This is a genomic window from Ectobacillus polymachus, from assembly GCF_048159605.1.
In the GTDB taxonomy this organism is placed as follows: Bacteria; Bacillota; Bacilli; order Bacillales; family Bacillaceae_G; genus Ectobacillus; species Ectobacillus polymachus.
On sequence record NZ_JBLREB010000002.1, the window covers coordinates 288,357 to 403,699 of the forward strand.

A 115,343-nucleotide genomic window follows, 5' to 3' on the forward strand; every position below is an offset into this window, starting at 1 on the left:
AGGTTGAAATTCAAAATCATATTGTTTTTGAAAATATAAATACGAATGTACAACAAGGGGATATTATCGGGATCATAGGTAAAAACGGTGCTGGAAAATCAACGTTGTTGCAATTACTGAACGGTGACTTTCCACCAACAGAAGGACAAATTAAACACCTGCAGAATGATCTTATCATCACGATGGTTGAACAAGAAACCGAGTCTTATTCCTTTGGTGAGGTGACTTCTCAAGAAGAAGCGTTATTAAAGAAGTGGAATGTTCCAATCCGTGAATTTTCGAATTTAAGTGGAGGAGAACGATTAAAAGCACGCCTTGCCAAAGGACTAGCCAAAGATACGGACATATTATTGTTGGATGAACCAACAAATCATCTCGATGAACAGGGTACGGACTTCCTGATTAGCCAAATTAAAAGTTATAAAGGTACCATTATTCTCGTATCACATGATCGTTATTTCTTAGATAAAGTTGTCACGAAAATATGGTCAATTGAAGACCAAAAGCTCATTAGTCATAGTGGTAACTACACGAGTTATATGAAATTTCGTGAAAGGGAAAGACTTACACAAGAGCGTGAATATGAGAAACAACAAAAGATGAAAGAGCGTATTGAAGGTCAAATGAATCAACTAACATCATGGTCAACATCAGCTCACGCACAATCAACAAAACAGGAATTCCCTAAAGAATACTATCGTGTTAAAGCGAAACGAATGGATTCACAAGTAAAATCAAAACAAAAGCGTCTTGAAAAAGAACTAGAAAAAATTAAAGTTGATGCGCCTAAGGCTGAATACCAAGTGAATTTCACATTAAAATCGAATCATAAAGTAGGCAAGCGATTCTTAGAAGTTAAAAATTTAGAAAAGTCTTTTGATGGACAAAAACTTTTTAAAGGTGCTAATTTTACCATTCAGCACGGAGAAAAGGTTTCGGTTACAGGTCCAAATGGGAGTGGAAAAACGACCCTTTTGAATATGATAGCCGGAAAAGAAACAGTTACCAAAGGCGATATCTGGGTTTCTCCATCAGCAAATATTGGCTATTTAACTCAAGAAGTATTTGACTTGCCCCTTTATCAAACTCCTGAAAAGTTATTTGATAAAGAGTCATTTGCAGAGAGAGGGCACGTACGAAATTTAATGAAACATTTAGGATTCCTGGATTCTCAGTGGACAGAGCCTATTGGTAATATGAGCATGGGTGAGCGTGTGAAGTGTAAGTTAATGAAATATATTCTAGAAGAAAAAGATGTACTCATCCTAGATGAACCTACGAACCATCTTGACTTGCCATCCCGTGAACAACTTGAAGAAACATTAGAGCAATATAATGGAACTTTATTGGTCGTATCACACGATCGCTATTTTCTTGAAAAAACAACAAACATGAAGCTCATTTTTTCAAATCATACCGTATTTAAGGAATTTAATGAGAAGGAATCATCACCAAAAAGAGATGATAATGATGAATTGCGTTTAACGCTTGAAACAGAACGACAAGAAGTCTTAGGGAGGCTTAGCTTTATGACTCCAAATAATAAAGAATATGAGGAACTCGATCTTAGATTTAAAGAGCTCACGAAATTAATAAAGGGGCTTCAATGATTGGTTGGTAAATTGCAGCAAAAGACGAGACTAGAATCTCGTCTTTTGATTATTCTTCCAAAAATCCTCTTCTTGAACATTCATAGCCCCATTCATAAATTTTTGACGCAAATCAGGGTACTTCGTACTTAATTCCTTAACAAGGTCTTTCATTTCTTCGCGTTTTGTATGTTTATCAGCCGGACAAGGGTTATGTATAATGGGGATGTCTTTTGCTTTAACAAAATTTATGATTGTCTTTTCTTCGATAGCAAGCATTGGACGGATTAAGGTAATGTTAGAGCGATCCAAATAGGTTATGGGCTTAAAAACACCTAATTTTCCTCCATAAAAAAGGTTCATAAAAAATGTCTCAATACCATCATCTAAATGGTGACCATAAGCTAATTTATTACAATTTAATGAGGCTGCATATTCAAAAAGGGTCCCTCTCCTTAAGTTAGCACATAAGGAACAAGGGTTTTTTTCTTTCTTATAATCAAAAACAATTTGACTAATGTTCGTTTCTTTTATGTAGAGCTCATGTCCAAGTTCTTTAACAAACTTTTTTAAGGGCAATATGTCTAAATCCTCAAACCCTAGTGAAAGTGAAATCGGAATGAGATCAAAATGAAATGGAAGGTGCTCTTTTAGAATGGTTAATATATACAATAAAGTTGAACTATCTTTTCCACCAGATAAGCCTATAGCTACTCTATCACCCTCTTCTATCATGTTGTATTGTAAAATTGTTTTCTTAATGGGAGTTAATAGTCGTTTTCTTTCAGAATTGGATAATGTTAAAATCATATCTTCTACTCCTTGAAAATTTTAGATGCCTACGTAACTGTTTGGTAGCATTATAATTGATGTCCGGGGAAAATAGAAGTAAGTAATTTCAGGGATGATGGCATAGTTTGGTTATTGCATGATAGGGCGCTCTACTTGGATAAGAACAACAAAAGAATGTAAAACCAGATACGTAAATTCACGAGTTGTAAAAATGGTCGCTTGTATGTTTCTTGCAAATACTTGTGAAAAATGTTAATCTACATAAGAATTATTTTTGTTCGGTGTAAAGGATAGTATTAGTAAAACTTTTCGCCTTGATGATCACTGAGAGCAAGGATAGTAACACAATGTGTGTTTTTCACACTAGGAGGCAACAAAAATGGAAAATGGTAAAGTAAAATGGTTTAACAGCGAAAAAGGCTTCGGATTCATCGAACGTGAAGGCGGAGAAGACGTATTCGTTCATTTCTCAGCTATTCAAGGCGAAGGTTTCAAATCTTTAGAAGAAGGTCAAGCTGTGACTTTCGATGTTGAGCAAGGTCAACGTGGAGCTCAAGCAGCTAACGTGCGTAAAGCTTAATAATAAAACCAAACTCAGGGCAGGCTCTTTATAGAGTCTGTTTTTTTATTTATCTTATAAGCAAGGAACCCCACTCACGAAACATATAAACAGTAAATCAAATGGTAAACAAAGTGTAGCGCGATTGCCTTAGTAACACCATTACGAAATGATCAAGCTTTATTTCAAAGCAACAACAGACACTTCTTCTTGATTGAGGTGTCTTTTTTGTTTTGGAAATAAAGGGAATTTCCCTCTATAATAGATGTAAAACAAAGGGAGGGACGGATATGCCATTGTATGAACCAGAGGAAGTTCTTTTTCGAGGAAAAGATTTAGAAGTAATGTGGACTTATTTCCAATATAAAGGAAAAATGTACTCAGCAAAATACATATTCGGGCTTGAAAAAAGAGAAATATCAGCCAAACGACCGTGGGAGATCCCGCTTATGATAGGGGGCGCTGCCTGCGTTCTATTTGGTATTCGCTCCTTGTTTGTGCTCCAAGGCATGAACGGGACTTTCTATGTCATGCTGTTTTGGCTTTTTCTATCTGCAATCCTCTTCCTCTGGGCGTACCGGTATTATAAAACAAACATTTCTACTTATAGTCTCATCATCGATATGCTGAAAGATCCTATTATCGTCCACTTCCCAGACGATGAAATGGAGCGTGATGATGCTTTCGAAGCATTACTACAAGCAATGGCAAATACACCAATGATCTCCTTGGACGAAAAAGAAGAACTACTGGAAGAGGAGGAAGAACTTGCGGAAGACGAGGAGGAGTAACGGCGGCGGAAGTGCGGGTTCGGAGGAAGAAAAAGGCGCCGCGGAATGAGCTAACGGTGGGAAACGGAGGTTTAACGGCGGAAATCAGGAGTTAACGGCGAAAACCAGAAGTGTAACGGGAAAAGAGCGTGTTCGGAGGAAGAAAGAGTGTCAGCGGAAAAGGTTAACGGTGGAAAACAGAGGTTTAACGGCGAAAAATCAGGAGTTAACGGCGAAAATCCGAAGCGTAACGGCGAAAGTGCTAGTTCGGAGGAAGAAAGAAGGTTTCCAGAAAAGGTTAACGGCGAAATTCAGAGGTTTAACGGCGAAAATCTGAAGTGTAACGGCAAAAGAGCGTGTTCGGAGGAAGAAAGAGTGTCAGCGGAAAAGGTTAACGGCGAAAAAACAGGAGTTAACGGCGAAAACCAGAAGTGTAACGGGAAAAGAGCGTGTTCGGAGGAAGAAAGAGCGTGTTCGGGAAAGGTTAAGGGCGGAAAACGGAGGTTTAACGGCGAGAATGCAGGAGTTAACGGCGAAAATCCGAAGTGTAACGGCGAAAGTGCTAGTTCGGAGGAAGAAAGAGGGTTTCCAGAAAAGGTTAACGGCGAAAAACAGAGGTTTAACGGCGAAAAAACAGGAGTTAACGGCGAGACTCAAGAGTGTAACGGCAAAAGAGCGTGTTCGGAGGAAGAAAGAGGTTTCCCGGAAAAGGTTAACGGTGAAAATACAGAATTTAACGGCGAAAATCCGAAGTGTAACGGCAAAAGTACCGGTTCGGAGGAAGAAAAAGGAGCTCCAGATTAAGTTATCGACGAAAACGAAAGATTTATCGACGAAAACGAAAGATTTATCGACGAAACTGGAGGATTTATCGACGAAAACGAAGAGTTTATCGACGAAACTAAAGGGTTTATCAACGAAACCCCATTTCCGCGAAAAAAGGAGAGAATCCCCCACCCAGTTTCTCCACCACACCCCCAGTGCTAGATATGAATGTTGATATATCCCAATACACACCTAAAGGAGGTAAGTTAAATGATTAAATGGCTAGCTATTGTGACTGTTGTTCTCTATCTTGCATCCTATTATTATTCAAGACGCTTTTTGCTGCATGAAGGTCGTGATGAAAGAGGGAAATTGATTCTTGATAAATCCCGTTCGAAAGCTTTCCCGTTTATATTAGGAGGTTGGGGTCTGCTGTATTTCTTCAATCAGTATCACCAGCTATCTTATTCACAATTTCAAGATGCTATTGTTCTAGTAGTCATGTTAGTACAATTAATTCAATTTATCTATTTGCTTATCTATCGGCGGCAGTACTAATCGAGATGGTCTATCCAAATAAAAATCAGCATAAAATTCACCTGAACTACCAAACTGCAGAATCCATTTTGATCAGTCAAAATCGATTCTTTTTATTTTCCTGTTAGTCAGGGATTTGCGCGATATGCTTAATCAAACTCCCCCCCAAAAAAAAACCTCAATCCAATCACCCTAAATCCGTCAAATTCTAGACAAATTTGCACACCTATTGGCATATAACTTGAATAGGGTCCATACAATGGTATAAACCCATCAAAGAGAGTGTTTGAGGTGAGAAATCGTGGATCAGTTTATCATAAATCATAAGTCAGCCAAGTCCAACGAGAAGAACTCGAACCTACTTTATAGAGCCAGACTGCGAGTCTCATTTCACGCTTCTCACATCCAATTCGGGGAGGCGAGTGGTGTGCACGATTACATCAAAGAGAGGACAATCAAGATAGGTAAATATATCGTGGAGACAAGAAAAACGGTTCGCGTGATTGCGAAGGAATTTGGTGTGTCGAAGAGTACAGTCCATAAGGATTTGACGGAGCGTCTTCCTGAGATTAATCCGGATTTGGCAAATGAGGTGAAGGAGATTCTTGATTACCATAAGTCGATTCGGCATTTAAGGGGTGGTGAGGCGACGAAGCAGAAGTATAGAAAAGAGGATACGGAGAAGACGGTGAGGCAATAGACATGACATGTTTCAGATGGTTCCAATTAATATTTGTAAAATTTCCATAAGAAAATCCTCCACGTTTAGTTACGTTTCAGAATGAGATATGCTAAAATTGTAAACTAGGTGCATAAGAAATCGTGACTCATTAGAGTGTACTATCAAGGAGGATAAATCTGGAATGTTTTCGAAGGATATTGGTATCGATCTTGGAACAGCGAATGTGTTGATTCATGTTAAGGGTAAAGGAATTGTATTAAATGAACCTTCTGTAGTGGCAATAGATCGTAATACGGGTAGAGTGTTGGCAGTCGGAGAAGAAGCAAGACGTATGGTTGGTCGTACGCCTGGAAATATTGTTGCCATTCGTCCGTTGAAGGATGGAGTCATTGCAGATTTCGAAATTACGGAAGCGATGTTAAAGCATTTTATTAATAAATTGAATGTGAAAGGTTTCATGTCTAAGCCACGCATTTTAATTTGCTGTCCTACGAATATTACGTCTGTTGAACAGAAGGCGATTCGTGAGGCTGCTGAGAAGTCTGGCGGTAAGAAGGTTTATCTTGAGGAAGAGCCTAAGGTAGCTGCTATTGGTGCAGGTATGGATATTTTCCAACCGTACGGAAATATGGTAGTGGATATTGGTGGAGGTACTACGGATATCGCAGTTCTTTCTATGGGCGATATTGTTACCTCCTCTAGTATCAAGATGGCTGGCGACAAGTTTGACATGGAAATTTTGAATTATATTAAACGCAAGTACAAGCTATTAATCGGGGATCGTACGGCTGAAAACGTGAAAATCGAAGTAGGTACTGTATTCCCAGGTTCTCGTAGCGAAACCATTGAAATTCGCGGACGTGATATGGTAACAGGATTGCCTCGTACGATTTCAGTTGGATCAGAGGAAATTCAAGAAGCGCTTAAGGAAAATGCTTCTGTTATTGTACAAGCTGCTAAAGGTGTGTTGGAACGTACTCCACCAGAACTTGCAGCTGATATTATCGACCGCGGTGTCATTTTAACAGGCGGCGGAGCATTGTTACACGGTATCGATATGCTTCTTGCTGAAGAATTGAAGGTTCCAGTTCTTATTGCAGAAGATCCAATGCAATGTGTTGCAATCGGAACAGGCGTAATGCTTGATAATATTGATCGTTTACCAAGACGCGGTTTAGTTTAATATCCTGCTACCTCGTTCTTTATGTCGCACAGTGTATATTTTATACACTGTGTTTTTCTCTTTTTGTCCTGCTTCTGGGCAGATGCAAGCGTGAGTAAGGGATGTATAAAAACCGCCGAAACAATCACATTATCCCGCTTTAACTGGCAGTAAGCCCCCACTTCAAGGCTTAAGAGAAACCGAAGAAGGCTAAGTAGGGGGCAACTGCCAGTAAAAGTCCGATTGGGCGGGCTAACCCAAAAGTAGGGGAATGAAAGAGCCCCCCTACTTTTGGGAAGTTTCACTTTATGTTAACTATAATTAAAAAAAATCTTACAATCGGTATAAAAACGAGAAAAACCGAGCATAAATGAGAAAAACCGACATTATGCAACATCTTTTCATGATTTTTGATGTATTTGGGGTTTTTGTTTTTGGTATATAGCATTTATAATCATAGTGAATACGACACATGAGGCATAATGTTCTAAATTCATTAGTGAATGAAAATTGCATATTGCCTTTCCCCTAACTTGGACATACACTCTGACTTTACCTCCGTGTCAAAAGGTAAAATCAATTGCTTCCTAATATTTGCTTTCGGAAGTTAGAGTGTATGCTTTTTTTATGCCGCAAATTCCGAATACGGTTCACAAATCATGCTTACAATGGGATAATGAATGAGAAACTTGTCCTCATCAGCTTCGAAGGTTCGAAAGCTGGGGGGTTACTTCCTTGCACGACTGAAATATGAATAAAGGAGCGAACTGTATGTTAGATATTCAACAAATTAAAGAAATTATTCCGCATCGTTATCCATTCTTACTTGTTGACCAAATCCTTGAAATCGAAGAAGGGAAACGTGCTGTTGGCTTGAAGAATGTTACGGCAAACGAACCATTCTTCCAAGGTCACTTCCCGGATTATCCTGTTATGCCAGGTGTACTTATTGTCGAAGCACTCGCACAAGTCGGCGCCGCAGCGATGCTTATTAAGGAAGAAAACAAAGGCAAGATCGGCTTCTTCGCAGGAATCGACAACTGCCGCTTCAAACGCCAAGTAATGCCCGGCGATCAGTTGCGTCTAGAAGTGGAAATTGTCCGCTTGAAGGGACCAATCGGCAAAGGAAAAGCGGTTGCTACTGTGAACGGTGAGCTTGCATGCGAAGCGGAGATTACATTTGCAATTAAATAATGATGAATGAAAGGTGCCTAAAATTTTAGGCGCTTTTTTTGTTCTAGTAGGAATCGGCATCAAAAAATTAGGATAATTGAGATAACTTGGAAGATACGATATCATGGTTGTTAAAGGAGGATGAAAAATGGAGGTATATCAAGCGACAATAACAGATTTAGTAGGTGTTTCTGAACTATTTAATTTATATCGTGTTTTTTACAATCAATCTTCTGATCTTGAGGGTGCAGCAACGTTTCTTGCAGAACGTATTAATAATCAAGAATCCGTGATATTTGTAGCTGTACAAGAAGGAAGATATGTAGGCTTTACGCAGCTATATCCCTCCTTTTCATCTGTTTCAATGAGAAGAATGTGGATTTTAAATGATTTATATGTTCTCAAGGAAGCAAGAGGCCAAGGTGTAGCACAAAAGCTTTTAGATGCTGCGAAAAAGTATGCTCTGCAAACTGAAGCAAAGTCATTAGAACTGCAGACTGCTCCAGACAATAAGATTGCCCAAAAATTGTATGAAAAGAACGGATATCAAAAAGATACAACTTTCTTTCATTATTCTTTAAACCTTAATTGATTCGAGACTGCAGAAAAAGTGCCAACGAAAAACAATGTGTTTTTCGTTGGCACTTTTTTCATTCGCTTAGTTCATTGATATATTGCGTAACATTCCCTAAACAACAACTACCTTGAGGATTGTTCACCTCGCACCCACAGCGGTTTTCTTTGATGTTCTCACGAATATGGTCTACGGGAGTGAGTCCTTTTTCAACAGATTGATTTATTTTTTCTTTAGTCCAGTCGAAGCAATAACAAATTGGTGCTGCGTCATCCTTTTGATGTACGGCTACCTTTATGTCAGATACAAGGTATGTTTTATGATTTGTATCAAAATAAACGACATCACAATCCTCGGTTGAACAGAAATAGTGCTGAGCATTCGCGTTTACTGTTTCTAATGCCGCTGGTTTAAGCAATGATTTTACGGTAACCAGCTTTACTTGTTTTGCTTTCTTCTTACAGGATGGACATTCAGCATCCGTTTCCATTTTCGTGTTACAACAACAAGCTCCCATTCTTCTACCGCCTTCACAATGTATTATTTCTTTTCTTCATTCATTAACGTTTCGATAATCGGACATTCATGTAGAGATTTTTCGTTAGGGCAACAATCCTTTAGTTGAACAAGCATATGTTCGATTCGTTTTAAATCGCTAATTTTCTTTTGTACTTCTTCTATTTTTTGCATGACGAAATCATACATATTCTTACAGCGTTCCTCATCTTTGTCGACGACTCCAAGTAATGTATTGATTTCAGCTAAAGAAAATCCTAATTCCTGCATTCGTTTAATAAACTGTATACGATGAATCATTTCGGCTGGATATACTCTATATCCTGATGGTGTTCGGGAAGGTTCTGAGACGATCCCCATTCTTTCGTAGTAGCGTATGGTTTCTTTATTGACTCCGCATTTTGCTGCAAGTTCACTAATCAGATAGCTCACCCTATTCACCTCAGGTACATTATAAACCCTGTACTATAGTACAGGGTAAAGTGCAGGCCTGCCTCCAAATAAAAATTAAACCTCCAATTCTATTATTTACTAAAAAATAAGATATCTAAATATAGTAATTTTAGTGTATGATAGTTAGGTGAAAATGAAAGTAATGAAATAGAATATAGAAAAAGGTGAAAGTATGCGTCAAGAACGTAGAAGGAAACAACACAAAAAACGATTGTTTATATACATCATTTCTACCTTTGTCGTATGTATGGGGCTTGGGCTAGGGTGGTTTTATTTCACGGATTCTGGTTTCCAGCTTCGTAAAATGATAGCAGGCTCGATTCTTTCTTCGCAGCATCCGCAGTATGCGAAGTGGTTTTTATCAGATGCAGAGATTCAGAAATTGAACGCGGCAATTCATATGCCTCCTAGTGAAAGGTCGAATGCAGTAGAGGCGTTTGCTGCGCAGTCTGATCTTAACGTCTCGGTAGACACGGTTGAAACAGCGAATTATACGGCGAAGGTTATGAAGGTGAATGATCCAACTACGATTCATTTAGTAAGCAGTAGGCTGAAGGATCAAGGGCAGCCTCTTTCTGATTTGATTAAGGAAAATGGGGCCGTTGCGGGAATTAATGCTGGCGGATTCCAGGATACAAATGGAGTTGGCAGAGGCGGCACCGTGATTGGGATTGTGATCGGGGATGGGGTTGTCCATAGTGAGCCAGGTTTTGATAAGAATACGCGCTACCTTGTGGGTGGCTTTACGAAAAAAGGACAATTCATTACTGGATCTTATTCCATCAACGAATTGGAGAATATGGGTGTTACGCAGGCGATTTCCTTTGGACCGCAGCTTTTGGTAGATGGGAAAGACGCTGTAACAGATGAAGTGGAAAGCGGCTATGGCTGGGCGCCGCGGACAGCGATTGGCCAGGATGCACAAGGGAATGTCATTATGATCGCAACAGATGGAAGATTCTACTGGAATAAACAGCATAGAGGCGCATCGATGAATGATATGGTGAAATTATTCAAGAAATACAACTGCGTCAATGCCTTCGCTCTTGATGGAGGAGGTTCGACAACGATGATTAACCAAGGCGAGCTGCAATTAAAGCCAGCTACCGATACTGCTGTCGGAATGCGGTATTTGCCGAATGCGTTTGTTGTGATTCCACATAAATAAAAATAAGAAAACCATTTCTTTAGGTATTAACTCCTAAAAGGAATGGTTTTTTTGTTTGTTTATAGGTTTCTATTCGTCTACAAGTGTGTGAGGTTATGTGACAGAATTTGAATTTGTCATGTCTGTTTCGTTAATCTTATTAAATACTTTTACAAAAATATCTTCAATTTCATTGTGTATCCAAGGGAATTTATGTATAATTTGTATTGTGATGCATTCTTTGTCGAAAAACTTTAGTTTTTGTTGAAAGAGAATATGGGCCACTCTCCATTATATTGATATAATTTATTATTCTTCTTAAAAGCGAACTAGGTATGAAGTGAAATGAAAAATAGATCGGCTACAGGATAGAGTATATAGTGTATTCTAGCTAAAATTTATTGTGTAATACGGCACAAATAAAAGATTAAATTCTTATTCAGGAACTATAGGAATCTAGAATTTGAAATTACATATATTCAAGTACCAAACGTTATCGCGGCAAAACTTTCTAATGTAAAGTTAATATTAAGAATCAAGAAATTACCTTGTAGGAACAAGGAAAATTTTGTATAATTAGCTGTGCTGAACGGATAGTTGTCACATATCATTACGTGTCTTGTCGTAATATGAAAATAATAGTTGTCAAAATCATGAAAGCACTATCAATTTTATTTTTTATATATTAACATATTATTTTAGTGTTAGATAATTTTACATAATTAAATCTGTTACGTCGGAGGAGCATATGGAAGAAACGATTAGTTTAAAAGAGTTATTTCTTATTTTACGAAAACGATTTTCTATGATCGTTAGTATTACCTTTGCAGCAGTGTTAATCAGTGCGATTGTTAGTTTCTTTTTTACTACCCCAGTCTATGAATCATCTACACAAATTCTCGTAAATCAGAAGAAACAGCAAGGCGTTATGACAGCTGGTGATGTACAAACAAATTTACAGCTTATCAATACATACACAGGCATTATTAAGAGTCCTGCTATCTTAGATGGTGTGATAAAGAATTTGTCTTTGGATATGAGTACGGGAGAATTAAATGGAAAAGTGAAGGTATCAAGCGAAAAGGATTCCCAAATCATTTCTGTTACCGTACAGGATTCCAATCCGAAGAAAGCAAAAGATATTGCAAATGAAATTGCGAATGTTTTTAAACAAGATATTCCTACGATTATGAGTGTGGATAATACGACAATTTTGTCGCAGGCAGTGGAAGAAGGAAGTCCTATTAAGCCTCGTCCATCGACTAATATTATGATTGCTTTTGTTGTCGGGCTTATAGCTTCAGCCGGACTTGCGTTCCTGCTTGAATATTTAGACAACACCATTAAGAAAGAAGAAGATGTAGAGGTTATTCTTGGTCTTCCAATCTTAGGAGTTATTGCGCAAATGGAAGAAAAGAAATTAGTGGAGAAAGTGTTGGCTTCACGTTCGAAAGCGAGGGAACATACAATTGGCTCGTAAACAAAGACACTTACCGAAAATAATTCGAAGATTAATTGCTCAAGAAGAACCCAAATCTCCGATCTCTGAGCAATATCGGAATGTAAGAACGAATATCCAATTTGCTTCTGTAGATAAGGAAATCCGGTCTTTTCTCGTTACATCATCTAGTCCAGCTGAAGGAAAAACAACAACAACTGCTAATTTAGCTGTCGTATTTGCTCAGCAAGGGAAGAAAGTCCTTCTTATTGATGCGGATTTACGCAAACCAGCGATCCATACGATGTTCCATGTGGACAATCTATTTGGATTAACAAGTATTCTTTCGAAGCAGGCTACGTTTGAGAAATGTGTTACGCCAACGCTCGTGGAAAATCTAGATTTCCTTCCAAGCGGTGCCATTCCGCCAAATCCAGCAGAGTTGCTTGGATCAAGCAAAATGAAAGAATTAATCGAAGAAGCCTATAATCATTACGATTTAGTGATTATTGATACCCCGCCTGTTCTTGCGGTAACAGATGCACAGGTACTTGCTAATATCGTAGACGGAATCATTATGATTGTCCGCAGCGGTCAGACAGAGCAAGAAGCAGCGGTAAAGGCAAAGAGCTTGTTAGAGAACTCTAAAGGGAAGCTGCTTGGCGTTGTATTAAATGCAAAGAAACAAAAGGAAAGCCAATATTACTATTATTACGGATCAGAAGAATAACAGAAGGAGAGAGTTGCGATGATTGATTTACATTGTCATATCTTACCCGGTCTAGACGATGGCCCTAAAAACGAAGAGGAAAGTCTCTTGATGGCGAGGGCAGCAGTCGAGCAAGGGATTCATACCATTGTCGCAACTCCTCACCATCAAACAACGAGGTATATGAACAATAAAGAAACAGTCGTTGAAGCCGTAAACAAGCTGCAGGATTTATTTAAGAAAGAAGATATTCCTCTTACCATTCGACCTGGACAAGAGGTTAGAATCTACGGTGATCTTGTTCTTGATTACGAACAAAATGACATTCAAACATTAAATGAAACGGATAAATATATCTTACTCGAATTTCCTTCTAACCACGTACCACGATATACACAAACTTTACTTTATGACATGCAGATGAAAGGACTTATTCCAGTCATCGCACATCCCGAACGGAATGCTGAAATTGCCGAACATCCTAGTATTTTATTTGATTTAGTAAGCAAAGGAGCACTTGCACAAGTAACGGCATCTAGTTTAACCGGAGATTTTGGCAAATCTATAAAAAAATTATCTCTCCAATTTATCGAACATAACCTCGTTCACATCGTCGCATCTGACGCACACAATATAACCAATCGTCCATTTAAATTGAAACAAGCCTATCAAACTATTCACGATGAATTTGATGCGGAAATGCTATCTCTATTCCAAGAGCAAGCTTACTCGATTCTTGCAGGAAGAGCTGTATATAGGCAAGAACCGCAAGAGTTACGAAGAAAAAAACTATTTGGGATATTCTAATTCTTTATGCGGTAATGTCTCCTTCACCGATATCAATGGAGGCACTCGATCACACTGTGGGAAGTAAAGAGCCTTAGACGCCAGTCGTCAGGAGTGTGGTGCGAAAGGATGGGTTAGAGGCCCATATCTTATATATATCCAGCTAAAAGCGCTAGATATCTTTTCTCTATATAGAGAAAAAATATCTAGCACTTTTAGTAATTCTTATAGAAAGGGGACATACGATTGAGCTATCGAACACGGTTATCTTTTTTAATTCTATTAGACTCCATCATTGTTCTTACATCTGTGTATTTAAGTTATTGGTTCATTCATCCGACGGCATTGTATCAACTTCCTAAGCGGTTAATTATTAGTTCTATTACGTTATTAATCTGCCATCATATTTTTGCTTATTATTATAAGTTGTATAAGAAAGCTTGGGAATATGCAAGTATTAGAGAGCTTCTTAATATATTTAAATCTGTTAGCTTTTCGATTGCCATAACAGCCATTGTACAAGAAATTATATCTGGAGATGTCTACTTTCGCATCTTAGCGGTTACATGGATGATTCATATGATTTTACTGGGGGGTTCACGGTTTGCTTGGAGAATCATTCGCGATACTTATATTACGAAAAGTAATGATAAGAAGAATGTGTTAATTGTCGGGGCCGGATCAGCAGGAACGATGGTGGCACGGCAGTTGCTTCATAATCAGGATTCCAAATTGTATCCTGTTGCCTTTGTTGATGATGACAAACGAAAGCAAAAGCTAGAAATCTTTAATATTCCCGTTGTTGGTACCACCGAGGATCTTGTACATATCGTCAATCAATACAATATTGAACATATTATTATTGCAATTCCGTCACTAAATCGAATGCAAATAAATGCTATCTTCAATGAATGTGCGAAAACGGAAGTAAAGACGCAAATTGTACCAATGTTAGAAAGCATTCTCGAAGGTAAGGTTTCCGTTAATGAAGTTCGCGATGTACAGGTAGAGGACTTACTTGGGCGTGAGCCAGTAAAGCTTGATGATGAAAGAATTGCAGGCATGATTAAGGGACGTACGATTTTAGTTACCGGAGCAGGCGGTTCCATTGGATCAGAAATTTGTCGTCAGGTTATGAAATACGGTCCAGAAACGATCGTGTTAGTTGGTCACGGCGAAAATAGTATCTATGGTATTGAAATGGAGCTGCGTGAAAAATATAAAGACGCAGTTACGATCATTACGGAAATAGCAGACGTACAAGATCGTGATAAGATGTTCACCATCATGAATCGTCACCTCCCATATATTGTCTATCATGCAGCTGCCCATAAGCATGTTCCATTAATGGAACGAAATCCAGAAGAAGCAGTGAAGAACAATGTAATTGGAACGAAGAATGTAGCAGAGGCTGCGGATACCTTTCATGTGAATACATTTGTCATGATATCTACTGATAAAGCTGTCAATCCAACGAATGTAATGGGTGCAACGAAGCGGATGGCAGAAATGATTGTGCAGCATCTCGATAGTGTTAGTCAAACAAGGTTTGTCGCGGTTCGGTTCGGTAATGTATTAGGAAGCCGCGGAAGTGTTATTCCATTATTTAAGAAACAGATTAAGAAAGGCGGTCCGATTACTGTCACGCATCCAGATATTACCCGCTTCTTTATGACGATACCAGAAGCTTCCAGACTCGTAATGCAAGCAGGAGCGTTAGCAAAGGGCGGAGAGATATTCGTCTTAGATATGGGTGAGCCTGTAAAAATTGTGGATTTAGCTAAGAATTTAATTACATTATCTGGTTATACAGTTGATGAAATTGGCATTAAATTTACTGGATTACGCCCTGGAGAAAAGATGTATGAGGAATTACTGAATGACAATGAAATCGAAAAGGAACAAATTTTCCCGAAAATACATATTGGGAAGGCTGTATTAAAGGATCGGCAAGAAATTATGAATTTCCTTGATGAGTTCAAGCAAATGAATGGAGAAGCGGTTCGATACACCTTACTGGAATTTGCGAATAATAAAGTTTACATCAAAAATTAACGGTAGACTCTTATAACAGAGGTTAAATAGATGAATAACAATTTGTTAATTATTGGTGCAGGTGGTCATGGCAGAGCGGTGAAAGAAGTTGCGGAAGCGATGGGAAGCTTTGGGGAAATTCGGTTTCTTGATGACCAAGCAAGCTCGGAATTTGTCATTGGGACAAGCGCTGATGTAGTGAAGTTGAAACATGCATACCACTATGTGATTCCAGCTTTTGGAGACAGTGCACTTCGTATGAAATGGATTAAGAAGCTAGAGGATCTTGGATATACTGTTCCTATCCTTATCCATCCATCAGCATATGTGAGCCCATCCGCTACTATTGATTTTGGGACAGTAGTGATGCCGCATGCGATGATTCATACAAATGTGGTCATCCGTAGAGGTTGTATATGCAGCATAGGGTCAATAGTTGATCATGATGCCGTCATAGAAAGCGGTTGTCACATTGATTGTGGTGCCATTGTGAAATCACATTGTGTTGTAATGGCAAATACAAAGATTGAATCAGGAGTAGTTGTAAGTAGCAGAAAATAGAAAAATATCCAAACTATTAAGTAGGTGAGTGTGTTATGTATTCAAAGTTTAAGAGAGTGATTGACTTCATCGTTGCACTGATTGGGCTTATTGTCCTATCCCCTGTTTTTCTAGTATTAATTCTAGCAATTAAAGTGGATTCCAAGGGACCTATCTTATTTCGACAAAAACGTGTTGGAATTCATAAACAGCATTTTTACATCTTGAAATTTCGTACGATGCGAATCGACACTCCTAAGGATACACCTACTCATCTTCTTGAAAATCCTGATCAATGGATTACAAAAGTAGGTAAGTTTCTTAGAAAAACAAGCCTAGACGAGCTTCCTCAAATCTTCAATATTTTAAGAGGAGAAATGAGCATTATTGGACCTCGTCCTTCTCTTTGGAATCAATATGATTTAATAGCAGAGCGGGATAAGTATGGTTCCAATGAGATTCTACCTGGACTCACGGGTTGGGCGCAGATTAATGGTAGAGATGAGCTGCCTATCGAGGTGAAAGCAAAGTTAGATGGGGAGTATGTAGAAAAGATGAGTTTTGCATTTGACATCAAATGCTTCTTTGGGACGATTAAGAGTGTTCTGAAAAGTGATGGTGTTGTTGAAGGCGGAACAGGAGCAAAGTCAAAGGAGACTGTAGCGAAATGAAACATATACTGATTACAGGATCTAATAGTTATATAGGAAATAGTGTGGAAAAATGGCTGGATCAATATCCGGATACATATTCGGTAGATAAAATTAGTCTTCGGACGGATGAGTGGAAAGAGAAAGATTTCTCGAAATATGATGTTGTGCTTCATGTGGCAGGGATAGCGCATATTAAAGAAACAGAAGAAAACTCGGAGTTTTATTATAAAGTCAATCGCGATCTAGTATATGAAGTCGCTCAAAAAGCAAAAAGTGAAGAAGTTAAACAGTTCATATTTGTAAGCTCCATGAGTGTTTATGGTATAGAGACCGGAATAATAAATAAAGATACTATACCTTCACCTAAGAGTAACTATGGGAAATCTAAACTTAAAGCAGAAGAATTAATAGCTCCATTAGAAGATGTTACTTTCAAGATTGCAGTCCTTCGTCCTCCTATGATATACGGAAAAGGGTGTAAAGGTAATTATCAAAGACTTGCTAAACTTGCATTGAAAGTTCCTTTTTTCCCTTACATTGAAAATAAACGCAGTATGATTTATATAGATAACTTGTGTGAATTTGTAAAGCTGTTAATTGATGATTGTAGTCAAGGATTATTTTTCCCACAGAATGAAGAATATGTGTGTACTTCAGAGATGGTCAAATTGATAGCTGAAGCACATAGAAAAACGATATTGATGACTAAGTTAGTAAATCCCTTAATAAAATTGCTCAGGATTAGTACGATTAATAAGGTATTTGGGGATTTGATGTATGAGAAGAAGATGTCAGAATACAGTAATAGCTATGCTGACCTTGACTTTAATATAACTATTAGATTAACGGAGAAACGATTATGAAAAAAGTTTTATTTGTTGCAACAGTAGTAAGGAAGCATATTAATGTATTTCACCTTCCCTACCTAAAATGGTTTAAAGAGAATGGCTATGAAACACATGTATGTGCCAGAAATGATTACGAGAATAAAGAAGAATGTGTAATACCATATTGTGATAGGTTCTTTGACCTTCCCTTTGAAAGATCTCCTTTTAAAGTAAATAATTTGAATATATATAAACAACTTAAAATATTAGTTGAAAAAAATAATTACGATATAATTCATTGCCATACACCTATGGGGGGTGCTCTTACTAGAATAGCTGCAAAGAAATCTCGGAAGAATGGAACAAGGGTTATTTATACTGCGCATGGTTTTCATTTTTTTGAGGGTGCTCCATTAAAGAACTGGTTTATTTATTTTCCTATTGAAAAATGGTTATCAAAGTATACAGATTGTTTGATTACAATAAACCAAGAAGATTATCAAATTGCTAATCGTAAATTTAAAACAAAAAGTATTAGATTGGTAAATGGGGTTGGGATTAGTATAAATAAATTTAAACCCTATTCTGAAGAAAAAAAGCTAGAGTTACGAAGAGAATATGGGTATAAAGATAAGGATTTTATTTTAATCTATGCTGGAGAACTTAGCTACAGAAAAAATCAAGATTTATTAATAAAAACGATTCATAAGTTATCTAATCGAATACCTAATATAAAACTTCTGCTTGTAGGTGCAGGAGGTCTGTTGAATCAATATGAACAACAGGTAATTAAATTAGGAATAAAAGATAAAGTTGAGTTTTTAGGTTTTCGTAATGATGTTAGCAAACTTATGGGATTATCTGATATTGCTGTTTCATCATCAAAACAAGAGGGGCTTCCAGTAAATATAATGGAGGCTATGGCAACAGGATTGCCACTTGTAGTAACTGATTGTAGAGGTAACAGAGATCTTGTGAAAAATAGAATAAATGGGTTTGTGGTAGGAATAAACGATATAGATGATTTTGCTAGCAAGGTTGAAGAGTTATATCTAGATAATGAATTAAGACAAATATTTTCTCAAGAAAACTTAAAGTTTGTTAATAGGTATACAATGGAAAAGGTTATGCCAGTTATGGAAACTGTATATAAAAGTATTCAGTGAGAAAATTAGTTAAGGTATTTTGATTATATAACAATCCTGTAATTGAAAGATTAAGTAAGTAATTTATTTTACTAGGAGAGAACGATTTGAGAGTACTTCATATCATAAATCACCTTGGATCAGGTGGTGCTGAGAAGCTAATTGAAGAGTCTTTACCACGGATGAGAAATAAAACCGGAATTGAAGTAGAAACTCTACTGCTTAATGATGAAGAAAATGTTTTTGGAAAGAATTTAAAAGAAAATGGAATTAAAGTTACAGTTGTCCCTCTAAAAAAAATTTACAGCCCATTAAATATCTTTTTCATAAGAAAACATATTATTAAAGGTAATTATGACATTGTACACGTGCATTTATTTCCTTCTCAATTATGGGCTGCTTTAGCAGTGAAACTTATACTGAAGAATAAACCTAAACTTATTACTACAGAGCACAATACCCATAATAGAAGAAGAGAAAAAAAATATTATAGATTTTTTGATAAGGTTATGTATTTGAGTTTCGATAAGATTATATCAATAAGCGAGAAGACTCAGGAAAATTTAACAACATGGTTAGGTATCAAAAGTCACAAAACTAGTAAGTTTCAGGTTATAGAAAATGGAATAAACACAAAGAAATTTATTTATGCAAATCCATATAAAAAAACAGAGATTAGTAAAAATTTTACTGAAAATACCAAGATAATTAGTATGGTAGGTAGATTTACAGCACAAAAAGATCAAAAAACTTTAATCAAAGCAATGACTAAATTACCAGAAAATATGCATTTATTATTAGTTGGAGAAGGTCAATTGCAAAAGCGGGTACAAGAATTTAGCAATGAAATGGGTCTTGAAAATCGTGTTCACTTTTTAGGATTTAGAAGTGATATAGAGAAAATACTAAAATCCTCAGATATTGTGGTTCTATCTTCACACTGGGAAGGGTTTGGATTAGCTGCAGTAGAAGGTATGGCAGCTGGAAAACCCGTAATAGCAAGCAATGTTTCTGGATTAAGAGATGTGGTTAGTGGTGGTGGGGTATTATTCACTAGAGGTGATTATATAGGGTTAGCTAAAGAAATAAGTGTGTTAATTCAAGATCAGGATAAATATTACAAAGTAGCAGATTCTTGCCAAGATAAGGCGAAAAATTATGATATAGATAGAATGGTTGATAAATATTTAGAAGTATACAGATATATTAAACCGTGATTTTATTAAATGTTTAATAAATAAAAAGAATTTTACTACAAAGAGGGGATGTATATTGCATTGTAAAATAACAGTATTTACTCCGGTTTATAATAGAGCAAATCTAATGGGAATACTATATAAAAGTCTATTAAATCAAACTTTTAAAGATTTTGAATGGGTTATTGTTGATGATGGATCAATAGATAACATTGATGAGATAATAGAGAGCTTTATTAAGGACGATAAAATATTAATAAAATACTACAAACAAAAAAATGGTGGTAAGCATAGAGCTATTAATAGTGGATTAGATATTTCAAATGGTGAACTTTTTTTTATTGTCGATAGCGATGATTATCTTACTGAAAACGCTCTTGACGTTATTAGTTCTAATTGGGAGGCTGTAATAAATAAAAAAGAGTACTGTGGCATCTCTGGACTAAAAGGATACAGCAATACAGAAATAGTAGGAAGTAAAAATAAAGAGTACATTTTGGATTGTAGTATATTAGATTACAGATATAAAAAAGGTATTAAGGGTGATAAAGCCGAAGCTTTTGTTACTAAAGCTCTAAAAGAAAATAAGTTTCCAGAAATTGAAGGAGAAAACTTTATTACTGAAGCTATTGTTTGGGATCGACTTGGCAGTATGTATAAAATGAGATGGATTAACGAAATTATATATATTTGTGAATATTTAGAGGATGGTTTAACAAAGAGGTCTAAATTTTTACGAATTAACAATATAAGAGGAACATTATTATATTATAAAACGTTAATAAGCTATAATATACCACTTAAATATAAAATTAAAGGTTTCATTAATTATTATAGATTTTTGTTTCAAAGTAAACTATCTAAAAGAAAATATTATTTGAATTCCTCTGTCTTTATGAATGTTATTGGAATTATTGGTGGCTTTTTGATTAGTAGATACGATAAGTATAAATTAAATTAACAAATTGTACTAAAAAAATAATATAAATGGGTATGATGTAAATGAATAAAAAAATAAAAATCCTACAAGTTATTGGATCACTTCATATAGGTGGCGCCGAGAATACTGTTATGAATTTTGCTCGCTATATCGATAAAGATTATTTTCAATGTGACTTTTTAGTTTTTGGTAAAGACGTTGGTCAATATGAGAAAGAGGCAGTTGAACTAGGTTCTAGGGTAATTCATATACCCCACCCCAGTAAAGGTTATATAAACTACATGAGAAACTTAAAAGAGATTTTGATAAAAGGTAAATACGATGTTGTTCATGCACATACACTTTTAAGTAATGGGCTGACATTAAAAGTCGCATATGATTGCAATATTAGAAAACGAATTTCTCATTCTCATAGTACTGATAGTGGTCGCAAAGAAAATATAGTTTATAAACTATATAAAATTATTATGAAAAAGTTGATACAAAAATATGCAACTGATTTCTTTTCTTGTGGTAAAGAAGCTGGAGAATTCCTATATGGTGAAAAACTATTTAGAAAAAGTGGGAAAATTATTAACAATGGAATAGTAATTAAAAACTATGTTTTTGATGAGAAGAAAAGAGAAAAGGTGCGTCAAATATTTGGGTTAGATAAGCAATTAGTAATTGGTCACATTGGAAGAATTACTGCAGCTAAAAATCATGAATTTTTAATTGAAATATTTTATGAACTTCACAGATTGAGAAAAAATACAAAACTATTAATAGTTGGTGATGGTGAATTACGCCCATTAGTCGAGAATAAAATTAAAGATTTGGATTTAGAAGATAGTGTTATAATAACTGGAATGAGAACAGATGTTGTAGATATATTACAAGCAATAGATATTATTGTTTTTCCTTCACTTTATGAGGGATTTCCAGTAGCGATGATTGAGGCCCAAGCAGCTGGGGTTCCTTGTATTGTATCTAAAAATATTACAACACAAGTAAAAATTACTGAATTAGTTAATTTCTTGTCCCTACAAGAAAATGCAAGTATTTGGGCTACAAAAATATTAGAATTAGAGAAAGTAAAAAGAATAAATAAATCTAAAGAGTTGATTGAAAAAGGATTTGATATATTTTCAACAATTAATCTACTGGAGAACTTATATGAAAACTAGTGATCAATGGCGAAGTGTATTAATTTTAACTTTTTATATGTTCTATTTAATTATAGTATTTTTTCTGTTATACACCTTCAATTCTATTGAATATGGCCTATGGCTTAATATATTCTTTTGGATTACATTGTCTCATATACTAATTACATTTTTTTCCCTACATTTTATTGGTATTAAAATATTTAGTATATCTAGTATGTTTTTAATATTTTCTTATTTATTTCATTTAGGACAAATTTTACTAAAGGGTATCGATAATAACTATAAATTCAAATTAGATGTTGCTATGGTAATGGGATCAGATGTTTATAAAAAAGCAGTAATATTTAGCTTGTTAATAATATCATTAGTTGCCTTTGGGGTGATGCTTTCGAATCTAAAAAAAGGATTTAGTTATAATACACCCTTTGTTTCTAATTATGCTGAATCTAAGGTGGCTATAAGATTAGGTTGGATAATCTTTTCTTGTACATTTCCATTTGAAGTCTATTATTCTGTTAAATCAATGATAATAGCATTTGAACAGGGTTATAATGGTGTATTTGATTTTCAAGCAAATGGGTTATTAAGTTTATATGCACGTTTTCACTTAGTTGGCATAGCCCTTTTAATAATGGGATACGGTAAGAAACTTAAAAAGTCATTAGTAGTGTTATTAATTTATAGCTCTTATTTAGTAATTACAATGTTTAGTGGTGGAAGGATGTATCAAATTGTTTCAATAGTAATACTAATGTATGTATTTATTAAATCTACAAATACAAGGGTAAATTTAAAGAAAACTATTTTTCTTAGTTTCTTAGCGTTTTTACTTGTTACTTTTCTTAATACTATGGCCGATATAAGAAGTATGGATTCACGTACTTTTGAGATTGTGAGTAATGCATTTTTCAAACACTTACATAATAATCCAATTTTTGGGGCATTAGATGAGTTTGGAGGTACAATATATACAGTATGTCTAACAATGTTAGCAGTACCAAATTCAATTGAATATTCGCATGGATTACAGTTTGTGACGAATTTTATGTCTATTTTTCCAAATATCAATGGTATTTTTACAAAAATCAACGCATCTTCCAACTACGTCCTACTTCTAAATGTACCCGCTATTGGTGGCTCTTATATTGGTGAACTTTATTATAGTTTTGAGTTTTTATCCTATTTAGCCGCAATAGTAATAGGGGTAATTGTTGGAAAGGTATCGAATAAATTTGAGTATTATTTGTTGAGGGGAGAATTTTTAAAAGTATCATATTTTATTATACCGATATTTAGCTTGTTCATTATGATTCGTGGAACAGCAAGTATATTGTACCGTAATACAATTTTATCTATATGTTTTCTATTTATTATATATACCTTTTTTATTAAAAAAAATAGTAGGTCATAAGTCTATTTATTACAAATGGAAATAATTAATTGAAAACTTACTTTAGAAATAACTTGAAAGGTAGAATCAAATGGATAAAAAATACAAAAGAATCTTTGGAAAAATTATTTACCATGTTCTTGCAAAACGATTGCCTTATTCAGATAGTAGATTTAATTTTGGAGCAAAAACATTGAGAAGACTCTGTGGGGGGTTAATACTAGAAAAATGCGGTGAAAATGTAAATATAGAAAAAGATGCCCAATTTGATTCTCAAATTACATTGGGGAATAATTCAGGAATAGGGATTAATGCAAGAATAGGATCTAAAGTTTTTATAGGTAACAATGTTATGATGGGGCCAGAATGTATAGTTTACACCGCTAACCATTGTTTTGATCGAACGGACATACCCATGTGTGAGCAAGGGTTTATGGACATAAAACCTGTTAATATTGGTGATGATGTTTGGATAGGGGGAAGAGTAATTATTTTGCCTGGGGTGAGTATTGGAACTGGTGCAATAATCGGAGCAGGTTCAGTTGTAAGTAAAGATATCCCCCCCTATGCAATAGTAGCAGGAGTTCCTGCTAAAGTTAAAAAATATAGACTATCACAATGAATAGAGGGATTTCATAAAATTCCACTATTGAGAGGGTATAAAGGGTGATTTATTTTGGAATATTCAAATCTAGTTAGTATAATTATTCCAGTATATAATGCTGAATTATATCTCGATAACTGTATAAGAAGTGTATTAGCACAAACATATAAAAATATTGAAGTAATATTAATAAACGATGGCTCAATTGATAAGAGTGCTGAAATTTGTGATAAATATGTAAATAAATATAAGAATGTAAAAGTAATACATCAAAAAAACTGTGGCCCCTCAATAGCAAGAAATATGGGAATTAGTGCTTCTAAAGGACAATACATCCAATTTGTTGATTCGGATGATAGTATTGAACCTAATATGACCGAAAAGTTAATAAACGCAATGAATAAGAAAAATAATTTGGTGATTTGTGGTATTAAGGTAATTAATTCCAAACTAGGAAATGTTATCGAAGAATTTAGTTCGCCAATTGATGGTATTTTTACATCTAAAGAATTTGTGGAAAATTTTGGTGATTTCTTAAAGAATGGTTTAATTAATTCCCCATGTAATAAATTGTATGATAAAAAAATAATAAAAAATAATAGCATCCAATTTAATGAAAATCTAAATATGGGGGAAGATCTTTTATTTAATATTGAATACCTAAACGATTGCAATAACATAGCTATTATAAAAGATAAATTATATAACTATATTAAATTTAGTAATGAGAAATCTCTCACTGTTAGTTATAAACCTTCTTTTTTTGAAACTCAACAAATGCTATTTCAAAATATAAGAAATTTTTTACTGAGTAAGGAGAATTATTCAGGGAATAATAAACTATTTATTGAGAAGAATTATTCAGGGAATGTAGTAGGGTGTCTTGTTAATCTATTTCATAAAGATAGTGGATTAACTAGAATAAATAAAAAAGAGCAAATAAAAAATATAGTGTTTGATGATAGTGTAAGGAGAAGCATTAAGTACTTCAAAAAAAATGGATTTCAACAAAGAATAATTGGATTTTTAATAAAGTGTAAATCAATTAATGCAATATATATTTTTTTAATGATTAGAACTTTTATAAGAGATAAAATAAGGCCAATATTATCGAATACCAAATATAATAACAATTAGTTTTTTAAGCCCTCTATAAAAAATAGTTTATTGTTATGAAGTTAGACTCAAAAGTAGACACAGTTTATTAAAAAATTAACTAATCATAATGAGGTGTGTCTAAATGAACAAACAAGTATTTTATAAAGACTTAAAAGAAGTACAGCCTAATGCAGAACGATAGATATTTAAACGAGTCTTTAGCTGATTAATACATATAGCGGAATTATAAAAAGCCTAATTATCTTAGAAAGGTAAAGGATCAGCTTGGAATTAGAATGTCGGTGGGATTACTGAACAGCAGAATTTCTATATCAAGTGAAAAAATTCAAAAATTATTTATCTTTGTCATAGCACAAACTAGACAACGACTGTTAATAAAAATATGAGTTCATAAGATTTATTACCAAGACAAATTTGCATCCTTTTTAAAGTACTTTTCAAACAATTGTTTCGAAAGGTTACAGAGTGAAGATTCTTGTTACTAATATACGAGGAATGATAAAGTGAAACAGATAATGATATATGCATATACAAATTTTAATTTTGGTGATGATTTATTTATAAAAATATTGTGTGAGAGGTATCCCAAAACAAAATTTATTCTATATGCTCCACATGAATATAACCTTACTTTAAAGGAAATAAATAATATCAGTATTATTCCTAGTGATACTATTATTAATAGAGGAATAAATTTTTTGTTAAAAAGATTTAAAATTAACTATTCCATACAAGAACAAATATCTAAGAGTTGTGATGCAGGAGTTAATATTGGAGGATCTTTATTTATTCAAGGAGAAAATTGGGAAAGACGTATACAATATAATAAGAATTTGCGAATTAAAGATAAACCCTTTTATCTTTTAGGAGCTAATTTTGGCCCATATACAGATTTACAATTTTATCAAGAATATAAAGAATTATTTAAAGGATATACTGATATATGTTTTAGAGAAAGATATTCCTATGAAATATTTAATGATTTAAGTAATGTTAGGATGGCTTCTGATATTATATTTCAATTAAAAAAGAAAAATATTAAGAATGAAGAAAGTACTATTGTAATATCTGTAATAAAACCATCGTTTAGGAAAAATTTAAATGAATATGATGATATATACTATAAAAAGATTAAAGATATTACACTACATTTTATTGAAAGAGGCTACAAGGTAACTCTTATGTCATTTTGTGAAAATGAAGGTGATAAAGAAGCTGTTGATGCAATAATGAGTCTAATTCCAAAAGTAAATTTACATAAAGTAAACAGCCATCTTTATAAACTAAATATTGAAGAAACATTAAATGTTATAGCAAAATCCAGTTTTGTTATTGCAACAAGATTTCACTCTATGATTCTTGGTTGGGTATATAATAAACCAGTATACCCAATTGTTTATAGTAGCAAAATGACAAATGTCATGAAAGATGTTAGTTTTGATGGAAGCTATGTTGATATTAAGAATATGTATGCTTTGAAACCAGAAGAGGTTTTTGAATCTATGACAAGTAATTTAATAGATGTTTCCAAACAAGCTAAGAATGCTGAGAAACATTTTGAAATATTAGATAATTTTTTATTAAAATAGCACTAAAGGTAATGTTAGATAGAATTAATTTAAGATACATTGTAGGAATTTAATTTTGATATATTAATTGTAAAGGCAAATAAAAATTGGAGTTAATTAGGGTATGAAAATAGATCAACTAAAATTTGGAATATACTTATCGTATGCATCACTGTTAATTACTAACATCACAAACTTAATTTTGACCCCTTTTATTATCCGTAATTTAGGACAGTCAGAATATGGTTTATATATGCTTATAGGAGCGTTTATAGGCTATATTGCTGTACTTGATTTTGGATTAGGAAATACAACCGTTAGATTTGTAGCAAAGTATCGAGCAGAAAACAATAAAAAAGGGGAAGAAAATTTTTTATTTTCAACCTTAATAATATATTTAATTATTTCATTAATTGTTTTAATAGTAGGTACGATAATATTTTTTAATTTAGATTATATATTTAGTAGCTCGTTAACAAGTAAAGAAATTGATATAGCAAAAGTGATGTATATCATTTTGATTATTAACCTTGCACTTACGTTACCTATGAATTTATTTACAGGAATTATAACGGCGTATGAAAGATTTGTTATACCTTATATACTTACTATAGTAAGAACTTTGTTAAGGGCTGCTATCATATTATTTTTGTTGTCATTAGGATATAAAGCAATAGCAATAGTTATAGTAGATTCTATTTTTAATATTTCTATTATGATAGTAAGTATTTTTTATGTCTTAATAAGATTACGTGTTAAAATACGCTGTCATAGCTTAAATAAGTCGATTTATAAAGAAATTTTTTCATACTCCTTCTTAATTTTTATTAGCGCTGTTGTAGATCAAATATATTGGAAAATTGGACATTTAGTATTAGGAGTTGTAGCTAGTACGAAAGAAGTAGCGATTTTTGCAATAGGAATGGTATTTGGTCAATATTTTATTACTTTTTCAACTGCAATATCTGGAGTTTTTCTTCCTAAAATAACGAAAATGGTGGTCAAAAACGCCTCAAATGAAGAAATGACAGACGTATTAATAAAAACAGGTCGTATCCAATCTTTAATAATTGGCTTTGTTTTAAGTGGATTTATATTGTTTGGAAGAACTTTTGTCATATTGTGGGCTGGTCCTAGTTATGAAATATCCTGGGTTATTGCATTAATAATTATGATTCCTCTTTCTATTGTTTTAACTCAAACCATTGGTATATCTATTTTACAAGCCAAAAATATGCATGGATTTAGAGCTGGCGCATATTTGGTCATAGCGATTGTTAATACCATTATTAGTATATATTTAGCTAAAATATATGGTGCAATCGGAGCTTCTATAGGAACAGCATTATCCTTAGTTTTTGGTAATGTTATAGCTATGAATATCTATTATCACGTTAAGGCAGGATTAAATATTCCAAGGTTTTATAAGGAACTATCTAAGGGCTTAGGAATATCTATGATTTGTTCAATAGGTCTTGGAGCGACATTGTTATTAATACAAAGTCATTCTTGGATAACCTTAATAATGCAATGTTTTGTATATAGCTTTATATATTTATTTTTCATGTGGACTTTAGGCATGAATAAATATGAAAAACAGTTGTTTTTAAATGAATTTGCTAAACTAAAAGCTATATTGTTAAGAACTAATATCTAGGCTATTAAGAATTTTATATCAGATTTCTTTGATGTTAGGTATATGTAAGTATTCCTATCTACTATGGTTTATCAAGATAGTATCTATCTGAAAATAAACTGTAGTGTTGTTTTATTTAATAAGCGTAATTCCAGTCAAGCGGAGTATTTATCATTCAAATATAGCCGCCTTGATCAAGTAAATCCTTGATATAGAGTGAGAGGTTGATAGGATTGTTTACCAATGTGAAACACCTTGATGATTCGGCTTTTGAGCTAAATCATATCTCTAAAGGCTCCCCATATCAAGCCACACCAATTTATTCTAGTTTTAAAATTGGGAGTGGCTTAAAATGGCGGTTCTTATGAGCTATGGTGCAGAAGATGATGATTACATAGAAATATGAGTATTCGTAAGACTGTATTAACAACTTGATATTAGAAATTTAATACAAATACCCTAGATCCCCAAGTAATTTATTAGACCTTCATCTACTATACGATAGAACCAAAATGGTAACAGATAGTAAAACAGCAAATAAACATTCTGCAATAATTAAGTACATAAAATGATTACTAAATACAAACTGGAGACAGTAAAATTCACTATACAAACAAAAAAGACCGATTGAAGTGTTTGAAAAAGTATTTCAATCAGTCTCGTGAATTATTTGGAACATTGTGAAATTTAATTTCTTATATAATACTATTAGAAAGAAATTAGTCTAGTCGTTAAAAATAATAGATTAATGATTTGTGATTTAGAAACAGGCATCTTATATCCCCTTTAAAATCTCTTGCTAGAACAAGCTACAAATACTTTTTTAACATAATTAACAAAAATCTACTAAGATGTATTTGCAACTAACCCATATATGAAATGGCAGCATATTTATTAGTTTTATAATATGCTTACAGCTTTACAAGGAGCCTCTACGGCTGTAATTCATCTCAAAAGTAATAGCTAAAGCTCTTGTATGACGAACAAGTATATTACAGCCGTCTCTCCGCATCAAGCTCAAACTATGGTATACAGAAAATATATTTCCAAAACAGCATTTTTTTTATTGCCACGAACACTACTAAGAGGGAGTCATAATCAAAATATTTTCATCTCCTATAGGAGGAATGAGAATTATTTATTGATACACACCTGGCTATTTATGTCTCTATATGATTCGTAGATACACATTAATTAATTATTAATTAATTTTATAATCAGTTTGTATTCGAGCTTCAAAGAAAAGATTTGCACCAGACTTACTTACATCTTTAGCTTGGACAATAATTGAATAGTTACCAGGTGTAGTAGGAGTCCAAGTGACTTTGTTGTTCGCGCTGTACTCTTGCAGTGTAGAAAGGGTACCCTTGCTATCACGTACGAAGATGCGGTACTCTGGGCTACTACTTCCGTCAGATGAAGCAGTAAATGTGATAGGCGTTCCGCTAGCTTGCGGAGAAGCTTGATCGGTACTTACATTGACATGTTGTACCTTTCCGCCTTGTACTTGGTAATTCATTTCTGATCGAGCTTCAAAGAAAAGATTTGCACCTGATTTACTTATATCTTTAGCTTGGACAATAATCGAATAGTTACCAGGCGTGGTAGGAGTCCAAGTGACCTTGTTGTTAGCACTGTACTCTTGCAAAGTAGAAAGCTGCCCTTTACTATCACGTACGAAGAAGCGGTACTCTGGGCTACTACTTCCGTCAGATGAAGCAGTAAATGTGATAGGTGTTCCGCTAGCTTGCGGAGAGGCTTGATCGGTGCTTAGATTGACATGTTGTACCTTTCCACCTTGTACTTGGTAATTCATTTCTGATCGAGCTTCAAAGAAAAGATTTGCACCTGATTTGCTTTTATCCTTAGCTTGGACAATAATCGAATAGTTATCAGGCGTGGTAGGAGTCCAGGTAACCTTGTCGTTAGCACTGTACTCTTGCAAAGTAGAAAGCTGCCCTTTACTATCACGTACGAAGAAGCGGTACTCTGGGCTACTACTTCCGTCAGATGAAGCAGTAAATGTGATAGGCGTTCCGCTAGCTTGCGGAGAAGCTTGATCGGTGCTTAGATTTACATGTTGTACCTCTCCACCCTGAACTTGGTAATTCATTTCTGATCGAGCTTCAAAGAAAAGATTTGCACCTGATTTGCTTTTATCCTTAGCTTGGACAATAATCGAATAGTTATCAGGCGTGGTAGGAGTCCAGGTAACCTTGTTGTTAGCACTGTACTCTTGCAAAGTAGAAAGCTGCCCTTTACTATCACGTACGAAAAAACGATACTCTGGTTCTGAAATTCCTTGTGATGTGGCAGTAATTTGTATGGGACTTCCAACTACTTGTGGGCCTACTTTATCGAACGTCATAGTGGTTTTTGTTACTTTCTCTGATACTGTAAATTCGCCAGAGGGGTAATAAAATTTAGAATTACCAGCCATATCCTCTAATAAGACAGCAGAAAAAGAATATTTTCCATTGGTCATAGTAGCAGGAATGGTATACGTTCCTTCATATTTCCCTGTCAAAGGATTGTAGTGAAAATAAACATTAAAAGTAATATTTGATACATCACTTTTTAAAATTGCTGCCAAGTAGTTTGTATTTACTCCGGACTCAGAGTCAGAGGCCTCCATCTCAATATGTAGGGTATCCCCAGGATGTACCTCACTTTCTAGTATAGAGATACTCTTTAAAGAAGGTGGGGTTATATCTGAATTCCCAGCACTTACTGTAAATTCGCCAGAAGGGTAATAAAATTTAGAATTGCCAGCCATATCCTCTAATAAGACAGCAGAAAAAGAATATTTTCCATTAGCCATAGTAGCAGGAATGGTATACGTTCCTTCATATTTCCCTGTCAAAGGATTGTAGTGAAAATAAACATTAAAAGTAATATTTGATACATCACTTTTTAAAATTGCTGCCAAGTAGTTTGTATTTACTCCAGACTCAGAATCAGAGGCCTCCATCTCAATATGTAGAGTATCCCCAGGATGTACCTCACTTTCTAGTATAGAGATACTCTTTAAAGTAGGTGGAGTTATATCTGAATTCCCACCACTTACTGTAAATTCACCAGAAGGGTAATAAAATTTAGAATTGCCAGCCATATCCTCTAATAAGACAGCAGAAAAAGAATATTTTCCATTAGCCATAGTAGCAGGAATGGTATACGTTCCTTCATATTTCCCTGTCAAAGGATTGTAGTGAAAATAAACATTAAAAGTAATATCTGATACATCACTTTTTAAAATTGCTGCCAAGTAGTTTGTATTTACTCCAGACTCAGAATCAGAGGCCTCCATCTCAATATGTAGAGTATCCCCAGGATGTACCTCACTTTCTAGTATAGAGATACTCTTTAAAGTAGGTGGAGTAATATCATTATTAGATGCAGAAACATTAGAATTAAAAGTGATACTTATGAGTACTAAAACGAATAAAATATTTAATGCTCTTTTGAACATTTGATAATTCCCCCCTCTAATATATTAGTTATGTAGTTTACTAGTTCGTATCTTTACATTATTTAACTATAACAATAAAAGGAGATATAGGGAAGATATAGGGAGAATTTTATTTCGATTTAAAGATAATGAAAAACTTCACATAGATATATAGTGAAATAAACATTATATAATATAGTGGGTTGCTAAAATGTCTAAAAAATTAATGATAATTTAGTGTCGCCAGTAAATAATGATTAGGAAAAATAGTAGTGCAACTGCTAAGATAATGCAAAAAGAATTAGGAGATATGAGGATTTTTAAACTTGATGCGTCATCTTTGAAACTATTACTTCCACTTCATATATTGTAAAAATTCCTTAAATAGTCTTAAGTAAGAAATTTGTAAAATAATATATTAATTTTGTAAAATATATACCCTGCTATGTTTCTTGTATAATTAATTATCTGATTTGTCAATTGCTTTCTCTCTCAATCCATCATACAATAAATACCATCATGTATATAAATAAGGAAAAGATAGAAAGGTTGTCACTATGAAGAAGAAAATTATCTTATGGATCGTCGGAATTTTAGGTGTTGCTATCATTGGCGTAGGAGCATATGCGTATAATATTTACACAAATGTACATAAAACGCTACAATCTATGAATCAGCCTTTAGATCGAAGTAAGTCTGATAAGCGTGATGCAGCGGTAAATCCAGGGGATAAGAAGCCTATCTCTATTTTAATAGCAGGATATGACCAACGTCCAGGAGATTCAGGGCGTTCCGATTCTCTTATGTTAATGACATTGAATCCGAGTACACAGTCTATGAAACTACTTAGCATTCCTCGTGATACATACACAGAGATTGTTGGCAAGGGAACGATGGACAAGATTAACCATGCGTTTGCCTTTGGCGGTATGAATATGAGTGTAAATACAGTTGAGAATTTCCTTAATATTCCAGTCGATTATTATATTGCTGTAAATATGGAAGGATTTCAGGCATTAGTTGATGCTGTTGGCGGCGTTGATTTGGTAAATAATCAGGACTTTACACAAGATGGGATGCATTTTGCGAAGGGAACCATTCATCTAGATGGGGAGCAGGCGCTTGCGTATACACGTATGCGACATGAAGATCCGAACGGTGATTTCGGACGACAAATGCGACAGCAAACTGTGCTAGAAGCCATTATCAAGAAAGGTGCGAATGTGTCTTCTCTTTCTAACTATGGTTCCATTCTAAGTGCCATTCAGAAGAATGTAAAAACGAATTTAACTCAAGATGATATGGTTAAGATTCAACAAAATTATAAAGATTGCAGTAATAATAAAGAACAATTGCAAATCAACGGCGAGGGAAAAATGATGAACGGCATTTGGTACTATGTCGTATCAGATCAAACGCGTAATGATTTATCGAAGAAGCTTCGCGAGCATTTAGCTTTGCCGGTACAATAAGCAAAAGGCAGACGATTAGGTCTGCCTTTTGTATTACAAAATTTCAGTTGAGAATCGGTAGTAGGTAATGTATGGTGAGGATAGTATTGCTAGGACTTTATGCTAAATTTGATAAGAGCTGAACTTTGAAGTTAGAAAGGAGATTATCCTATGATTCTAGTCGTTGGCGGTGCCGGATATATCGGCAGTCATACCGTAAAAGAATTAGTAGACCAGGGCCATGAAGTTGTTGTACTTGACAATCTATCTACTGGTCATAAAGAAAGTGTAGATAGAAGAGTTATTTTCGAACAAGGAGATTTAAGCAATCAAGTGGATTTAGACCGTGTGTTTACTAAGTATTCGATTGATGCAGTTATGCACTTTGCGGCGTTTAGTCTTGTCGGAGAGTCTGTGAAGAGCCCTTTAAAGTATTATAAAAACAATGTAGCGGCTACGCTACTACTACTTGAGATGATGATGAAGTATAAGGTTATGAACTTTATCTTCTCCTCTACAGCAGCTACATATGGCATTCCTGATACCGATTTAATTGTTGAGGAAACAAAGACGAATCCGATTAATCCATATGGACGTTCGAAGCTGATGATCGAACAAATGGTGAAGGATTTCCATGATGCGTATGGCTTGCATTATGTTATTCTTCGTTACTTTAATGCAGCGGGTGCACATGTGTCCGGAGAGATTGGCGAGGACCACAATCCGGAAACGCATTTAATTCCGCTTGTGCTGCAGCATTTGCTTGGAAAGCGGGAGTCTATTTCGATTTTCGGAACGGATTATCCAACGCCGGATGGAACTTGTATTCGTGATTATATTCATATCACGGATCTTGCAGAGGCACATATTCTTGCAGTTAAGAGCTTGTTAGATGGTTCGAAAGACGGTGAAACGTATAATCTTGGAAACGGAACAGGCTTTTCTGTGAAGGAGATTATTGAAACGTGTGAGCGTGTGACGGAGCGGAAGGCAAATGTTGTACTTGCTGATCGCCGTGCCGGAGATCCTGCACAGCTCATAGCGTCTTCAGGGAAAATTCATGAAGAGCTTGGCTGGGAAGCAAAGTTTTCACTAGAAGCCATCATTAAGACGGCTTGGAACTGGCACAGCGGGCATCCGGATGGATATCACGAATAAACGTATTAGAATATGCAGGCATCCTTTGACTGGGTGCCTGCATATTTTGTAGAAAATGTTACTTCAACATATGCTTGTCTCCTAAATCCCATTCTAAATAATAATCCACTGCACTTAAATCCCCGAATGTGTCAATGAAATGCCGCCGCTGCGTTTCGTTAGGAAAAATAAGAGCTTCAATATTATCTCGTATCTGGTACATGTTCTCTTCTTCTCCTCGTTCAATCAGATGTAGCGAGGCAATGAGCTGACCCTTCTGCTCATACGAGCGAATAAAAATCCCAAGGTCCTCATTAAATTTTGAGAAATAGATTGCCCCTTGTTCATGCACCAAATCATCCCAATTCTTCGGTTTTTTAAATGGAATTACCTTTTGATTCATTCGTATCCGTCTCCTTTTATTTGAGATTTCGACATGATTGTAACGCGAATGACAAAAATGGTAAAAAATAAAAAAAAAAAAATAGCGGGTGTATTTTTGAGGTTTTCTTTAGGTGACTTTGCTATTTTGCAGAGGGTCTTTATTTGTTTTACTAGTTTGAGTAGCGGAGTCTAAGACCTTTTAATTGTACTACTCTTTCTTTTTCTAATAAAAATGACAATCACGAAGGCAGTTATGATCAATAAAAACAAAGTAGTATAAAAAACATATGTTGGATTTCTATTTATTTCTTCTGGAATAAATCGAGTAGCGAGAGGTCCAAGCGAATTAAATAATGGTATAAGGATCAAAAACCACGATTTTGTGTAAATGGCTGAACCAATAAATATGACAATACAAAGCAAGACAATCAAATTATTTTGAAAAGGCGTTGCATTAAAAGTAGCTTCAGCACCTTGTTTATGAAACCAAAGTGTAATGACAACATCTAATCCAGTCACTAATACAAAAGCCCCAAAGGCAAGGATGTAACCCCATTTTGATTGAAAAAATTTAGGTAATACTTTAAATAAGAGCAAGCCATAAATAAGGAAACTTACACATATTGTTAGAAGCATCGTCCAAATTATACTATTGGATAATGAGAATTTACCTTCAATTGCTGGTCCAAAACAAAGAAATGCAACGAAGAGAAGTAACATCATCGGTATTAAGACTACAAGCTGACGAAAATCAGTGTTCATTGATTTTCCAATACTTTTCATATACTGCTTTGGGCTATTTCCAATAATATGGGATACATCTTTTCCTTGTGCCTCTGCTTCTAGTAGATGAACCTCAAGCTCCTCGGTAATCTCGTTAATTTCATTGTCATTTTTTCCTTTAGAAATTAAATACATGCGAAGTTCTACTAAGAATTGTTCTGATTTTTTTGACAACATACTTTATTATTTCCCCCTTTGCTTAATACATTGTTTACAGCAAAATTCAAATGTTCCCAACGTTCGATAAATAATTGGAGCTCTTGTTCTCCTTTTTCAGTTAAGGTGTAATATTTTCTTTTCGGTCCTGCTGTGGATTTTCGTAAAGTGGTATTTACTAATTTTTCCTTTTGCATACGTAATAGCAAGGGATAAATGGTACCCTCACTAAAAGAATGAAATCCATATGATTCCAACTTTGCAGCTAATTCATAGCCATATATTTCTCCTTCTTTAATAATCGCTAATAGGCAGCCATCTAAGATTCCCTTTAACATTTGCGTAGTATCTGCCATATTATCTCCTTTCGTTACCTTGTTTTACAAGGTAAATAGGCTAAAAACATATACCTTGTAAAACAAGATATATGTTTACTATAGCCAATAACATCTGATCTTGCAAGATATTATTGGTTTAATTTTCAAAATCTATAATACCAATAACTGTATAAGATAATAGCTATATTCCCCGCTAAAAAATCCCATAAACCAACTGTTTCCAACTGCTCATTAATATTTTTTATAGAAATTCATTTAGCAATCTGACGTTCATATTCCATTCATAATTCTTAGGTAAGATTCTTTGTGTAAGGTAAATGACAACATTAAATGACAACATGGAAGGAGTGATTGATGTGTTAGCATATGCTATTACATTTATTACAGCAGCCCTCGTTTTTTATACAATTGGAGTATGGAGTGAAAAGATTCAAAAGACATTAAAGGTTTGGCACGTCGTAATTTTCTGGCTTGGTTTAGTATGTGATACACTTGGAACTAGCTTGATGGAGAGATTGGCTACAAATGGATTCCTCTTTAGTTTTCATGGAATCACCGGATTATTAGCAATTTTACTTATGTTATTCCATGCCGTATGGGCAACGGTTGTATTAGTTAAGAACGATGCAAAAATGAAGATCACATTCCACAAACTAAGTGTTACTGTATGGTTCATTTGGTTGATCCCATATATTTCTGGTCTTATCTTCGGAATGACTCACAGTATGTAATCAAATAAGTATCCGAATGGATGATAGGAGATAGGTATCCTTAATGGGGTGCCTGTCTTTTTTTATCTGTTCATCATCCCCTTGCAAACCCCTTACAAGTATTAATTCATATTTAAAATCATATCCTAAATCAAAAAAAAAACAACTGCAGATGCATAAATAGAGAAGAACGACCAAAGTGGCAGCTGAAAAAATTTTTTCAACATAAACGAAATTTTTTTCCCGTTTTTTCTCGTTTGTCATTATTTATTATACGAGTAAGAAAAACGGGAGGGATTACATATGGCAACGTATCGATTGGTTCAAGTGAGTTTTTGGCAGGATGATTTTGTGTTGGATTTGACGCAAGAGGAGCGGTATTTCTATCTGTATTTGCTTACTTGCACAAAGACGACGCAGTGCGGAATTTATCAGCTGCCTAGAAAGGTTTCGGAGTTAGAACTAGGTTTGCCTTACGATATGGTGGAGAAGCTTCTGCAGCGTTTTATTGACTACGGAAAGGTGATTTATGATGAACAGACGAGAGAAGTGTTGCTCGTAAACTGGGTTCGCTATAATCCGATTACGAATACGAATGTAGAGAAGTGCGTCTTGCGAGAGTTAAAGAATGTGAAGAGTAAGCACTTTGTGAACCTGTTTCTAGAGCGATGCCTAGCGGAAGAGCTTTCGATTCCGCTTCTTCTTAAATACTTTGGCATGCCGGTTAAGGAGAGTCACGATGACCAGGCTGAAATGGGGAAACAGGAGCTAGTGGAGGAAGTGTCTACGATAGAGGTGGATTTAGAGCCAAAGGAAGAGCCAGTTGTAACGGAAACAGCTGCAAAGCCGAAGGAAGAAATTCCAATCGGAACGAGTGATGTATTTACGTTTTATGAAGAGCATTTCTCTTCGCTTTCTTCTTACGTAGTAGAGGAATTAAACGGATGGATTCAAGACTTATCCGAAGAGCTCGTGCTGAAGGCTTTGCATATTGCCCATGACAAGGATAAACGTACGCTTGCGTATGTGAAGGGGATTTTACGTGATTGGCATCGGAAAGGGCTTCGCTGCCCTGCTGATGTAGAGGAAGAGAAGAAGGAGTTTGAGAAGAAAGAGAAGATGGAACCAGAGCGGAAGAACCAGCATGATCCGTTTGCGGAGACGAAGAAGATGTTCGAGGAGATGGAGCAGTGGGAGAAGCAGGCTGCATCGGAAGAAGAGCTGCAGCAGTTCCTTAAGGAGGCTAGCTGGAAGCCATGATTCAAAATATAGAAGCAGAGCAAGCGGTGTTAGGATCATTCCTACTAGATGGGGAGCTTATTAAAGAGAGCAGGTTGACGGAGAAGCAGTTTTCAACAGTGGTGCATTGCAAGCTATTTCAGGTGATGCAGAGCATCGTGCAAGCAGGAGAACCGCTTGAGGCTACGACGCTTGTGCAGAAATTAGGGCCTGGCTTCTTGGAGGAGATTGGCGGTATTTCCTATTTCGTTACGTTAGTAGATAGTGTAGCTACCGTTGCAAATATCAAATATTACGAGGAGCTCGTGCAAAGCTCGTGGAAAATGCGGGTCGCTGCCAAGCTTGGATATAGGCTGCATGAACAGCTGCATATGCAGAAGGAGGAAGGGCTCATTTCAACGGCGGTGGAACGACTTCTGCAGCTTGAAGAAGAGGAATACGAGGAAGAGGATGATATCAAGGATACGATTTCGGAAGTATACCGAAGTCTGTTGCATAAGGAAGGCGAATTAAACGGGATTGATACGGGATTTGCCCCGCTTAATAACATTACCGGAGGGCTGCAGGTTGGTGATTTTATCGTCATTGGCGCCAGGCCCTCGATGGGGAAAACCGCCTTCGCCCTAAATCTTGCCATCCATGCTAGTAAGGAGGCCGCCGTTGGAATTTTCTCTCTTGAAATGAGTAAGCAACAGCTGCTAAAGCGCATGCTAACGGCAATGGGAATGGTGAGAAGCACGAAGCTCCGCAATCCGAAGCTGAAGTTCACGATAGAAGACTGGAAAAGCACAACCAATGTATGTGCAGAGCTATCCCTGCTTCCGCTAACCATCTACGACAACGGCTTCGTCACCCCGCAGCAGATTGAATTCCAGATCCGCAAGCTAAAGAAAAAGTATAAAGATAAGCCCTTGCTTATTATTATTGATTATTTGCAGCTTCTAACCGGGGATAGCAAAAACCAGCCGAATCGCTTCCAAGAAATGAGCGAAGTGTCTCGTAAGCTGAAGCAAATCGCCCGTGACCAAAATGTCTGCATCGTTGCCCTTTCGCAGCTTTCACGTGGGGTAGATTCACGCGCGGATAAACGTCCGCTTCTCTCGGACTTACGGGAAACCGGACAAATTGAGCAGGATGCAGATGTTATTATGCTCATGTATCGAGAGGAGTACTACGATAAGAATACGGATAAGAAAGATCTGACCGAAATCAATGTAGCCAAGCATCGGAATGGACCGATTGGCTCTATGAAACTGCGTTTTTTGAAGGAATATGGGAGGTTTGAGGTATGCTAGGTTATTGGGAACGGCGGGGGCGGGGTGCGTTAACGGCGAAACCCAGCGGTTTAACGGCGAAAATGGGAAGTTTAACGGTGGAAATTCAAGATGTAACGGCGAAAGAGCAGAAATAGAGGACCTAGGCAGAGGTTAACGGTGGAAACCAGCTATTTAACGGCGAAAAAGAGAGGATTAACGGCAGAAAAAGGAAGGTTAACGGCGGTTTTACAACTTGTAACGACAAAAGAGCAATTATAGAAGAAAAAAGTGGAGCATCAGTTGAATTAACAGCAAAAACTGAGCGTGTAACGACGAAAATAGAAAGTGTCATTTAATTTTTCTAGAACAAAAGACAGAATATTTTGCCGATTTTTATTGCAAAACATCGGAAATAATCATACAATGAATGCAATAATTGGAAATTAAATAGATTTGGTCAAAAAATAGTAGAATTGTATGAGGAAAAAGCCTGCAGAAGTGCTTGTACAGCAGGCAAAGAAGCAGGTATTTGATTGTTTTGGAAACCGTTACAATTTGTATGGGAAAAAATCTTTAGAATGTACTATAATATAAAGATTGAATAAACTTTTCAGGAAAGGTACAAATCGGTAAAGGTGAGATCTATGATACTAGTAATTGGCGGAGCCGGATATGTGGGGAGCCACACCGTTAAAGAACTGCTCCAACAAGGACATCGCGTTGTTGTATTAGATAATCTATCCACGGGTCATCATGTGAGCTTGGACAAGCGTGCTGTATTCGAACGGGGTGATGTTGGTAACCCGCACGATTTAGATCGCGTTTTTTCTCGCTACAGTATTGATGCTGTTATCCATTTGGGCTTTAGCAATCCAAAGGAAAGTGCTGTATTAAATGTAAAGCGGCACTATATGAAGCGAGTCAATCACTTTAATATGCTGCTGCAGAAGATGATGGAATACGATGTTATGCATGTTGCCATTTCTTCAAGCACCGATGTATATGGGCTTCAATATAATGAACCTATTACAGAACAAGCGCAGCTCTCTAACCAAATGCCTCATATGCGAGCACTTCAGCTGATAGAAGAGCGATTAGAAATGCTTCATCAGCAGCACGGATTGCAATATGTGGTGCTAAGATATCACAATGCCGTTGGTTCCTTTAAGAATGGGGAATTAGGCGAAGATCATCATCACGAGGTTCATCTGATTCCAAAGCTTTTCAAGCATATCCTTGATCGTAAGGATGAACGGCTTGTTCTAGGAAGCGAATACGCGTACACTCGTGAATATTTGCATGTCATGGATGTGGCACGGGCACATGTTCTAACTATCGAACAGATGCTAGAGGATCACAGTCTACATACCATTTACAATCTAGGTACCGATCAGCCAGCTTCCCTCCGTAATATTCTAACCTTATGCAAATGGATTACAGGAGAAAAGCCGGATGTACTGTATCACATTCAGCCTGTTAAGATTACCGCCTCTTATGAAAAAATCAGAACTGAACTAGGCTGGCATCCGCATTATAAGTTAGAGGAAGCGATGTATTCAGCTTGGCAGTGGCATGTCCAGAATCCACAAGGATATTCGCTAAGAGAAGAGGTATTCGGATCGACACTTGTGAGAATGTAAAGCCTTGATTTATTATACGAAGAAGATTACAACACCTGTGTCAGCAGGTGTTTATTTTGTAAAATGCGGTGTATATTGTGATAATTCATAGATACCTAGGGCTTTTTCCAATTGTTCCACTTGCTTCAGAATCGACTCGAATCCATTTTTGCCAAACTTACTTTCCTCAATTTCTTCAAACTTTTCTCCTAATGCTAGAAATTCCGCTTTGGTTACGATTTCGCGGAATGCCGGAAATAAAACGGTATCTTCGCGAGCTTCATGGGGCTCATACATTTGTTTGTATAAGGAAAGTAAGTGAGCGATATTTTGCCTGTTTTGCATATGCTGATCCCCTTGACCTGCAGCTTGCAAGATCAGAGTTGTTAATTTCTTAGCAGCTGTATGCTGCTCTTGCAGCACGTGTACTAAGCCAATGTGGCTTTGCTCCTGAAGGAATCTCGTAAAAATATAATGTTCTTCTAATTCCTGATGATAATTTTCAATGAAATTCCTTGCAATGGTACCCGATTTCAGGATAACAGGATAGACAATATGCGGCTGAAATGACTTATATCCAAGTAATCGTTTCTCTACGTCTTCATAAATGAGGAGAAGTCTTTTCAAAATACCGTGTTCTCTCATTAAATCTTCTGTAGGTGGAATGGCAATTTCTTCAGATTGTCTGTTTGTTTGCGACATCTTTACATGCTCCCTTCCAACTGTGATAAAGCCTACTTTTTGAATATATGATGCAGCAATACATATAAGAATTTGGCATGAAAAAAACGCTGACATAGCAACGTTTTTAAAATAGAAGGGAAGCGATTCCTACATATTCTTTTATCGCCTTAAAGGCTAAGCTATCTGTACTAGGTGAGAATTGATTTGCGTATAAGACAAGTTCCTGATTGGTTTGATAATCAGTAGGATACGGCTCTACAGGCACTTGGATTTTCTGGAAATTGCGTACGGCACGTTCCATCTGAAGTGCAGAGGCAACGAGTACAGGTTTTTTGAATCCGTGCTGATCGAGTAGCACCTTCGTAAACTCCGCATTTTGCTTTGTGTTTACGCTTTTGTCCTCTACAATAATTTTTTCTGCGGGCACCCCTAATTGCATCAGCTGACGTTTGGCAATGTCTGCTTCAACACCTGAATCGGAATATACTTGACCACCGGATAGCAGAATCGGAAGCCCTGTTTTTTTATACAATCGATAGGTGGTAAGAAGCCGATTGGCACCGCTACCTGAAAGCTGCCCCTCTGCACCGATATCAGGCGTGTCCGAAGTTGCTCCTCCGCCTAGCATAACAATCACATCTCCGCTTACTGTTTGAGGCGGCTGATACCGACCTTCTAACGATTGCGCAAGAAGAATGCCTGTCGCAGGAATCGTCAAAACATAGAGGAGTATCGCCATGGCAGCAGTGATCCTGGCAATCGTATGATCTCGGCGATAAGCCCAAAAGCTAAGGAGAAGGAGCAGGGTGACAAATAATCCAGGCGGCAAGAAAAAGCCGTATAGAAATTTGATGATGTAGACCATGTGACACCTCGTTTACTCAAACGTTTGTTTAAAAATAGTGTAGCATGTTTTTTATTATGAGGATGTAATAATTTGGTGATTCAAGGGACGAAACGTAAGAGACTCTCAATTAATCCAAGGTGCTGAACACGTGTTTATCGCTGCCGGCGCAAAAGCAGTCTTACATAATGACACTACATATGCACATCTACTGGCAAGTTATAAGGGATGCATTATTTACCTTACAATTTTGGAATGGTAGCAAAATTCAATGCTATTTTTCAGAAAAGAAAAAGTCAATTTGATATGTGTACTTGATAAGGAGTGTATGGAAGAGTTTAATGCCCATCTGAAATATGATGCTGCTACAAATGATGAATACGCTGTTGAATTAGTCCTAGATTATGTAAAATCAAATATGCCTATATAATTTTCGTATCCATAATATCCGCATACGGTATTACTCGGCTATCCGTAAATTCAACGCATCGATAAACTGTACTGATATTTTTGATAGTTCCATTATGACTGTGGAGAAATCCATCGTTGTAATAAGTCACGATAATATCTAATTTCTTATTATATGCGTCCACCAATTCATGGTAATATTATCTACTTTATCCTCGTCTAGCACTGGACGAGATATTTTCTTTTGATCATGTGAAATTTTACGTATCCCTTCAAACTGTGGTGTAAGAGCTTGAAACGCAGCCCATTTTTTCATACCTCTTTCCGTTTGCATATTCCTCCTCCGCATCGCGAACACTCGTTCTTATTTGTGATTAGTATATGCTAAACGTTTGGAAATTAAAAGTGAAAATCCCAATAAAAATTGTAGAATTTTGCTCCTTAGTATAAAAAAGGAGCAAAAAAATGCTAATATTATACTGCAGGGTTAGTTTAAGGGGGGAGAGATTAAGGTGGAAGATAATAAACAAAATGAACCTTTTGTGATTTATTGTAATTTTGCCGGTGTTTCAGTAGGAGTTAATGACATTAGTATCGAATTAAAAAGACAATCTCCACAACAAGAGGTTACATACGGTACAGTTATAATGAGCCCACAGCTCGCTAAAAATTTTGCGAATGTTTTACTTAATAGTGTTAAACAATATGAAGACTTATTTGGCACTATTCCAAACCAACCAGATGATAATAAAATAAAGGAATTAATTAGTCAAGGTATGGTCAGTGTAGAAAATGGAAAACACTAATCATACTGAAAGCGAATACATTTTTAAGGTGAATGACCCTTTGGGAAATGAAATTAGACTCAAAGCTAATACTTGGAATTATCACATAATTGGTGGGGATCATCATAGACTAGAATTAGTTAATCAAGAAAATGTCGTTAAGGATGTACTTGCTGATCCTAGTATGATTTTGCCTAATTCAGATGATCCTAATGATACACGTCAAAAATACATTGATTTTGCGCAGCTTCCAGGATGTAGTACCGTTAGGAACCTAGTAGTTGTGGTAGATCATGCAAATGATGATTTTGGTGATGTTGTAACAGCAATAGCTAAGAAGAATTTAAATGGAGAAACAGGAGGTGCTGTCTATGTTCGTCCAAAGTCTACAAGAAGTGAATAATTCTAAATTTACGTATGACCACATTCATGATGTACTTTATGTTTATTTTGGCGATCCTAGAATATCATATGATGATGAGGTTGCTCCTGGTATCTTTATACGATTCGCTGATGCTGACGATACAATTACGGGATTCATTATAATGGATTATAAAAAAAGAAATATCCCTTATTTATCAAGAATGATCCCTATTAATTTCGATTATCATCAAATTAATAACAAAATTAGTTGAAGCCGACTCATAAGAGCCGGCTCTTGTTTTTATGCTTGAATACTTACATATCTGCCACAGACCCAGCATTGGTGTCCATCCATATCTCCGACATTGACCCAATCTCCTGAAATACCCCAAACTTTTGACTTGAGCTCCGATGAAATATAAGCCGCAATTACGCCAGATGCATAGTCAATAGCAATGAGTAATAGCAGTACAACAAATAGCACATCCCAACCTCCTAAGAAATATCCTGTAAATTCGCCTATAGCTATAACAAAACTTTTAAACAATGTACTTGTATCCATTTTCTTCTCTCCTTTTTTGTATAATAAAAAGAGCCTATTTTGAGACTCTTTAGTTAACAGCTGTATATTCGTACTATTTTTTACCTTCATAGATGATTACCACCTTTTAAAGGCATAAAAAAGAGAGCAGTGAGAAGCCCTGCTCTATAACTAAATTTTTCTATTTTTTTGTATAATTTCTTAATAATTCTTAACTCACCATTTATTTTTTATTGTATTCTCCCCATGTTGTTTGTCTCGCTTGCAGACCTTTATGTCCACAATTAGGACATGCTACTGATCCATATGACTTATCTGCGCAATTTCCACAATACCAAGCTCCGCAATGCGAGCAAGTCCCACCGCTCGCATTGTCATGTCCAGTACAATAATTACATGCCATCATATGCACCCCTATTAATGTATTATATTACCAATTATACATTAATAGGAATTTCTAAACTATCAATTTTAATAAAAAGTCATATTTTGTTTAGATTAATTTTTTGTGCTTCTCTCAACCTAGTAATGTTTAATTATCAATTGTCTTTCCCTTGTTTTTAGGTGTGAGTGCGGCTGGTGAGTCAAAGGACGACTCCCATTTAACAATTAAATAAAGTATGCTCCTGCCTCATATATATAGGATGTTAATTCCTTAAGGAGAGGGGATCGGAACGTGAATGTAACATTCGAAGAAAGTGCGGAATTTGAACATAAGTTTTGGTTACAGATTCTTGGTGATCATGCGCGGTTTATTTTGGATTCATTAGCTGAGAAGGAAACAGAAGAAATTGAGAAAGCTCGTTATTTTAAGCAAAAATTTGATCAACTTCTTTCACAAGTAGGAGTCATGGATACTAGTAAATTAACGTTAGAGGCGTTCGAACAAGCAACGTCAATCCGCAATTTCAAATTACATTTATTAACGAGAAGTTTAACAGGCAGAATTTCCATTCATCTTTCTCCCACCTTCCTCAATCATATGGTAAATGAAGTGGATGAGTACATTCAGGTGTTAGAGTACTTAAAGAAAAATGAAGTAGCACCAATCTTTCATGAACTGCATTATCATCTCGTTTGGTTACTGGATGCTGCAGGGCATGCAGAAGCGATTTCCACTCAACTTGATGCTGTGGAAAAACGTCTGAAAGAAAAGAGTGAAAGGTATGTAAAGCATTTCGAACAATTTTATATAAAGGCAGTTGAGCTAACGGGATATTTACGAACACAGCTTCTAACCTTTCCTGCCTTGACGAAAATGAACCAAGATGTAGCTTTGGAGATGGAGCTATTTTCAGCATTCTTGTATGAAATAGAAGAATTAGATCTATCGGATGAAGTACTAGGAACCTTCTCAGCGTTAATGGCGGATCATATGGCAAGAGAGGAATGCTATTATTTGTTAAAACTTGCACAGTCGGCTGGAACCTATCATCCACAATGTGATCCGACAAAACCAAGAGTTGAAAAGAACTGAATAAAGAATGCTTTTTTATAAATAATAAAATTGTCAGGAAGACTACGAATAGATGAGGAGGAGCTTTTCAAGATGATGCAAAATGAAAATCAAATGCACCAAAATATGCACACAGGTACTGTCCCTCAACAAATGAATCACGGCGGGCACGAAATGTTTGATGTACATGAAGTGTTATCAGGAGCAATTGGTACGATGAATCAATATGTATTATTGCGCCCACATGTAAAGGATCCAGAATTACGTGATATTCTAGATCGCCAGTACAACTGGATCCAAGATGAGTACAACGCAACAGTTGAAAGTTTTCAGACAGGGAAGGATCCTGCAAAAGCAACACAAGCCTACATGATGAAACAAAACAATGACTTCATCTACGGATTATCTCCGTCCCAACCGAAAAAACCACTCGGATCGGTTTCGGAGATTACAGACGAATGCATATCAGGCCTTATGTTAGGGTCTGTGAAATCCCTGGCATCGATGAAAACAATGACATCATTAGAAGTGACAAACCCAGTCGTACGCCGGGTGTTGGCTGATTCGGTTCCAAACTGTATTGAAATGGCGTATGAACTCTCGATTTACCAAAATAAACACCATTACTATCAAGTACCGCAGCTCGCCCAGCAGGATATGCAACAAATCATGAGCTCGTATGCAACTGCCCAAGTGAATCCGTCTATAGTGCATTAATGAGGTTACACAAAAAGGTTCCGGATGGGACCTTTTTGTGTATAGTTAATGTAGATTCATATTTTTGGGAGGGGCATTTATGGCAATCGCAACATACTCGAAATTTGATACATATAAAAACAAAATTTTTTCATTGCCCTCGCCGTTAGAGGAAGAAGCATTACGCAGCCCGCAGTTTTTACTTGAAAAAGATGACAAGAAGCAGCTTGAGATTTATTATGCGCCATTTGAATACGTAAATGAGCAGGCGAAAGTTGTCATTGTTGGCATTACCCCAGGGCTTCATCAAATGAAAAAGTCTTATGAAACGGTAATGAACCTAAAGGACAAAGCGGTACCGGATGAAGAAATCCTGCACCAGGTAAAGAAAAATTCTAGCTTTGAAGGGCCGATGCGAAAAAATCTGGTTCAGATGCTGGACGAACTGCAATTACCAAATTACCTAGGAATAGCATCTACAAGTGAACTTTTCAGTACGGCAAGTCACCTTGTTCGGACTACCTCCGTTATCGCTTATCCCGTTTTTTATAAAGGGAAAAATTATAGCGGCTCAACGCCTAATATTTTAAAAACCGAGCTGTTACAAAAATACGTGATTGAAAACTTTGCCAAAGAATTTGAAAAGGGAAAGGATGCGCTCATCATTCCGTTAGGAGTTAACGTGACAAAGGCGCTAAATTTTCTTACAGAGCACGACTACATAAACTCAGATGCTGTCTTACATGGGTTTCCTCATCCGTCCGGCGGCAACGGTCATCGCTTTAAGCAATTTGCTGAAAACAAAGAGACAATGAAACAGCAAATTCAAGCTTATTTTAGATAACTGGTGTTGCTTTGAAATAAGTTTAATCATTTCGTAATGGTGTTATTCCACAATCGCGCTCGATTTGTGGAACATTGAAAAATACCAAAGTTTTATTCATTCATGACATCTCTTTTCACAATTACTTATACCATTATTATAAGTTTTTTTAGTTTCGGGGTCTGTTATATACAAAATTCACACGTAACTGAAAACCAAATAAGCATACTAAAAATAATATCGCTTAATAATTTGGAACTTCTTTATAATCATAATACTCCCTTTTGAAGAAACAGCGTCAATTGATGCTTGGAGTATCACGTTGTATCATAGAAGTAGTCCTAGTTGACTTGAAAACTGCTCTGTTGATTTATTGACATAAATTTGGTTTTGATAATAAGAAATTGATAATAAAAGGTTAATTAAGTACTAATAGTTAGAAAGGAAAATAAAAATTGAACAATGATTATGAAAAATATGCTCAATTAGTTAAACAAAGACGTAACTGTCATAAATGTGATGATCTAAGTAATCCATTTATGGTGGAACCAAAATATGATTCAAACGAGATTGGGGCATGGTCAACCTGGAAAGGTGACCTTGATGCAAAAATAGTAGTGATTGGACAAGATTGGGGAGATGAGAATTATTACCTCTTATCAGAAGGAAAATGTAACCCAGAAACTGCAACCAATCGCAAATTAGTTGAATTACTACAATCTATCGGAATATCAGTTGAAAAAGATAAATTGTTTTTTACAAATGCAATTCTCTGTCTAAAAACAGGAGGATTAGCTGGAAAAGTCAAAAAAAGTTGTTTTAATAACTGTGCAGTCCATTTTCTTATGCCTCTGTTAGAGATTATAAAACCGGAAATTGTGATAACTTTAGGAGCATCGGCATATAGAGCAGTAAAAGGGGCCTATAAGGTTAAAATAATGCCATTCTCTGAAGCCGTAAATCAAGAAGAACCTCACATCATTCAGAGTAATGACTTTCAATTTAAATTGTTCCCGATCTATCATTGCGGGCAATTGGGTTTAGCCAATAGAAATAGTGAATTGCAATTTAAAGATTGGAAGAGAATCGAGAAACATCTACTATCTTAATTAAGGTATGAAACGAGAATCCCCCTAGTTATTTGTGGATTTTTTGGAAATCATTTTGGGTTTACTTTCATATTTTCAAACATTTAAGTAAAAGTAAGGAAAGGGGATGAAGATATTGCCAATAAAAATGAATGAACAGGGACTAATCTATTTGGATGCACGAATGATTAATGCTATCTTTGATTGTGTGTATGATTTTGATGAAAAAGGATATGGAATTAAGCCCGATACTAAAAAACTACTTAAAGATGAACAGTTTAAATACTTTATTCAAATGGTGAAGGCAATTCAAGAATATAATTATCGCTTTCGATTTGGACCAACAAGTGAGTTATTTCCACTTTTCGAGTCTACAGTGGGTCCAATGGAACGAAATTCGGATGGTACAACACTATGGCTTGCTATGGGATTAGCCATCAAAGAATTATATGGTTTTCGGAGTAAAACCCTTAAGGACTTACTTAAAACTGTAAATATAAAAAAATAATCCTAATAAAAACAGGCTGGCTATATAAATTCCAAATAAGTAGAGGGAATGAAAAATGAGCTATGAGATAAAATATTGAAAAGCCCAACTTCTCTGCAAATTAAATAGAGAAATTGGGTTTTTCCGTTTCTTCATTTAAGCGCCCAATCGTAATATAAGGTTAGTTGGTTTTTGTAGAAGATCAATGGCTAAATCTTATTCAAAGAAAGCATCCGTCTGTTTAAAAACATTATAAATGGGCTAAATGAATAATCAAAAATACAACAGGAGGAATCAATAATGATGGCAGGAGATTTAACGAATCTTAGCCAGAATTCCCCTTCTTCAACGAAGTAAGGAGGGGATGAATGGCTTTTTTGTTGCAAATTACCATATTTACTGATAAAATAAGAACATATATTCGTATTCGAAAGGGGTGAAAACAAATGTATCGTGGCAAGAAAGTTTTCTTCACTGCTTCGAAGTCCATCATCCAAAAATTATTTGCGTGTAACCGGATTTCGGCTGATATTTGGAATGCCTGCTTACAAGAAGCGAAACAGCATTACATGGTGACTGGTAAATGGATCAATAAAACACAACTCCAACAAGCGACAAAAGGGAAATTCCCTTTGCACAGCCAAAGTGTCCAAGCGGTTTGCCATAAGTATGTAGACAACCGAGATTCCACCCATAAAGCCATTCAAAAAGGAATCAAAACATCCCGCTACCCTTACCGCAAAAAGAAATATTTCAATGCGAAATGGGTCGATCAAGCCTTCAAGATTCATGAAAAGGGGCGGATAGAATTATCTTTAGGCATTCAAAATGGCAAACGAGTCAAGCCCTTAGTCATCTATGCCAAGAATCTGCCTGTTGGTGATATAAAAGAAATCGAACTATGTTTTGACCATAACTTGTATTTGTCTGTTACGTATGACAATGGAAGTACCGTTGTTCCGTCAACTGGAACACAATCAGCAGGCGTTGACATGGGTGAAATCCACTCGTTTGCTTGTGTCACAGAAAACGGGCAAAGTGTCATACTTTCAGGCAGAAAATTACGAAGCATTCACCGTTTTCGCAATCAGAAGTTAAAGGAATTGCAACGTCTTATGAGTCATTGCAAAAAGGGTTCTCGTCAATGGAAAAAATACAACCGAGCCAAACAGTATATTCTCTCTAAAAGTGAAGCGCAATTGCGGGATGCTACCCATAAAAACACAAAGCACTTGATCGACTGGTGTGTAGAACAATCGGTTCATACTCTTTATGTGGGCGATGTCCGTAACGTTAGCAAAAAGACCAAACAAAAAAAGAAAGCGAATAAAGGCAATCGTCAAAAACTGTCTAATTGGAATGTCGGACAACAAGTAAAGTATGTAAAATACAAAGCAGAAGCGAAAGGGATCCAGGTTGTCCTCCGCAACGAAGCCTTTACTACGCAAACATGTCCTGTTTGCAAGCGACTCCAAAAGCCAAAAGGTCGTCATTATCAATGTATCTGCGGTTACAACGAACATCGTGATGTGCATAGTGCAGGGAACATTCTCACAGATGCTTTATTTGGCATGTTTATGCCAATAACGTGTGACAAAAATCCCATGTATCTACGAGTAGCGTAAGCCACAAGTAGTAGATGGTGCGAACCCACCCCTATCTTGGATAGGTTGCTTATTATAGAAATCATGATTTCTACTACCAAAGGTAGCTTTTCTTCTAATGAAGAAAGGAGAAAGCAATGGTTTTGAAAGATAAGAAACCCCCACTTCAAGCGAAGCTAAGTGGTGGGAGGTTCATAGTATTACATTTCTTAATCCCCAAAATACTTAAGCCTGACGCTAAAATTAATATACCTCCTACAATAGTTACTTCATTCAGAAGACTGTTATGGGTAATTCAATATCTTCTCCTAGCACATATTCGTGCCGTAAATATGCTACACACATTTCAGGAAGTTTTATTTCCGATATTTTATCTAGAGTTGTACTGACGGCATCTTCAATTTGTAATAAACGGCGTGAGATTTTAGTTTCAATTATCTCCAATTCCCTCTTTTTTTTGGCAACTTCATCCTGTTGCTTTTTTAAGATCTCAACAAGAGTATCAATGTCCCGATAGTTAAAAAAATCTATAATCTCACTTATTGGTACATTTAGAGCCCTCAAATATTTTATTGAGTTTAATCTTTCAAACTGTTCCAATAGTAAAATATTCTTTCATGGAAAACTCCTCTATTTGCATTAATACTGAAAATGAAAGTACTTATATTTTACAATGGATCCAGTACTAGTGGTCCGTTTGTTGAACAATCAGGGATGGAGAGCGCTGTTCTCACCATAAACTATAACCTTTTTTTGAGCCTCCTGTGGGAGCGATATATTATCTTATGAGTAGGTGTATTTTGTTCCTGTTATAAAATACCGAAATTAGGGGGACTTGATTTCTTTGCTTGATGGCTATGGACCGGAACCCTCTAAAAAGGCAATTAATTATTGGCTTGCATTACTAATCCATCAAAAAATTGCTTCAAAGATACTTGACCTCCAGTTGATGATTTTCCTTGTAAGAAGAGAATTTCTTTGTGGATATTTTTATAACCAAAAAGAGTGTTCGTATACTCGATAGTTAATTCATTTTCAAAATCATCTTGGCATAAATTGGCGATATTTATCATGCCCTTTTTTATAGCTCGTCTAATACGCTGGAAGATAATTTTCTTCTCATGAGAATCTAAAGCAAATTGTTGATTAAAGTTGATACAGCTAAAGGAAATATTTTGCTCGATCATTATCTGACTAATATTTAATATATCTGCATAACCTGCTTCAGAAGTTATTCCTAAAAACCCTAAAATAGATCGCACCTTTTTTTTCATTTCATTAAAATGATCTGAGTTTACACTTGAATAGCTATCTGAAGGAGTCCCTAATAAATTTTGAATATTTTTCAGTTTTTGTTCCATCAAAATGCTTTGCTTTACCCGATTAACGATTGTTCGAACTTCAATAATATTGATTGGTTTATCGAGAAAAAATTCGATGCCAGCTTTATAAGCATCTTCTCTCAATTCACTATCTCGTACTTGTGAAATCATAATAAATTTCAACTCAGGTTTAGCCTTGCAAAGTGTTTCAACTAATGCAATACCATTTAGTTCGGGCATTAACAAATCTACTAATACAATATCAACATTCAGTAACATCAGTTCATTTAAGGCCTTTTTAGGCGATACCGATGTTCCAACTACCTGATTGTTCATGTCTTCTTCCACGATTCTTTGCAAGATCATAATAATTGATAAATCATCATCAATAATATAAAAATTCATGATTGTTCCCCTATAGTTAGTTTTTCTTTGTTAAATGTTAAAAAGAAGGTCGTTCCTTTTCCTTCTTCAGAAACAGCTTTTATATTGCCTCCGAATTGTTCTGCCATAATAATTTTAACGTGCGACAAGCCAATCCCTCGATAAATATCTCCAGTATATTGATTAAATTTAGTAGAAAAACCCGGTTGAAAGATCATATCTTTGATCTTTGAAGGAATACCAGGACCGTTGTCAGAAACACTTATTAGCAACTGCTCTCCCTGATCTGTGACAATTACTGTTATTGAACCTCCATGTTGTTTTCCTATTGCATCAATGCTATTTGAAATAATATTCGACAAGATTGAAACTAAGTAGTAATGATTATTTATTTGTAGATCAATTTGGTCCTTGACCGTAATCAAAATATCCAATTTTCTTTCCCTAATAAGACTGCGTGAATGCATCAAGACGATTTTTAGTATTTCACTTAAACGCATAAATGGGGCATCTTCTACTTCAAAATAACTCCCCAATCCTTTGATAACATTTTGATAATCTTTTTTTACATCATGTACGTCTCTAGCAATATCTAACGCAATACCCCCATTTTTGCTGGAAGGGTTTTCATTAGAAAGCTCTTTGTTGAGCAAATAGGCATTCTTCATGATTCTTTCGATTTCGTTAATGTTTTTATTCATAAAATATACTTCACTTTTAACTGCTGAAACTGACCACAAAAAGTGATAATACCGCTGCTCATGACTTTTTTTTCTAATCATAAGCGTAAAGTAATGATACAAAAATGCAATAAAGCAGCTGATAATAGTGCGTAACAACGCTACTAAAAACAATATTGTAAATAAACGTAGACTATAATTTGAAAAATGTAACAGCAGACTAACTTCTAAGATATTAGCGATATAATCACACAGCAAAATGGTAAAAAAGAAGGAACTATCATTGCGATAGGTGCGATGCCAGTATAAAAAATAATACACACATCCGTAACAAAGATAAAAAGCAATATCGGTAAATATATACTGAGCAATTGTTGCGATAGCATCATTATTGGTTATAAAAAGCAGAAGCCCTCGGAAAAAAGGTGAAGCAATTGCAATTCCAATTGTTAATGGTATTGGATTTAGATCATCATTAAAATATAAAAAAACGGGTAATAAGATGACGGACAGGGTCAAAATGAAGCCATCCACAAAAATCGTCATATTAACTTGTGCCGCTAATGCGATACAAGTTGCAGCAATGCTTATTCTCTTGATTCTATCTTGATTAATGTTGCGAGAAAAAAACGACATAAAAAATCCTCCAAAGATACTTGTCGAAGCTTTTTGAAGCTATTTGAAGCTTCAAGATATACTTTGATTATAGAACTTAATAGACTTTGAAGGAGGAACAAACAATGAAAAATTTACGAAATCGAAGCTTTTTGACACTACTGGATTTTTCACCAAAAGAAATGGAATTTTTGTTGAACCTATCTGAAGATCTAAAAAGAGCTAAATATGCAGGTACTGAACAAAAGAAATTAAGTGGTAAGAATATCGCGTTGCTTTTTGAAAAGGATTCCACACGTACTCGTTGTGCTTTTGAAGTGGCAGCCTATGATCAAGGTGCACATGTCACCTATTTAGGTCCTACTGGAAGCCAAATGGGTAAGAAGGAAAGCGCCAAAGATACTGCACGAGTGCTTGGGGGAATGTTTGATGGTATCGAATATCGCGGATTCTCGCAACGAACAGTAGAAACTTTAGCTGAATATTCTGGCGTTCCAGTATGGAATGGCTTAACTGATGAAGATCACCCTACACAAGTATTGGCAGACTTCTTAACTGCTAAAGAATGCTTGAAGAAGCCTTATAATCAAATTCACTTTACATATGTAGGTGACGGACGTAACAACGTAGCAAATGCATTGATGATTGGTGCTTCAATCATGGGTATGACATTCCATTTGGTTTGTCCAAGTGAATTAAATCCAACTGATGAATTATTAAATAAATGTAAAAAAATTGCAGCTACGACTGGAGGCTCCATTTTAGTCACAGATGACATTGATGAAGGTGTACTGCATTCTGATGTGATCTATACAGATGTTTGGGTATCCATGGGGGAACCAGATGAAGTTTGGAAAGAACGAATCAAATTACTAGAACCTTATCGTGTTACCAAAGAAATGATGGATAAAACACAAAACCCTAATGTAATTTTTGAACATTGCTTACCATCTTTCCATGATTTAGAAACCAAAGTTGGGAAAGAAATTTTTGAAAAATATGGATTGAAAGAAATGGAAGTTAGTGACGAAGTATTTGAAAGCGCTTCTTCAGTTGTTTTCCAAGAAGCGGAAAATCGGATGCATACTATTAAAGCTGTAATGGTTGCAACATTAGGTGACTAAGGAGGAAACCATATGTCTAAGATTGTAGTTGCTTTAGGTGGAAATGCACTAGGAAATTCTCCTGAAGAACAATTAAAGCTAGTTCAACAAACGGCAGCTTCTCTTGTAGGATTGATTTCTAAAGGCCACCAAGTGGTTATCAGTCACGGTAATGGCCCTCAAGTAGGTACCATCAATCTAGGGATGAACTATGCAGCTGAGCACGGTCAATCTCCAGCTTTTCCGTTTCCAGAATGTGGGGCGATGAGTCAAAGTTACATTGGCTATCAGTTGCAACAAAGTTTGCAAAACGAATTACACAAAAATAATATGACTAAAGAAGTAGTTACCTTGGTTACTCAAGTCGAGGTTGATCCAAATGATTCAGCCTTTTCCAATCCTACTAAGCCAATCGGATCATTTTATGACAAAACAACTGCAGAAAAAATTGCGAAAGAAAAAGGCTACGTTTTTGTTGAAGATGCTGGTCGTGGTTACCGGAGAGTTGTTGCTTCACCTTCACCTAAAGAGATCGTAGAGTTTAAAAGTATTAACCAACTAATTGAAGCTAATACTTTAGTGATTGCAAGTGGCGGTGGTGGTGTGCCTGTTGTGAATGATCATGGTAACTATATAGGAGTTCCAGCAGTTATTGACAAGGATAAATCAAGTGCACTATTGGCTGGAAAAATTGCTGCAGATCAATTGATCATTCTAACCGCTGTTGATTATGTCTATGTGAACTATGGAAAAGAAAATCAATTAGCATTAACAGAAACCAATACTCAGCAATTAAAAGAATATATCAAGGAAAATCAATTTTCTAAAGGGAGTATGCTGCCTAAAATTGAGGCTTGCTTAAACTTTTTGGATGAAAATCCAAATGGGACTGCGTTGATTACTTCACTTGACAATCTAGATGAAGCCTTAGCTGGAAAAATTGGTACTCGTATCAAAAAATAAATTTATGACGGTTCTATTTCAAGGTCTTTTTGATAAGCGGAACTTCACAAATGGTGGAGTTCCACTTATCAAAAGTTACTAATTTCTTTGATACATACGCTTCTATTACGTAAAAAAAATATGAATCACTATCTACATTATCTTAAGAAAGTCGAAAAAAATTGTCCCTTCGACTTTTCGCTGTAACTTAAAATGACAGATTATTCCGAACTGCATAAGCAAAAGTTCAAAATATCAAGGAAATATACTCTCTTTTAAAGCTTTGGAATACAGCCTTTTATACGATTATATCTTTATAGAGGAGATGTCCTTATGAACAATGTAAATGTAGCAAATATCACAGAAAAGGTTCCTAAAAAGAAATTTAAATTAAAAATGCCCGGAGCATTTTTAATCTTGTTTGTATTAACAATTGTTGCTGTGATAGCGACATGGGCTATTCCAGCAGGGTCTTATTCAAAGTTATCTTATGATAAGTCTAGTTCTCAATTGCAAATTACTGATCCTAATGGAAAAGTCAACAGTGTCCCTAGTACGCAAGAGCAGCTTGACAAACTTGGTGTTAAGATTGACATCAAACAGTTTACTTCAGGAGGAATAACGAAACCAGTCTCTATTCCAAACACCTATCAAAGATTGGAACAAAAGCCTGCAGGACTCTCAGCCATAACAAACAGTATGGTTCGCGGGACAATTGAAGCTGTTGATATTATGGTATTTATTTTTGTGTTAGGAGGCTTGATTGGTGTTGTCAAGGAAAGTGGTGCGTTTGAATCTGGTCTTATAGCTTTGACGAAAAAAACGAAGGGTCATGAGTTTCTCTTAATATTCTTAGTCTCTATTTTAATGATTTTAGGTGGAACTTTATGCGGTATCGAGGAAGAAGCCGTAGCATTTTATCCAATTTTAGTTCCTGTGTTTTTAGCGATGGGGTATGATTCTATCGTTTGTGTAGGTTCAATATTCTTAGCAAGTTCTGTTGGTACCTGCTTTTCCACAATTAATCCTTTTTCCGTGGTCATTGCCTCTAATGCTGCAGGTATAAATTTCACTGAAGGTCTTACTTGGCGGATTGCTGGGTTAGTTGTCGCAGCTATTTTTGTGGTCCTTTATTTACGTTGGTATTCTCAAAAAGTGAAAGCTGATCCTAAGTTCTCTTATTCTTATGAAGATCATAGTGAATTCAATAAAATGTGGTCTGTAGCATCTACTGAAGGAAACGAAAATTCTGCGTTTACAGTGCGTAAAAAAGTGATTTTGACATTGTTTGTCGTAGGATTCCCGATTATGGTATGGGGCGTTATGTCTAAGGGCTGGTGGTTCCCTACCATGGCTGCTTCCTTCTTAACATTTGCTATTATCATTATGTTCTTAACTGCTACGGGAAAAAACGGTATAGGCGAGAAAGGCGTAGTCGATGCGTTTGTAAATGGTGCATCGAGTTTAGTGGGTGTTTCCTTAATTATTGGTCTTGCTCGAGGAATTAATCTCGTGATGAATGAAGGTTTGATTACTGATACGATACTTCAATTTTCATCCTCTCTTGTTGCGCATGTAAGTGGACCAATTTTTATTCTGGCTATGTTATTGATCTTCTTTGTTCTTGGATTTATTGTTCCGTCGTCTTCTGGATTAGCTGTTCTTTCTATGCCTATCCTTGCCCCTTTAGCGGACACTGTGGGTATCCCGCGTTTTGTGATTGTTACTGCTTATCAATTCGGACAGTATGCTATGCTCTTCTTGGCACCGACTGGATTAGTAATGGCAACTTTACAAATGTTGAATATGAAGTATTCTCATTGGTTTAAATTCGTTCGACCAGTTGTACTTTTTGTTCTAGTTTTTGGCGGGGCATTACTGGTTATGGAAGTGCTGATTTATTAGAATTGAAAGATTAGATGTTGCTTTGACATAAAGTTTGATCAATATCTCACAAACCGGCATTTTACAATAAATGAAAAGAACCCATTTTGATTGATCAAAATGGGTTCTTTTCAGTTCCCTTTTTTGTCATTCAGTGTGTTAGTCTTCTTTCATTACTTCATCAAAAGCAGAGGAGACCTTATCGAATTCCTCGTCGCTTGCAATGGCTGTAAAGTCACCATCCTGGTCGATCTTTAAAAAGAAAATATCAATGTCCTCCTTGGTTTCTTCTTGAAGATCCTCCACAAACCCGACTGCGACGTAATCTGTCCCCTCTATATTTATCGATGCTAGTACTTCAACTTCCTGCTCCTGGTCTCCCTCATCAGTAATCGTAAAGATTTCGCCTACTTCAATGTTTTTCATTCGATAGCCCCTCTCCTTTTTGTTAAACTGTTTTGAAAAGTATTCATAATCATTTTATTTCCAAGGATGATTCGATTCATTCAGGTATTCTCTAAAGTATTCAATTAATTGGCCCTTAACATAAAGAAAGGGCACAATTCTTGCTGCAGAAATGCACCCTTTTATGGAATAATAAAAAGTCTTCTATTACTAGGTTTAGTTGATGATTATTTACTCAGGTAGCTAGTTAAAAACACTTTCCCTTTGGTCATTTTAGAAGATTCAACGACTTCAATAGCCCTTTTTACATTTAATAAATCATACTGAGAATCTACCGTCATCAAACGTAATTTTTTATTACTTATTAGATTTATTACGTGATGAAAGGTTTCTTGCCATTTATCTGCTGAGACATTTTTATTCCAATTTCGTAAATGAAACATAGTAGCATTCACTTTAGCTTTATTTATAATTTCTGCCCAATTTACTTGTATCCCTGATAAAAGACCGATCGTTAAAAAATTACCGTTAGGCTGTACACAATAGGCCAATTCATTACCAACCGAACCCCCAACAGAGTCAATAGCTGCATCAGCACCCATTCCATTCGTTAATTGCAAAACCATTTCATTTAAGGAATTTTTAGATGTATCAATCACATAAGAAGCACCAGAATGAAGTAATTCCTCTGTATACTTATTGTTTCTAGTAACTGCAATCAATCGAAAACCTAAAACTTTCGATAATTGAGCAAAAATATGCCCAATAGAAGAACCGCATGCGTTAACCAATAAAACATCATTTGGTTTTAATTTTAAAACTTCTGTACAAACTACCCATGCTGTAATTGGATTGATATACATCTGTGCTGCCGTAAAATCATCAATCGAATTAGGTATAGGCACTGCAAATTCTGATGATGTCTTAACAAACTCTTGCCATGTACCTTCCCCACGCAAAGGTAAAACACGTTTACCAATAAAATGATGAGAAACGAAAGGACCGACATCTTCTACTATACCAACTCCTTCATATCCCGGAATATTTGGTAAAGAAATTCGATGAGAATATGTACCTCTGATTGGTATTAAGTCAGAAGGATTGATAGGGCGGGCTAGCATTCGAACAAGGATTTCATTACCTTTTGGTGGTTCAATACTTTTAGACTCAATTCTTAACACATCTTTAGGGCTACCGAATTCATATAATTTAATACATTTTGCATCCAATATTAAAAGTCTCCTTAATACAAATCCGTTTTATTAATTATATCATCTTCACCCTAGCTGCCTCGTTAAGTTTAGCTAGTTTTCCACAATCTGGTCCGATTGTAGAATAACACATAGATTTCCGATTAGTTTTTGAGATAGAAACGAAAAGACAGTAAGGGCTGTATAATTCCTTACTGTCTGCTAAGGTCGTTCAATCTCTGTTTCTGCTTTGTAGACTCTTTTGTTTAAAACTTCAGTTTTATCATCGATATGATCAACAATTTTATCTGTGTATAATCCTAAACTATCGACAAGATTCTTTTGTAATTTTTCTTGCCCAACTTCCAGTCTGTTCTGTCCTTGTTTCAATTCATTTATGTCTACACGCATTTCATTTATGTCTACGTGCATTTCTTTTAGTTCATTCAGAATTTGTTTTAAGATTTCTTCCACAAATTTCTCCCCCGTCCAATCGTGCTGGATCCCATTATATCATCTTCTTCGGGGAATACGGCAGGGTGTAACTTTTAAAGTAACCAGACTTTAGATATTTCTAAGAACTCGGTTTATGATTGGCGTGACGAGGAAAAGCATAGTAAAGAGAAACCTAAACAGTTTATTGAATAATACATATAATTTTTCGTGAAACAAAAACGAAACCAAAAAGTTTTAAATCAGCATTTTAAGATAAATAAATGGAAGACAGTACTTGATTAGCATTGCTCAAGTAAGAAGATGATTTTGTGTATACAATTTGCTAAATTGTAAAAAAACAACTTAGTCAATGGTATCGCTTTTACATAGTAAGCATTATAAGGAAAGATAAATCATTTTTCATTTTAAATGAACCTTTTTGCCTTCTCATTTGTATAGTTAGAAAAGAAGGTAGATGGGGGATATTACAAATGGATACTGGTTGGATTGTTTCTCTTATCGTTGTAGGCTTTTTAATGGTTTTCATTTTAGCGATTGCTATTCCAATGGATAGAAAGTATGTTGTCCGTGAAAATGGTAAAATCAATTATAAGAAAACGAAAATATATTTAAGATGGAACGTATTTGATACGCTCACCCTTGGTCTAGCTGTATATTCTATTATTTGTGTTCAAATTCTAAATTTTTTAGTCTCAAGTGGTGAAACGGTTGGGAATGTTTTTGTACAATTTTTTACAAACCAGGCACAAGTATGGACACTTGTATCTATGATTTACTTAATTTGTAGAGTATCGATGACGTTAAAATCTATCAAGGAACGCTGGGGCGATGAAATTGAGTGAGCGTGAAGATGAATTGATGATCGCTTATCAAAATGGAAATGACGATGCGTTAGAAGGGATATACACTTTATTAAAACAGCCACTTTATTCGTTTATTTTCCGTTATACAAGAGATGAGCAATTAAGCATTGATATCGTTCAAGATACATTTGTTAAACTTCAGTGTTACAAGCATAAATACAATCCAAGAAATGGAAAACTAAAATCATATCTCTTTCAAATTGCATATCGATTGATGATAACAAAATTAAACCGCCGTAAAAAATGGAGGAACCTTTTGCCCTTTCTTACTCCGATACAATCCGAAGAATTCCATCATTCAGACAGAATGACCATTCGGGCAGCTATTGCAAAGCTCCCTGAAATACAGCGTGCTGTTGTATTACTTTTCTACTATCATGACATGTCACAAGAAGAAATAGCGAAAATCCTTGAAATTTCGAAAGGGACAGTTAAATCAAGATTACACATAGCAAACAAAAAATTGAAAGAAGAGTTGGAGGGAGAGGGATATGAGTCAAGATCCCTTTAATAAGGATCATTACCTATGTACGAAATTGGATGAATATCACGTAGATATACCCGATTTCCCAATGAAATATAGTAGATGGGAGCGATTCATAAATTTTCTAGCATCACCAGCAAAAGACCCAGTTGATCCATTCATTTCAACAACTGATGGGGTAATGCTGTTAAAAATTGTACCAATAATAGGAACTGCTGCACTCGCATTAATACAAGCTGCTTTCATCTTTCTATAAGGAGAAACACTAGAAAATCGTGGATTTACAACGTTAAAGAAATATCAATATTAACAAGCCTCATTTCTCAATTTTAATGCTGAGAAATGGGGCATTTTCGTTGCCCCATGGCCCTAAAATGAAGGCTCTGTTAAATAATAATGTTGATTTATTAAAGAATTAGTAAGAGATTTTTTAATTATTGTGGTAAAATTATACTATGTTGAGGAATAATGGGAGGTAATACAATGGGTGATATCGTTTGGGGTAGTCCAGCTAGTTTGTTTTGTTTAGGTTTTTTCTTAGCTGGATTTGGAGTTTTTATTAAACTATCAAGAAATGCCAAATAAATAATATTGGTAATTTAACGATAATGATAAAAGCATTAAATAGCAGTCAATATTGGCTGCTATTTTTCATTATCTAAAATAACGTAAATATCAACAATGAACTTTAACAGAGCCAAAATGAAAAATGGGGCGCTTCCATGTTCTGGGATTGCGCCCGATTGTTGAATAAGATAAAGTAGTATTTTATATTAATCGAAGGTTGCAATCACTTGATTTAATTCATTCAAGGCTTGTGGTTCAATTTTTAAAGTAAATGTTGAATGACCAGTACCCCCATAAATAAAATCATAATGGAAAAGTCGTTTGTCTATCGCACACGGTAAATCAAGACCTACCATACGAACACTTCCTACCTGAAACCCTGTAACTTCCTGAACTTCCTTTGGAGATGCTAATTTTCCCTTACTACAACCTAAAATATCAGTTATTTCCTCAAAATTAACTTTGCTACGACTTCCAGATACAATTAAACCAAAGAACCCTTTATCGGTTTTTATTATCATTGTCGGTGCTGTTTGCCCAGCTTCAATCCCAAAATATTCTGAGCCATCTTTTCTTGAAAGTATCGGTTTTTCATGTTGAATTATTTCATATCTATGTTTGGTTTTCTCTAAAATCCCTTGCAATTCTTCCATAAGAAACACCTCCATCATTGATTTTAATATAGAAATTTATGGGAATATTTAACAAGAACCAAAATGGCTCTAAACAATTATAAAAGCGCATTACCTAAATAGGAGATGCGCCCTTTAACGGAATAACTATGATATGGTTTCATCCTTAAAATCATTAATTGTTCTTCCACTAACGCCCCCGTTAGCTCAACAAAAGTCCCTATCCCGTTATGAATCTGTACATTTTTATCATTAAAGCGACATAACTTATTTACCTTATTAAACTCTTTGACCATACTCTCGTCTCCGATGAGCAAACATGGATTTTTAAGTAGATATTGTGCCTAAAGGTATTTCTCCTTTTTGACTTTTTTTTCTCAATCCTTTACAGTCGAAATGTTCACAAATTTTACAGGAGGATTAAAATGAGCATTGAAATAAAAGATACTTTAATCTCTGCTGAAGCGTTACAAACAAAAGTAAAAGAACTTGCATTACAAATTGAACGCGACTTTGAAGGCGAAGAAATCGTGATAATTGCGGTATTAAAAGGTTCTTTCGTATTTGCTGCTGATTTAATTCGTCACATAAAAAATGAAGTAACAATCGACTTTATCTCTGCGTCTAGTTACGGCAATCAAACGGAAACGACTGGAAAAGTTAAGTTATTAAAAGATATCGATGTCAACATCACAGGCAAAAACGTAATTGTCGTAGAAGACATTATCGACTCCGGCTTAACACTTCATTTCTTAAAAGATCACTTCTTTATGCATAAGCCAAAAACACTGAAACTCTGTACATTACTTGATAAACCAGAGCGACGTAAAGTTGACTTAAAAGCAGAATACGTAGGCTTCCAAATTCCAGATGAATTTATCGTTGGCTATGGCATTGACTGTGCTGAAAAATATCGTAACTTACCATATATTGCATCGGTTGTTACAGAACAATAAAACCAAATATAACTTCCATCGATATTTGATGGGAGTTTTTTATAAATGTAAATTAAATCTAAATTATATAATAGAGAAGTTTCTTATTGAACTAACCTGTATCGTTAGCTTAAGTACATTTCTTCACAATCTCCATTTCTCTTGCTAATCGTTACTAAACAATCTGGCCCGATTGTTGAATAACACATAGATTTCCGGTTAGTTTTTGAGATATAAACGAAAAGACAGTAAGGGCTGTATGATTCCTTACTGTCTGCTAAGGTCGTTCAATCTCTGTTTCTACTTTGTAGACTCTTTTGTTTAAAACTTCAGTTTTATCATCGATATGATCAACAATTTTCTCTGTGTATAATCCTAAACTATCGACAAGATGCTTTTGTAATTTTTCTTGCCCAACTTCCAGTCTGTTCTGTCCTTTTTTCAATTCATTTATGTCTACGCGCATTTCATTTATGTCTATGTGCATTTCTTTTAGTTCATTCAGAATTTGTTTTAAGATTTCTTCCACAAATTTCTCCCCCCGTCTTCTTGATCTCATTATATCATCCATTAATTCTTCGGGGAATGCGGCGAATTGTGACTTTTAAATATTTCCTTTTTTAAAATAAATAGTAAAACAGGAACTGGAGTAGTTGATGATATGGATACCAAAAGGTTTTAAATTATTCCTTTAACCTAATAACAGAGAGACTAAATATTAGTCTCCTAATTATTTTCTATGTTTCTCTATTCCAACGTTCAAGCTTATGAATATTTCTAGTGAAAAGTGTAGCGATAAACTTGGGCATACCAAATTCCACGATCTGTTGTTTCACTCTAGCTTTCATTTCATCGACCGTAATATTAGGTAAAGTGAATTCACCGTTCATGTAGCAATGACTACAGTATTTTTCACTTTTTGTTCCATTTTTTTCTGTCCCACCGCCAAGCTCATCTTTTGCTAATGGCATTCCGCAGCTTTGACAATTCTTATATTTTTTCATTTTTAACTATTCCTTTCACGTGTGCCATCAACCATTACAATTTATTTTATAGGTGGATGGATTAGATTTTTCAAACGTCTCTACCCCTCTTAGAAAATTATACTTTGAATAGATTCAAAAATGAAAGGGGTACTATAATTAACAAATTAGATTTCAATATTCCGCGATTTGAGCAATCGCTTTATTCTAGAATATGGCTCGATAATAAAAAGACACGCCTTTTTATATGCGCACCTCGATTTTGATTAAAGATTAATTTAAATAGCTTTCAATTTAGTAGCTGGATTCTTGGAAATGAACCCTTCATCATATGCCCATTTAAATAGTGATCGAATACAACGAACTCGATGCCCTAGACTAGACGCCTTTAAATGTTCACCAGCCTCAATTACATAGCTTTTGAGTTTCTCTGCGGAAAATTCACCCATATCTATATCACCAAAGAATCTTAATAATAAATTGTATTGAAAGCAATAGGTTTTCAATGTTAGAGCTGAATATCCCTCAATCTTCTTATCAAGTTGATACTTCTCCCGAGCTTCAGATAATAACATTGGACTTCACTCTCCCAGGTTATGAACCAATTAATCTTGATTTTAATCATGCACAAATAGAATCAATTTCATACTAAAGATATTCAACAATCTAAGAGAATTATTTTCTAGATAGTCTTTATAACCCTTGGAGGGAAGTAATAAAGACGCTTTTCGTATTTTGGAAAAGCGCCCGATTGTTGAAAATCAAGGTATTGCCAAAATTTGATTACTATATTTAATTTGTGATACGGTTCACCGTATTGTAACTAAATGAGGTTTTTACATACTTATTTTATTAATACCATACATAGCATTATCAACAGAAGTGTACTTACTTAAATAGTTTTCTGCTAACTCTGCAGCCTTGTCGATGCAAAAATATTTTATGGTATAATGTTTAAGTTGTGTATCTACTATGTGACACATTTGTATTCATCTAAGAAAAGAGGTATTTATGTACCCAACAAAATTATCCAAGCAACATTGGTTGCTCATCTTTACACTTACTTTATTAACATTTGTTCTCGGGACAAGCGAGTTTGTTATTGTCGGTATCTTAACCGATATTTCCTCAGGCCTTCATATGACAAATACAAAAGCAGGCACACTCGTTTCTGCGTTTGCGATTACGTTTGCCATCGCCACACCACTAATAATGTCAGCAACAAGTCATTTTCCAAAGCGTAAATGGATGTTGTTTTTGATAGGATCTTTCACCGTCCTGAATGCTTTGTGCGTAATTTCGACGAGCTACATCATGATCCTTTCACTTCGGATTATGACAGCGATAGTATCAGGAGTATTAATCTCTCTAGCCATGATTGTTGCAAGTGAAACCATGCCGGTCGAAAAACGCGGACTTGCTATATCATTTGTTTTCGGTGGTTTCACATTAGCAAATGTCGTTGGAGTGCCAATTGGTACTGTCATCTCTGAATGGTACGGCTGGAATGCCACTTTCATGTTAACTACTTTTCTAGGTGGATTGGCGTTTTTGGCATCCTTTTTCGTCTTGCCTAATAAGCTCAGCCAAATGCGCAGTTCGATACGGGATCAGTTTTCTTTATTGACCAAGCCTCGAATTTTGATGGCTTTTTTCATTCCTGCTCTCGGATTTGGTGCAACTTATGCCGTCTTTACGTATCTTGTTCCTATCTTGAAGGGTATGGGAGCACCAAATCATGCAATTAGTTTAATCTTATTTGGTTACGGATTTATTTCGATTTTCAGCAACATCCTCGCCGGTAAAATTGCTAGCCACAATGCAATTGGTCGCCTTCGGTTTGTTTTTCTCGTGCAGGCAGTTGTTCTGACAAGTTTATTTTGGACTACAAATCATTTTATTTTAGGACTTGTAAACATTGGCTTGATGTCGTTAATGGCCATCCTCTTAACAACATCTACTCAGCTTTATTTAATAGACCTTGCCGGAATTTATCAGCCGAAAGCAACAGGACTCGCTGCTTCACTTATGCCAGTGGCAAGCAACGTAGGTATCGCTTTTGGTTCTGCATTAGGCGGATTTGTATACCATCAAGGGAATTTAATGAATGTAACATGGGTCGGTGGGATAGTTGCAGTCTGTGCAAGTCTGCTAACTTTCTTTAGTCATCTTTTAGACCAAAAACAAAAGAAATCAGCATAAAAGGGAAGCAACAAACGCTTTGCATAATTCCTATGGTCTAGTTGAATCATATAATATTATCAAATCTACCCCTGATATCGGAGAAAAAATCAGAAATTGCTAGAGATGATAAAACAATTGAGATAAAGTAAACAGAATATCCCGAACTATAAAGAGCATCTTATTGATGCTCTTTATTAATTCCTCTTCCTATGTTGCCACAAATAATCAATTTTGTTTGAGATCCTTATTCCATTAAATGGCCCATTAGTGGAGTAACATACTGGAGTTTTACAACATCGGCAAGAACATAAAAAGAAAAATTCTGGTTAAATTAATACAGGATTTTTTATCAAACTTTATGTTAAATCTACAACTGAAGGACTATTCTTAACATCGTGTTGCATCATGAATAAAACAAAACCAAAAGGTTTCATATTTCTTGACTTTGTCTTAGATGATAAATAAAATGAAACCAAAAGGTTTTGTATTTTCAAGGAGGCAGGTTAACGCATGGAAGACATTAAGAAAATTGTTATTTTTGAAGCACCAATTCAAAAGGTATGGGAAACCGTATCTACTGCGGAAGGGATTGCGTCATGGTTTATGCCCAATGATTTTCAATTGGAATTAGGACATGAGTTTCATTTGCAATCACCTTTTGGCCCATCTCCATGTAAAGTAACAGAAATCGATCCTCCAAATCGACTTTCGTTTTCATGGGATACAGAAGGATGGTTTGTTTCGTTTGAGCTAAAAGATTTAGGTGACAAAACAGAATTTACACTCATTCATGGCGGCTGGAACCGACCTGAAGATATTATTGTGAAGGCAAACCAAAAGACTGCCATTATCCGTGAAAATATGTCTAACGGTTGGTCTGCGATGGTTAATAACCGACTTCGAAAGGTTGTTGAAGGGTAAGTGTCCTCATCCGCACAAAAGTATGATGTATTTCAAGCGATTGCAGACCCAACTCGGAGAAAAGTACTACAATTACTTGCTGAAAAAGAATTACCGATTTCAGAAATTACATCCCATTTTTCCATGAGTCGTACAGCTATTGCAAAACATCTTCATATTCTTTCAGAAGCAGAATTAGTTAGCGGCCGAAAGGTAGGAAGAGAAAAACGATATCGGCTTATGCCACAACCTTTAACAGAATTAAAACAATGGCTTGCCTATTACGAACAATTTTGGGATAACAAACTCTCCATCCTTAAACATGTGGTTGAAAATCATGGAGAAGATGAAGAACTGGATATAAGACCAAATGATAACAAGACGTGAAAACAGCCTGTCCTAGATTGGACAGGCTGTTTCCCGTTAGAAGATAGATTTATTATCGAAATCAGCAAGTTTATTATCGAAACGAACACATTTATTATCGAAAACTAATAAGTACCCTCCCCAGTATGTCACTTTTTAACTCGATACAAGATGAATAATACAGCAAACCATAAAGGGGTCAATAGTAGCGGTGTACGAGTTGCATCAGAAAATAACATGATGATTAAAATACAAGCAAATAGCGCGAGTACAACATAATTAATAAATGGTGTGAAAGGTGCTTTAAAAGTCGATTTTTTGTGTAAATCTGGACGTGATTTTTTATATCGTATATGAGAAATTAAAATAATACTCCAAACCCAAATAAAACAAATGGCACTAATGGTCGTTACAATGCCAAAAGCCTGTTCGGGAATCAGTTTGCTCAAGAGTGCTCCGATAGAAAGAACAATCGCGGATAGGATCAAAGCATTACTAGGTACATAATTTTTATTTAATTTTGCAAGTCTCGCTTTCTTCTCACTATGAACACTTAAGTTATATAAAATTCTGCTTGTTGAGAACAAGCCGCTATTACATGCGGATGCTGCTGATGTTAAAACAACAAAATTAATGATTCCTGCTGCTACTGGAATTCCGACTAAGCTAAACACCTGTACAAACGGACTCTTAGATGCGCTTAATTGAACCCACGGATTAATACATAAAATGATGATAAGAGCTCCTACATAGAAAAACAGAATGCGAAGCGGAATTTTATTAATTGCAGATGGAATATTTTTTTGTGGATCAGATGTTTCTGCAGCAGAGACACCTACTAACTCCACGCCAACAAATGCAAATACGACCATCTGAAATGAAAGAAGAAAGCCGGATAGCCCATGTGGGAAAAATCCACCATATGCCCACAGATTTGTTACCGTAACAGCGCCCGTATCTGTTTTGAATCCGATCACTAAGAGAACAATTCCGATAATGATTAAAGCAAGAATGGTGATTACCTTAATGAGGGCAAACCAAAACTCTAACTCTCCAAACAGTTTAACGGTCAGTAAATTCAGCCCTAATAATAGAACTAAACAGACGATTGCTGGTACCCATTGAGGAATACGGAACCAATACTGGACATAGACACCAACCGCTATCAGATCAGCCATCGCTGTCATAATCCAACAAAACCAATACGTCCATCCAGTCACAAAACCAGCCCAAGGTCCAATATAATCTACCGCAAAGTCCGTAAAGGATTGATACCCCGCATTTGATAGAAGCAATTCTCCTAACGCTCTCATAACAAAAAACAATGCAATCCCGACGATTAAATAAGCAAAGACAATAGAGGGGCCTGCTAATTGTATCGCCTTGCCGGAACCTAAAAACAACCCAGTTCCAATCGTACCGCCAATCGCAATTAATTGTACGTGTCGATTCTTTAAATCCCTCTTTAACGCTGGCTGTGCCACTTTCATTCCTCCAAATGATTTAGTAGTTTTAAAAATAGATATAAAAAAAAGAGATTGGAGTCCTCCAATCTCATGACGTCAGAATAACAACAATAGCAAATAACATTGTCGTCCTTCTGTCCTTTTGCCTGAGATTATGAACCCTTCGGCGTCGCAACGATTTGCGATCTCTCCAGAAACTGCTCCTGTTATAGTTTTATCCATAACAATCATAGCTACTTATTTGATTATAAAAAATTATTGTATGATAATTTAGAATTTTACCAGTGTTAAGGGAATCAGTCAAGGTCTCGATATGCAAGATTGGTATAGAAGTAGAATGGAATGTACAGTAAAATATAGGAAAAGTGTGAATTTTAAGGGGGAATCTATATGCCAAATTCGTTGGATCGACCTATGATCGAGATTGAAAAAACAAGAAGTGAATGGATTTGGGATATCATTGGCTTTTTATTTTTCATCGGATCGATCATCTTTTTACTATCGGTTTGGAATACACTCCCGGATAAAGTACCTACCCATTTTAATACTGCTGGAGAAGTAGATCACATGGGTTCAAAATGGCAGCTTCTCATCTTACCTGGTATTGGGCTTGGGATCACCCTTTTTATGAAATTTGTTGAAAAACATCCAGAAATACATAATTACCCTGCACGATTGAACGAATCGAATGCGGAGCAGTTTTATTTAGCAAGTCGAAAAATTGTGAACCAGTTAAAAAATATGATTTTAATTATTTTTACGCTCATCTTATTTGAATCGGTGTCCATTGCTTTAGGCTGGGGTGGCGGTTTTGGGGAATGGTTTTTACCGATAACGCTAGTTGGTATGGGTATTCCTATTGTACTTGGAATTATTAAGCAAAATAAGATTGAATAATGGAGGGATATACAATGAATGAAGCAGCCGAGGCATACTGGAATGAATATTGGAAAGACCAAGAAAAGCCTAAATCCGTTAGTGCGTGGCAATTCGGATCTGAACCAGATTATTTAGCCAGGTTAGTGATAGATGGGATCAAAACAGCAACGTGTTCAGGTTATATTTTTTACGAGATGGAAAATGAACCATTGCCGAGCGTAGAGGATTATTCCATTATTTTAAACAGTTACGATCAGCCAGTAGCCATCATCAAAACGGTAGAAGTTACGTTAACACCGATGAACGAAGTGCCGGAAGAGTTTGCGATTGCCGAAGGAGAAGGGGACCGGACGTACAAATATTGGTGGGAAGCTCATGAAACATTTTTTAGGGATGCGTTAAGCACAATCGGACGTGAATTTTCAGAGGATATGCTGCTTGTTTGTGAACGGTTTAAAGTTGTGGATGTGAAAGATCGCGGTTGAAACATCTGGGGTGGAGTCACAAAACCCGGGCGCAATGCCAATTTAAAGAGGGCGACATTACGCCTGAACTGCCATTCGTCGATAAAGTTGTGATTTTCGTTGATAAACTATCCATTTTCGTTGATAAACTATCCATTTTCGTCGATAAACTGGTAAAATTCGTCGATAAAGTTGTAATTTTCGTCGATAAACCATCGAATGAAGTATATGAAAGTGGTGATATTGTGAATTTCAAAACGAAAAAAGGTGAATTAAATAATTTTGAACAATTGGTTAGGTCAATTAATTCTATTCCCAAAAAACAATCAACCTTGTTAATTGGAATAGATGGTTGTGGAGGTTCAGGAAAAAGCACATTTGCAAATAAATTAAAGGATGAATGTTCCAATGTAACTGTTGTACATATGGATGATTTTTATTTACCATCCTCACAACTTATAAAAACACATCCAGAGAAAAAGCCTATTGGTGCTGATTTTGATTGGACGCGTGTATTAAATCAGGTTCTTGAACCTATCAGTCAAAACAAAGAGGGATGTTATCAGCGATATGATTGGGAGACAGATGATTTAGCAGAATGGCATACTGTTCCCGTTGGAGGAACTGTCATAATAGAAGGTGTCTTTTCTATTCGCGAGGAATTATCAAATAAATACGATTTTACAATATGGGTTGATTGTCCACGAGAAACAAGGCTTTCACGAGGGCTTGAAAGAGACGGAGAAGAGGCTCGTGATATGTGGGAAAATAATTGGATGATTTCTGAAGACATTTATGTTGAAGAACATAAACCTTTTGAAAGAGCAGACCTCATTGTTAATGGAACTAGATAAATATTGTTTAGCCTAACGAGTATCCTTTCTTGAATAAGTATCCATTTCCTTATGTCTATTAAAATGCCAAAAATCCCTGCTTTTTTATCAAAACTGATATGCTCCCCATTAGGTAGACAGATAAAAAAATAAAATCTGTTTATTTAATGGGGAGTATTTTTATGGCTAAAAGGAAATATTCAAATTATGAAAAAATAGCAATTCTACAACTCTATCATGAGGGAAACCATTCATTAAAACGAGAAATACTATGAATGATTTTGGAGCGATTCGTCTTGTTCTTCTTCCTTGATCTTTAAGGCTACTAAACTCGCAAAGTCATGAATGATAGTGGCTGCTAATAGTGATGTGATTTGTGTTGGATCGTATGGTGGGAGAACTTCCACCAGATCGAATCCAATAAAATAAAATCCATGTAGAGAACGAATCATCTGAAGGGTTTCAAAGCTGCTTGGACCGCCGACCTCTAGGGTGCCTGTACCAGGGGCATATGATGGATCGACAAAATCAATATCGAAGCTTAAGAAACATGGTGTATCTCCGATTGTCTTCTTAACCTGCTTTAAGACATCCCAGGTTCCTCTTTCTTTTAACTCAGCAGTAGTGATTACGTTATAGCCTAGATCCGTGCTGGCATCTATATCTCCGGGGTGATTGAGCGTCCCTCTAATTCCAATTTGGAACACTTTATCTGTTTGAAGAAGCCCTTCCTTATAAGCGCGGATAAAAGGGGACCCATGCCAGTACTTCTCATCATAATAGGTATCCCAGGTATCTGTATGTGAATCAAAATGGAGCAGTGCGACTGGTCCATATACTTTTGCGGCGGCGCGTAGGTTTGCCAATGTTACTGAGTGATCTCCGCCAATACCTATTGGAATGATTCCTTGTTTCATTAAATCTGTCATTGTATTTTCAATTAACTCATAGCTTCGGTGGATATTATGGGGGATTACTGAAACATCCCCAATATCAATTGCATTACAATCATCAAACGGATATACCTTGTGAATTGGATGGTAAGGAAATAGAGTCATAGATGCCTGACGGATTGCCTGTGGAGCAAACCTTGCTCCTACCCTGAATGATGCCGCCGTATCAAAAGGTAAACCTACCACGGCTAATTTAGTATTTTCTCTTGTAACAGGTAATCGCATAAAAGATCCGGTTGTACAGAACTCTGGTTTTACGTCAGGGGATAGTGGATATTTCATTTTTGTATTCCTCCAATTTTTTAGTAATTCTTTATAAAAAATTATGCAAATATCATGCCAAGTCCGAGTCTTCCATTAAAGGGGTGTTTCGTATTCTATAATCTAGATAGAATTTGCTGAATTTATGAAAAAAAGAATAATTTATGCAGTAATGAATGGGTTATTAGGAGGTGATTCACCACCTAATCTAGTTCATAAATCTAATATTGCGTAATTTAGAAGTTTTTTTGGTATTTTCTATCAAATATCGGAATATGGCACAAAATATGCATTTTGATAAGTAAGACCTTGGAATGTTGAAAAAGAAGGGAGGATTCTTAATTTCAGCTAATGAAAGATGTATGAACTATAAAATGAAAGCGCTTAATACAAGGAGAAAAAGGGGGAATGATAGGTGGAAAATGGTGCTAAACTGAAAAGATCACTAAAATTATGGCAAATCGTTATGATGGGGTTAGCTTATATGACGCCCATGGTCGTATTTGACACATTTGGTATTGTATCTAAAGTTACGGAAGGACATGTCCCAACTGCCTATGTGATTGCATTATTGGGTATGCTATTTACAGCTGCAAGCTATGGAAAGCTTGTAAAGGTCTTCCCTACAGCAGGTTCTGCCTATACTTATACGCAAAAGGCGATTAACAGACATTTAGGGTTTTTGGTAGGGTGGTCTTCATTGTTGGATTATCTCTTTTTGCCAATGGTAAATGCATTGTTGACTAAAATCTACCTCACAGCACTATTTCCAGAAGTTCCAACATGGGTATGGGTATTTTTATTTGTAGGGATTGTTACGATTCTCAATCTTCGGAGTGTTAGTCTACTTGCTAATTTTAATGCCATTTTTGTTTTCATTCAGGTTGCCATCATGGTGGTGTTTATCATCCTTGTTGTAAAGGGCCTGAATAATGGTGAAGGTACAGGTGAAGTGTTTACCATGCAGCCTTTCTTCTCGGCTGGAATGAACTATTCAGTTTTAATTACTGGAGCTACTATTCTTTGTTTCTCTTTCTTAGGGTTTGATGCAGTAACGACACTTGCTGAGGAAACACCAAATCCGAAAAAAACGATTCCGAAAGCAATCTTTCTCACTGCTCTTTGGGGTGGAATTATTTTCATCACTGCTTCATTCTTTATTCAGCTTTTTTTTCCGGATATGTCTCGGTTTAAGGAGCCGGATGCTGCTTTACCAGAAATCGCCCTCTATGTAGGAGGGAAGCTATTTCAATCGATTTTTCTTTGTACCACTTGCGTAAATACGCTAGCGTCAGGACTAGCATCACATGCCAGTGTCACACGTCTTTTATATGTTATGGGCCGTGATAAGGTTTTTCCAGAAAAATGGTTCGGGTATATTCATCCTAAGTGGAAAACACCAACTATTAACGTTGTTATAGTTGGAGTTATTTCATTGTCAGCCTGTTTCTTTGATTTAGTCACGGCAACATCAGTGATTAACTTTGGTGCATTGATGGCCTTTACCTTTGTAAATCTGTCAGTGATTAACCATTTTGTCTTACGGGAAAAGAAGCATCGAACTATAAAGGGATTTTTCAATTACTTAATTATGCCTTTAATAGGCGCTTCATCCATTGCTATTCTCTGGATCAACCTTGAGACGACCTCACTAGTAATGGGAATATCCTGGTTTATCATTGGTTTTGGTTATCTCTTATATATTACAAAGGCATTCCGAAAAGCTCCGCCTCAATATCAGGTTGAAGAAATTCAGGCATAAAGGAAAAAACGCATTCTAACAGGATGCGTTTTTTGATGGGGCTGTCTAAAAACTAAAATAATACGAAGCATGCGAAATAGGCTGTCTCAGAAATCACTGATTTTACTGGATTCTTCTTGACAGCCTATTTCGTGAGCTGACTCAAAAGGGAATGGTTTTCTCCCTTTTGAGTTAGCTCCGTATGCAAACTTGAATGACTTATGAATTTATACATAGATCTGGATGAATAAAAGCGGTGATATACCAACCAGTAATATCATTTTCAAGCTGGCATGAAAGTTGCTTTATATATGTATAAGAATAAAAAAGTGAGGTGCTAAAATGGCAGGGAAAACTGAGGGGATTGTAAAAAGCCAAAAGGTAAATCAAGAGAGTGAAAAGGATAATTCTTTGCAAGAATTCCAGGATATCTTAAAAGAGGCAATTGGAGTTTTGAACTATCCAGATCAGGTTTTTGATTTTATCAAAACACCAATGCGGTTTTTAGAGGTCAGTATTCCTGTTCAAATGGATAATGGTGAGACAAGGACGTTTCAAGGATATCGGGCTCAGCATAATGATGCAATGGGTCCGACGAAAGGAGGGATTCGGTTCCACCCGGATGTCACTCCTGAAGAAGTAAAGGCTTTGGCGGGGTGGATGAGTTTGAAATGTGGAATAACAGATCTTCCATATGGAGGGGCGAAGGGCGGTATTGTCTGTGATCCTAAACAGCTGAGTTTTCCTGAGATAGAACGATTAAGTAGAGGGTATGTGCGGGCAGTTAGTCAAATAGTGGGGCCGACAAAGGATATTCCTGCACCGGATATGTATACAAATTCTCAAATCATGGCTTGGATGCTAGATGAATACGATCATATCAGGGAATTTGATTCACCTGGCTTTATTACAGGTAAGCCACTCGCATTAGGAGGATCAAAGGGTAGAGAAACAGCTACTTCTAAGGGCGTAGTATATACGCTTCAAATGGTCAGTGATTTAAAGAAAATTCCTATTCAAGGTATGCGGGTAATTATTCAGGGATTCGGAAATGTTGGCAGTTATTTAGCGATGTATTTGCATGAATTAGGGGCGAAGGTTGTCGGAATAGCAGATGTGCTTGGCGGGTTATATGACCCCAGCGGCTTAGATATACCTTACCTTTTGGATAATAGAGACTCGTTTGGGGTCGTTTCGAATAGATTTCAAGATTCATTATCCAATCAAGAGTTATTAGAAAAGGAGTGCGATGTGCTCATTCCTGCTGCTATTAGCGGAGTGGTCAACAAACAAAATGCCGGACGACTACAATGCAAAATCTTAATTGAAGCAGCAAATGGACCAACAACAAAAGAAGCCATTAAGATTCTCGATGAAAAGGGTATATTACTAGTCCCGGATATTTTGGCGAATTCAGGGGGCGTCATTGTCTCTTATTTTGAATGGTGCCAAAACAACCAAGGATATTATTGGACAGAAGAGCTTGTCGATCAACGATTAAAAGAAAAGATAACAGACAGCTTTTTGAAGGTCTATCATACTTCTAAAAATTTTTCCGTGAACATGAAAGTGGCTGCCTATATAGAAGGAATCCGTAAAGTAGTGGAAGCATCCCGGCTTCGAGGATGGGTCAGGTTTTGATCGTAGACAGCATTAATAGGTATTTTGAAGAAAGGGGTGATGCATATGTACTCTGATGTGATTCTTAGCCCTTGTCACGGTGTCGTGGAAAAGATTTCAATCAATGAAAATTCAAGATTCTATGCATGGAAACCATTATTTCATATTAAGACAGCAGATGGACGTGTGGAAATCGTTCATACATGTGTTAACGGAGAAGTAGAATCATTAGAGGTTTTGGAGGGGGAACATGTAGTAACTGGAATGGTCCTCGCCTATTTTAAAGAAGATTTATTTGTGACCGGCAGTGATTAATACAGCAAAAAGAAGATGAATGGAATCATCTTCTTTTTACTGTATCTATTAATTTTTTCTAGTAAAAGGAACAATAGGAATTTAGTAGAATGTTAACAATAACCATATTAAGGGGAAATAAGGAGGGGTTACAAATGTTTTCCGTTTCTAAAGAAAAGATCAGACCACTCATTACAATAGCTATAGACGAAATAGAAGAAGATCAACATATAGAAATTATAGATATGAAAGAACCCTTTTTATTCTTGATTAAACAAGAGAAATTATTTTCATATGTTAATATGAACACTCTTTTACAGGGAATCAAAGAAGGTCCCCTATTAACAGTAAGAGACTTATTGGATCATTCAAAATCAATTGACAGTGTCTGTCAGCTTAATGAGCACATTTCGTTACCTGTTCTCTTTCAAATTATTGGGGAACCATTTGCGATTATCAAAGAGGAAGATGAGAAACCAGCTGGTTATATACGGCGTGAGGATATTCTTGCTGAGCTTTTTAAGCAAGAGAATCAAAATATCGATTTGTTAAAAATCATTTTAACCTCCATTCCTATGGGGATTTTTGTAATAGATAAGGAAAAGCGGATTATTAATTATAATGATTCGGGATTGAAAATGATGAAAGCCACGGCAGAGAAAGTTATGAATGTGCAGGCTAAATTTATTTTTAACGGTGAACACATAAATAATGTATTTGAAACAGGAGAAACCATCCTTAACCAACTGCAAATTAGAGATGAAACGGGTGTCCTCGTGGATTATAGCCCAATCTTTAATTTTGAACAGATTGTTGAGGGGATCGTCATTGTCGTACAGGATTTACCTATGGTTGAGGAAATGGCAGTGGAAATTGAGTACATCAAAGATTTGAATAAAGATATGAACGCCATATTATCGAGTATTTATGATGAGATTCTCGTCGTAAACCATAAGGCAGAGCTAATTCGCTTCAGCGACAGCGTAATTCCTGGATTCTGGGATACGGATTTAAAGGAATTAATCGGTAAAAATATCTTGAAGCTGGAGGAACAGGGGTTATTCAGTCCATCTGTGATTAGACTGGTCTTAGAAAAAAAGAAAAAGGTTTCCGTTGTTCAGGAAACTAGAAATGGATGTAAGATTCTTGCTGTCGGAAATCCAGTTTTCAATGAGAAGAATGAAATAGATCGGATTATTGTTGCATCCAGGGATATTACTGAAACAACACGCTTAAAAACAGAGCTAAAAGAAATAAAGAAGATATCGGAGCAGTATAAAAGGGAATTAGCTGATTTTAAAAATAAAGATCGGTTTACGAAGAAATTGATTTATCGAAGTTCGAAAATGGAACAAATCATAAATCAGGCCAGAAAAATAGCAGACTTTTCTTCAACCGTCCTTTTATATGGAGAGTCAGGTGTAGGAAAGGAGGTTATTGCTCAGGCTATTCATCAGCTCGGAAGCCGTTCTTCAAAGCCCTTTTTAAAATTAAACTGTGGAGCAATCCCTGAAAACTTATTAGAAAGTGAACTTTTTGGATATACGAAAGGTTCTTTTACGGGCGCTGATAAAAATGGAAAAGACGGTTATTTTAAGCAAGCAGATGAAGGGGTTTTGTTTTTGGATGAGATTGGTGAGATGCCTTTACATCTTCAAGTGAAACTTTTGAGAGTCTTACAGGAACAAGAGGTTATTCCGGTTGGGAGTACATCACCTATTAAGGTGAACGTTCAAATTATTGCAGCGACAAATAAAAGGTTAGAAAAGATGGTGGAAGACGGTAGTTTTCGAGAAGATCTTTTCTATCGCTTAAATGTTATTCCCCTCCATATACCTGCATTAAGGGAAAGGGTAGAGGACATTTCAGTACTGGCTTTTCATTTTCTTCAACAGCTAAATGATAAATATAATAAGGACTTCAATCTCACTCCAGATGCGATTAATGTTTTAGAATTTTACTCATGGCCGGGGAATGTAAGGGAACTTCAAAATATCATTGAGAGATTGGTTGTGACATCTGAGGAACAGAACATCACCTCAGAATTCGTTAGTCAATTTCTTTCTTTGGGATATGATGTAAAAAAATCAAAGCCGGTCATTACAAGGGTGATGCCTTTGCAGGAGGCTATGGATCATGTGGAGGAACAACTTATACTCCTAGCAATGAAGCAATATAAAACAACAACAAAGGCTGCAAAAGCATTAGGAATTAGCCAATCATCCGTTAGCCGTAAATATCAAAAAATAGTAAATGAAAGAAGTATGAATCTAAAAAATACGATTTCATCCATCTAATAATAGAGCCGGTTCAGTCATTTCTGAATCGGCTTTTTTCATTATGCAATTTTTAATAACTTATTCAAAATTGCATAAAGCCCCTATGGATAAGTAAGAGAATTCCTTTATTACTAGGTTTCTATCAGTTGGCATGCTTCTTGCAATATAGATAAATAAGAACGGTAAAAGGAGGATGTTCATACATGGTCGATTTGAAGGTGAAAGCGATTGATTTAAGCATGTACATTGATGGCGAATGGAGAAAATCGCAAAACGAGGAAAAGCGTCCTGTTTATAATCCTGCTACTGGAGAAATTATTACCTTTGCACCTGAAGGAAGCATTGGTGATACCAGGGAAGCAATTGATGCAGCACGTAAGGCATTTGACGATGGTGTTTGGTCCGATTTGCCTGCTGCAGAAAGAGCTGCTTATTTATTTAAAATTGCAGACAAGATTGAGGAGTATCAAGAGGAATTAACGAGTCTTGAAACTTTGGATAATGGTAAAACACTGCGTGAGGCAGGTTATGATGTCGCAGATGCTGCAGCCTGTTTTCGCTACTATGCAGGTCTAATTACGAAACCTGATGGCCAAACGTATCATGTGGCCGATCCGATGCAGGCCATGGTGGTACGCGAACCAGTCGGTGTTTGCGGTCTCATTGTTCCATGGAACTATCCTCTTTTAATGAGTGTATGGAAGATTGCTCCAGCATTGGCAGCAGGAAATACAATTGTTTTTAAACCATCTGAGGTTACGCCGATTACTCCTAAAAAACTATTTGAAATTTTCGATGAGGTTCAACTCCCTAAAGGTGTAGCGAATATGGTGATGGGAGCTGGACCTGTAGTAGGGAATGAAATTGCGGAGAATCCTCAAGTCGATATGATTTCCTTTACTGGGGGAACGAAAACAGGAAAACATATCATGAAAACAGCAGCGGACAGTATGAAAAAGGTCTCATTAGAGCTTGGTGGTAAATCACCTAATATCATATTTGCTGATGCAGATTTTGAAACGGCTGTCGATTACGCTCTATTTGGCATCTATGCGGGTGCAGGACAAGTATGTTCGGCAGGTTCCAGAATTCTTGTAGAGGAAAGTATTTACGATAAGTTTGTAGATCGCTTTGTAGATCGGGCTAAGCAAATCCGAGTTGGTCCAGGCAATGATCCGAATTCTGAAATGGGTCCTCTTGTCAGCAAGGAGCATTTACAAAAAGTATTGAGCTACATTGAAATTGGAAAGCAGGAAGGTGCTCGTATTGCCTGCGGTGGAAACCAGATTGTTTCGAATGGTTTAGGAAATGGATATTTTGTTGAACCAACTGTCTTTGTTGATGTCAAAGCGGATATGAGAATTGTTCAAGAGGAGATATTCGGACCGGTAGTTGTCATCCAAAAATTCAGCACAGAAAAAGAAGCCATTCATCTTGCTAATGATACCGTTTACGGGCTAGCAGGAGCTGTTTTTACTAATGATGGAGCAAAGGCTTTACGTGTCATTCGAAAGATTAGGTCTGGGATTACTTGGATTAATGCTTATCATCCTACGTACAATGAAGCTCCATGGGGTGGTTACAAACAAAGTGGTATCGGACGAAGCTTAGGAACATTTGGATTTGATGAATTTCAGGAGATTAAACAAATTAACATTAATTTACAGGTAGAGCCGGTTGGCTGGTTTGAAAACTAAAATTATATAGGAGTGATTCATATGAGTATCAGTTTAAATAGTGAGTTCAAACAAAAAGAGAATCAAAGGATAAATGAGTACATTAACAAGGTTTTAAGCTTAGTAGAAAAGGAAGTCGTAACGGAGGAAGAGGCAAACTGGATTACGAAAGAAACGGTGGATGGATTTAGAGAGCACGTAAATCCGGGCTTTCTTACTTATCGTAAAACGGTAACAAAGGATGGCCAATTTGCTGCTGTTGAATGGTCTGATGGGGGCGCTTGTTTTAAAGATATCTACGGTAATGAATATATAGACTGTCTTGGTGGATTTGGAATTTACAATGTTGGTCACCGGCATCCGAAGGTTGTAAAAGCGGTTACTGACCAATTAAAACGCCAGGCGCTGCACAGTCAGGATTTATTGGATCCTTTACGCGCCATGCTTGCCAAGATATTAGCAGATATCACACCGGGTGATTTGAAATATGCCTTTTTTACAAATAGTGGAACAGAGAGTGTTGAAGCGGCTTTAAAGCTTGCCAAAATGTACAGTGAGCGTACAACTTTCATCGCTACAGCGCGTGCTTTTCATGGGAAAAGTTTAGGTTCTCTATCAGGTACGGCAAAAGGCATGTTCCGTAAACCATTCCTGCCTTTAATACCTGGATTCCGCCACGTACCTTTTGGCGATATCGATATGATGAGGAAGACGTTTGAAACATGTGCCTTTGTTGGAGAAGATGTGGCTGCTGTTATCCTAGAGCCAATTCAAGGTGAAGGCGGCATTATCTTACCACCGCCAAATTACTTAAAACAGGTAAGAGAGCTTTGTGATGAATTTGGTGCATTATTAATTTTTGATGAGGTTCAAACAGGGATGGGACGTACCGGTAAAATGTTTGCGGCTGAATTGTTTGATGTAGTACCAGATATTCTATGTCTTGCTAAGGCATTCGGTGGTGGTGTAATGCCTGCTGGAGCCATTGTTGCAAAGGAAAAGGTATTTGAAAGCTGGTTCCCTAACCCATTTATGCACACGACGACTTTTGGAGGCAATCCTTTAGCATGTGCAGCGGCAATTGCTACCATCAGTGTATTGCTTGAAGAGAAATTACCTGAGAGAGCATTAGAAGTAGGAGAATATTTCTTGAAAGGCTTGAGAGAGGTTGCTAAGGAACATGAGGATAAAGTTCTTGAAATCCGTGGTCAAGGTTTAATGATTGGAATTGAGTTCCACAAGGATGAAATCGGTTATGAAGTTTCAAAAGGCATGTTTGATAGAGGGGTTCTTGTGGCCGGAACGCTCATCAATTCTAAAACAATCCGTATTGAACCATCGTTAACGATCAGCTATAAAGAGGTCGATACGGTTATCAATACTTTTAAAGAAGTGTTATCGCAAATACAGAATTAATATCATGTTCTGCCTGACATGCTTCGTGAAAACGAAGCTGTCAGGCTTAAATTATCATTTTTAGGATGGTGTATCAAATTCTTGGAGAATCCATTGAAACTGTCCTGACACCACAATATCTTTAAGAGGTGAAAAATGAAACAGATAACCGAAAAATATGAAATATATCCAATGTATATAGATGGGAAATGGATTGGGAATGATTACGAAGTATTTGCGGAGATTGTAAATCCGGCAACTAAAGAAATTATAGGGGCGGTTCCTGTTGGCGGAGCCTATGAAGCTGAACAGGCAGTAGATGCTGCTCATGTGGCTTTTAAAATCTGGTCCAAAAAAACAGCCGATGAGCGATATCAGATCCTTATGAAATGGCATTATCTTATTGAAGAAAATAAAAACGAAATCGCCAAAATTATGACAATTGAACAAGGGAAGCCATTAAAAGAGGCCCTAGGGGAAGTCGTTTATGCCAATGGATTTATTTCATGGTATGCCGAAGAAGGAAAACGAATTTACGGGGAAACCATTCCTGCTTCCCAAACGAATAAACGTATCCTTGTTAGAAAAGAACCAGTAGGGGTTATAGCTGCCATCACTCCTTGGAACTTCCCGGCAGCCATGATCACCCGTAAAGTTGCTCCTGCTCTTGCGGCTGGATGTACGGCTGTGATCAAGCCGGCTACACAGACGCCTCTTACTGCATTAAAGTTGGTAGAGCTTGCTCATAAAGCTGGTGTACCAAAGGGAGTATTGAACGTAATAACAGGAAGGTCTGCTGAAATCGGTGAAGCGTGGCTTAAAGATTGGAGGGTCACAAAAATTACTTTTACAGGTTCTACAGAGGTTGGAAAAACATTAATGAGGGGCGCTGCTGAAACTGTGAAAAAGGTTTCCCTTGAGCTAGGCGGGAATGCCCCGTTTATTGTAATGGATGATGCCAACCTGCAAAAAGCAGCAGCAGGCCTTGTTCAATCTAAGTTCCGAAATGCCGGACAAACATGTATTTGTACAAATAGAGTATTTGTACACGAAGGAGTAGCAGAAGAGTTTACTCAGCTTTTCAAAAATGAGCTGGACAAGCTTAAGGTTGGAAACGGCCTTGATCAGGAAGTGGATATTGGTCCATTAATTGATCAGGCAGCTTTGACAAAGGTTGAAACATTAGTGGAAGATGCTATACAAAAGGGCGGCAAGGTTGTCTATAGCGGGAATAAGCCAACGGAGGAAAACGGTTATTTCTACACACCTACGATTTTAACAAATATAACGGATGACATGTTGTGTATGCAGGATGAAATTTTTGGTCCGCTTGCTCCAATCTCAACATTCAAAACAGAACAGGAAGTTATTGAACGAGCTAATAATTCAAGTTATGGATTGGCTGCTTATGTATATACTCAAAATTTAACCCGTTCGTTTAGAATAACTGAAGAGTTGGAGTACGGAATTATTGGTCTAAATGATGCATTGCCATCAGCTGTACAAGTTCCTTTTGGTGGTTATAAAGAAAGTGGCCTTGGAAGAGAAGGCGGCCATTATGGTATCGAAGAGTATCTAGAAGTAAAATACATTTCTATCGGTTTGGATATCGATTAAACTTTTTTATAAAAGAATGATTCAATTGAATTTATTAAGAGCGTGTTTTGAATAAACTTTTTTCAAAACACGCTCTTTCTTTTTGCTCATTTATCAAGGTTATTTGTATCGATTTAATCAAACATTATTCTAAAGCTGAGGTGTTCTATATTTTAGCTATTACGGTAGTTGCGCATTATACTTTCGCTACAAATCCTTTAACTCTTGCACCAAGTTTTCCCCAATGATCCTACCCCCTTTCCCTTTTTAAATAACCGATGTATTATATCGAAATAAGATATATTTATTAAAAAATACTAGAGGTGAATATTCATTGGATTTGCATTCAGAGTCAGACCAACCAGTAGAAAATGATTATAATGAAGAATATAAAGAAAGAGGCTCCATGACTAGGCAGGAAGCAAAAAGGGAACTAGAAGAAAGAGGATATAAACAATGGTTGCCCGGCAGGAAAAAGAAAAAATCAGATGAAGAGGGCGAAGCGGAAGTAAACTCGGCTTCCAGATTCCGATCGTCAAAAAAGATGAAGAAAGTGGATATGTTCTGGGTAAAACTAGTCTTTAAGATTTTAGTAGTAGTGGCTGTTTATTACAATTTCAAATTCCTTTTGCACTTTATGAAAGAATCTAGTAATTTTACGCATACATTATTTGTAGTTGGAATGTGTGTAGGAATTAATTTTATTGCCGTTTGGATTCTTTTTTATAAACGTTCATTTATGAGATTTTATCTTTCTTTATTTGCGATTTTAGGAGCATTTGGATATTACTTCTATGTAAATTATACAAATCATTCTTTTTTAGGACATAACATCATAACTTCGGTACTTGTTCTTATAGCAGTTTTGATGGTCATTAATCCGAAAGAAAATTATTATGCGAAAAGCACCGTATTTCTGTTGATACCTATTTTAGGAATATATTTTAGTGGTAATCGATTCGCACTTGTATGGACTCTAATGTTTAATGCGGGATTGATCCTATTCTTTAGAATGTCTAAATTTAAAACAAATAAAATGGTAGTACGAAAAAGAAGAAACAAAAAGCAATCAGCCTAAGCAAATTACTTTGATTGATGTAAAAAAATAGATTGGATGAGCAAAACGAACACCTCTTTCGTATGATATGCTCCCCATTAGGTAGACAGATAAAAAATTAAAATCTGTTTATTTAATGGGGAGTATTTTTATGGCTAAAAGGAAATATTCAAAAGATGAAAAAATAGCAATTCTAAAACTCTATCATGAGGGAAAACATTAAGTCTTTTTGAAACCAAGCTGTGACGGCGAAAGAGCAGGAACAGAGGAAGAAAGAAGTCTCCCGGAATAAGTTAACGGCGAAACCTGAGAGTTTAACGGCGAAAATGGAATGTTTAACGGCGAAATTCCAGGTTGTAACGGCGAAAGAGCAGGAACAGAGGAAGAAAAAGGCCCTTGAGAATAAGTTAACGGCGAAAGTGGAAGGTTTAATGGCGAATTTCCAAGTTGTAACGGCGAAAGTGCCGGAACAGAGGAAGAAAGAAGTCTCTCAGAATAAGTTAACGGTGAAAACTGAGGTTTTAACGGCGAAATTCCAGGTTGTAACGGCGAAAATGGAAGGTTTAACGGCGAAAGTGCCGGAACAGAGGAAGAAAGAAGTCTCTCGGAATAAGTTAACGGTGAAAACTGAGGTTTTAACGGCGAAATTCCAGGTTGTAACGGCGAAATTCCAGGTTGTAACGGCGAAAGAGCAGGAACAGAGGAAGAAAGAAGTCTCTCGGAATAAGTTAACGGCGAAAACTGAGGTTTTAACGGTGAAAGTAAACAGGTTAACGGCGAAATTCCAACTTGTAACGGCGAAAGTGCAGGAACAGAGGAAGACTTATTCATGCAAAAAAAGTGCCTATGTGACATGACATAGGCACTTTTTGCTATTGCGGCAGCTGCGCATTATACTTCCGCTGCAAATCCTTCAACTCTTGAACCAAGTTTTCCCCAATCGTCGGAGCAAGTTTGTCATAGATAGGTGATAGTGTCTTTTCCCACTCTTGTCGCTCCTGATCGGTTAATTCATGAATTTGAATCGGTGAGTTTTGTTTGATAAGCTCAAGTTGTTCTTTATTCATTTCAATAGATTGCTTGGCATTCCAAGCGGTCGTTTCTTCCATTGCTTCCGTCAGTATTTTCTTTGTTTGTTCGGTTTGTTGGTTCCAGACTTTTTGGTCCATCATGACAACGTATCCTAAATATCCATGGTTAGTAATTGTCAAATAGTTTTGAACGTTATAAAATTTTTTAGAGTAGATATTTGAAATTGTATTTTCTTCGCCATCTATTTTTCCTGATCCAATTAATTGATAGGTAGAGTTAAAGGATTCTTGATGTGCGTTCGCTTTTAATAAATCAAATTCGGATTGGATGACGTCACTTTGCATAATGCGAAAGGATTGTCCTTTCATATCTTCGGGTGTAAGAATAGGTCCTTTATTAGATGTGATTTGTTTAAAACCGTTGGACCAGTGGGCAAGCCCTTTTATTCCTTCCTTTTGTAAGGATTGAAGTAATTGTTCCCCGATTTTTCCGTTTAAGCCTTCTTGTAAGGCTTCATCATTTGGAAAGGCAAATGGTAAATCAAGTACGCCCCATTCAGGGGAGAGTGTATCAAGATTTGATGTTGAGGGAGCAATAATTTGTACTTGTCCCGATTTTAAAGCACGAAATTCTTCTATATCAGAATATAAGCTTCCGTTTGGAAAGACTTCTATTTTTATCTTGCCATTTGATTTTTCATTAACGAGTTCAGCAAATTTATTAGCAGCAAGTCCTTTCGGGGTGTTTTCTGCTACAACATGGCTAAATTTGAAGACGATTTGGTCTTTTAGTCCGGCTTGGTCATCATCGTATGGGAGTTCATGCCCGGGGGGTTGACTCTTATATCCAATAAATAAAACGCTTCCAATTAAAGCGATGACAAGGAATATAACAGTAGCTGCTTTCTTCATCTATGTCCTCCTTTTGAGGTTCTTAATGTAAGCATACCGAGAAGTTTTCTATTCGTAAAGATACATGTAACAGAAAGGAGGGTGATGAAGTATGAGAAATTTGCCGATTCGCTGGAAAATAACAATACTTTCTTACGCAGTCGTTATCGTTTCACTGCTGCTTGGCGGAGTGATTATCGTCGCAAATATTCAACAAAAAGAAGAGCAAGATTTAAGAATTCGATCGATGAATACAGCGCGGACGGTGGCAGAAATGTCAGATGTAAAGAAGTCCCTTCAAGATGCAAATGGATGGAAGACATTAAATCCCGTTATTGAAAATATTAGAGTCATTAATGAGACAGATTATATTGTCGTCATGAATATGGATCGAGTTCGCTATTCGCATCCCGTGAAAGAAATGATTGGAAAAGTTTCAAAAGGAACGGATGAGGATCCAGCATTTGCAGAACATATTTATTTTTCCAAAGCAAAGGGAGAAATCGGTACGGTCATTCGTGCTTTTATGCCGATTAAAGATCAAAACTTAAACCAAATTGGTGTTGTCGTTGTCGGAAATAAAATACCTGGCTTTTTTGAGATTATGAGTGGATTAGAAGGAGAAATTCTTTTCATCGTTATCCTTACGTTAATACTTGGATTGATCGGTTCCTTAATGCTCGCCAACCATATTAAAAAACAGATGTTTCAGTTGGAACCATATGAAATTAAGAGAATACTTGAAGAAAGGACAGCAACCTTCCATTCTATTAATGAGGGTGTGATTGCGATTGATAACCAAGAAAAGATTACGGTTTTTAATGAGAAAGCAAAGCAGGTTTTTCATGTAGTTGGAGATGTTGTCGGAAAGCCGATTCGTGAAGTATTAAAGGATACAAGGCTTCCAGAAATCGTAGAGAAAAATCAACCAGTATATAATGAAGAGATAAAAGTAAGCGGAAAGGTTATTTTAAGCAATCGTATCCCGATTAAGAAGGATCATGAATTAATTGGAGCTGTCGCCATTTTCCAAGATCGTACGGAAGTAACAAAGCTTGCGGAAGAGTTAACGGGAGTAAAGAACTTTGTCGATGCACTGCGTGTACAAAGTCATGAGCATATGAATAAGCTTCATACGATAGCAGGTTTGATTCAGCTTGGTAAGGTGGATAAGGCCCTGCAACTTGCTTATAACACTTCCGAAGAGCAAGAGAATGTAGCGGATTTTTTAAATGAGACGATTAAAAACGATGCAGTTGCCGGTCTTCTGTTAAGTAAAGTAAGCAGAGGGAAAGAGCTTGGAATTCAAGTAAATATAGATCAAAATAGTTATTTAGAGGCTTTTCCGTATCAATTAGATCAACATGATTTCGTCGTACTATTAGGGAATTTAATAGAAAATGCATTTGGTTCATTTGAACAAATCGAGACCGTGAATAAAAGAGTGGATATTAGTATTGAGCAGTCAGAGGATGTGTGTGCAATCCTAGTCGAGGATAACGGATGCGGGATCAAAGAAGAACATCTACCAAAGGTATATGAGAAAGGATTTACCGTAAATAAACGCAGCGGGACAGGTTATGGTCTTTTTCTAGTAAAACAAATTGTTGAAAAGGGAAGAGGAGATATTCAGATTTCATCGATTGAAGGTGAAGGAACCTCTTTTATTATAACTTTTCCAATGGAGATGGAGATGGAGGTGGAATCGGATGGCATATAAAGAGACAATGAAAGTCGTGTTGATTGAAGATGATCCAATGGTTCAGGAAGTTAATAAAGAATTTATAAAAAGTGTAGAAGGATTTCAAGTCATCGCTGTCGCAAACGATGGTGAAGAGGGGATTCGTTTAGTCAAAGAAATGAATCCAGACCTCGTTATTTTAGATATCTTTATGCCGAAACAGGATGGAATAAAAGTACTGCAGGAAATTCGAAAACAAGAATTAGAAACGGATGTAGTGGTTGTGTCTGCAGCGAAGGACCGGGACACCATTAAATTCATGCTGCAAAATGGGGCGCTCGATTATATTATTAAGCCCTTTAAATTGCATCGTATGCAACAAGCGTTAGAGAAGTACCGCCAATATAGAATGAGTTTACGAGATTCTGGATCGATTTCTCAGGAGCAGCTTGATTTATTACTTCATGCTGGGCGTTCTGAGAAAACGGTAAGCAATTTGCCAAAAGGATTGAACGAGTTTACCTTAAATGAAATTGTAACGTATGTGAAAAAGCAAGAAGAACCTCGTTCTGCCGAAGAAGTGGCGCGTGCAATTGGGATCGCTAGAGTAACGGCCCGCCGGTACTTAGATTATTTAGAAAAAAGCGGTGCTATTCATTTGGCAGTTCAATATGGAGGAGTGGGAAGACCCGTTAATCGTTATGTATTTCGTGAAATAAAAAACTAAGACCAAAATGAACAAAACATTCGTTATGACCAGAATCTTCTCCATTTCCATTGTAAACGTTATCATTATATTACAAATAAGGGGTAGAAAAGTTTATAAAATGATGGGGGAGAGAAGGATGAAACGACTGTTTAAAAATTTAACCTTCCAAGTATTAACTGCCATTGCACTTGGTGTGTTAGTTGGATTACTTTGGCCAGGTGCTGGTAAAGCAATGAAGCCGTTAGGGGACACATTTATCAATGCGGTGAAAATGGTAATTGCACCGATTATTTTCTTAACCATTGTCCTCGGCATTGCCAAAATGGGGGATATGAAAAAGGTTGGGAAAGTCGGCGGAAAAGCTCTTATCTATTTTGAAGTTGTAACTACATTTGCACTTATAGTTGGTTTAATTGTAGTAAATGTTATGAAGCCAGGAGCAGGACTTAACTTTAATACCCTTGCCAAAGGAGACGTATCGAAATATACACAAGGCGGGGGACAAGGCATTAACTGGATTGATTTTGTAACCCATATCGTTCCTTCTAATATGATGGATGCGTTCGCGAAAGGCGATATTCTTCAAGTATTATTCTTCTCGGTTTTATTTGGGATCGGATTAGCGGCTCTTGGAGAAAAAGGAAAGCTAGTCATTGAATTCTTTGACAAACTTTCACACGTATTCTTTAAAATTATTGGCTATGTAATGAAAGCAGCGCCAATCGGAGCATTTGGCGCGATGGCATATACAATCGGTAACTTTGGCCTTGTTTCACTTTTACCGCTTGGAAAATTAATGATGTCCGTATATATAACGATGTTCTTATTTGTCTTCGTTGTTCTAAATATAATTTGTAAGCTATATGGCTTTAGTTTATGGAATTATTTGAAGTTCATTAAGGATGAAATATTAATCGTTCTAGGAACAAGCTCTTCTGAATCCGTACTACCAAGAATGATGAACAAGATGGAGCAATACGGATGTTCGAAATCTGTAGTTGGTCTCGTAATTCCAACAGGTTATTCCTTTAATCTTGATGGTACGTCTATTTACTTATCGATGTCAGTTGTCTTCTTAGCTCAAGTATTCGGTATCGACTTATCAATTTGGCAGCAAATCACGATTATGTTAGTACTTATGTTAACGTCTAAAGGAGCTGCAGGTGTAACAGGAAGCGGATTTATCGTATTAGCTTCTACCTTAACAGCAATGAAGGTTATTCCTATAGAAGGATTAGCATTACTTCTTGGCGTAGACCGCTTCATGAGTGAAGGAAGAGCAATTGTAAACTTAATCGGAAACGGAATTGCGACAATCATCGTCGCAAAGAGCGAAAATGAATTTGATCATGCGAAATATGCCGAAGTGGTTTCTGGTGTGAAAACATTTGACGGAGCGGAAGAAGTTAGTGCATAAGCGAAGTGAGGAAGGGACTATCCACTATTAATTGGTGGGTAGTTTTTTTGTTGCAGAGGCTGTTCAGCTTCATTTTTTTGTGTCCAAACTATTGACGCAACTCCAGAAATCGGTTGTTATATACATAATCAAAACAATTCTTGATTGAATAGGGGGAATAGAAATGATGTCTGTGAAAATACCAAAAGAGCAAAAAGAGATAATTATAGAAAATATTCAACGCTTTTTTGAAGAGGAAGATATGGAAAGGATCGGTAGCTTTCAAGCAGAGGCGTTAATCCATCAAATGATAAAAGAAATCGGTCCATATATCTACAATCAAGCAATTGCTGATGCAAGAAAGCTTGTTTTAGATAAGCTTACAAATATAGAAGAAGATTTATATGTACTGGAAAAACCAATTAAATAGAATTGACCCTGGAAAAGCGTATTCCAGGGCTCTTTTTTTGCTCAGAACTGCCATTCGTCGAGTGGTGGTTTTTGTCGATGAAACACGAAAAGTCGATAACCACTCCATTTTCGTTGATAAAGTAGTAATTTTCGTCGATAAACATTTCGTTTTCGTCGATAAAGTTGTAAATTTCGTCGATAAACCATCTATTTTCGTCGATAAAGAAATGCGGGGTATCTATTTTTGTGCTTAGAGCATGGCTTATTCTCCGAAAACGAAGAGAACCCCGCCGATAAAGTAATCGCGGTCTCCGTTTTGACCTCAGAATCTGCTTATCCGCCGATAAAAAGATAAAATCGCCTAGATTACAAAACAAATTGGACCCCTATAAAAGAGTATTTGACTCTTTTTACGCTTCGAAATACAATGGGAATAGAATTGCATACGCAAACTCATATTCTTTGATGAGTGGCGGAATTTTGTAGAGATTTGACTCTGTTTCGTTCGCCCGTTGTCCTTAGTTGGACAGCGGGCGTTTTTATTTGTAAAGGGGGATTTTTATGAAGAAATTTAAGTTTTCTTTATTAGTTTTATTTGGAGCCTGTAGCTATGGCGTACTTTCTACTATTTTCAAACTCGGATTTATGAATGGATTTTCTTCACATCAGCTATTAGGAGGGCAATATGTATTTGGATGGATCGGCTTGTTACTGCTCGTTCTTTTCTTTTCACGTCATACAGTGTCCAAAAAGCAAATATTCTCCTTATTAGCTGTCGGAATAACAATGAGTATGACTGGTATTTTCTATGCCATTTCTGTAGCGGAATTACCTGCTTCCATTGCCGTTGTTCTCCTTTTTCAATTCACATGGATTGGGGTAGTCATTGAAGCAATCGCAAATAAAACATTCCCAAGCCGCGAAAAAATCATATCTATTATTATTTTATTTACGGGAACATTATTTGCTGGCGGTGTCTTCGAAGGGCTTGGACAACATTTTTCAACTAAAGGCATTATTTTTGGATTACTAGCTGCTGTTTCTTTTTCCTTTTATGTCTTTGCAAGTGGACGCGTTGCGACAAATGTACCGCCCTATACAAAAAGCTTTCTCATGGCAACAAGTGCTACACTTATTGTCTGTTTATTCTTCCCACCAACATTTTTAATTGATGGTGCCTTGCAAGCTGGATTATGGAAATATGCTTCCTTTCTAGGGTTCTTTGGTGTTGTTGTGCCTGTCATTTGCTTTTCAATTGGTATACCAAAAGTAGGAACAGGACTAGGAACCATCTTAGGTGCAGCTGAACTACCAACAGCCATTATCGCTTCCATTACACTTGTTCATGAAAGTGTATCAATGATGCAGTGGTTTGGTATCGCTTGTATATTACTTGGAATTTTTACGCCGCAACTTCTTACTGCAAGAAAAGAGAAAACACGTTTAATCAACCAAAGCATCTAAAAAAGAGCACAATCATGTGCTCTTTTCACTTCTGTGTCCCATATAACTTTGCAACTTGTGGCTGTGCCCCTATTAGAGAAATGCGCCCGAAGTTTCATTCAATATCTTATTCACGATGTTTTTTCAGCATTTGTTGTAAGTGTTCTTCCGATTTCCCTTTTGGAATACTTAGGCTTTCCCAATTCGCATCTTTTAGTTGCTTGCCAATATAGACGATTTGTCCGATATGATAAGCATAATGAGCCATTTGCCTTTCGATCGCTTCAACCACTGTATGACTTTCACCGCGGATATAAATATTCTTTAGTAAATCCTGTTCTCCTAATTCATTTAGTGTTTTAAAAAGAGTATTCCAGCCCTTTTCCCAAATAGAAATCAATTCTTGTTTTGATGAGATATTATCCTCAAATTCTTGATCCCGATTCCTGTTAGGCTTTTCTCCATCTGTAGTTAAAAAATCAGTCCATCTAGATATCATATTTCCACTTACATGTTTTACTATAACCGCAATACTATTGGAAGCTTCATTGAAACCCCAATGAATATCTTCTTCTGACAATTGACTGATCGTATTATCTCCAAGGCGTTTCACATCATTAAATCTTTCTTTTACAACTTTTAGATACTCAATTCCAAGATTCATCAATGGTCCTCCTTACACGGTTGTACAAAAAGTAGCTCTTGATTCATTTCAACATCCTAATAAATAATTCCTAGAAGAATTTCAAGAGTGCCAAGATATATTAACTGCTATTGGAAATCAAACAAGGCAATCTATCATATCGTTTTAATACCCATGTGAGGAAGGAATGCTGGTTAGCGAAATAACCCAGCGAACCAAAGTACAATTAGATTACTTAAAAGCTTAATTGAACATATTAAAGAATATATGACAGATATGGATTGGAGTCGGTAAGCTATTTACTTTGAAGTTTGATTAGATGGAGGAATTATGGTGGTAAATGTATATAAATTTTATTTAAATGGAGAGTTTAAAGAAAGTGCTTCTAAAGAAACTATTGATATCTTATCTCCATATTTACATGAAGTAATTGGTCAAGTACAAGCAATTACTCGCGACGAAGTAGATGAAGCAATTGCATCTGCAAAAGAAGCTCAAAAATCATGGGCTGAAGCCTCCCTACAAGATCGCGCAAAATATTTATATAAATGGGCTGATGAGCTCGTAAATATGCAAGATGAAATTGCCGATATTATTATGAAAGAAGTCGGTAAAGGATATAAAGATGCGAAAAAAGAAGTTGTTCGTACTGCTGATTTAATTCGTTACACAGTTGACGAAGCACTTCACATGCACGGTGAGAGCATGATGGGTGATAGCTTCCCTGGCGGATCTAAATCTAAACTTGCAATCATTCAACGCGTACCACGTGGCGTAATTTTAGCAATCGCACCATTTAACTATCCTGTAAATTTATCTGCTGCAAAACTTGCACCAGCACTAAGTATGGGTAATGCTGTTATCTTCAAACCAGCAACTCAAGGTGCAATTAGCGGTATTAAAATGGTAGAAGCACTTCATAAAGCAGGTCTTCCAAAAGGACTTGTAAACGTAGCAACAGGACGCGGTTCTGAAATTGGTGACTACTTAGTAGAGCACGCTGGCATCGATATGGTATCGTTTACAGGCGGTACAAAAACAGGTACTCACTTAGCGAAAAAAGCTACTATGATTCCGCTTGTATTAGAACTTGGCGGTAAAGACCCTGGTATCGTATGCGAAGATGCTGATTTACAAGAAGCTGCAAAACATATCATAAGCGGTGCATTCTCATACTCTGGTCAACGTTGTACAGCTATTAAACGTGTACTTGTACATGAAAATGTAGCAGACGAGCTTGTTGGCTTATTAAGAGAGCAAGTAGCTGAACTATCAGTTGGATCTCCAGAAAAAGACAGTACAATCGTTCCATTAATCAACGATAAATCTGCTGACTTCGTTCAAGGTTTAATTGATGACGCTGCTGAAAAAGGTGCAACAATCGTTATCGGTAACAAACGTGAGCGCAACTTAATTTACCCAACATTAATCGACCACGTAACAGAAGAAATGAAGGTTGCTTGGGAAGAGCCATTCGGTCCAATCCTTCCAATCATCCGTGTTTCTTCTGACGAAGAGGCGATTGAAATTGCGAATAAATCAGAGTTCGGCTTACAAGCAAGTGTTTTCACAAAAGACATTAATAAAGCATTTGCAATTGCGAACAAAATCGACACTGGTTCCGTTCAAATTAACGGACGCACAGAGCGAGGTCCTGACCACTTCCCATTCATCGGTGTAAAAGGTTCAGGTATGGGCGCACAAGGTATTCGTAAGAGCCTTGAGTCTATGACACGTGAAAAGGTAACTGTATTAAATCTTAAATAGTTTAGAATAACAAGTGACCATGAAAAGAGGGAACGCTTCAACTATACCAGCTATGTACCTCCTGGGATGGAGTATTTTGGTCTCAGTAGTCCGAAAGCAAAGCGAGCTAAGAACGGTTTGCCTTTCAAAAGAACCAAGTTACCAAAGTTCAAGGATGCTGTATGAATTTTTATCAAAAGGCTTTTCTATCTCTTTTAATTCAAGTACACCAGGTGAACCATATTTGTTACAAACTATTCTTTCATAAAATTCCCCTCCAATTTTCTTTAGATTGATTTGTACAACAGAAAGATAGTGAAGCTTTATTAGGGAATATTTATGTATTTCTTAAGAGACCGATTTTTTCGTCTAAAAATAATATATTTTTATAAAAATTGAATTTATTTCCATATCCATTATAATGAAAAATAGGTATTCATAATAAAACACACGAAACATAATAGGAGGAAATCATGGGAAGATTAGTTCATTTCGAAATTCATGTGGATGACATGGAACGGGCAAAGAAGTTTTATGGAGAGGTATTCGGATGGTCATTTCAAGATTGGAGTGATTATGCGGGAATGCCTTACTTTGGTGCAGTGACTGGAAATGAAAATGAGCCTGGAATCAATGGAGCTTTAATGCAACGCCAAAGTGCTTCCCCAGTAACAAATCAGAGTTTAAATGCATTTGTATGTACAATGGGAGTGGAGGATTACGATGTAACGGAAGCTAAAATTATTGAAAATGGCGGGAAGGTCGCAATGCCGAAATATGCCCTGCCTGGAATGGCGTGGCAAGGATACTATAATGATACAGAAGGTAATATATTCGGAATTCATCAACCCGATGTGAATGCAAAATAGAAACCATGATAGGTGAACAAAAAATGGAAGAAAGTTTAATTCTTGATTATGAAGAACGACTTCGAGAAGCGATGCTAAATGGGGATGTTAATAGTCTTAATAATCTGATTAATGATAACCTTTGGGACAAATATTAACGAAGGAAGCCGATATTGAAGCACATCGTTCTGGAGTATTGAATTTTACTGATATCAAAATTTTAGACCAAAAAGTGATTCTATTAGAAAATTCTGCTGTAACTGTAACACGAGCTTTAAAAGGGATATTTGGTATAGAGCCAATTGAAGATGAAATGTATTATTCACAGGTTTGGCAAATGAATGAAGATAAATTAACAATCGTGTCAGGTCATTGTAGTTCAGTTCAGAAATAATTTTTTATTAAAGTAAAGGGTGCCTTTCTTCTTATCTCACTAGAAAGATTGTGAAATATTAATAGCCCTCCTTAAACAATTGTTTACATACTAATTCATTTCTACATCCTAATGAATAACCGCCTGGAATTTTCTTCAAGTATCTGTCCCTGGGGCTTCTTTTTTTCTCTAAACCGTCATTCGTCGAGTGACGGTTTTTGTCGATAAAATACGAAAAGTCGATAACCATTCCATTTTCGTCGATAAAATGGGAAAAATCGTCGATAACCATTCCGTTTTCGTCGATAAAGTTGTAATTTTCGTTGATAAACCATCTATTTTAGTCGATAAAGTAATCGGAGTCCGCATTTTCTGCCTCTGAACGTGCTCATTCGAGGAGAAACTACACCTTTTTCGATACAGGATACTAAAAGGAAGATATTACCGATAAAATAGACAATTTCTGTATATCGCTGTTACCATATAATAACAAGGAATGAGAAAACACGATCCGGTTGGTAGTCCGGATGCATCGATGTGAAACATTGGTGTCAGTAACCTTCCCCTCCTCGGGATGTCCATCATTCTGAGATTCTAAAATTCAGAGGAGGGAATCGTCATGATTTTGACGATTTTTCATGATGGTCAGTTTTGGGTTGGCGTAATTGAAATGCAAGAAAGCGGTAGACTAAAAGTTTACCGTTACGTATTTGGCATGGAGCCGAATGATGCCGAGGTATTGGATTTCGTAAAGTATCGGCTGCCTTCCATTATAGAAAGCAGTAAGCAGATGGGGATTCAGGATGAAAAAAAGCAAAAGAAAAGAATGAATCCGAAGCGTCTGCAACGGCAGGTAGCCAAGGAAATGAGTCAAAAGGGAATTTCAACAAAGGCACAAGAGGCGATGAAAGAGGCTATCGAACAACGTAAGGTAGAAGGAAAAATAGCGAAAAAACATCGTGACGATGCTTTTAAAAAAAGAAAGCTAGAAATCAAAAAACAAAAAGCTAAACAAAAGCATAGAGGACACTAGACTGATCACGACAAAAAAGTTGTTAAGGATTTCTTAACAACTTTTTTGTTGCTTAGAATTACTTTATTTTACAAAAATCCCTCTTTTGAGGAACTTAATATGAGATAATTAGATAGGAAATTGAAAATCAATGGAGACTAATCTTTTAATAGACTTATATTAAAGGTTGAAGAAGTCTTATAGAAATGATGATGTACATAAATTGTGAGGGGGGAATGCATTTGGCAAATTATGAACAAAAAGTCATTCATACAGATAGAGGTTCCTTTGAAATTTTTATTAGCGGGAATGGCAAACCCCTGTGTATCACACACCTATACCAAGAATTCTCCATTAGTGGTTCGGCATTTGCAGATTGTCTATCCCCCTTTTACAAAGTCATCTTAGTCAACTTGAAGATGGCTGGAAATTCATCAAAGCCCCGTTACTCAAATGAACTGACAATGGACGAGACTGTTAAGGACCTCGAAAGTATACGAACTGAATTAGGATACACAAAATGGTCTTTTGCTGGACATTCTACAGGCGGCTTTTTAGGGTTAACATATGCTGTCAGTAAACCACAGGTATTGGATTCGCTACTATTATGCGATACTTCGGCATCTAAGGAGTTTTTACATGCAGAGGATTGTATATATAACTTTAAAACTGGTAAACATCGCAAGGAGGTATCTAGGATATTCTTTACTTTAATGTTACCGTTTGCTTCGAAAACAAAAAAAGGGTTAGCTAGTAAGAAGTTGATAGAATTGTCTCTCTTTCAACCTGAAAGGTACAATGAGTATTTTAGTGATCGCTCCTTGAGTAAGATTATTAGAAAAAGAATGAGAGCGTATAACAAAGATCTTAAAACCTATGATGTTCGAGATAAATTAAAATATATTAATTTTCCTACTCTTATTCTTGGCGGTCAATATGATGTTCAATGTCCTATTTATTTCTCAAAGGAAATGCATAAATTGATTCCGGATTCTAAATTAGTAATTTTTGAAAACAGCAATCATTTTCCTTTTGTTGAAGAGAAGGAGTCTTTCCTAACAGCTGTTCGGGAATTTAATCCTATCTGAATGGGAAGCTATGTTACAAGCAGCTTCTAAACATTAAATCCCAGCTCCCTGTTCTCTATATTCTATAGTGGACAGGGAGTCGGGTTTTTTAAATTATTTCAATGTCTTCTTCACAAACAAAACAAAGATTAATAGACTAATAAACCCAGATGCAGCACAAACCATAAATAGCATTTGATATCCCATGAGCTGTGAAACAAATCCTAGAATAATAGATCCTAAACCAATCCCTAAATCAAAAGCAGTTAAAAATATAGCGTTCGCTACTCCTCTTTTCTCTGGTGGAGCTAATCGTAGCATTGCTATTTGAAGCGCAGGTTGTGCTGATCCAAATCCAATTCCGTACAAAATAGCTGTAATAATGAGTCCAACAAGCCCTTTTGTCATTGCTAGGACGAATAGTGCGATGATCAGTGTAAAAAGCGCAGGGACAATAATGAATCCTTCTCCACGTGTATCAGATATCTTCCCTGCAAGCGGTCTGATTACTGTAAGTGTGATAGCATACACTAAGAAAAAAGTACCAGCATTAACTTGAATGTTTGCAGCAAACAATGGTAAAAACGTTGTAATGCCACCAAACGTAATCGTTAGGAAAAATGTAACAATAGCGGCTGGTAAAAGTGCTTTTTCAAAAAATGAAATTGGTTTTTTTGCTGTACTTTGAATTGCTGGTATTTTTGTAGTAAGTGCAAGTATGAATGCAAGCAGTGCTAATGCTGTGCATAGAAGAAATAGATAATGAAATGAAAATGATTTTACTACCCAAATACCTACTATTGGTCCTAAAGCCATACCTAGAGTCATGGCAAGTCCATACCATCCCATTCCTTCGCCGCGACGAGATGGTGGAATCACATCAGTTACGGCCGTTCCTATCGAAGTTGTACCAATTGCCCAGCTAACTCCATGGAGGATACGTAATACCACTAAAAATATAACCCCTGTTACCCAATCATAAAAATACATGGTAATTGCAAAAAATAGTAGTCCGCTTATGATAAATACCCATCGACCATATCGATCCATTAATCCTCCAACAATAGGACGAAAAATGACTGCCGATATGGTAAACACACCTATAATAAATCCAACCTGCGATTCACTTCCTCCTAATTGTTTAATGAAAATAGGCAGTGTTGGCATTAGTAAATAAAAACCACTAAATAGTAATAATGCTGTAATGGTCAGCATGATATAGCTTTTGGTCCATAACCGTTCCATTGTACGATCATCCTTCTTTCTATCGTTTCATAAGTTGAGCAAATAAAAAAGCAGTACCAGCGCTATGAAAGTGTCGGTACTGCCATATGGAGGTGTGTTGTTAATTAAAATGTACTTGCTACTTTAACAGCTTTTTCAAGACCTTCGGCAATAATTTCTTCTGCTTTATCTGGGAATTCGTTGTGACCTTCAATTACTACTTTCTCTATATCTTTTGCACCGAAGAAGCCCATCATATTTGCTACATATTTAATAGCCATTTCCATTTCAGCTTTTGGTCCTTTAGAATATACACCGCCACTTGCGTTTAATAATGCAATTTTCTTATCTCCAATAAGACCTACTGGACCTTCTGCCGTATATTTGAATGTTTTCCCCGCACGGTTTAAGTAATCCATATATGTGTGTAATACAGCTGGGATTGTTAAGTTCCATAACGGAAAACCAAATACAACTTTATCTGCTGCAAGGAATTGATTTAAATATTTATCAGCAACCGCTACCGCTTTTGCTTCTTCTGCTGTTAAATCTAATCCTCTATCAGCCTTAAATGTGCCGTTAATCATATCTACTCCGAGATATGGTAATTCTTCCTTGTATAAATCAAGCTCTACCACAGTATCATTTGGATGTGATTCTTTGTAGCTTGCTAAAAAAGCATCATATAATTTCACACTAACTGCTTGTTCTGCTGGACGGTTGTTTGCCTTTACAAATAAAACGGTTGTCATGTTCTTTTCCTCCAATTACTCACTTTTATATTTACTAAAAAGGGTTCTAACCCCCATAGTTTCTTTTGTTTTTTGAATCTTATTCTCTGATAAAAACGGTAGTCAATTTGATTGACTACATTCCGTATAGTACAATAAGTTTTGGATATAGTCAACTTAATTGACTTCATTCTAGGAGGTTTTATGCATGAATCATCAAGAATTAGATCTTACATCACTTTTGTCATTATCCTATAGTACATTGATTTATGAACTACATGACAGATTAAGTGAGCTAGGATTTGGAGATATTAGACCTGCACATGGTTTTATGTTTAAACGTATGACTCCTAATGGAGCAACAGGTATAGAATTAGCTGAACAATTAGGAATTACAAAGCAAGCTGTAAGTAAAATGGTGGATTATCTTGAGAAAAGTGGTTATGTAACACGCCAAACTCATCCTACTGATAAGAGAGGGAAAGTTATTGTTCTGACTGAACGTGGCCGGTTAGTGATGCAGGCAAAAGAGGAGATAATAGCTGAAATCGAACAGCGCTGGATTGAAAACATAGGTGTGGAACGAATGCAAATGCTTAAAGAGGATTTAACAAAATTAGTTTATGAAGCAAATGAAGATAAATCATTGAGGTTACGACCTGTTTGGTAAATACAACATAAGAGCGTGTTTTGAATTAATCAAAACACGCTCTTTCTTTTTGTTCATTCGTATATCCTATTTCTGTGAGTGCATTTCTGGCACGTTGCTTCCTTCCATGATCATTTTATTAACAGCACTAAATAGCGCTTTTACCGAACTGGTCATGATATCTACGTCTATTCCGCAGCCCCAATACACCGTACCGTCTGCAGCGGTGATGCCGATGAAAGATACTGCCTGTGATTCCGATCCTGTTTCGAGTGCATGTTGTTTATAAACCAAATTTGTATACGTGACACCTAGATTATTTTGAATGCTGTTGCTGATGGCATCAAGTCTTCCGTTTCCGGTACCTTCGAATTCATGAATTCCTTCATTTGTTCGTATGGTTACGACGGTATGGAAGTCATCATCTGGCGTAATTCTATACGTGATAAACTCGATCGGACTCTTGATATTCACATATTCCTCTACGAATATGTCGTATATTTCATCCGGCATAAGCTCTTTGTGTAAACGGTCCGATACTTGTTTCACACGATATCCGAAGTTTTCCCGCATTACTTTAGGGAGGTCAAGGCTATATTTCTGCTCCAGAATGTAACCAATCCCGCCTTTACCAGACTGGCTATTAATGCGAATAATATCTCCTTCATACTCTCTGCCAATATCTTTCGGATCAATTAACAGATAAGGCACTGTCCAGTACTGACATTCTTTTTCCTCGCGCCATTTCATTCCTTTGGCGATGGCATCTTGGTGTGAGCCCGAAAATGCGGTAAAGACGAGTTCTCCGCCATATGGATGTCTTGCATGGACCTTCATTCTCGTTAGTCGTTCATATATAGGAATGATTGCAGGGATATTTTCAAAGTTGAGCTTTGGATTTACCCCGTGCGAAAACATATTTAGGGCAAGCGTTACAATGTCGACGTTTCCTGTTCTTTCTCCATTTCCAAACAGTGTTCCTTCGACTCTTTGCCCTCCGGCAAGCATTCCCAGCTCGCTATCTGCAACACCGGTTCCTCTGTCATTATGTGGATGGAGTGATAAAATGACATTGTCTCTGTAGTGTAGATGATCGCTGATATATTCAATTTGGCTAGCGTAAACATGAGGCATAGACATGGACACAGTAGCAGGGAGGTTGATGATGACTTTGTTCTCTGCTGACGGCTGCCATACATCCAGCACCCGGTTGCAAACATCAAGTGCAAACTCTACTTCTGTACCTGTAAAGCTTTCTGGGGAATACTGAAAGATAAAGTTTCCTTCGGTTTCCGCTGCATATTTTTTCAGCAGCTTTGCACCAGTTACAGCAATGTCAGCAATCTCTTCCTTGGATTTCTTGAATACTTGCTCACGCTGGGCGACAGAGGTTGAATTGTACAAATGTACAATCGCCTTGTTCACACCTTGCAACGATTCAAACGTTTTTTGGATAATATGCTCTCTTGATTGCGTCAGTACTTGAATGGTTACGTCATCCGGGATTAAATCTTGTTCAATCAATGTGCGCAAAAAAGCATATTCTGTTTCCGATGCAGCAGGAAACCCAACTTCAATTTCCTTAAAACCTAATTTCAAAAGCAGTTGAAAATATTCTAGCTTTTCCTCTAAACTCATGGGAACGACCAAAGCCTGATTTCCATCGCGTAAATCCACACTGCACCATACAGGAGCCTCTGTAATATACTCCTTCTCAGCCCATTTTTTGCTTTGAACAGGAGGCATAAAATAACCTCTCGCATACTTTTCAACATGTTTCATATTTACCAATCACCCTTTCACAGATAGTAATTTCTTCTGCATAGTAGATCTTGGAGCACAAAAAAAGCCCTTCATCTCTATGCTAGATAGAGACGAAAGACTTTTGTTATCTTCGCGGTACCACTCTAATTCATACCAAAAACGGTATGCACTCATGCAGATACGGGTTTTGAAAAACCTTATATCCTCCTATTGTAACGGTTAGGCTCCGTCTCCACTTACTCTTTCTCCATTTCAGCGAGCTACTTCAAGGCGAGTTCGGATTTTCTTTACGACTGTTTCACACCAACCAACAGCTCTCTGAACGTTTCAAAAATCTTACTATTCCTTTTCAACGTATTTAAATATACTTAGTAATATACTACATTGTTATTAAATTGTCAAACAATTCAGATAGTAAAAAAACTCAAGACTGATAATTATGAAATGGATTCACATCATTAAAAAGATAATCAATAAGTAAAGAGAATATAGAAATTACTAAAGGAATAAGCAAGCTGATTAGCGTTACTTTCGAATGATTGTTTAGCAGGAAATATACCCCTGTTGTATCGATCATTAATCGAAAGGCGATAAAAAGTATCGTATTTAAAGAACTGAAACTCTTTCGGGTTATTTTATAAATAAAAACATGTAAAATAGGGTATATAAAAAAAGAGTTGATCGTAAAAAAAGCAACGATTAAAACGGAGGCTATCATTACACTTTCTATATTTATAAAAGTGATGAAATTACTAAAATGATAGTTATTTTCTATTAAAATAATGAAGCCTAGAATCGATAATATAACTGAATTCATTATAGTTTCTCCACCTATTTACAATCGCAGAAGATAATGCTCGTACGATTTTTGGTATTATTTTATTCATCAATACAGGTTTTGGTATTGAGCTATTGATTCAGATTTTTCTTTATCTCAAAATACCCTGTTTTGTATAATTTTAACACAAAATAACCAACAAAAAAATCCTACCTCCAAGACGTATGTCTAGGGGATGGGATTTTATATTTTCGTGCAGTTTATTTAAAAACCAAGAAGGCAATAGTTCCAGAGATTTCTAAGAAGGTTAGGTATAGTAAAGTCCTGCTTGTCATAGGAACCTTCTTTGAAGAATTCATACCAGCTAAGAACCCTAAGTATATTTCGCCTATTAAAAGGATGCTAAATACTATAGCAAGAAATTTAGAAATCATATGGCTCTCTCCCTTCTATAAATATAAAACTATTGATTCTCCTCAAGTAAGCGAACTATTATTTATATCAAAAATCGGCCTGTTTTGTATAATTTTAACATAAAAAGCAAAATAAAAAGGAAAAAATTTACAACAAAAAAATCGTATCTCAGACGAATGTCGAGGGGATACGATTTTTTTCGTCATCGCATATATTTTTATTACTTCAATTCATCTGGAAGCGCAAAAGCTCCATCTGCAAGTTTTGTAAATGGGACCACTTCTGTTACAGAATCAACATGCAAGGGTCCATAAATATGAGGATACTCTTGTCCGTTAGTTGCTATCTCATACTTAATTTCCGCCTGTACGAGTGCAGGATCAAGAATTAACAACACTAGATCAGATTCATTTGTAAAGTGTTTATTCGCTACCTGAATAGACTGATTTAGAAACGAACAATGTATAAATCCTTCCTCAAGTAAAGATGGTTCCTTCCATTCCTTCTGCATTTTAAAAGCTTCCCAGTTTGTACGTGTCATAACTTTCGTGATTGTAAGCATAATTGTATATTCCATCCTTTTTAGAAATGTAAATTCTATTGTAGCATATGTATGTTGTTTTCATTTTTTCATCCAGTGTTGTCATATTATAAATATGTAAAGCTAGCATTTGTTTTTGCTTCCGCATTATAATGGATGATACTGGAGGAGGGGTAAAGTGGATTTGATTCCAAAACGAACAGAAACGTATCGACATCAAAGTAAGAAAAAACAAGGGCAGCTCGTACTTGTCATAGTATGGGGCTTGTTCCTTTGTATGAATATATTTGCAGAGAATCTTGACTCGCTTCTGACCCTTAGAAGTCTTGATTTTCATTGGAATTCATCGCCGAATTATATGTCATTTTTTAATATGGTGGATATTACGGAAATTCATTCTTATTGGTTTCTCGTTAAGTCAGGGCATTTCATCGGCTTTGCCATCATGAATTTGCTGCTGTATAACCTGTTAGGAAGCTACAAAAAGTCAATTGCTATTACAATTAGCTTCGCGGTAGGGTCGGAAGTGCTGCAGCTGTTTTTTGGCCGAGATGGGCGTCTGTATGATGTAGTGATTGACTCTATGGGGGTGTTAACGGAGTATTATTTTTTGAGGAAGATAAGAAAGAGAAAATAGTAATTAGGAGAGGGTCCTTACGATGAAACCATTTTGTTTCTATGTAAGGACTTCCTTTTGTCACACGAAAAGGGAGCGATTCCTTTCCAGTAATAATTTTCTAAATATTTTAAATAATGGGAGTTATTTTCCTTGAATGTTCTATATAGAGAACATATAATGAGATTAGTTTCCAATAAAGAACAAAATAGGTGAAATGAGGATAGAACGAAGTCGAAAGGAGGTGTATATGATGAAAGAAGAATTGGAAAAGGTGCTTCGGCCAATGGTACTTAGTCATCAACCGGTTCGTTTTGAAACCTCTCAGAGTGGCGGACATCATGGCGATGATGGGCATCATAATGGTAATGGTGATGATCAGGGCGAAAATAATAATAATCAGGGCGGTAATGGCGGGAATCACGGACATGGTAAAATCGGCGGAGGATTTTCTTTTTAAGGTAGCGGATCAATGGACTTGTCCGTTGATCCCTCTTCTATCCCGCTATGAATGAGAAGTATGAGACTAGCCCACAAGCAGGGGATAACTCTACTTTTGGAACATTTCACTTTATCGTTTTGGCCGCAGGGAGGATGTCTAAGTGAAAAGATATATACAAATCGGGGAGCATATTTTTCAGATTAACAGTTCTTCTATTCGTATTATGAATCTATTTGAGGAAAATTTTCATATCGTTGTCGATACACAAAACCCTCATATGGTCATCGATATGGAAGATGGTTATGGCGTTCCATTTATTAATCATGATGTAGAGATTACGAAGGAAGAAAACAGCATCTGTTACCTAAGAGCAGATTATTGTATTGAAGTAGATGATGTGTTTACAACGGCATGGGTGCGTGTCCACAATGGATTTGCTCTCAAACATGCATTAATGAATTTGTATAGTTCATTTATTGTATATAACGAGTGGGGTTTGCTGATTCACTCTTCTTGTGTGATAGAAGATGGACAAGCCCATATATTTGCAGGAAGGTCTGGTGCTGGAAAGTCTACGGCGGCCAAGCTCTCATCTCCCCGGGTTCTTCTTTCTGATGAAGCATCTATTGTGAAAATTGATGGGGATGAGGTTACTGTATTTAATTCTCCCTTTCGGAGTGAGCTTGAAGCAACTCATTCTTCAGAAAGCAAACTGCTTGCAAGCATTCAATTACTTGTACAGGATCTTGAGAATAGTCGTCTGCGAATAAGCCAAGTAGATAGCCTTCTTCAATTATTGGATAAGGTGTTTTATTGGACGTGTGATGCGGAAGAATTGAATCGGATTTTTGCATTGCTTAAGCAATTGGTTCGAATTACGCCAGTATTCGAGCTGCATTTTCAAAAGAATCATACATTTTGGGAGTTGATAACGTCATGACGAGCTATGTTCGTAAGCAACAGTTTGATGCCGTTCAATTTGAGAAAGAGTGGATCATTTTAAACAGCGAAGCTTATACGGTTACGAAGTTAAATGAAATAGGCGGCCTCTATTGGTTATTACTCAGTGAGGCGCAATCAGCAGCTTCTCTTGCGCACTTAATGCAAAATGAGTACGGCTATGAGCAGGATGAACAAGACATTAAGTTGTTTCTAGATGATTTAATGAAATATGGATTGGTTCAATATGCAGGTTAGCTGCGTCGCATCCTATGCAATCGTCAAAAGGATGGAAAAGATAGGTGCGGTAGAGCTTCCTGCTACTGGATATAGCATGTTTCCTTTGATTAAACAAGGAGATATTTGCAGATTTGTCTCTTGTAATACTGAGAATTTGAAAAAGGGAGATATCGCCCTTTTCTATACTGCATCTGGGCAGCTCATTGCCCATCGTTTCTATCAAACGATTACTCATCAAGACAAGGTGCAATATTTGTTTAAGGGCGATACGAATATCAGGTTTGATGAGCCAATTGATAAGGAACAAATTATAGGGGAATTGGTAACGATACAGAAAAAGAGAATAATAATAGATATGAACAGCCGCATGATACCGATCTGGAACCAGATTGTGTATGTTCCCGTTATGTCTAGATTGTTGAGGAAATATATTAGGCTAGTAAAAGCATAATCGAATGGTTAGGAGTGCGATTATGATAGGAAAGAAAACAGGACGAGTCAGCGAGAAACGAAGGGCTTCCATTCAGGATATAAAGAGAACCTATGCGTTATTGCTGCCCTATATTTTAAAACACAAAGCGGTATATATAGGCCTATTGTTCTTGTTGTTTATAAATATTGGCCTAACTATTGCATTTGCTTGGTTTTTTGGTGCTATAACGGACGCTGCGGTGCAGGGAGATATAGAACGAGTCAAGACACTGATCCCTATCGGAGCGATGCTCATTGCTGTTAGTATACTGTCTACTATTGGGAATACCTATCTGGAAGCTGTTTCGGTACAAGCTGTCAAACGAGATTTGAAGGCACAATTGTTTAAACACATTTGTCTATTACCCGCTCATAAGGTAGCAAATGTCCATTCAGGTGAGTACTTGACCCATTTTACCAATGATATAAATAGTATAAATGGTGTCATTGGAAGCAGTTTGATAAATTTTATAAAGCTTCCTCTTATTTATATTTGTATATTTGGTTATTTAATTCGTATAAACTTGCAATTATCTCTTTTATCCTTTTTTATCATTCCAATTGCCGCCTTGGCGGGTGTTGGTTTTGGCCCCGTACTTCGCAGGAATACGAGAAGAATCTATGAAGTAATTGGAAAGACGAGCAGCTTGCTAAGTGAAACGTTTCTCGGTCTTCCGATTATTCGATCCTTTCTGATGGAACGCATGATGTATCGTTTTTATGACAGACATAATCAAGAGCTATACGATTTGGAATTAAAGAACGCCCAGCTGCGCGGCTGGTTTCGTGCAGGGAGCAGGACCGTAAGCATGGTAACCTTTCTTGGCAGTCTTTGTCTCGGCGCTTATTTCGTAGCAAATCAGGCGATAACCGTTGGGATGCTCTTAACCTTTATTAGTTTAATCGATCATTTGATTTATCCGGTTACAGGTCTTGCGGGCCAATGGGGAGGATTTCAACGGTCCGTTTCTGCAGTAGAACGAATTGCAAATGTACTCGATCAGAGCATTGAATCTACGAGTTTACCAGCCTATATCCCGCCGACTAACAAGCACCAGTCTATATCGTTTCAAAACATTACGTTTAGTTACGATGGAACCCGTAATATTTTTGAACAGTTTCATCTGAATATTCCGGCAGGGAAAGTGGTTGCGATCGTTGGTTCCAGCGGGGCAGGGAAGTCAACCTTGTTCCATTTGCTGCAGGGCTTCTATAAGCCGCAAGCAGGGGGAATTTTACTAAATGATGTCCCAATCCATGAGCTTTCTCCTTCTGAACTGAGAAGCTGTATTTCCTACGTGCCGCAGGAAACGTATTTGTTTGCTGGGACGATTCGAGATAATTTAATGCTAGCTAAGCCTCAAATTACTGAAGAAGAGATGATTACAGCTGCAAGGAATGCGCAAATTCATGAATTTATTCAGTCGCTTCCGAACGGTTATGATACCGAAATTGGGGAAAGAGGAATGAAGCTCTCAGGCGGACAAAAGCAACGAATTGCGATTGCACGTGCAATTTTAAAGGACGCGCCGATTCTGCTTTTGGATGAAGCTACGTCTGCACTTGATAGTGAAACGGAGTATGACGTACAGGTTACACTTCAGAACGTTATGCAAAACAGGACCACACTTATCATTGCGCACCGGCTTTCTACCATTCAACATGCTGATGTAATTGTCGTATTAGAGCAAGGAAAAATTGTACAGATGGGGAATCACCAAGAACTTATGCGGCGAAAGGGACTCTATCGAAAATTAAACCGAATCGTCGTTTCGTAGGAAAGGAGAAACTATGATTATTACTTTGCTACAATCTATCTATGATCCAAATCGAACGCTGCCTACTGAAGTGGAGTTTTATGAACAGGTCATCGAAGATATTGAGCATTTTGCCGTTTCTTCGCAGGTGTACTGGCTCTTAAAGGAACAAGATCGACTTTCCCAAACACCGGCTTTTTTTAGGGAGCGGCTTAAGAGAAAGTATGAAGAGGCCTTGTATCAAAGTATGTTTATTAAAAATCAACTGGAACAGATTTTAAATAAAATGGAAGAAATGAAGATTGAGGTTATTCCAATGAAGGGAGTTACCTTTGCGGAAAAATACTTTGGCTATTTTGGGGCAAGATGGACGTCAGATATTGATTTGCTTATAAAGCCAGCTCAGGTTGAGCAAGCCATTGCTTGTGTGAAGGAGCTGAGTTTTACAACGGAAGACTCAAGGGATATGTTTAGCTATGACTACGGATTTAGTAAAATACTACCTGGCTCTCCATTTTCAGTTCCCGTTGAACTGCATGTCGACATATTACGAAGGGATACATCCAAACTAGAAATTGCAGACTTTTGGAAGGATGCTGCGCCTTATCAATCTTATTCGTATGTAAAAGAATTCTCAGACTTGCATACTTTTTATATGATTTGTCTGCACGGTTGGAAACATAGCTTTACATCAATGAAATATTTTATCGATATTATGCAATTGATGTATACCATGCATGAAAGCCTTAATTATAAAGAGCTGTTTCAAATGGCAGCGGCTCATAAAACCGTCAAGCGAATGAAAAATACGTTATCGACTGTCTATACGCAATTTCCTCAGTTAGAGGAAATCCTGCCATATCCATTTCGGAAAACGCATACAAAGTGGTGGAGTTACCAAGCGATCAGACGAGCAGAGATGAAAGAAATGACACCATGGCATTATATGGTCATGCTCTATAGTGTAAGTATTGATTTTGACCAAGCTTCTCACGGATTTACTACACTGCAGCGCATGATTCTACCATCTAAAGAATCTATTTCATTCAGCCTTGGTCATCCATGTACACGAGGCGAATTGCTAGCAGAATACGCAAAAATCTATAGAAGAAGATTGCATAAACTATCGCGGGCTTGCTTCTCTGTATTAAAGTAGAGTTTTTCTTCACGTAATATGAAATTTATGTTAAATTATACCTATAATTTACAATTCGTTCATGATAAACCCCTATACGGAAAAGATGGAGGTAGAAAGGTGAAGGACGTACGAATATGTGATCTAGACGAAGAGTGGGTAAACCTAATACTAGAAGCAAAAAATATGGGGATTACCATTCAAGAGATTCAAACATTCTTTAGCCAAGCTACTGCAAGGAAAGAGAACAGCTCGATGATCCCGAAAGACGAGCAGCAGGGTTAAATTACTGCTGGTTATTCCGTTTCCATTTTGTAAACTCCATGAACTGCTTAAATTCTTCTTTACTTATTTCTAATTCTGTTGCTTCTTTTATTAACTCTAACCATTCCGTGTCAATTGGTTCTTTTGCTTCCTCTTTGTCTTGATTTAGTAATGTATGGATATCCACTTGAAGTACGATAGCAATTTTCTCTAATATCTGTATCGAAGGATTTGACTTCAAATCTCGTTCTATCGTACTTAAGTATGATTTTGCAATGCCAGTACGGCTTGCTACTTCCGTTAGAGAAAGCCCTTTTTCTAGCCGTATTTTTTTTATATGGTAGCCAATTGACATACAATCACCTTTTTCTCCGTTCGTTATTTTATTGAAGCTTATAAAAATAATGAAAGCGTTTTAAACCATGTCTATTTTATCGCTCACTTTCATTGGTTTCATGTTCATTCGGAGGAAGGGAACATGAAATGTGAAAGTATAAGGCAAGAATCGTACATGTTGAAATAAGTTGGTTTTGGAAAATACGGGAATAATGTTATATTTTGTTGAATTATATCTCCAATTGTAATCAATAGTACACTATTTTTAAACTTTGGTAAATGCTGTAATTTTATTTTCGCCGTTCTCCCACATCGAAAAGGAATGTGGGAGATTTTTATTCTGCTAGAAAAAGTCCCCACCGAGGGAAATTTCACTTTATATTCCTCCTCTACATAGCCATGTTCAGTTTTTGCTCAGAAGGGTCTTTATAATTACTAGTATGATAGAGATAAAATTGCTTTTATGGTAATCAGGAAGAAGAACGTGAAATTTATCTGTAAGTGGGGGAAGGTAAGTCATGAAGTTTAAAATAAAAAGAATCTTGGTAAATAAGCAAATAACGGAAATCGATGAGGAATGGTTAGACTTGATTCTGGAGGCAAAACAAATAGGTTTGACAATTAGCGAAATTCGAGCATTTTTCAGGGCAAGCTATAAAAGAAACTAAGTAGTAAATTTTAGAAAAAAATCTACATACGAAAATAGTAGATTTTTTTCTAAAAATTTAGCAATACCAGTGTGTATCCTCCTTCACTGGATTTGTTCCCGTTCACTTTTCCGAAGTCCCTTAAACACGAGCTCATAAGAATGATCGATATAACTCATAATTTCCTCATCCGGGATACTGCCATCGATGATAACCGTATTCCAATGCTTCTTATTTAAATGGTAACCCGGCTTCACTGCTGGATACGTATCACGAAGAACGTCACTTCGAACCGGATCACATTTCAAGCTAATCGTAGGAACTTCATCTTCGTTAGACAGAAGAGCAAACATCTTATTCGCCACCTTCATCACATGCGGCTGCGGCCCAAATGGGAAATCCTCAATTGTCCCCTTTTGTTGTAGACAATATTCACGCAATGCTTGGAAATTCATGGCGTATCCTCCTTATGGAAGTTAGTATAGATTTAGTATACAAAAGATAGATGACGGGAGGGGATTTGAGTGTATTTTCCATCAAAAAAAGATGTATGGGTATATCCTATTTATTGGGGATGTGTAATTGTTTGTTTAATTCCATTAGTTATAGGAAGAGACTACGAAGCTCTTTTTTTCACACTACCTTTTGCAATCCTATTAGTATGGAGTTGGTTTAAAACAGGATACAAAATAAATAACGAACTACTAATTATTTATTATGGTCCTATAAAAAAGAGAATTTTAATAAAAGATATTAAAAAAATTACACAAACAAAAAATCCGTTAGCATCTCCTGCACTTTCAATGGATAGGCTTGAAATCATGTATGGTTCTGATTTTGGAATGGCACTTGTTTCTCCTAAGGATAAACAAAAATTTGTATCTTTATTGAAAAGCATGAATCCACATATTGAAGTGGATAGCAGATTAAATTAACGAGTAGAGTGATACGAGTTTTAGAGAGAAAAAGGACCACATCCAATTAAAATCCTAGGGATGTGGTCTTTTTAAAATCTATTATAATTGTTTAGTACCACTTCCATGCGTACCAGACTGTCAGTACATTAATCACAAGTCCTACAAAGATCAAAAATTTGTCATATGCAGAAGGGTATCCAGGTAAGCCCATTAGATTAAAAACAAAAAGAACAATAGCAATGATAATGTTTAACCAGCGATTCACAGGAGTATTCAATATGATGGACAGGAAAACCATTACAATTGGAATCAACATGAATATTGCGATTCCTAAATACATCCCTTGTGTTATTTGTCTGCCTCCAATTTCTCCAGGTTTAAAGTCTCCGCTATAAATTCGCAGTACATCCCCCAAAAGATAGGTTAACATTAGTGCCGTCCATAATGCCGAAAGCTTTATTTTCACATCTTCCATTTCATCATCTCCAGTGTGAATGAACTCTTCATACAGTGATGACAACTTTTCCTTGGGAGTGTCCTTCTGCAAAATATCTGAGAGCATCTGGGACCTCACTCAATTTATAACGTCTATCAATAAACGGTTTTACTTTGCCAGCTTCAATAAGTTCTTTCATAAAAACCAGATCCTTTTGGTTTGGTCTTTGTATAATGCTTCCCATTTTTTTACTCCCTGTCATTGAAATCCAAGGACTCATGAGCATGGCTTGGGAAATTTGAGCCATTGACCCTCCGGTAGCGATATAAATTCCATTGGGACGTAATGCTCGTTTATAAGCTGAAATCGGTTGATATCCATTAGCAGCAAGAATCAGGTCATAACGTTGCTTGTTTTTAGTGAAATCTTCCCTCATGTAATCAATGACATGGTCTGCACCAATCGACCGTACAATGTCTACATTTCTTGTACTGCATACACAAGTTACTTCAGCCCCGAAGGATTTGGCAATCTGTACAGCAAAAGTACCCACACCACCAGAGGCACCATTAATCAAAACTTTTTGTCCAGACTGAATCTTGCCTTTATCCCGAAGACCCTGCAGGGCAGTGACTGCCGCCATTGGTACCGCAGCTGCTTCCTCGAAAGATATATTGGCTGGTTTTCGTGCCAATGCATGTTCAGGTACAGATACATACTCAGCAAAACCACCCCATCCACAAGCGGCAAGGTCCCCAAATACCTCATCGCCTGGTTGAAACTGCTTGACATTTATACCGACCGCTTCAACTAGGCCAGCTATGTCACCTCCGGGTATTGTGTACTTTGGTTTTAGAAGCCCGGACCATAGGCGGGCTAAGAACGGTTCTCCTTTCACGAGAGCCAAATTACCATAATTCACGGATTAGGCTTTAACTTTTATTAAGACTTCATCGTCCTTGGGAAGAGGCTTTTCTACCTCCATGAATTCAAGAACATCCGGTGATCCGTATTTTGTATATACAATCGCCTTCATAAATAGTATTCCTCCCATATTTTTTCTCGCATTAGCGAAGTGTTCCTATTTCATACAGGTGTCCGGCGCTTTATATCTATCATTTGTAATCGTATCTAGTACCTGTGTTACAACCTTAAGGACGCTCGTTGCAACCTCAATTTCTTTTCTTTTTAGTTATAAAAATACCCTTTTGAAAATCATATCGAAAGGGGTGAACCGGCGCAATGGTTTTCAGAATAATCAAACATTATTTATATTTACCAGTTTGAGATGCTTCAGGTGAAGCTATAACGGTGAAAGTATGAGTACGGAGGAAGAAAGAGTGCTCACTGGAATGTTTTAACGGCGGAAAATGAGGTTTTAACGGCAAAACTACCCAGGTTAACGGCAAATTTCCAAGATGTAACGGTGAAAGTGCAGGAACAGAGGAAGAAAGGGGTCTCTCGAAATGCGTTAACGGCGAAAACGGAGAGTTTAACGGCGAAACGAACTAGGTTAACGGTGAAATTCCCAGTTGTAACGGCGAAAGTGCGGGAACAGAGGAGGAAAAAGGCCGCTCGGAACAAGTTAACGGCGAAAACGGAGAGTTTAACGGCGAAACTCAACAGGTTAACGGCGAAATTCCAAGTTGTAACGGCAAAAGTACGGGAACAGAGGAAGAAAAAGGCGCTAGGGAATAAGTTAACGGCGAAAACGGAGAGTTTAACGGCGAAACGAACTAGGTTAACGGTGAAATTCCCAGTTGTAACGGCGAAAGTGCGGGAACAGAGGAAGAAAAGGGCCGCTCGGAACAAGTTAACGGCGAAACTCAACAGGTTAACGGCGAAACTCCAAGTTGTAACGGCAAAAGTGCAGGAACAGAGGAAGAAAAAGGCCGCTCGGAACAAGTTAACGGCGAAAACGGAGAGTTTAACGGCGAAACGAACTAGGTTAACGGTGAAATTCCCAGTTGTAACGGTGAAAGTGCAGGAACAGAGGAAGAAAGAGGTCTCTCGGAAAAAGTTAACGGCGAAAACGGAGAGTTTAACGGCGAAACTCAACAGGTTAACGGTGAAATTCCCAGTTGTAACGGTGAAAGTGCGGGAACAGAGGAAGAAAAGGGCCGCTCGGAACAAGTTAACGGTGAAAACGGAGAGTTTAACGGCGAAACTCAACAGGTTAACGGCGAAATTCCAAGTTGTAACGGCAAAAGTGCGGGAACAGAGGAAGAAAAAGGCCGCTCGGAACAAGTTAACGGCGAAAACCGGGGGCGTAACGGCGAACCCCAAAAGATTAACGTCAGAAACCAAAAAATAAAATAATAACACTTTTTTTGATTTATTCTGTCAATTATCTTATCTATTATTTAAAGTAATTTATAAATATAGTAAACTAAAGATAGGGAAATATTAGGTTAGGATGATGAAATTATGGAGGGAAAAGTAGAGCCCATTTTATTTTCGCTATTGCTTATGGTATGGAGTTCTATGAGCTTGCGGCGTAATAAACGTTCAAATGATCAAACGTCACGTTTTTTTTATATAACAATTTTGGTGCTTTCGAGTGTCGCCTCATTGTTTGAATTTGTTTGGTGGTATCGTACTCACGATGAGATGAATCTTCTTGTATTGATTTCGGTGTTGTGTTCGTTTGTCTTTGTTATTTGGAATTGGAGACGGAAACAGGATGATGCTTGGAGCCCTGAAATGAATAAAGTGGATAATCGGTATTGGCAGCTTATTGAGCATTCATCTAGTCCGATTTTTATTGAGGTGGATGGGAAGATTGGTTATGTGAATGCTGCTGGTATGCGACTTCTTGGTGTTTCTTCTTATTTTGATGTGATTGGGAAGCGTGTTGTTTCTTTTCTTGAGCTTGATGGCAATCAGCAATCCTCTTTCTCAGCTCGAATAAAAACATGGTGTTTTTCAGAGGAAGTAGTACATAAGAGTAATGGTAAGCGTGCGATTGTGGAGATGTTTGTGAGAGATATATTGTTTCAAGGGAAGCCTGCTGTGAAATATGTGATGAATGATGTGACGGAAAAGCGTGAGGCGGAGCAGAAGCTGGAGGCTTTCTTCACCAATTCTGCGGATCCGATGTTTATTATGGATTTAGGTCAGAGGATTGTGCAGGTTAATCCGGCTTTTGCGAAGTATATTCATCATCAAGAGGAAGAGCTGCGCGGGAGTCATGCTTCTATTTGGTTTGATTTAACGGATGCGAAAAAGCAGGATTTGTTCAAGAAGGTTACGGGCGGTTCGGTTTTGCGCGGGATTGATACGCATATAAGAAAAGCAGATGGGGCAATGGCTCCGGTAAATGTTACTCTTTCGCCGATTCGGGATTGTGAGGATACGGTTACGATGGTTTCGGTTGTCATTCGAGATATGAAGCTGCAGAAGGATTACGAGGATCAGTTAAAACATATGGCATTCATTGATAGCCTAACGGGGATTGCGAACCGCCGGTCGTTTGAGGATCGGATTAAATCACTTATTCAAGAGAATACGCCATTTGCTTTGTTTTATTTGGATTTTGACCATTTTAAATGGATTAATGATTCCTTTTCCCATGAATGCGGCGATCTGTTTTTGAAGGAAGTAGCCCATCGGTTAAAGATGGTCGTGCGG

General features: G+C 36.6%; 123 protein-coding genes, 4 pseudogenes, 1 riboswitch and 1 other annotated feature (2 of these 129 cut by a window edge). Of the genes and pseudogenes, 87 read left to right on the top strand and 40 right to left on the bottom strand.

What is annotated here, in order from left to right; translation table 11 throughout:
• On the top strand, positions 1-1,610 hold the 3' portion of the coding sequence (gene abc-f, locus ACM5BR_RS11985) for a ribosomal protection-like ABC-F family protein (protein ID WP_416828591.1). Its footprint begins 19 nt before the window's first position; 1,610 of the gene's 1,629 nt are visible here — the last part of the coding sequence; the start codon falls outside the window, past its left edge; it ends in the stop codon at positions 1,608-1,610.
• Between the two features lie 30 nt (positions 1,611-1,640).
• Here the strand turns inward: abc-f and ACM5BR_RS11990 are convergent, their stop codons facing one another.
• Entirely contained in the window at positions 1,641-2,399 is a 759-nt protein-coding gene (locus tag ACM5BR_RS11990) for a tRNA lysidine(34) synthetase (RefSeq protein ID WP_416828160.1), read from the bottom strand.
• Positions 2,400-2,760: 361 nt separating this feature from the next.
• Between ACM5BR_RS11990 and ACM5BR_RS11995 the strand changes: the two genes are divergently transcribed.
• The 8 genes from ACM5BR_RS11995 to ACM5BR_RS12030 all read left to right on the top strand — a co-directional run bounded on the left by ACM5BR_RS11995 (position 2,761) and on the right by ACM5BR_RS12030 (position 8,621).
• Positions 2,761-2,961 carry a cold-shock protein gene (locus ACM5BR_RS11995; protein ID WP_028401851.1) on the top strand — a complete coding sequence of 67 codons (201 nt, stop codon included), beginning with the start codon at positions 2,761-2,763 and terminating at the stop codon, positions 2,959-2,961.
• Between the two features lie 269 nt (positions 2,962-3,230).
• On the top strand, positions 3,231-3,731 hold the full coding sequence (locus tag ACM5BR_RS12000; RefSeq protein ID WP_416828161.1) for a hypothetical protein: 501 nt from the start codon (positions 3,231-3,233) through the stop codon (positions 3,729-3,731).
• A 147-nt stretch (positions 3,732-3,878) separates the two neighbouring features.
• Positions 3,879-4,514 carry a hypothetical protein gene (locus ACM5BR_RS12005; protein ID WP_416828162.1) on the top strand — a complete coding sequence of 212 codons (636 nt, stop codon included), beginning with the start codon at positions 3,879-3,881 and terminating at the stop codon, positions 4,512-4,514.
• A 231-nt stretch (positions 4,515-4,745) separates the two neighbouring features.
• Positions 4,746-5,033, top strand: coding sequence for a hypothetical protein (locus ACM5BR_RS12010; protein WP_416828164.1), 288 nt, complete (start codon positions 4,746-4,748; stop codon positions 5,031-5,033).
• Between the two features lie 406 nt (positions 5,034-5,439).
• Positions 5,440-5,712: a sporulation transcriptional regulator SpoIIID gene (gene spoIIID, locus ACM5BR_RS12015; RefSeq protein ID WP_416828166.1), complete on the top strand. Its 273-nt coding sequence runs from the start codon at positions 5,440-5,442 to the stop codon at positions 5,710-5,712.
• Between the two features lie 163 nt (positions 5,713-5,875).
• The gene (mreB, locus tag ACM5BR_RS12020; RefSeq protein WP_416828167.1) at positions 5,876-6,877 is read left to right on the top strand and encodes a rod shape-determining protein; all 1,002 of its coding nucleotides are present in this window, start codon (positions 5,876-5,878) and stop codon (positions 6,875-6,877) included.
• Positions 6,878-7,627: 750 nt separating this feature from the next.
• Complete coding sequence (fabZ, locus tag ACM5BR_RS12025) at positions 7,628-8,050, top strand: 3-hydroxyacyl-ACP dehydratase FabZ (protein ID WP_416828169.1); 423 nt, start codon at positions 7,628-7,630, stop codon at positions 8,048-8,050.
• Positions 8,051-8,177: 127 nt separating this feature from the next.
• Positions 8,178-8,621 carry a GNAT family N-acetyltransferase gene (locus ACM5BR_RS12030; RefSeq protein WP_416828170.1) on the top strand — a complete coding sequence of 148 codons (444 nt, stop codon included), beginning with the start codon at positions 8,178-8,180 and terminating at the stop codon, positions 8,619-8,621.
• A gap of 58 nt (positions 8,622-8,679) precedes the next feature.
• Here ACM5BR_RS12030 and ACM5BR_RS12035 read toward each other — a convergent pair whose 3' ends face one another.
• Positions 8,680-9,120, bottom strand: coding sequence for a putative iron-sulfur cluster-binding metallochaperone (locus tag ACM5BR_RS12035; RefSeq protein ID WP_416828171.1), 441 nt, complete (start codon positions 9,118-9,120; stop codon positions 8,680-8,682).
• A 23-nt stretch (positions 9,121-9,143) separates the two neighbouring features.
• Positions 9,144-9,551 (bottom strand): Hg(II)-responsive transcriptional regulator, encoded by a 408-nt coding sequence (gene merR, locus ACM5BR_RS12040; protein WP_416828172.1) that lies wholly within the window; start codon positions 9,549-9,551, stop codon positions 9,144-9,146.
• Positions 9,552-9,744: 193 nt separating this feature from the next.
• Here merR and ACM5BR_RS12045 point away from each other — a divergent pair, with 193 nt between their 5' ends.
• From ACM5BR_RS12045 to ACM5BR_RS12125, 17 genes are all read left to right on the top strand, one after another.
• Entirely contained in the window at positions 9,745-10,740 is a 996-nt protein-coding gene (locus ACM5BR_RS12045) for a phosphodiester glycosidase family protein (RefSeq protein ID WP_416828173.1), read from the top strand.
• 727 nt (positions 10,741-11,467) lie between these two features.
• Positions 11,468-12,199, top strand: coding sequence for a YveK family protein (locus ACM5BR_RS12050; RefSeq protein WP_416828174.1), 732 nt, complete (start codon positions 11,468-11,470; stop codon positions 12,197-12,199).
• Positions 12,183-12,887, top strand: a complete 705-nt coding sequence (locus ACM5BR_RS12055; RefSeq protein WP_416828592.1) for a CpsD/CapB family tyrosine-protein kinase — start codon at positions 12,183-12,185, stop codon at positions 12,885-12,887. Before ACM5BR_RS12050 ends, ACM5BR_RS12055 begins: the two co-directional genes overlap by 17 nt.
• 18 nt (positions 12,888-12,905) lie before the next feature.
• Positions 12,906-13,673, top strand: a complete 768-nt coding sequence (locus ACM5BR_RS12060; RefSeq protein WP_416828175.1) for a tyrosine-protein phosphatase — start codon at positions 12,906-12,908, stop codon at positions 13,671-13,673.
• A 225-nt stretch (positions 13,674-13,898) separates the two neighbouring features.
• Positions 13,899-15,707, top strand: a complete 1,809-nt coding sequence (locus ACM5BR_RS12065; RefSeq protein WP_416828176.1) for a polysaccharide biosynthesis protein — start codon at positions 13,899-13,901, stop codon at positions 15,705-15,707.
• A gap of 30 nt (positions 15,708-15,737) precedes the next feature.
• Positions 15,738-16,247, top strand: a complete 510-nt coding sequence (locus ACM5BR_RS12070; RefSeq protein WP_416828178.1) for a PglD-related sugar-binding protein — start codon at positions 15,738-15,740, stop codon at positions 16,245-16,247.
• Between the two features lie 35 nt (positions 16,248-16,282).
• Positions 16,283-16,897: a sugar transferase gene (locus ACM5BR_RS12075; RefSeq protein WP_416828179.1), complete on the top strand. Its 615-nt coding sequence runs from the start codon at positions 16,283-16,285 to the stop codon at positions 16,895-16,897.
• On the top strand, positions 16,894-17,742 hold the full coding sequence (locus ACM5BR_RS12080; RefSeq protein ID WP_416828180.1) for an NAD-dependent epimerase/dehydratase family protein: 849 nt from the start codon (positions 16,894-16,896) through the stop codon (positions 17,740-17,742). Before ACM5BR_RS12075 ends, ACM5BR_RS12080 begins: the two co-directional genes overlap by 4 nt.
• Positions 17,739-18,872, top strand: a complete 1,134-nt coding sequence (locus ACM5BR_RS12085; RefSeq protein WP_416828181.1) for a glycosyltransferase family 4 protein — start codon at positions 17,739-17,741, stop codon at positions 18,870-18,872. Before ACM5BR_RS12080 ends, ACM5BR_RS12085 begins: the two co-directional genes overlap by 4 nt.
• Positions 18,873-18,958: 86 nt before the next feature.
• Positions 18,959-20,068, top strand: a complete 1,110-nt coding sequence (locus ACM5BR_RS12090) for a glycosyltransferase (RefSeq protein WP_416828183.1) — start codon at positions 18,959-18,961, stop codon at positions 20,066-20,068.
• Positions 20,069-20,123: 55 nt separating this feature from the next.
• The gene (locus ACM5BR_RS12095) at positions 20,124-21,008 is read left to right on the top strand and encodes a glycosyltransferase family A protein (protein ID WP_416828184.1); all 885 of its coding nucleotides are present in this window, start codon (positions 20,124-20,126) and stop codon (positions 21,006-21,008) included.
• Between the two features lie 41 nt (positions 21,009-21,049).
• Complete coding sequence (locus ACM5BR_RS12100; RefSeq protein WP_416828185.1) at positions 21,050-22,153, top strand: glycosyltransferase family 1 protein; 1,104 nt, start codon at positions 21,050-21,052, stop codon at positions 22,151-22,153.
• Entirely contained in the window at positions 22,143-23,546 is a 1,404-nt protein-coding gene (gene wzy, locus ACM5BR_RS12105; RefSeq protein ID WP_416828186.1) for an O-antigen polysaccharide polymerase Wzy, read from the top strand. The genes ACM5BR_RS12100 and wzy overlap by 11 nt, the downstream gene beginning before the upstream one ends.
• Positions 23,547-23,616: 70 nt before the next feature.
• Positions 23,617-24,147 carry an acyltransferase gene (locus ACM5BR_RS12110; RefSeq protein ID WP_416828187.1) on the top strand — a complete coding sequence of 177 codons (531 nt, stop codon included), beginning with the start codon at positions 23,617-23,619 and terminating at the stop codon, positions 24,145-24,147.
• A gap of 54 nt (positions 24,148-24,201) precedes the next feature.
• Positions 24,202-25,266 (top strand): glycosyltransferase family 2 protein, encoded by a 1,065-nt coding sequence (locus ACM5BR_RS12115; protein ID WP_416828188.1) that lies wholly within the window; start codon positions 24,202-24,204, stop codon positions 25,264-25,266.
• 485 nt (positions 25,267-25,751) lie between these two features.
• Positions 25,752-26,837: a polysaccharide pyruvyl transferase family protein gene (locus ACM5BR_RS12120; protein ID WP_416828190.1), complete on the top strand. Its 1,086-nt coding sequence runs from the start codon at positions 25,752-25,754 to the stop codon at positions 26,835-26,837.
• A 103-nt stretch (positions 26,838-26,940) separates the two neighbouring features.
• Positions 26,941-28,473, top strand: coding sequence for an oligosaccharide flippase family protein (locus ACM5BR_RS12125; RefSeq protein ID WP_416828191.1), 1,533 nt, complete (start codon positions 26,941-26,943; stop codon positions 28,471-28,473).
• Positions 28,474-29,653: 1,180 nt separating this feature from the next.
• Here the strand turns inward: ACM5BR_RS12125 and ACM5BR_RS12130 are convergent.
• Positions 29,654-31,921 carry a triple tyrosine motif-containing protein gene (locus tag ACM5BR_RS12130; RefSeq protein ID WP_416828192.1) on the bottom strand — a complete coding sequence of 756 codons (2,268 nt, stop codon included), beginning with the start codon at positions 31,919-31,921 and terminating at the stop codon, positions 29,654-29,656.
• Positions 31,922-32,457: 536 nt separating this feature from the next.
• Between ACM5BR_RS12130 and tagU the strand changes: the two genes are divergently transcribed.
• Together tagU and galE are read left to right on the top strand one after the other, a co-directional pair.
• Complete coding sequence (gene tagU / locus ACM5BR_RS12135; protein WP_416828193.1) at positions 32,458-33,372, top strand: polyisoprenyl-teichoic acid--peptidoglycan teichoic acid transferase TagU; 915 nt, start codon at positions 32,458-32,460, stop codon at positions 33,370-33,372.
• A gap of 150 nt (positions 33,373-33,522) precedes the next feature.
• Positions 33,523-34,509, top strand: coding sequence for a UDP-glucose 4-epimerase GalE (gene galE, locus ACM5BR_RS12140; protein WP_416828195.1), 987 nt, complete (start codon positions 33,523-33,525; stop codon positions 34,507-34,509).
• A gap of 58 nt (positions 34,510-34,567) precedes the next feature.
• Here galE and ACM5BR_RS12145 read toward each other — a convergent pair whose 3' ends face one another.
• The 3 genes from ACM5BR_RS12145 to ACM5BR_RS12155 form a co-directional block, all read right to left on the bottom strand.
• The gene (locus tag ACM5BR_RS12145) at positions 34,568-34,891 is read right to left on the bottom strand and encodes a hypothetical protein (protein ID WP_416828196.1); all 324 of its coding nucleotides are present in this window, start codon (positions 34,889-34,891) and stop codon (positions 34,568-34,570) included.
• Between the two features lie 170 nt (positions 34,892-35,061).
• Positions 35,062-35,832, bottom strand: a complete 771-nt coding sequence (locus ACM5BR_RS12150; protein ID WP_416828198.1) for a DUF1129 family protein — start codon at positions 35,830-35,832, stop codon at positions 35,062-35,064.
• Positions 35,802-36,167, bottom strand: coding sequence for a PadR family transcriptional regulator (locus tag ACM5BR_RS12155; protein WP_416828200.1), 366 nt, complete (start codon positions 36,165-36,167; stop codon positions 35,802-35,804). The genes ACM5BR_RS12150 and ACM5BR_RS12155 overlap by 31 nt, the downstream gene beginning before the upstream one ends.
• Positions 36,168-36,505: 338 nt before the next feature.
• Between ACM5BR_RS12155 and ACM5BR_RS12160 the strand changes: the two genes are divergently transcribed.
• The 5 genes from ACM5BR_RS12160 (at position 36,506) to ACM5BR_RS12180 (ending at position 40,994) form a co-directional block, all read left to right on the top strand.
• On the top strand, positions 36,506-36,880 hold the full coding sequence (locus ACM5BR_RS12160) for an HsmA family protein (RefSeq protein ID WP_416828593.1): 375 nt from the start codon (positions 36,506-36,508) through the stop codon (positions 36,878-36,880).
• 282 nt (positions 36,881-37,162) lie between these two features.
• Positions 37,163-38,119: a DnaD domain-containing protein gene (locus ACM5BR_RS12165; protein ID WP_416828201.1), complete on the top strand. Its 957-nt coding sequence runs from the start codon at positions 37,163-37,165 to the stop codon at positions 38,117-38,119.
• Positions 38,116-39,393, top strand: a complete 1,278-nt coding sequence (gene dnaB, locus ACM5BR_RS12170) for a replicative DNA helicase (RefSeq protein WP_416828202.1) — start codon at positions 38,116-38,118, stop codon at positions 39,391-39,393. The genes ACM5BR_RS12165 and dnaB overlap by 4 nt, the downstream gene beginning before the upstream one ends.
• A complete protein-coding gene (locus tag ACM5BR_RS12175; protein ID WP_416828203.1) occupies positions 39,387-39,509 on the top strand; it encodes a hypothetical protein in 123 nt (40 codons plus the stop codon). The genes dnaB and ACM5BR_RS12175 overlap by 7 nt, the downstream gene beginning before the upstream one ends.
• Before the next feature lie 489 nt (positions 39,510-39,998).
• Positions 39,999-40,994, top strand: a complete 996-nt coding sequence (locus ACM5BR_RS12180; protein ID WP_416828204.1) for an NAD-dependent epimerase/dehydratase family protein — start codon at positions 39,999-40,001, stop codon at positions 40,992-40,994.
• 51 nt (positions 40,995-41,045) lie between these two features.
• Here ACM5BR_RS12180 and ACM5BR_RS12185 read toward each other — a convergent pair whose 3' ends face one another.
• The 4 genes from ACM5BR_RS12185 to ACM5BR_RS12200 form a co-directional block, all read right to left on the bottom strand.
• Entirely contained in the window at positions 41,046-41,675 is a 630-nt protein-coding gene (locus tag ACM5BR_RS12185) for a hemerythrin domain-containing protein (RefSeq protein WP_416828205.1), read from the bottom strand.
• A 106-nt stretch (positions 41,676-41,781) separates the two neighbouring features.
• Complete coding sequence (locus tag ACM5BR_RS12190; protein WP_416828206.1) at positions 41,782-42,522, bottom strand: YdcF family protein; 741 nt, start codon at positions 42,520-42,522, stop codon at positions 41,782-41,784.
• A gap of 401 nt (positions 42,523-42,923) precedes the next feature.
• Positions 42,924-43,094, bottom strand: coding sequence for a YolD-like family protein (locus ACM5BR_RS12195; RefSeq protein WP_416828594.1), 171 nt, complete (start codon positions 43,092-43,094; stop codon positions 42,924-42,926).
• Entirely contained in the window at positions 43,070-43,243 is a 174-nt protein-coding gene (locus ACM5BR_RS12200) for a YolD-like family protein (RefSeq protein ID WP_416828207.1), read from the bottom strand. Before ACM5BR_RS12200 ends, ACM5BR_RS12195 begins: the two co-directional genes overlap by 25 nt.
• A 178-nt stretch (positions 43,244-43,421) precedes the next feature.
• On the opposite strand from ACM5BR_RS12200, the gene ACM5BR_RS12205 reads away from it, so the two are divergent.
• The 3 genes from ACM5BR_RS12205 to ACM5BR_RS12215 are packed head-to-tail and all read left to right on the top strand — an operon-like array spanning position 43,422 to position 44,329.
• Positions 43,422-43,715 (top strand): DUF3467 domain-containing protein, encoded by a 294-nt coding sequence (locus ACM5BR_RS12205; RefSeq protein WP_416828208.1) that lies wholly within the window; start codon positions 43,422-43,424, stop codon positions 43,713-43,715.
• A 40-nt stretch (positions 43,716-43,755) separates the two neighbouring features.
• Positions 43,756-44,097 carry a hypothetical protein gene (locus tag ACM5BR_RS12210; protein WP_416828209.1) on the top strand — a complete coding sequence of 114 codons (342 nt, stop codon included), beginning with the start codon at positions 43,756-43,758 and terminating at the stop codon, positions 44,095-44,097.
• Positions 44,066-44,329, top strand: coding sequence for a DUF2283 domain-containing protein (locus ACM5BR_RS12215; RefSeq protein WP_416828210.1), 264 nt, complete (start codon positions 44,066-44,068; stop codon positions 44,327-44,329). The genes ACM5BR_RS12210 and ACM5BR_RS12215 overlap by 32 nt, the downstream gene beginning before the upstream one ends.
• A 29-nt stretch (positions 44,330-44,358) precedes the next feature.
• Here ACM5BR_RS12215 and ACM5BR_RS12220 read toward each other — a convergent pair whose 3' ends face one another.
• Both ACM5BR_RS12220 and ACM5BR_RS12225 read right to left on the bottom strand, forming a co-directional pair.
• Positions 44,359-44,709: a phage holin family protein gene (locus ACM5BR_RS12220; protein ID WP_416828211.1), complete on the bottom strand. Its 351-nt coding sequence runs from the start codon at positions 44,707-44,709 to the stop codon at positions 44,359-44,361.
• Between the two features lie 112 nt (positions 44,710-44,821).
• Positions 44,822-45,001 (bottom strand): hypothetical protein, encoded by a 180-nt coding sequence (locus ACM5BR_RS12225; protein WP_416828212.1) that lies wholly within the window; start codon positions 44,999-45,001, stop codon positions 44,822-44,824.
• 273 nt (positions 45,002-45,274) lie between these two features.
• Between ACM5BR_RS12225 and ACM5BR_RS12230 the strand changes: the two genes are divergently transcribed.
• The 6 genes from ACM5BR_RS12230 to ACM5BR_RS12255 all read left to right on the top strand — a co-directional run bounded on the left by ACM5BR_RS12230 (position 45,275) and on the right by ACM5BR_RS12255 (position 50,773).
• Positions 45,275-46,075 (top strand): DUF2935 domain-containing protein, encoded by an 801-nt coding sequence (locus ACM5BR_RS12230; protein WP_416828213.1) that lies wholly within the window; start codon positions 45,275-45,277, stop codon positions 46,073-46,075.
• Between the two features lie 72 nt (positions 46,076-46,147).
• Positions 46,148-46,771: a spore coat protein gene (locus ACM5BR_RS12235; protein WP_416828214.1), complete on the top strand. Its 624-nt coding sequence runs from the start codon at positions 46,148-46,150 to the stop codon at positions 46,769-46,771.
• A gap of 79 nt (positions 46,772-46,850) precedes the next feature.
• Positions 46,851-47,594, top strand: a complete 744-nt coding sequence (locus tag ACM5BR_RS12240) for a hypothetical protein (protein ID WP_416828215.1) — start codon at positions 46,851-46,853, stop codon at positions 47,592-47,594.
• A gap of 434 nt (positions 47,595-48,028) precedes the next feature.
• Positions 48,029-48,682, top strand: coding sequence for a uracil-DNA glycosylase family protein (locus ACM5BR_RS12245; RefSeq protein WP_416828217.1), 654 nt, complete (start codon positions 48,029-48,031; stop codon positions 48,680-48,682).
• Positions 48,683-48,797: 115 nt separating this feature from the next.
• The gene (locus ACM5BR_RS12250; protein ID WP_416828218.1) at positions 48,798-49,169 is read left to right on the top strand and encodes a hypothetical protein; all 372 of its coding nucleotides are present in this window, start codon (positions 48,798-48,800) and stop codon (positions 49,167-49,169) included.
• A gap of 425 nt (positions 49,170-49,594) precedes the next feature.
• Positions 49,595-50,773, top strand: a complete 1,179-nt coding sequence (locus ACM5BR_RS12255) for an RNA-guided endonuclease InsQ/TnpB family protein (RefSeq protein ID WP_416828220.1) — start codon at positions 49,595-49,597, stop codon at positions 50,771-50,773.
• Between the two features lie 145 nt (positions 50,774-50,918).
• Here the strand turns inward: ACM5BR_RS12255 and ACM5BR_RS12260 are convergent.
• The 4 genes and pseudogenes from ACM5BR_RS12260 to ACM5BR_RS12275 all read right to left on the bottom strand — a co-directional run.
• Positions 50,919-51,041, bottom strand: a pseudogene (locus ACM5BR_RS12260) (DUF554 family protein); the annotation flags it as partial.
• Between the two features lie 5 nt (positions 51,042-51,046).
• Positions 51,047-51,349: pseudogene (locus ACM5BR_RS12265) on the bottom strand (MerR family transcriptional regulator); the annotation flags it as partial.
• 287 nt (positions 51,350-51,636) lie between these two features.
• Positions 51,637-52,479, bottom strand: a complete 843-nt coding sequence (locus ACM5BR_RS12270) for a DNA-binding domain-containing protein (protein ID WP_416828221.1) — start codon at positions 52,477-52,479, stop codon at positions 51,637-51,639.
• Positions 52,476-53,774 (bottom strand): sensor histidine kinase, encoded by a 1,299-nt coding sequence (locus tag ACM5BR_RS12275; RefSeq protein WP_416828223.1) that lies wholly within the window; start codon positions 53,772-53,774, stop codon positions 52,476-52,478. The genes ACM5BR_RS12270 and ACM5BR_RS12275 overlap by 4 nt, the downstream gene beginning before the upstream one ends.
• A 104-nt stretch (positions 53,775-53,878) precedes the next feature.
• Here ACM5BR_RS12275 and argF point away from each other — a divergent pair, with 104 nt between their 5' ends.
• The 3 genes from argF (at position 53,879) to ACM5BR_RS12290 (ending at position 57,703) form a co-directional block, all read left to right on the top strand.
• Positions 53,879-54,877 (top strand): ornithine carbamoyltransferase, encoded by a 999-nt coding sequence (gene argF, locus ACM5BR_RS12280; RefSeq protein ID WP_416828224.1) that lies wholly within the window; start codon positions 53,879-53,881, stop codon positions 54,875-54,877.
• A gap of 12 nt (positions 54,878-54,889) precedes the next feature.
• Positions 54,890-55,819: a carbamate kinase gene (gene arcC / locus ACM5BR_RS12285; RefSeq protein ID WP_416828226.1), complete on the top strand. Its 930-nt coding sequence runs from the start codon at positions 54,890-54,892 to the stop codon at positions 55,817-55,819.
• A gap of 312 nt (positions 55,820-56,131) precedes the next feature.
• Complete coding sequence (locus tag ACM5BR_RS12290) at positions 56,132-57,703, top strand: YfcC family protein (protein WP_416828227.1); 1,572 nt, start codon at positions 56,132-56,134, stop codon at positions 57,701-57,703.
• A gap of 138 nt (positions 57,704-57,841) precedes the next feature.
• Here the strand turns inward: ACM5BR_RS12290 and ACM5BR_RS12295 are convergent, their stop codons facing one another.
• From ACM5BR_RS12295 to ACM5BR_RS12305, 3 genes are all read right to left on the bottom strand, one after another.
• Positions 57,842-58,108, bottom strand: coding sequence for a DUF1292 domain-containing protein (locus ACM5BR_RS12295; RefSeq protein ID WP_416828229.1), 267 nt, complete (start codon positions 58,106-58,108; stop codon positions 57,842-57,844).
• Positions 58,109-58,314: 206 nt separating this feature from the next.
• The gene (locus ACM5BR_RS12300) at positions 58,315-59,316 is read right to left on the bottom strand and encodes a zinc-dependent alcohol dehydrogenase family protein (protein ID WP_416828231.1); all 1,002 of its coding nucleotides are present in this window, start codon (positions 59,314-59,316) and stop codon (positions 58,315-58,317) included.
• Between the two features lie 183 nt (positions 59,317-59,499).
• Positions 59,500-59,751: a hypothetical protein gene (locus ACM5BR_RS12305; RefSeq protein ID WP_416828232.1), complete on the bottom strand. Its 252-nt coding sequence runs from the start codon at positions 59,749-59,751 to the stop codon at positions 59,500-59,502.
• Between the two features lie 452 nt (positions 59,752-60,203).
• Here ACM5BR_RS12305 and ACM5BR_RS12310 point away from each other — a divergent pair, with 452 nt between their 5' ends.
• From ACM5BR_RS12310 to ACM5BR_RS12320, 3 genes are read left to right on the top strand one after another with little or no spacing between them, the layout of a single operon-like run.
• Positions 60,204-60,575, top strand: coding sequence for a group-specific protein (locus ACM5BR_RS12310; RefSeq protein ID WP_416828233.1), 372 nt, complete (start codon positions 60,204-60,206; stop codon positions 60,573-60,575).
• Between the two features lie 16 nt (positions 60,576-60,591).
• Positions 60,592-61,107 (top strand): RNA polymerase sigma factor, encoded by a 516-nt coding sequence (locus tag ACM5BR_RS12315; protein ID WP_416828595.1) that lies wholly within the window; start codon positions 60,592-60,594, stop codon positions 61,105-61,107.
• Positions 61,088-61,336 carry a hypothetical protein gene (locus ACM5BR_RS12320; protein ID WP_416828235.1) on the top strand — a complete coding sequence of 83 codons (249 nt, stop codon included), beginning with the start codon at positions 61,088-61,090 and terminating at the stop codon, positions 61,334-61,336. Before ACM5BR_RS12315 ends, ACM5BR_RS12320 begins: the two co-directional genes overlap by 20 nt.
• A gap of 517 nt (positions 61,337-61,853) precedes the next feature.
• Here ACM5BR_RS12320 and ACM5BR_RS12325 read toward each other — a convergent pair.
• Complete coding sequence (locus tag ACM5BR_RS12325; protein WP_416828236.1) at positions 61,854-62,300, bottom strand: aminoacyl-tRNA deacylase; 447 nt, start codon at positions 62,298-62,300, stop codon at positions 61,854-61,856.
• Between the two features lie 77 nt (positions 62,301-62,377).
• Positions 62,378-62,575, bottom strand: coding sequence for a hypothetical protein (locus tag ACM5BR_RS12330; protein ID WP_416828237.1), 198 nt, complete (start codon positions 62,573-62,575; stop codon positions 62,378-62,380).
• Positions 62,576-62,704: 129 nt separating this feature from the next.
• Here ACM5BR_RS12330 and hpt point away from each other — a divergent pair, with 129 nt between their 5' ends.
• Positions 62,705-63,235, top strand: coding sequence for a hypoxanthine phosphoribosyltransferase (hpt, locus tag ACM5BR_RS12335; protein WP_416828239.1), 531 nt, complete (start codon positions 62,705-62,707; stop codon positions 63,233-63,235).
• Positions 63,236-63,491: 256 nt separating this feature from the next.
• Here the strand turns inward: hpt and ACM5BR_RS12340 are convergent, their stop codons facing one another.
• From ACM5BR_RS12340 to ACM5BR_RS12350, 3 genes are all read right to left on the bottom strand, one after another.
• On the bottom strand, positions 63,492-63,743 hold the full coding sequence (locus ACM5BR_RS12340; protein ID WP_416828240.1) for a hypothetical protein: 252 nt from the start codon (positions 63,741-63,743) through the stop codon (positions 63,492-63,494).
• A gap of 208 nt (positions 63,744-63,951) precedes the next feature.
• Positions 63,952-64,218 carry a zinc ribbon domain-containing protein gene (locus ACM5BR_RS12345; protein WP_416828241.1) on the bottom strand — a complete coding sequence of 89 codons (267 nt, stop codon included), beginning with the start codon at positions 64,216-64,218 and terminating at the stop codon, positions 63,952-63,954.
• A gap of 257 nt (positions 64,219-64,475) precedes the next feature.
• Positions 64,476-64,772, bottom strand: a complete 297-nt coding sequence (locus ACM5BR_RS12350; protein ID WP_416828243.1) for a site-specific integrase — start codon at positions 64,770-64,772, stop codon at positions 64,476-64,478.
• Between the two features lie 436 nt (positions 64,773-65,208).
• On the opposite strand from ACM5BR_RS12350, the gene ACM5BR_RS12355 reads away from it, so the two are divergent.
• From ACM5BR_RS12355 to ACM5BR_RS12365, 3 genes are all read left to right on the top strand, one after another.
• Positions 65,209-66,399 (top strand): MFS transporter, encoded by a 1,191-nt coding sequence (locus ACM5BR_RS12355; RefSeq protein ID WP_416828244.1) that lies wholly within the window; start codon positions 65,209-65,211, stop codon positions 66,397-66,399.
• A 492-nt stretch (positions 66,400-66,891) separates the two neighbouring features.
• Positions 66,892-67,302: an SRPBCC family protein gene (locus tag ACM5BR_RS12360; RefSeq protein ID WP_416828245.1), complete on the top strand. Its 411-nt coding sequence runs from the start codon at positions 66,892-66,894 to the stop codon at positions 67,300-67,302.
• Entirely contained in the window at positions 67,303-67,668 is a 366-nt protein-coding gene (locus ACM5BR_RS12365) for an ArsR/SmtB family transcription factor (RefSeq protein ID WP_416828247.1), read from the top strand.
• Positions 67,669-67,796: 128 nt separating this feature from the next.
• Here the strand turns inward: ACM5BR_RS12365 and ACM5BR_RS12370 are convergent, their stop codons facing one another.
• On the bottom strand, positions 67,797-69,131 hold the full coding sequence (locus tag ACM5BR_RS12370) for an amino acid permease (protein ID WP_416828249.1): 1,335 nt from the start codon (positions 69,129-69,131) through the stop codon (positions 67,797-67,799).
• A gap of 106 nt (positions 69,132-69,237) precedes the next feature.
• Positions 69,238-69,317: riboswitch (glycine riboswitch) on the bottom strand.
• 186 nt (positions 69,318-69,503) lie between these two features.
• On the opposite strand from ACM5BR_RS12370, the gene ACM5BR_RS12375 reads away from it, so the two are divergent.
• From ACM5BR_RS12375 to ACM5BR_RS12385, 3 genes are all read left to right on the top strand, one after another.
• Positions 69,504-70,010: a DUF1648 domain-containing protein gene (locus ACM5BR_RS12375; protein WP_416828251.1), complete on the top strand. Its 507-nt coding sequence runs from the start codon at positions 69,504-69,506 to the stop codon at positions 70,008-70,010.
• Between the two features lie 14 nt (positions 70,011-70,024).
• The gene (locus ACM5BR_RS12380; protein ID WP_416828252.1) at positions 70,025-70,477 is read left to right on the top strand and encodes an ASCH domain-containing protein; all 453 of its coding nucleotides are present in this window, start codon (positions 70,025-70,027) and stop codon (positions 70,475-70,477) included.
• A 269-nt stretch (positions 70,478-70,746) separates the two neighbouring features.
• Positions 70,747-71,310 (top strand): uridine kinase family protein, encoded by a 564-nt coding sequence (locus tag ACM5BR_RS12385; RefSeq protein ID WP_416828596.1) that lies wholly within the window; start codon positions 70,747-70,749, stop codon positions 71,308-71,310.
• 248 nt (positions 71,311-71,558) lie between these two features.
• Here ACM5BR_RS12385 and speB read toward each other — a convergent pair whose 3' ends face one another.
• Complete coding sequence (gene speB / locus ACM5BR_RS12390; protein ID WP_416828253.1) at positions 71,559-72,524, bottom strand: agmatinase; 966 nt, start codon at positions 72,522-72,524, stop codon at positions 71,559-71,561.
• Between the two features lie 394 nt (positions 72,525-72,918).
• On the opposite strand from speB, the gene ACM5BR_RS12395 reads away from it, so the two are divergent.
• From ACM5BR_RS12395 to ACM5BR_RS12435, 9 genes are all read left to right on the top strand, one after another.
• On the top strand, positions 72,919-74,265 hold the full coding sequence (locus ACM5BR_RS12395) for an APC family permease (protein WP_416828254.1): 1,347 nt from the start codon (positions 72,919-72,921) through the stop codon (positions 74,263-74,265).
• Positions 74,266-74,586: 321 nt separating this feature from the next.
• Positions 74,587-75,885, top strand: a complete 1,299-nt coding sequence (locus tag ACM5BR_RS12400) for a Glu/Leu/Phe/Val family dehydrogenase (RefSeq protein WP_416828255.1) — start codon at positions 74,587-74,589, stop codon at positions 75,883-75,885.
• A gap of 45 nt (positions 75,886-75,930) precedes the next feature.
• The gene (locus tag ACM5BR_RS12405; protein WP_416828256.1) at positions 75,931-76,179 is read left to right on the top strand and encodes a biotin/lipoyl attachment domain-containing protein; all 249 of its coding nucleotides are present in this window, start codon (positions 75,931-75,933) and stop codon (positions 76,177-76,179) included.
• A gap of 134 nt (positions 76,180-76,313) precedes the next feature.
• Complete coding sequence (locus ACM5BR_RS12410; RefSeq protein ID WP_416828258.1) at positions 76,314-78,455, top strand: sigma 54-interacting transcriptional regulator; 2,142 nt, start codon at positions 76,314-76,316, stop codon at positions 78,453-78,455.
• A gap of 185 nt (positions 78,456-78,640) precedes the next feature.
• Positions 78,641-80,134 (top strand): aldehyde dehydrogenase family protein, encoded by a 1,494-nt coding sequence (locus tag ACM5BR_RS12415; protein ID WP_416828259.1) that lies wholly within the window; start codon positions 78,641-78,643, stop codon positions 80,132-80,134.
• Positions 80,135-80,155: 21 nt separating this feature from the next.
• Positions 80,156-81,529, top strand: a complete 1,374-nt coding sequence (locus ACM5BR_RS12420) for a putrescine aminotransferase (protein WP_416828260.1) — start codon at positions 80,156-80,158, stop codon at positions 81,527-81,529.
• A 171-nt stretch (positions 81,530-81,700) separates the two neighbouring features.
• Positions 81,701-83,125: an NAD-dependent succinate-semialdehyde dehydrogenase gene (locus ACM5BR_RS12425; protein WP_416828597.1), complete on the top strand. Its 1,425-nt coding sequence runs from the start codon at positions 81,701-81,703 to the stop codon at positions 83,123-83,125.
• Between the two features lie 313 nt (positions 83,126-83,438).
• Positions 83,439-84,182 (top strand): hypothetical protein, encoded by a 744-nt coding sequence (locus ACM5BR_RS12430; protein WP_416828261.1) that lies wholly within the window; start codon positions 83,439-83,441, stop codon positions 84,180-84,182.
• Between the two features lie 221 nt (positions 84,183-84,403).
• Complete coding sequence (locus ACM5BR_RS12435) at positions 84,404-85,018, top strand: hypothetical protein (protein WP_416828262.1); 615 nt, start codon at positions 84,404-84,406, stop codon at positions 85,016-85,018.
• A gap of 15 nt (positions 85,019-85,033) precedes the next feature.
• Here the strand turns inward: ACM5BR_RS12435 and ACM5BR_RS12440 are convergent, their stop codons facing one another.
• Positions 85,034-86,104, bottom strand: a complete 1,071-nt coding sequence (locus ACM5BR_RS12440) for a TRAP transporter substrate-binding protein (RefSeq protein ID WP_416828264.1) — start codon at positions 86,102-86,104, stop codon at positions 85,034-85,036.
• 91 nt (positions 86,105-86,195) lie between these two features.
• Here ACM5BR_RS12440 and ACM5BR_RS12445 point away from each other — a divergent pair, with 91 nt between their 5' ends.
• The 5 genes from ACM5BR_RS12445 (at position 86,196) to ACM5BR_RS12465 (ending at position 91,744) form a co-directional block, all read left to right on the top strand.
• Positions 86,196-87,803 (top strand): ATP-binding protein, encoded by a 1,608-nt coding sequence (locus ACM5BR_RS12445; protein ID WP_416828266.1) that lies wholly within the window; start codon positions 86,196-86,198, stop codon positions 87,801-87,803.
• Positions 87,793-88,491: a response regulator gene (locus tag ACM5BR_RS12450; RefSeq protein WP_416828268.1), complete on the top strand. Its 699-nt coding sequence runs from the start codon at positions 87,793-87,795 to the stop codon at positions 88,489-88,491. Before ACM5BR_RS12445 ends, ACM5BR_RS12450 begins: the two co-directional genes overlap by 11 nt.
• Positions 88,492-88,609: 118 nt before the next feature.
• Positions 88,610-89,890, top strand: coding sequence for a C4-dicarboxylate transporter DctP (gene dctP / locus ACM5BR_RS12455; protein WP_416828270.1), 1,281 nt, complete (start codon positions 88,610-88,612; stop codon positions 89,888-89,890).
• A 163-nt stretch (positions 89,891-90,053) separates the two neighbouring features.
• The gene (locus ACM5BR_RS12460; RefSeq protein ID WP_416828272.1) at positions 90,054-90,299 is read left to right on the top strand and encodes a DUF2164 domain-containing protein; all 246 of its coding nucleotides are present in this window, start codon (positions 90,054-90,056) and stop codon (positions 90,297-90,299) included.
• A gap of 542 nt (positions 90,300-90,841) precedes the next feature.
• The gene (locus tag ACM5BR_RS12465) at positions 90,842-91,744 is read left to right on the top strand and encodes an EamA family transporter (protein WP_416828273.1); all 903 of its coding nucleotides are present in this window, start codon (positions 90,842-90,844) and stop codon (positions 91,742-91,744) included.
• 106 nt (positions 91,745-91,850) lie between these two features.
• On the opposite strand, the gene ACM5BR_RS12470 is transcribed toward ACM5BR_RS12465, so the two are convergent.
• The gene (locus ACM5BR_RS12470; protein ID WP_416828274.1) at positions 91,851-92,387 is read right to left on the bottom strand and encodes a DUF1572 domain-containing protein; all 537 of its coding nucleotides are present in this window, start codon (positions 92,385-92,387) and stop codon (positions 91,851-91,853) included.
• A 309-nt stretch (positions 92,388-92,696) separates the two neighbouring features.
• On the opposite strand from ACM5BR_RS12470, the gene ACM5BR_RS12475 reads away from it, so the two are divergent.
• A complete protein-coding gene (locus tag ACM5BR_RS12475; RefSeq protein WP_416828275.1) occupies positions 92,697-94,133 on the top strand; it encodes an NADP-dependent glyceraldehyde-3-phosphate dehydrogenase in 1,437 nt (478 codons plus the stop codon).
• Positions 94,134-94,166: 33 nt separating this feature from the next.
• Here the strand turns inward: ACM5BR_RS12475 and ACM5BR_RS12480 are convergent.
• Positions 94,167-94,394 (bottom strand): annotated as a pseudogene (locus ACM5BR_RS12480) (NAD(P)-dependent alcohol dehydrogenase); the annotation flags it as partial.
• 191 nt (positions 94,395-94,585) lie between these two features.
• On the opposite strand from ACM5BR_RS12480, the gene ACM5BR_RS12485 reads away from it, so the two are divergent.
• Together ACM5BR_RS12485 and ACM5BR_RS12490 are read left to right on the top strand one after the other, a co-directional pair.
• The gene (locus ACM5BR_RS12485; RefSeq protein WP_416828276.1) at positions 94,586-94,981 is read left to right on the top strand and encodes a VOC family protein; all 396 of its coding nucleotides are present in this window, start codon (positions 94,586-94,588) and stop codon (positions 94,979-94,981) included.
• Positions 94,982-95,102: 121 nt separating this feature from the next.
• The gene (locus ACM5BR_RS12490) at positions 95,103-95,354 is read left to right on the top strand and encodes a nuclear transport factor 2 family protein (RefSeq protein WP_416828277.1); all 252 of its coding nucleotides are present in this window, start codon (positions 95,103-95,105) and stop codon (positions 95,352-95,354) included.
• 168 nt (positions 95,355-95,522) lie between these two features.
• Here ACM5BR_RS12490 and ACM5BR_RS12495 read toward each other — a convergent pair whose 3' ends face one another.
• Positions 95,523-95,702 carry a hypothetical protein gene (locus ACM5BR_RS12495; RefSeq protein WP_416828278.1) on the bottom strand — a complete coding sequence of 60 codons (180 nt, stop codon included), beginning with the start codon at positions 95,700-95,702 and terminating at the stop codon, positions 95,523-95,525.
• A 250-nt stretch (positions 95,703-95,952) separates the two neighbouring features.
• Here ACM5BR_RS12495 and ACM5BR_RS12500 point away from each other — a divergent pair, with 250 nt between their 5' ends.
• Both ACM5BR_RS12500 and ACM5BR_RS12505 read left to right on the top strand, forming a co-directional pair.
• On the top strand, positions 95,953-96,366 hold the full coding sequence (locus tag ACM5BR_RS12500) for a YjdF family protein (protein ID WP_416828280.1): 414 nt from the start codon (positions 95,953-95,955) through the stop codon (positions 96,364-96,366).
• A 221-nt stretch (positions 96,367-96,587) separates the two neighbouring features.
• A complete protein-coding gene (locus ACM5BR_RS12505; RefSeq protein WP_416828281.1) occupies positions 96,588-97,433 on the top strand; it encodes an alpha/beta fold hydrolase in 846 nt (281 codons plus the stop codon).
• 93 nt (positions 97,434-97,526) lie between these two features.
• On the opposite strand, the pseudogene ACM5BR_RS12510 reads toward ACM5BR_RS12505, so the two are convergent.
• Together ACM5BR_RS12510 and ACM5BR_RS12515 are read right to left on the bottom strand one after the other, a co-directional pair.
• A pseudogene (locus ACM5BR_RS12510) lies at positions 97,527-98,660 on the bottom strand (MFS transporter); the annotation flags it as partial.
• Positions 98,661-98,761: 101 nt separating this feature from the next.
• Positions 98,762-99,388, bottom strand: a complete 627-nt coding sequence (locus tag ACM5BR_RS12515) for an FMN-dependent NADH-azoreductase (protein WP_416828282.1) — start codon at positions 99,386-99,388, stop codon at positions 98,762-98,764.
• A gap of 187 nt (positions 99,389-99,575) precedes the next feature.
• Here ACM5BR_RS12515 and ACM5BR_RS12520 point away from each other — a divergent pair, with 187 nt between their 5' ends.
• The gene (locus tag ACM5BR_RS12520; protein ID WP_416828284.1) at positions 99,576-100,037 is read left to right on the top strand and encodes a MarR family winged helix-turn-helix transcriptional regulator; all 462 of its coding nucleotides are present in this window, start codon (positions 99,576-99,578) and stop codon (positions 100,035-100,037) included.
• A gap of 66 nt (positions 100,038-100,103) precedes the next feature.
• On the opposite strand, the gene ACM5BR_RS12525 is transcribed toward ACM5BR_RS12520, so the two are convergent.
• The 3 genes from ACM5BR_RS12525 to ACM5BR_RS12535 all read right to left on the bottom strand — a co-directional run bounded on the left by ACM5BR_RS12525 (position 100,104) and on the right by ACM5BR_RS12535 (position 103,534).
• A complete protein-coding gene (locus tag ACM5BR_RS12525) occupies positions 100,104-101,798 on the bottom strand; it encodes a 2-isopropylmalate synthase (protein ID WP_416828286.1) in 1,695 nt (564 codons plus the stop codon).
• Between the two features lie 85 nt (positions 101,799-101,883).
• Positions 101,884-102,142, bottom strand: a binding site (T-box leader).
• Positions 102,143-102,204: 62 nt separating this feature from the next.
• On the bottom strand, positions 102,205-102,597 hold the full coding sequence (locus ACM5BR_RS12530; RefSeq protein WP_416828287.1) for a hypothetical protein: 393 nt from the start codon (positions 102,595-102,597) through the stop codon (positions 102,205-102,207).
• Between the two features lie 595 nt (positions 102,598-103,192).
• Positions 103,193-103,534 carry a DUF952 domain-containing protein gene (locus ACM5BR_RS12535; protein WP_416828289.1) on the bottom strand — a complete coding sequence of 114 codons (342 nt, stop codon included), beginning with the start codon at positions 103,532-103,534 and terminating at the stop codon, positions 103,193-103,195.
• A 157-nt stretch (positions 103,535-103,691) separates the two neighbouring features.
• On the opposite strand from ACM5BR_RS12535, the gene ACM5BR_RS12540 reads away from it, so the two are divergent.
• From ACM5BR_RS12540 to ACM5BR_RS12575, 8 genes are all read left to right on the top strand, one after another.
• A complete protein-coding gene (locus tag ACM5BR_RS12540) occupies positions 103,692-104,150 on the top strand; it encodes a VanZ family protein (protein ID WP_416828291.1) in 459 nt (152 codons plus the stop codon).
• Between the two features lie 232 nt (positions 104,151-104,382).
• The gene (locus ACM5BR_RS12545; RefSeq protein WP_416828292.1) at positions 104,383-104,589 is read left to right on the top strand and encodes a hypothetical protein; all 207 of its coding nucleotides are present in this window, start codon (positions 104,383-104,385) and stop codon (positions 104,587-104,589) included.
• A gap of 142 nt (positions 104,590-104,731) precedes the next feature.
• Positions 104,732-105,511 (top strand): hypothetical protein, encoded by a 780-nt coding sequence (locus ACM5BR_RS12550; protein WP_416828293.1) that lies wholly within the window; start codon positions 104,732-104,734, stop codon positions 105,509-105,511.
• Complete coding sequence (locus tag ACM5BR_RS12555) at positions 105,508-105,768, top strand: PqqD family protein (protein ID WP_416828294.1); 261 nt, start codon at positions 105,508-105,510, stop codon at positions 105,766-105,768. Before ACM5BR_RS12550 ends, ACM5BR_RS12555 begins: the two co-directional genes overlap by 4 nt.
• Positions 105,743-106,201 (top strand): signal peptidase I, encoded by a 459-nt coding sequence (locus tag ACM5BR_RS12560; protein WP_416828296.1) that lies wholly within the window; start codon positions 105,743-105,745, stop codon positions 106,199-106,201. Before ACM5BR_RS12555 ends, ACM5BR_RS12560 begins: the two co-directional genes overlap by 26 nt.
• Positions 106,202-106,223: 22 nt before the next feature.
• Complete coding sequence (locus ACM5BR_RS12565) at positions 106,224-107,999, top strand: ABC transporter ATP-binding protein (RefSeq protein WP_416828297.1); 1,776 nt, start codon at positions 106,224-106,226, stop codon at positions 107,997-107,999.
• A gap of 13 nt (positions 108,000-108,012) precedes the next feature.
• On the top strand, positions 108,013-109,134 hold the full coding sequence (locus tag ACM5BR_RS12570; RefSeq protein WP_416828298.1) for a nucleotidyltransferase family protein: 1,122 nt from the start codon (positions 108,013-108,015) through the stop codon (positions 109,132-109,134).
• A gap of 99 nt (positions 109,135-109,233) precedes the next feature.
• The gene (locus tag ACM5BR_RS12575; protein ID WP_416828299.1) at positions 109,234-109,398 is read left to right on the top strand and encodes an anti-repressor SinI family protein; all 165 of its coding nucleotides are present in this window, start codon (positions 109,234-109,236) and stop codon (positions 109,396-109,398) included.
• A gap of 1 nt (position 109,399) precedes the next feature.
• On the opposite strand, the gene ACM5BR_RS12580 is transcribed toward ACM5BR_RS12575, so the two are convergent.
• Positions 109,400-109,732, bottom strand: coding sequence for a helix-turn-helix domain-containing protein (locus ACM5BR_RS12580; protein ID WP_416828300.1), 333 nt, complete (start codon positions 109,730-109,732; stop codon positions 109,400-109,402).
• Between the two features lie 499 nt (positions 109,733-110,231).
• Between ACM5BR_RS12580 and ACM5BR_RS12585 the strand changes: the two genes are divergently transcribed.
• On the top strand, positions 110,232-110,381 hold the full coding sequence (locus ACM5BR_RS12585) for an anti-repressor SinI family protein (protein WP_416828301.1): 150 nt from the start codon (positions 110,232-110,234) through the stop codon (positions 110,379-110,381).
• An 83-nt stretch (positions 110,382-110,464) separates the two neighbouring features.
• Here the strand turns inward: ACM5BR_RS12585 and ACM5BR_RS12590 are convergent, their stop codons facing one another.
• Positions 110,465-110,815 carry an MmcQ/YjbR family DNA-binding protein gene (locus ACM5BR_RS12590; RefSeq protein ID WP_416828302.1) on the bottom strand — a complete coding sequence of 117 codons (351 nt, stop codon included), beginning with the start codon at positions 110,813-110,815 and terminating at the stop codon, positions 110,465-110,467.
• 69 nt (positions 110,816-110,884) lie between these two features.
• Between ACM5BR_RS12590 and ACM5BR_RS12595 the strand changes: the two genes are divergently transcribed.
• Positions 110,885-111,295 (top strand): PH domain-containing protein, encoded by a 411-nt coding sequence (locus ACM5BR_RS12595; RefSeq protein WP_416828303.1) that lies wholly within the window; start codon positions 110,885-110,887, stop codon positions 111,293-111,295.
• Between the two features lie 91 nt (positions 111,296-111,386).
• On the opposite strand, the gene ACM5BR_RS12600 is transcribed toward ACM5BR_RS12595, so the two are convergent.
• Positions 111,387-111,752, bottom strand: coding sequence for a DUF6326 family protein (locus ACM5BR_RS12600; RefSeq protein WP_416828305.1), 366 nt, complete (start codon positions 111,750-111,752; stop codon positions 111,387-111,389).
• Positions 111,753-111,780: 28 nt separating this feature from the next.
• Complete coding sequence (locus tag ACM5BR_RS12605) at positions 111,781-112,635, bottom strand: NAD(P)-dependent alcohol dehydrogenase (protein WP_416828307.1); 855 nt, start codon at positions 112,633-112,635, stop codon at positions 111,781-111,783.
• A 504-nt stretch (positions 112,636-113,139) separates the two neighbouring features.
• Here ACM5BR_RS12605 and ACM5BR_RS12610 point away from each other — a divergent pair.
• Positions 113,140-114,027, top strand: coding sequence for a hypothetical protein (locus tag ACM5BR_RS12610; RefSeq protein ID WP_416828309.1), 888 nt, complete (start codon positions 113,140-113,142; stop codon positions 114,025-114,027).
• 113 nt (positions 114,028-114,140) lie between these two features.
• Positions 114,141-115,343 carry the 5' portion of a diguanylate cyclase domain-containing protein gene (locus ACM5BR_RS12615; protein ID WP_416828311.1) on the top strand. 1,044 nt of this gene lie beyond the right edge of the window, so 1,203 of the gene's 2,247 nt are visible here — the first part of the coding sequence; it begins with the start codon at positions 114,141-114,143; the stop codon falls past the right edge of the window.

Bases quoted from the DNA above. Each gene is read 5' to 3' on its own strand.
- ACM5BR_RS12555 (WP_416828294.1), top strand. From the start codon at position 105,508: ATGACGAGCTATGTTCGTAAGCAACAGTTTGATGCCGTTCAATTTGAG.
- ACM5BR_RS12535 (WP_416828289.1), bottom strand. From the start codon at position 103,534: ATGCTTACAATCACGAAAGTTATGACACGTACAAACTGGGAAGCTTTT.
- ACM5BR_RS12405 (WP_416828256.1), top strand. From the start codon at position 75,931: ATGTACTCTGATGTGATTCTTAGCCCTTGTCACGGTGTCGTGGAAAAG.
- ACM5BR_RS12035 (WP_416828171.1), bottom strand. From the start codon at position 9,120: ATGGGAGCTTGTTGTTGTAACACGAAAATGGAAACGGATGCTGAATGT.
- ACM5BR_RS12355 (WP_416828244.1), top strand. From the start codon at position 65,209: ATGTACCCAACAAAATTATCCAAGCAACATTGGTTGCTCATCTTTACA.
- ACM5BR_RS12460 (WP_416828272.1), top strand. From the start codon at position 90,054: ATGATGTCTGTGAAAATACCAAAAGAGCAAAAAGAGATAATTATAGAA.
- ACM5BR_RS12110 (WP_416828187.1), top strand. From the start codon at position 23,617: ATGGATAAAAAATACAAAAGAATCTTTGGAAAAATTATTTACCATGTT.
- ACM5BR_RS12520 (WP_416828284.1), top strand. From the start codon at position 99,576: ATGAATCATCAAGAATTAGATCTTACATCACTTTTGTCATTATCCTAT.
- dctP (WP_416828270.1), top strand. From the start codon at position 88,610: ATGAAACGACTGTTTAAAAATTTAACCTTCCAAGTATTAACTGCCATT.
- ACM5BR_RS12295 (WP_416828229.1), bottom strand. From the start codon at position 58,108: ATGAAAAACATTGAAGTAGGCGAAATCTTTACGATTACTGATGAGGGA.
- ACM5BR_RS12235 (WP_416828214.1), top strand. From the start codon at position 46,148: ATGATGCAAAATGAAAATCAAATGCACCAAAATATGCACACAGGTACT.
- ACM5BR_RS12175 (WP_416828203.1), top strand. From the start codon at position 39,387: ATGCTAGGTTATTGGGAACGGCGGGGGCGGGGTGCGTTAACGGCGAAA.
- ACM5BR_RS12080 (WP_416828180.1), top strand. From the start codon at position 16,894: ATGAAACATATACTGATTACAGGATCTAATAGTTATATAGGAAATAGT.
- ACM5BR_RS12495 (WP_416828278.1), bottom strand. From the start codon at position 95,702: ATGCGGACTCCGATTACTTTATCGACTAAAATAGATGGTTTATCAACG.
- ACM5BR_RS12525 (WP_416828286.1), bottom strand. From the start codon at position 101,798: ATGAAACATGTTGAAAAGTATGCGAGAGGTTATTTTATGCCTCCTGTT.
- ACM5BR_RS12475 (WP_416828275.1), top strand. From the start codon at position 92,697: ATGGTGGTAAATGTATATAAATTTTATTTAAATGGAGAGTTTAAAGAA.
- ACM5BR_RS12350 (WP_416828243.1), bottom strand. From the start codon at position 64,772: ATGTTATTATCTGAAGCTCGGGAGAAGTATCAACTTGATAAGAAGATT.
- ACM5BR_RS12100 (WP_416828185.1), top strand. From the start codon at position 21,050: ATGAATAAAAAAATAAAAATCCTACAAGTTATTGGATCACTTCATATA.
- ACM5BR_RS12410 (WP_416828258.1), top strand. From the start codon at position 76,314: ATGTTTTCCGTTTCTAAAGAAAAGATCAGACCACTCATTACAATAGCT.
- ACM5BR_RS12240 (WP_416828215.1), top strand. From the start codon at position 46,851: ATGGCAATCGCAACATACTCGAAATTTGATACATATAAAAACAAAATT.
- ACM5BR_RS12600 (WP_416828305.1), bottom strand. From the start codon at position 111,752: ATGGAAGATGTGAAAATAAAGCTTTCGGCATTATGGACGGCACTAATG.
- ACM5BR_RS12220 (WP_416828211.1), bottom strand. From the start codon at position 44,709: ATGAAGGTAAAAAATAGTACGAATATACAGCTGTTAACTAAAGAGTCT.
- ACM5BR_RS11990 (WP_416828160.1), bottom strand. From the start codon at position 2,399: ATGATTTTAACATTATCCAATTCTGAAAGAAAACGACTATTAACTCCC.
- ACM5BR_RS12010 (WP_416828164.1), top strand. From the start codon at position 4,746: ATGATTAAATGGCTAGCTATTGTGACTGTTGTTCTCTATCTTGCATCC.
- ACM5BR_RS12185 (WP_416828205.1), bottom strand. From the start codon at position 41,675: ATGTCGCAAACAAACAGACAATCTGAAGAAATTGCCATTCCACCTACA.
- ACM5BR_RS12130 (WP_416828192.1), bottom strand. From the start codon at position 31,921: ATGTTCAAAAGAGCATTAAATATTTTATTCGTTTTAGTACTCATAAGT.
- ACM5BR_RS12415 (WP_416828259.1), top strand. From the start codon at position 78,641: ATGGTCGATTTGAAGGTGAAAGCGATTGATTTAAGCATGTACATTGAT.
- ACM5BR_RS12330 (WP_416828237.1), bottom strand. From the start codon at position 62,575: ATGGTCAAAGAGTTTAATAAGGTAAATAAGTTATGTCGCTTTAATGAT.
- ACM5BR_RS12125 (WP_416828191.1), top strand. From the start codon at position 26,941: ATGAAAATAGATCAACTAAAATTTGGAATATACTTATCGTATGCATCA.
- ACM5BR_RS12150 (WP_416828198.1), bottom strand. From the start codon at position 35,832: ATGTTGTCAAAAAAATCAGAACAATTCTTAGTAGAACTTCGCATGTAT.
- ACM5BR_RS12400 (WP_416828255.1), top strand. From the start codon at position 74,587: ATGGCAGGGAAAACTGAGGGGATTGTAAAAAGCCAAAAGGTAAATCAA.
- tagU (WP_416828193.1), top strand. From the start codon at position 32,458: ATGAAGAAGAAAATTATCTTATGGATCGTCGGAATTTTAGGTGTTGCT.
- ACM5BR_RS12445 (WP_416828266.1), top strand. From the start codon at position 86,196: ATGAGAAATTTGCCGATTCGCTGGAAAATAACAATACTTTCTTACGCA.
- ACM5BR_RS12315 (WP_416828595.1), top strand. From the start codon at position 60,592: ATGATCGCTTATCAAAATGGAAATGACGATGCGTTAGAAGGGATATAC.
- ACM5BR_RS12515 (WP_416828282.1), bottom strand. From the start codon at position 99,388: ATGACAACCGTTTTATTTGTAAAGGCAAACAACCGTCCAGCAGAACAA.
- mreB (WP_416828167.1), top strand. From the start codon at position 5,876: ATGTTTTCGAAGGATATTGGTATCGATCTTGGAACAGCGAATGTGTTG.
- ACM5BR_RS12325 (WP_416828236.1), bottom strand. From the start codon at position 62,300: ATGGAAGAATTGCAAGGGATTTTAGAGAAAACCAAACATAGATATGAA.
- ACM5BR_RS12320 (WP_416828235.1), top strand. From the start codon at position 61,088: ATGAGTCAAGATCCCTTTAATAAGGATCATTACCTATGTACGAAATTG.
- ACM5BR_RS12570 (WP_416828298.1), top strand. From the start codon at position 108,013: ATGATTATTACTTTGCTACAATCTATCTATGATCCAAATCGAACGCTG.
- ACM5BR_RS12420 (WP_416828260.1), top strand. From the start codon at position 80,156: ATGAGTATCAGTTTAAATAGTGAGTTCAAACAAAAAGAGAATCAAAGG.
- ACM5BR_RS12200 (WP_416828207.1), bottom strand. From the start codon at position 43,243: ATGCAAACGGAAAGAGGTATGAAAAAATGGGCTGCGTTTCAAGCTCTT.
- ACM5BR_RS12345 (WP_416828241.1), bottom strand. From the start codon at position 64,218: ATGAAAAAATATAAGAATTGTCAAAGCTGCGGAATGCCATTAGCAAAA.
- ACM5BR_RS12545 (WP_416828292.1), top strand. From the start codon at position 104,383: ATGAAAGAAGAATTGGAAAAGGTGCTTCGGCCAATGGTACTTAGTCAT.
- ACM5BR_RS12560 (WP_416828296.1), top strand. From the start codon at position 105,743: ATGGATTGGTTCAATATGCAGGTTAGCTGCGTCGCATCCTATGCAATC.
- ACM5BR_RS12360 (WP_416828245.1), top strand. From the start codon at position 66,892: ATGGAAGACATTAAGAAAATTGTTATTTTTGAAGCACCAATTCAAAAG.
- hpt (WP_416828239.1), top strand. From the start codon at position 62,705: ATGAGCATTGAAATAAAAGATACTTTAATCTCTGCTGAAGCGTTACAA.
- ACM5BR_RS12465 (WP_416828273.1), top strand. From the start codon at position 90,842: ATGAAGAAATTTAAGTTTTCTTTATTAGTTTTATTTGGAGCCTGTAGC.
- ACM5BR_RS12275 (WP_416828223.1), bottom strand. From the start codon at position 53,774: ATGTCGTTTTTTTCTCGCAACATTAATCAAGATAGAATCAAGAGAATA.
- ACM5BR_RS12580 (WP_416828300.1), bottom strand. From the start codon at position 109,732: ATGTCAATTGGCTACCATATAAAAAAAATACGGCTAGAAAAAGGGCTT.
- ACM5BR_RS12085 (WP_416828181.1), top strand. From the start codon at position 17,739: ATGAAAAAAGTTTTATTTGTTGCAACAGTAGTAAGGAAGCATATTAAT.
- ACM5BR_RS12225 (WP_416828212.1), bottom strand. From the start codon at position 45,001: ATGGCATGTAATTATTGTACTGGACATGACAATGCGAGCGGTGGGACT.
- ACM5BR_RS12215 (WP_416828210.1), top strand. From the start codon at position 44,066: ATGTTCGTCCAAAGTCTACAAGAAGTGAATAATTCTAAATTTACGTAT.
- wzy (WP_416828186.1), top strand. From the start codon at position 22,143: ATGAAAACTAGTGATCAATGGCGAAGTGTATTAATTTTAACTTTTTAT.
- dnaB (WP_416828202.1), top strand. From the start codon at position 38,116: ATGATTCAAAATATAGAAGCAGAGCAAGCGGTGTTAGGATCATTCCTA.
- arcC (WP_416828226.1), top strand. From the start codon at position 54,890: ATGTCTAAGATTGTAGTTGCTTTAGGTGGAAATGCACTAGGAAATTCT.
- ACM5BR_RS12425 (WP_416828597.1), top strand. From the start codon at position 81,701: ATGTATATAGATGGGAAATGGATTGGGAATGATTACGAAGTATTTGCG.
- ACM5BR_RS12590 (WP_416828302.1), bottom strand. From the start codon at position 110,815: ATGAATTTCCAAGCATTGCGTGAATATTGTCTACAACAAAAGGGGACA.
- ACM5BR_RS12530 (WP_416828287.1), bottom strand. From the start codon at position 102,597: ATGAATTCAGTTATATTATCGATTCTAGGCTTCATTATTTTAATAGAA.
- ACM5BR_RS12485 (WP_416828276.1), top strand. From the start codon at position 94,586: ATGGGAAGATTAGTTCATTTCGAAATTCATGTGGATGACATGGAACGG.
- galE (WP_416828195.1), top strand. From the start codon at position 33,523: ATGATTCTAGTCGTTGGCGGTGCCGGATATATCGGCAGTCATACCGTA.
- ACM5BR_RS12290 (WP_416828227.1), top strand. From the start codon at position 56,132: ATGAACAATGTAAATGTAGCAAATATCACAGAAAAGGTTCCTAAAAAG.
- ACM5BR_RS12585 (WP_416828301.1), top strand. From the start codon at position 110,232: ATGAAGTTTAAAATAAAAAGAATCTTGGTAAATAAGCAAATAACGGAA.
- ACM5BR_RS12565 (WP_416828297.1), top strand. From the start codon at position 106,224: ATGATAGGAAAGAAAACAGGACGAGTCAGCGAGAAACGAAGGGCTTCC.
- ACM5BR_RS12050 (WP_416828174.1), top strand. From the start codon at position 11,468: ATGGAAGAAACGATTAGTTTAAAAGAGTTATTTCTTATTTTACGAAAA.
- ACM5BR_RS12440 (WP_416828264.1), bottom strand. From the start codon at position 86,104: ATGAAGAAAGCAGCTACTGTTATATTCCTTGTCATCGCTTTAATTGGA.
- ACM5BR_RS12380 (WP_416828252.1), top strand. From the start codon at position 70,025: ATGAATGAAGCAGCCGAGGCATACTGGAATGAATATTGGAAAGACCAA.
- argF (WP_416828224.1), top strand. From the start codon at position 53,879: ATGAAAAATTTACGAAATCGAAGCTTTTTGACACTACTGGATTTTTCA.
- ACM5BR_RS12165 (WP_416828201.1), top strand. From the start codon at position 37,163: ATGGCAACGTATCGATTGGTTCAAGTGAGTTTTTGGCAGGATGATTTT.
- ACM5BR_RS12060 (WP_416828175.1), top strand. From the start codon at position 12,906: ATGATTGATTTACATTGTCATATCTTACCCGGTCTAGACGATGGCCCT.
- ACM5BR_RS12190 (WP_416828206.1), bottom strand. From the start codon at position 42,522: ATGGTCTACATCATCAAATTTCTATACGGCTTTTTCTTGCCGCCTGGA.
- ACM5BR_RS12180 (WP_416828204.1), top strand. From the start codon at position 39,999: ATGATACTAGTAATTGGCGGAGCCGGATATGTGGGGAGCCACACCGTT.
- ACM5BR_RS12155 (WP_416828200.1), bottom strand. From the start codon at position 36,167: ATGGCAGATACTACGCAAATGTTAAAGGGAATCTTAGATGGCTGCCTA.
- ACM5BR_RS12145 (WP_416828196.1), bottom strand. From the start codon at position 34,891: ATGAATCAAAAGGTAATTCCATTTAAAAAACCGAAGAATTGGGATGAT.
- ACM5BR_RS12000 (WP_416828161.1), top strand. From the start codon at position 3,231: ATGCCATTGTATGAACCAGAGGAAGTTCTTTTTCGAGGAAAAGATTTA.
- ACM5BR_RS12070 (WP_416828178.1), top strand. From the start codon at position 15,738: ATGAATAACAATTTGTTAATTATTGGTGCAGGTGGTCATGGCAGAGCG.
- ACM5BR_RS12500 (WP_416828280.1), top strand. From the start codon at position 95,953: ATGATTTTGACGATTTTTCATGATGGTCAGTTTTGGGTTGGCGTAATT.
- ACM5BR_RS12310 (WP_416828233.1), top strand. From the start codon at position 60,204: ATGGATACTGGTTGGATTGTTTCTCTTATCGTTGTAGGCTTTTTAATG.
- ACM5BR_RS12470 (WP_416828274.1), bottom strand. From the start codon at position 92,387: ATGAATCTTGGAATTGAGTATCTAAAAGTTGTAAAAGAAAGATTTAAT.
- ACM5BR_RS12450 (WP_416828268.1), top strand. From the start codon at position 87,793: ATGGCATATAAAGAGACAATGAAAGTCGTGTTGATTGAAGATGATCCA.
- ACM5BR_RS12075 (WP_416828179.1), top strand. From the start codon at position 16,283: ATGTATTCAAAGTTTAAGAGAGTGATTGACTTCATCGTTGCACTGATT.
- ACM5BR_RS12375 (WP_416828251.1), top strand. From the start codon at position 69,504: ATGCCAAATTCGTTGGATCGACCTATGATCGAGATTGAAAAAACAAGA.
- ACM5BR_RS12045 (WP_416828173.1), top strand. From the start codon at position 9,745: ATGCGTCAAGAACGTAGAAGGAAACAACACAAAAAACGATTGTTTATA.
- fabZ (WP_416828169.1), top strand. From the start codon at position 7,628: ATGTTAGATATTCAACAAATTAAAGAAATTATTCCGCATCGTTATCCA.
- ACM5BR_RS12030 (WP_416828170.1), top strand. From the start codon at position 8,178: ATGGAGGTATATCAAGCGACAATAACAGATTTAGTAGGTGTTTCTGAA.
- speB (WP_416828253.1), bottom strand. From the start codon at position 72,524: ATGAAATATCCACTATCCCCTGACGTAAAACCAGAGTTCTGTACAACC.
- ACM5BR_RS12270 (WP_416828221.1), bottom strand. From the start codon at position 52,479: ATGAATTTTTATATTATTGATGATGATTTATCAATTATTATGATCTTG.
- ACM5BR_RS11995 (WP_028401851.1), top strand. From the start codon at position 2,761: ATGGAAAATGGTAAAGTAAAATGGTTTAACAGCGAAAAAGGCTTCGGA.
- ACM5BR_RS12255 (WP_416828220.1), top strand. From the start codon at position 49,595: ATGTATCGTGGCAAGAAAGTTTTCTTCACTGCTTCGAAGTCCATCATC.